Below are 114,355 nucleotides of genomic sequence, written 5' to 3'. Positions count from 1 at the left end.
ATATCGGATCGATCGTGTCGACCCAGATCCTGGACGCGGCCTGCCGTCGCCAGAGCGTGTTCACGGCATTCGAGCCGATGATCGTCCGTTTGGCGATCCAGCTCCCCGAAGGCGTCGATCGACGTGCTCTGAGCGTGGCCTTCTCCATCAAGGATACAAAAGGCACGGATCTGATCGTCCGAACCACCCACGACGAGAAAGGCGTTGACTTCGATTTCGACGGCAGCGAGTTCGAAATCGAGTTTTACCTGAGAAACCAGCTCAACACCGGCCGATATCTGCTCGTGGCGGCCCTTGAAGACCGGTCTGCGGCCGTGCCGCAGTACTACGAGTACATCGAGGGCGCCTGTTATTTCTCTTCCTATGTTGAAAGCGATCGATACGGGCTGTTCCTGCCGGACATCACAGAAAAAATACGCATGGAAGAAATGCCTCTAGACAGGCAATGACGGCATCGGAAAAGAGAAATTGGCAATAACGGCGACTCGAGAGGTTGGCCATGGACGGACAAGAAACAATGCTAGACGTAGTGCGCAGACAAACCCACGCATCGGTCGCAAAGCTGAGCGCTTCGATCTCCGACGCGGATGCTCTCATCAGGCAACACAATCAGATTGCCGAGGAGCAGCGTCTCGCGCGCAGAGATCGCTACACGCTTGCGAAGCGGTTGTCGGACGCGTTGTCGGAAATCCATAATCTCAAGCGCTCGCTGAACGAGGTGTCGAGCGAACTGTTCCTCGAGGTTCGAGAGCGCGAGCGGGTACAGGGCAGCCTCAGCGAAGTCTTCGAAAGCAGTTCGTGGAAGCTGACCGCGCCAATGCGACGGATCGCGAACGCGGCTTACGCGTTGGCGGCGCGCTGCAAGATGCCGACCGGTGCTGGCGTTCCCATGCAACAGATTGCCACGACGGACGTTGTGCCCATAACCAGCGGAGGCTACGAAGCTCACACGCGCGCCCAGGCGGCGTACTTTGGGAACTACGCCAAGGACCCGTCGAAACAAAGAAGGCACCAGATCAGCCGCCTGCTCGCGACCCATCCCGACCGTCGGGGCGTCGTACTGTGCCCGGTCGCCTATGATCTTTCGCTCAAACAGCGTCCCGACCACATCATGGCCGAGTTCGCAAAAGCGGGCTACCTGTGCGTGATGCTGGAGTTCGGCGGCCTATATCCCGTTATCCAGCCCAAGGCAAAAAACCTGTACGTTTCCAATATGGTCGAGGATTTCCTCGGCTATTTCCAGGACGAACCGGTCACGCTCTATCTCCATTGGCCGGGCTTCAAGTACGTCGCTGATATTTGCCGCTCTGCATTGACGATCTACGATGTTCTCGATGACCTGACCGTCTTCGCGAACTATTCCGACGTCATGCGCTGCGATCATGAGGTCTTGCTGCAGATTGCGAATGTCTGCCTGTTCTCGTCGAATCCACTGTACGAAGCGAACCGCGCGAAGGTCACGAATGCGCTGCTGCTGGAAAACGGCGTCTATCCCGAAGACTTCATTCACGGCGAGCGCGAGCGATGCGACGTGCCGGCGAAGCTGTACGAGATGGCGGCGAACCGGTGGGTTGTCGGCTACCACGGCGCAATTTCCGAACTGCTCGATTTCGATTTGCTCGACGAAATCGTGCGACTCAACGATATCGTGCTGCTGTTCGTCGGTCCCGTCGTCGCTTTCGAACCGCAATATGGCGACGAGGTTCAGGAGCGCATGGCGCGTCTGAAGACGTTCGACAATTTCATTCACCTCGGCCCGAAACCGTATGCCGAACTGAAGCACTATCTCGCCTGGATCGATGTCGGCATCGTGCCGTTCATAGTCAGCGAGAAAACGGACCCCGTTTCACCGCTTAAGCTGTTCGAGTATCTGGCCGCGGGGAAGCCGGTGATCGGTACGCCGACCCGGACCATCCGGGAATACGAACACGCCATCATTGTCGCCTCGGGAATCGACTTCGTGGATGCGGTCGCCAGCGGGCAGTGGTCGACCGCGTATACCGAGACGTCCGCGGAGGTCGCGCGTGCGCACGCCTGGCCGGTGCTTCACGCGCCGTTGCTCAGACAGGTCAACGCCAGGAACGTTGCGAAGCTGATGGCCACTTCCGCGCAGCGCACAGTGAAAGTAGACATCGTCAATGTCAACTTCTTCGACTGGAACGGCGAAACCGTCTATAAAGGCGGGGCGGAACGCTACGTCTACGACCTCGCAGTCGTGCTCCGTGGCATGGGCTGCGAGGTTCGCCTCCTGCAAAATGCGCTGGTGCCTTTCGAGCGCGAATTTCGGGGCGTCAAGGTCGTGGGGATTCACGCCGTGGACAACTTTGATTTCGACAGGATGTCGAGCAAATACGCTGAGTTCTGCGCGGACGTCGATCTCATTATCGCGTCGCCGACCGAACTTGCCGCGTCGTTTGGAAAAAACAAGCGCGTCATCTCGATCAACCACGGCATCCATTGGGACGCAGCGTCCAATAACCTGGCGACGTTTGACCGGGGACGCTATGAAACGCTGTTCCGCGCACTTCGCAACAGTGACCAATGCGTCTGCGTCGATACGAACTTTATCAACTGGCTGCGAACCTATGACTGGGCTCTCGCCAATACGCTGACGTACGTCCCGAACTACGTCGATCTCGAGTGTTTCAGGAGCAATCCGAAGAACTTCGAAACAGAGGAGTTATGCGTTCTCCTGCCGCGCCGGCTTTATGAAGCGCGAGGTCTGTATCTGACCATCAACGCGTTCGATGTTTTGTTTTCGCGGCGCTCGGATATCCGCCTGGTCCTGTGCGGTCAGGCAATCGACCGCGATGCGGAAGCGGTGAAAGCGTTCATGGCGCGTCATCCAGACAAAGTGACGTGGATCGAATATGACATGGAGGACATGTACAAAGCCTATGTCGATAGCCATATCGTGCTGGTGCCAACCATGTATTCGGAAGGAACATCGCTCTCCTGCATCGAGGCTCTGGCGACCAATAACGCAGTCATCGCGACCAACGTCGGCGGACTGCCGAATCTGATCGTCGACGGCTATAACGGCAAGCTCATCCGTGCGGACTATATCGAGCTTGCTGCCGCTATCGAAGAACTGGCCGATGATCGAACCAGGCTCGCCAGACTTGCTGCGCACGGACTCGAGTCCTCGGCCGCGTTTGCGAAGAAGGAATGGGAAAACCGCTGGCGCGAAGTCATCGAAAGCACGCTCACTGTCGACTAGGTATCTATGGTGCCTATCGCGAACGCTCACGCATTCGATGGAATGGACAGACCGACAAGCCTTCTTATGACAGACATCAACTCAAAGCAATACTGGGACCATCGTTTCTCGACTGACTGGGTCTCTGCCGGCGGACACGGGCAAACGCGATTCTTCGCGACGGTTGCGGCCAAGCTGATGCCGGACTGGTTCAAGTACCTAGTGTTGCGGGAGCAATGGACTATCTGCGACTGGGGTTGCGCGGAAGGGCAGGGGGTCGATGAACTGAGCAAATGGCTCGGCGTGAACTCCATCAGCGGAGTCGATATTTCGGAAGTGGCGATCGAGAAGGCTCAAGCCTCGTTTCCGCATGGACGTTTCAAAGCACAGTCGCTCGACGAGCTGGACGACTACGACGTTATTTTTTCGTCGAACACGCTGGAACATTTCGATAACCCGTTCGAAGTCGTCGCACGCCTCGCGGAGCATACGAAGCGCTTTCTGGTTCTGCTTCTGCCGTTTCAGGAATATGACCGGATTCCCGAGCATTTCTTCACGTTTGACCTGGACAACATTCCCGTCTGCCCGGTGCCCGGTTTCGCTGCCGTTGCCTGCCGCGTCGTCGATGCGGCGAAAATCAATATCAACTATTGGAATGGGAAGCAGATATTGGTCGTCTACGCGCGGCTCTCGGCGCTCGGAGACACCCAGCCCGATCTGCGCAATTTCTTTATAGGCGACGACACCTACGAAGCGTTCGCGCAGGAGCGTAGTCAAAGTGTTGCCCGACAGCACGCCTCGGACAGGCAGCAGTTTGCGTCGCAGCTTGCTCAAACTCATAGCGAACAAGCTGCGACAAACGCGCGTCTCCACTCGACAGAAAGGGCGCTGCAGGATGTATGCGCAGAACGCGATGTAGAGAAAGAAAAACTGACGCGGTCGCAAGAGACACTCGCCGAGCGGGATCAAGCGCTCGCCGAATTGAAGCAGGCAATCACCGAGCGGGACCAGACAGTCGGCGAATTGAAGCAGGCAATCACCGAGCGCGAGCACACAATCGAGGCAGTGAAGCAGGAATGTGGCGCCCTGTCTGCGGAGACTGTCTCGCTTCATGCGCGCATCGAAAGGTTGCAGATCGAAGGCGAGCGTTACGCGAGGCTCCTGGCCGAAGTCCGAGCACGCGCGGACGACGTCGAGAGGCAAATGGACACGATGCTGCGCTCGAAGACGTGGCGATTCACAAGCGCGATCCACCGGTTCCTCGGTAGGACACGGCCGCGTTAAGGCCCGATAGAACGCAGTTGCCTACCCTTTACCAAGTCCAATATCGGAACACGCTGTGAAAAAACGTAAGATCATCGTCACTATCGGAACCCGTCCTGAAGCGGTGAAAATGGCGCCGCTCGTCAAACAATTGCAGCGCGAAAAATGGGCGGACTGCCGCGTTCTCGCAACGGCGCAGCATCGCGGCATGCTCGATCAGGTGTTGCGTCTGTTCGAGATCAAAGCCGATATCGACCTCGACATCATGCAGCCCAACCAGTCTCTACCCATGCTGACTTCGCGGCTCATGGTTCGGCTGGATGAAGTGCTTGCCGCCGAACAGCCCGATGTGCTGCTCGCGCAGGGCGACACGACCACCGTACTGACGGCGGCGCTCGCCTCCTTTTACCGGCGCGTGCCGGTCGGACATGTCGAAGCCGGGCTGAGAACGGGCGATCTTTCAAATCCGTTTCCGGAAGAAATGAATCGTGTGGTTGCAAGCCGGCTCGCGCGCTGGCATTTCGCACCGACGGAGACTGCGAAACAGAACCTTCTCACAGAAGGCATTGATGCGGCGAGCGTGTTCGTCACCGGCAACACGGTCATTGACGCCTTGCTGGATGTGGCCGGTCGGTGCGACGGCGCGGCGCCGTTCAAGGGGGACAGCCGGCTGATTCTGGTGACGTCGCACCGTCGCGAGAATTTCGGCGCGGCGTTTCAGAACATCCTGCGAGCGATCAGGACGATCGCCGACGACAATCCCGACGTCCATATCCTCTATCCCGTTCATCCGAATCCGAACGTGCGTGAGACGGCATACGCCCATCTCGACAACCATCCGCGAATCACGCTCTGCGAACCTCTGGATTATTTGCCGTTCGTTGCCGCGATGAAGCGGGCCTATCTGATCCTAACCGACTCCGGCGGCGTGCAGGAAGAGGCGCCCGCGCTCGGCAAACCGGTGCTCGTCCTGCGGCGCGAGACAGAGCGCCCTGAAGCGGTGGCGCATGATGTCGTGAAGCTCGTGGGCACCGACTACGCCGACATTGTCTCGAACACGCAACGGCTGCTCGATGACCCGTCCGAATACAAGCGTATGGCGCGCGGCGTGTCGCCTTACGGTGACGGCCTGGCGTCCGGGAGAATCGTAAGCGTGTTGAGAGACCATTTTCAGGTGTGACGCCGTCTCGCGGTGAAGCGCTACGCCTCGCTATTCTGGCTCGCCTCATTCACCGCAAGCGCCGCCGCTTCTCCTGCCACCGGCGAGCTCGACCGCACCGCGCGCAACACCGTATCCTTGATGACCTCGCGCCAATGCGCGAGCGCCGCCTTGTCCATCATCGGCTCGCCGAGAAACGCGCCCAACGTGTATTGATTGGCGTTATAGAAATAACCAAGCGACGCGATCATCAGATAGACATCGCGCGCTTTGACATCCGCACGAAAGACGTGCTGCGCCTGACCCGCGTCCAGTAACTTTTGCACCACCGAAATCGCGTAGCCGGAAATCTCCTTCAGCTTCAACGATTTCTTCGCGTGCTTGCCCTGGTGCAGATTCTCGCTGGAGAGCAGCGTGACGAACTCGGGATGATCGAGGTAATACTGCCAGACGAATTCGACCATCTGTTCGAGCCCATGCACGGGATCGGCCAGATCGAGATCGAGCTTGCTTTCCGCTTCGTTGAATTGCGTATAGATGGTTTCGAGAACTTCGACGAACAGTTGCTCCTTGCTGCCGAAGTAGTAGTAAATCATGCGATCGTGCGAGCGCGCCGCCTTTGAAATACTCTCCACGCGTCCGCTCGCATAGCCCTGCTTGGCAAAGACCTTGATGGCCGCTTTCAGAATCTTGGCGCGCGTGTCCTGCGCCTGTTTCGCACGGATGCCGGTAGCGCCCGGCTTGCGGGCGGCGGTGGGACTCATGGCGGTCTCGAATCTCTTGTTAGCGTCAGGTTGAACGGCATGCGCCGCAGCCGGCCAAGGCACGGACGCGCCTTCATCATACAGCCCGCATGGACTGCTGCGGCATGCGCAGCGCGATCATTCACTTCGGCGTAGATTGAAGCGTGACCCACACGGCAATGTGGCATTGCACCAATCACGCGCACGCCGGTAAATACGTTGCGCAGACTAAATTGATCGAGTAGATTTCTAACGAGTTTGGTGTAGCGGATACTACACGAACGGTGAGTGACCGCAACATGGAAGTCGGCGGATCACGCGAAAGTGCCGGTAAACAGGCACTATTCGTCAACCGGAGCGGGACCGATTGTAATGTCGTCGTATGGGAACCCCACCATGACAGAACATACGAAGGTCGATTTCGGTGCGGAAAGCGTCGACGGCGAAACCGCCTCGACGCCGGGTCCGACCGTGCTCGAGAAGGCGGCGCCGCGCAGTGAGCGGATGGCGTCGAACAAGATCGAATGCAATGCCTGCCCGGTGCTGTGCCAGATATCCGAAGGGCGCACCGGAGCGTGCGATCGTTATGCGAACGCGGATGGGCGGTTGATTCGTGTCGATCCGGTGGTGTTCCTGTCGCGCGCGCCGTCAACGTCCGAAGCGAACGCCGCGATCGAATTCGGCGCCTCTTCCGAAGTGCATGACCCCGCGGCCGAACAGGCGTTGTTCGTGACCGGCGTCGGCGCTTCCTCCACCTATCCCGACTACAAGCCCGCGCCTTTTATCGTCGCCTCGAAGCTCGACGACGTCGACATGATCACGGTCGTCACGGAAGGCATCTTCAGCTATTGCAGTTTCAAGGTGAAGATCGACACCGACCGCTTCCTCGGGCCGGAGCAATCGAACGTGCGTTGTCACGGCGAGATTGTCGGCCATGTGACGACGGCGGAATATGGCTCGCAGATGTTGAGTCTCGGTGGCGTGCATCATCTGACCGGCGGCAGCAAGAAAGAAGGCCGCGTGACGTGCGACATGATGCTCGCGCTCGGCAACAAGGAAGCGGTCGAGTTGAGCATCGACGGCGGCGCGAGTCTGGTGATTCGCGCGGGCGCGGCGCCGATTGTCGACGGCGTCGAGGAACAGCGCATGCGCGTGGGCTGCGGGTCGGCCACCATCGGCATCTTCGCGAAGCAATGGTTCGGTCACGCCGACGAAGTGGTGGTCGTCGACGATCACATTACCGGTGTGCTCACCGAACATCAGGCCGGACGTTGTCTCGGCATGGTGCGCTCAGGTGTGAAGATTCGCGGACGCAAGTCGACGCCGGGCCGTTATTTCCAGGTGGCGAATCCGGGCACCGGCTGGGGCGGCACCGACATTCAGGATCCGCTCGCGATCGTCGAAGGCTTCGATCCCGCGGTCGCCAAACCCGGCATGCGCCTCCTGATGGTGTCGACCACCGGCGAACACGCGCAGTGGTACGAACTGGATCAGGATCTCGTGCCGCGCATCACGGCGATGCCGGACGCGGTGCGCCACACCGTCGAGCGGATCGGCGAGAACTGCGAGCCTTCGCTCGCCACGGTGCTGTTTCTCGGCGGCGCGGGCGGCAGTCTGCGCGCGGGCGCCACGGAGAATCCGGTGCTGCTCACGCGCGCGATCAAACAGAAGCTGGTCAACGTGACTTGCGGCGGCGCGCCGGCTTATGTGTGGCCGGGCGGCGGGATCACCGTGATGGTAGATGTCTCGCGCATGCCCGACCGTTCGTTCGGCACGGTGCCGACGCCCGCGATCGTCGCGCCGATCGAATTCACCATGACGTACGACGCCTATCGCGATCTCGGCGGTCATCTCGACGCCGTGCGGTCATTGGAGAGCGTGCTCGCGAACGGACCGGAACATACGGAGGGCGCGCCGCTCGCGCGACGTACGCTGGCGTGCAATCCCGACAACCCGTGGCCGCCCGCCATGCCGCCGATGCTTGGCTGACCGCGCCGACAGCGCTAATGTAACGACCGCAACGAACGCGACCGAAACAATGAACCCCACTCGCACCCGACTCGATGCGACCCGCTGGCATTGGCAGCATGGGCCGATCGATCTGATCCTCAGCGCGGACGGCACGCCCCAGGCGGTGCAGGCCGCGTATGAGGCCTGCTGGGCGCGCTTTGTCGACGTGTTGCCGGAGCTGGTCGGTGAACTGAAGCGCCTGCGTCAACCTGTACCGGCCGAAGCCGCATTCGACGACAGTGAATTGCAGGGCGCGGTTGCCCGCCGTATGTGGTCGGCCTGTCATCCTCACCGCGCCCGCTACATCACGCCGATGGCTGCGGTCGCGGGAAGCGTTGCCGATGAACTGATCACGGCGTTCGCACGCGAAGGCATCTCGCGCGCCTTCATCAACAATGGCGGCGACATTGCGCTCTATCTGACCGAAGGGCAGCAATACCGCGTCGGCGTGTTCGCGGACCTCGCGTCGTTTTCACCCGTGCGGCTGTCGCGTGATCAGGCGCTCGACGCCAATCTGACGCTCGACGCCAGCCTGCCCATTCGCGGCATTGCGACGAGCGGCTGGCGCGGCCGCAGCTTCAGCCTCGGCATCGCCGACAGCGTCACCGTGCTCGCGCGCAACGCCGCCGCCGCCGACGCCGCCGCGACCATGATCGCCAACGCCGTCGATCTGGAACATGCCGGTATTCTGCGGCGTCCGGCTTCGTCGTTGAAAGACGATAGCGACCTTGGCGATATGCTCGTCACCGTCGACGTGCCGTCCTTGCCGCAGCCGCTGATCGACTTCGCGTTGGCGCGCGGTGTCGAAGGGGCGCAGCGTCTGCTCGAACGAGGCTTGATCGAAGGCGCCGCGCTATTCCTGCAAGGGCGGGTGCGCGTGGCCGGTATTCACGACACAGGCGGGCTGCACACGCAGCGCGCGCAGATCACAACGGAGGCTCCGTGTTCGAAATACGCCGCGTGCTGACGCACGTCGAAGATATCTTCCACGAGTTCGGCCCCGCGCCCGCACAGCCGCTCAGACGCGGCGCGATTGCCGCGGTGATGACGAACCCGTTCGCCGGCCGCTACGAAGCGAAAATCGAGCACGCGATGGAAGCGCTCAAGCCGATCGGCTTCGATATGGCGCAACGGTTGCTGGCGGCGATGGCGGTGCCGCATGCGTCGATCGAGAGTTACGGCAAGGGCGCGATTGTCGGCGCGCGCGGCGAACTTGAACATGGTGCGTTGTGGCATGTTCCCGGCGGCTACGCGATGCGTGAGTTGCTGGAGAAGAATGGCGTGCCCACCAACGCCATCGTGCCGTCCACCAAGAAGGTCGGCGCGCCGTCCACCGCGCTCGACGTGCCGCTCACGCACGTCAACGCGAGCTACGTGCGCAGCCATTTCGACGCGATCGAAGTACGCGTGCCCGGCGCGCCCGCCGCCGATGAACTGGTGTATATCCTCGTGATGAGCACCGGGCAGCGCGTGCATGCGCGCGTCGGCGGCCTCGCGAAAGAGGCGATCGTGGGCAAGGACGGATTGCGCTGAGCGGCGCCTGGTTGGCGCAGTGAGATCACGCAGAGCAGGCATCGAAACTCGGAGAGCGAAATGGCAATCAAGCTTCGCAAGCTGGTCGTGCAAGTGGATGAAACACGCATTGAAATGGGCCAGTCCGTCGAGCCGCCGGCGCGCCGCGCGGTCGCGATCGCGGTGATCGACAATCCCTATGCCGGCCGTTACGAGGCCAAACTCGACGCGCTGATCGAAGCCGGCGAAGAGTTGGGCGCGCTGCTCGGCAACAAGTGTGTTCAAGCGCTGGGCATCGCGCCGGGCGAGGCGCAAAGCTACGGCAAGGCTGCCATCGTCGGCGAGGCGGGCGAACTGGAACATGCCGCGGCGATTTTGCATCCCAAGCTCGGCGCGCCGCTGCGGGTGGCGGTCGAAAAGGGCGCGGCGCTGGTGCCGTCGGCAAAGAAGATGGGCACGCTCGGCACCGCGATCGACGTGCCGCTCGGCCACAAAGACGCCGCCTTCGTGCGCAGCCATTTCGATGCGATCGAAGCGCGCGTGTCGGACGCGCCGCGTGCGAACGAAATCGTCGTGGCCGTCGCGGTGACGGCTTCGGGGCGGCCGCTGCCGCGCATCGGCGGCTTGCAGGTGAGCGAGATCAAAGGCGAAGACGGTTTGCGCTGAGTGTGCTTGAGGCGATTTCGCCGGCGCTCCGAATGACCTAAGGGACTTTCTTCGGGGCGTATTGTATTGTCCTGCCGTTGACGCGTGCGCGCATGGTGCCGCACGCGCTGCAATGTCTGCCGATCGCGTTGAAGGCGCCAAAGCCGCGCCTTCGCCGTTCAGCAAACTGCCAAGGGTCGCGATGCTTTCGAATTTGCTGGTACAGCTGGTCAACGGACTCGCCGACGCGTCGACGCTGTTTCTCGTCGCCGCCGGTTTGTCACTGATCTTCGGCGTGACGCGCATCGTCAACTTTGCGCACGGCTCGTTCTATATGTTTGGCATCTATGTCGCGTACAGCATCGCGAGCCGGTTTGGACATACGATGGGCGGCTTCTGGTTGTCGGTGCTGGCGGCGGCGCTGGTGGTCGCGGTACTGGGCGCGCTGGTCGAGATGGTGGTTCTGCGGCGCATCTATCAGGCGCCCGAGCTGTTTCACCTGCTCGCGACGTTTGCGCTGGTGCTGATCTTTCGCGATGCCGCGCTGTGGCTGTGGGGCCCGGAAGACCTGTTCGGACCGCGTGCGCCGCATCTGGCGGGCGCGGTCGATTTCCTCGGCCATCCGCTGCCCACCTACGACATTGCGTTGATCGTGATCGGGCCGGTGGTGTTGCTGCTGCTCTGGTATGCGCTGACACGCACGCGTTGGGGCACGCTGGTGCGCGCCGCGACGCAGGATCGCGAGATGCTCGGCGCGCTCGGCATCAATCAGGCGTGGCTGTTTACCGGTGTGTTTTTCGTCGGCGCGTTTCTCGCTGGGTTAGGCGGCGCGCTGCAAGGGCCGCGCATGTCGGCGAATCTGTCACTGGATCTGGAGACGATCGGCAACGCGTTCGTGGTGGTGGTGGTCGGCGGGATGGGCTCGATTCCGGGTGCGTTCGTCGCCGCGCTGATCATCGCGGAGATCAAGGCGCTGTGCATCGGCATCGGGCATGTGACGATCTTCGGCGTCGGGTTGTCGCTGAGCCGGTTTACGCTCGTCGCCGAGTTTGTCGTGATGGCGGTCGTGCTGGTGGTGCGTCCCTGGGGTTTGCTCGGCCGCGCGAGCGCCGCGGTGCGCGGCATGGCGGCGCCGGAAACGCCTTTGCGGCCGGCGGGCAAACGGCTCAAGTGGCTGGCCGCCATCGCCTTGCTCGTTCTCGTGCTTGCGCCGTTGGCGGCCAACGCGTTTCCGTACATGCCCGTGCTGCTGGTCGAAATCCTGATCGCCGTGCTGTTTGCAACGAGCCTGCATTTCATCATGGGTCCGGGCGGCATGCATTCGTTCGGCCACGCCGCGTACTTCGGATTGGGCGCATACGGCGCCGCGCTGTTCCTCAAAGTGCTGAATCTGCCGATGGAAGCCGCCTTGCTGCTCGGACCGCTATTGGCGGTGGCCGGCGCGCTGGTGTTCGGCTGGTTCTGCGTGCGGCTCTCCGGCGTCTATCTCGCGATGCTGACGCTCGCGTTCGCGCAGATCGTCTGGTCGGTCGTGTTCCAGTGGGACGACGTGACGGGCGGCAGCAACGGCATTCTCGGTTTGTGGCCGTCGAACTGGTTGTCCTCGCCGGTGGCCTTCTATTACGTGACGCTCGTCTGCGCCGTGATCGGCGTGTGGTTGTTGCGCAAGATGCTATTTTCGCCGCTCGGCTACGCGATGCGCGCGTCGCGTGACTCTGTGCTGCGCGCCGAAGCAATCGGCATCGACGTGAAGCGCGTGCAATGGGCCGCGTTCGTGATCGCGTCGCTGTTCTGCGGGCTCGCCGGATCGCTGTATGCGTTTTCCAAGGGCACGATTTCGCCGGAAGTGATCAGCGTGAGCCGTTCCGTGGACGGCCTCGTCATGGTGCTGCTCGGCGGCTTGCAGACACTCACCGGGCCGATTGTGGGCGCGGCCGTGTTCACGTGGCTGCAAGACACGGTCGCGCGGCAAACCGACTATTGGCAGGCGCTGCTGGGCTTCGCGATTTTGCTACTGGTGATCGCGTTTCCGCAGGGAATCGTCGGCTTCATTCGCGAGCGTTTCGGCGACGACAGCGCCGACCAGGCGGAAAAGAGCGCCGTCTCGCCTTCCCGACGTACGGCGATCAAGGAGGGGCTATGAGCTTGCTGCACGTTGGCGGTCTCTCCAAATCGTTCGGCGGCCTCAAGGCGGTCGACGATGTCTCGTTCGATCTCGAAGCCGGGCAATTGCTGGCTTTGCTCGGACCGAACGGCGCGGGCAAATCGACCTGTTTCAACATGGTCAACGGACAGTTGCCGCCTTCGTCCGGATCGATTCGTCTGGACGGTCAAGAGCTGGTCGGCATGCGTCCGCGCGACATCTGGCGGCTGGGCGTGGGCCGCACGTTTCAGATCGCCGCGACCTTCAATTCCATGACCGTGATCGAGAACGTGCAGATGGCGTTGGTCTCGCGCGAACGCAAAACCTTCGGTCTATGGCAATCCGCGGGCTCGCGCTATGCCGATGAAGCCCTCGCGTTGCTCGACCAGGTCGGCATGGCCGCGGATGCGAACCGCGCTTGCGGCGTGCTCGCGTACGGCGACGTGAAGCGCGTCGAACTCGCGATCGCGCTCGCCAATCGCCCGAAGCTGCTGCTGATGGATGAACCCACCGCCGGCATGGCGCCGAAGGAGCGCAATGAATTGATGGCGCTGACCAAGCGTCTTGTCACCGAACACAAGATTGGCGTGCTGTTTACCGAGCACAGCATGGACGTCGTATTCGCGTACGCCGATCGCCTGATCGTGCTCGCGCGCGGCAAGCTGATCGCCGAGGGCGACGCCGACACGATCCGCAACGACCCGCGCGTACAGGAAGTCTATTTCGGCACCGGCAAGACGTTCCAGCCGCACGCGCCGCTGCACGAGGCGGCGGGCGGCCATCAAGGTCAAGGAGCGCTGCAATGAGCGAGCCGATGCTGAAAGTCTCCGGCCTCAACGCGTTCTACGGCCGCGCGCACATTCTGTTCGACGTCGGCCTCGAAGTTGGGCGAGGCGAAGTCGTGGCGTTGATGGGCCGCAACGGTGCAGGCAAATCCACCACGATGAAAGCGGTGATGGGTTTGCTGCCGCGCCGTCAGGGCGAAGTGAATTTTCGTGGGCAGAACATTACGGCGTTGCCGCCGTACAAGATCGCACGCATGGGCATGGGTTTCGTGCCCGAAGATCGGCGTGTGTTCGCGGATCTGACCGTGATGGAAAATCTCGACACGGGCCGCCAGCCGCCGCGCGACGGCGCGCCGCAATGGACGCCGGAAAAACTGTTTCGCCTCTTTCCCAATCTCGGCGAAATGCCGCAACGTCCGGGCGGCCAGATGAGCGGCGGCGAGCAGCAGATGCTCACCGTGTCGCGCACGCTGATGGGCAATCCGTATCTGGTGCTGCTCGACGAACCGTCCGAAGGCGTGGCGCCGGTGATCGTCGAACAGATGGCGAACATGATTCTCGAACTCAAGCGCGAAGGGCTGTCGATCCTGTTGTCCGAACAGAACCTGCACTTCGCCGAGCTGGTCAGCGACCGCGCGTATGTGCTCGAAAAAGGGCAGATCCGCTTTAGCGGCACGATCGGCGAACTCGCACAGAACGAAACAGTGAGGCGCGCTTATCTGAGCGTGTGATTCCACCGGACAGCGCAGCGCGCACTGAGCGGCGCGCTTCGCGGCGCCGGGTAGTCGTTCCAAACTCGCGTTGCGAAAGGAGAGGCAGATGGCAGCAGAAACGTTGACAGGCTTGTCGGGCAAGGTCGCGATAACGAACATCGGGCTGCTGTTATCGGGCGACATCGATCAGCCGATTCTCGACGCGGACACGCTTGTGATCGACGACGGCGTGATCGTCGCGGTCGGCCGCGAAAAGGACTGCGACCTCGAAGGCGCGCGCACGACGGTCGATTGCAAAGGCACGACGGTCGCGCCCGGTTTGATCGACTCGCATGTGCATCCCGTGTTCGGCGACTGGACGCCGCGCCAGAATCAGATGGGCTGGATCGAATCGAATCTGAATGGCGGCGTCACCACGATGATTTCCGCCGGGGAAGTGCATTTGCCCGGCCGCCCAAAAGACGTGCTCGGTGTGAAGGCGCTGGCGATAACCGCGCAACGCTCGTTCGAAGGGATGCGCGGCGCGGGTGTCGGCGGCGGCGTCAAGGTGATGGCGGGCGCGCCGGTGATCGAAAAGGGCATGGTCGAAGAGGACTTCAAGGAACTCTCGGAAGCGGGCGTGAAGCTGCTCGGCGAAGTCGGTCTCGGCAGCGTGAAGGGCGGCGAGGAAGCGGCGCAGATGGTCGCGTGGGCGCGCAAATACGGCATTCAGAGCACGATTCACACGGGCGGTCCGTCGATTCCCGGCTCGGGCCTGATCGATCGCGACGTGGTGCTCGCCGCTGACGCCGACGTGATCGGCCACATCAACGGCGGGCACACGTCGCTCTCCTACCGGCATGTTTGCGACCTGTGCGAACAGTCGAGCCGCGCGCTGGAAATCGTCCACAACGGCAACGAACGGATCGCCTTGCTGACCGCGCGTCACGCGATCGAATTGAAGTGTCCGCACCGGATCATTCTCGGCACCGATAGTCCTGCGGGTTCCGGCGTGCAACCGCTCGGCATCTTGCGGATGATCGCGCTGATTTCGAGCCTCGCGGACGTGCCCGCGGAAATCGCTTTCTGTTTCGCGACCGGCAACACCGCGCGTCAGCGCAATCTGCGCCAGGGGCTGATCGAAGTGGGCCGTCCCGCCGACCTCGTGTTCATGGATCGCGCGCAGCACACGGCGGCCGATACGCTGCTCGAAAGCGTGCAGCTCGGCGATATTCCGGGCGTGGGCATGGTGATGATCGACGGCTTGATCCGCTGCCGGCGCAGCCGCAATACGCCACCGGCCACGGAAGTGCCGGTGGTGCTGTGAACACGTATCGCACAGCGAGGCCGGCACGAACATGAACCGCCCGGCGCCTCTTACGCTGAACGTGAACGGCGCGACGCACCTCGTCAGCGCCGCCGCCGACACACCCTTGCTCTACCTGCTGCGCAACGACCTCGCGCTGAACGGTCCGAAGTTCGGCTGCGGCCTCGGCGAATGCGGCGCATGCACGGTCCTGCTCGACGGCATGCCGACGCGCGCGTGCGTCACCACCGCGAGGGTCGCGTTAGGCCGCGAAATCACCACACTCGAAGGACTGGGCACGCGCGCCGCGTTGCATCCGGTGCAGCAGGCGTTCATCGAAGAACAGGCCGCGCAATGCGGCTATTGCCTGAATGGCATGATCATGACAGCCAAGGCGCTGCTCGATCGCGATCCGCATCCGAGCGTCGAGACGATCCAGCGCGAGCTGTCGCGCAATCTGTGCCGCTGCGGCACGCATGTCGAGATCGTGCGCGCGGTGCAGCGCGCCGCTGAATTGCTCGCCGCTCAAGCGGCGGCGCAATCAGCCGTGCACGATGGAGTGCGCGCATGACCGGACCGGATTTCAGCGTCGATCGACGCAACGCGCCGCCGTCGCGTCAGCAACTCTACGACGCGCAGAGCGTGCTGATCGTCACGCGGCCGCCGCAAGCGCGGGTGAAGCCGGCAATCGGTCAGCCGGGCTCGCGTTCATCGTTCGTGCCGACCGAAGCGGACATGTTCCTCGTGGTGCGCGACGACGGCAGCGTGGTCGCGTTCAATGGTCACGTCGACCTCGGCACCGGCATCGGCACGGCGCTCGCGCAGATCGTCGCGGAAGAACTGGATGTGCCGTTGACGCGCGTGTCGATCGTCCTCGGCCATACGCGTGAAGCGCCGAATCAGGGGCCGACGATCGCTAGCGCGACGATTCAGATATCGGCGGTGCCATTAAGGCACGCTGCGGCGCAGGCGCGGCAGTTTCTGCTAAAGGAAGCGGCGGCGCGATTCAATGTGAGCATCGAGCAACTCGACGTGCGTGATGGTGTCGTCTATCAAAGCGACAGCAGCACGGCGGCGAAAGGCATCGGCTACGGCGAGTTGATCAGCGGAAAACGTGTCGAACTGCAGCTCGCCACGGACGCGCCTTTGAAATCACCGGACGCGTACAAGATCGTCGGCAAGAGCGCGCCGCGCGTCGATATTCCCGCGAAGGCTACGGGCGAATTGAGTTTCGTACACGACGTGCGCGTGCCGGGCATGTTGCATGGCCGCGTGGTGCGGCCGCCGTACGCCGGCGTTGCGCAGGGCGACTTCATGGGCAACAGTCTGCTGCGGGTGGATGAAGACTCCGTCAGCGATTTGCCCGGCATCGTCAAGGTGGTGGTGATTCGCGATTTCGTCGGCCTCGTGGCGGAACGTGAGGAAGTCGCGCAGCAGGCCGTGAAGCGGCTTCGCGTGCAATGGAAAGCGGTCGAAGGTTTGCCGTCGCTCGAAACCAGTGAAGAAGTGGAAGCGGCGCTGCGCGCGAATCCTGCGAAGCGGCGCGATCTGGTAATCGACGGCGATGTGGATGCAGCGCTCGCGCAAGATCCCGCTCGCACATTGGAACGCACCTACGTATGGCCGTTTCAGATGCATGCGTCGATTGGACCGTCGTGCGCGGTGGCCGATTATCGCGAGGGCGCGTTGAAGGTCTGGTCGGGCACGCAGAATCCGCATTCGCTGCGCGCCGATCTCGCGCTGCTGATGGGCATGGACGAAGCGCACATCGACATCGTGCGGATGGAGGCGGCGGGCTGCTACGGCCGCAATTGCGCGGACGATGTCGCCGCCGACGCCGCGTTGCTCTCGCGCGCCGCCGGCAGTCCGGTGCGTGTGCAACTCTCGCGCGAGGACGAGCACGCGTGGGAGCCGAAAGGCGCCGCGCAATTGATGGACGTGCGCGGCGCGTTGAATGCCGAGGGCGAACTGGCCGCGTACGACTTTGCGACGCGCTATCCGTCGAACGACGCGCCGACGCTGGCGCTGCTCCTGACCGGCACGATCTCCGCGCAGCCACAAGTGTTCGAAATGGGCGACCGCACGGCCGTGCCGCCGTACGACTACCGCACCATGCGCATTGTCTGCGACGACACGCCGCCGATCGTGCGGGCGTCGTGGCTGCGCGGGGTGTCCGCGTTGCCGAACACGTTCGCGCACGAGTCCTTCATCGACGAACTCGCGGTGGAAGCGGGCGTCGATCCGGTCGAGTTTCGCTTGAAGCATTTGACCGATCCACGCGCAATCGAACTCGTGAAAGCGGTGGTGGAAAAGGCCGGCTGGGAACCGCGGATCGCCGAGCGTAAAGATGAAGAAGGCGACATCGCACGCGGGCGCGGCATCGCATATGCCCGCTACGTGCATAGCAAATTCCCCGGCTTCGGCGCGGCATGGTCCGCGTGGGTGGCCGATGTCGAAGTCAACCGCAGGAGCGGCGAACTCGCGGTGACGCGCGTGGTGGTCGGCCAGGATACCGGCACGATGGTGAACCCCGACGGCGTGCGTCATCAGATTCACGGCAACGTGATCCAGACGACCAGCCGTGCGCTGAAAGAGCGCGTGACGTTCGGCGAGAACGCGGTGACGAGCCAGGAGTGGGGCGCGTATCCGATCCTGACTTTCCGTGAAGTGCCGGTGATCGACGTGGTGATGATGCCGCGCCACGGCGAGCCGCCGATGGGCGCGGGCGAATCCGCGTCGCTGCCCGGCGCGGCGGCGATTGCCAATGCGCTCTTCGATGCCACGGGCGTGCGGTTTCGGCGGCCGCCGTTCACGCCGGAAACGATCCGCGCCGCGCTTGCCGATGCTCAAGCCGAAGAGGCGGCGGCTCGCAAGAAAAAGCGCTGGCGGTTTGGTTTTCTCGGCGCTTTGGCAGCGGGCGCGGCGGGTTGGGTCGGCGCGTTGTCGCTCGCGCCGCACGCCATCGCACCGATCACGCCGCCGCTCGCGAGCGCGTTTGCGCCGGATCTCGTGGCGCGCGGCAAATTGCTGGCGTCGCTCGGCAATTGCGCGGTTTGCCATACCGCGCACAATGGCGTGCCGAACGCCGGCGGCAAACCGCTCGACACGCCTTTCGGCACCGTGTACAGCACCAACATCACGCCGGACGGCCAGACCGGCATCGGCAGCTGGTCGCTCGAAGCCTTCGTGCGGGCGATGCGGCAAGGCATCAGCCGCGATGGCCATCGTCTCTATCCGGCCTTTCCGTACACATCGTTTCAGAACACCTCCGACGACGATCTGAAGGCGCTCTACGCCTACCTGATGGCGCAAACGCCGGTGCGCGCGCGTCCGCCGGAAACGAAGCTGGCCTATCCGTTCAGCGTGCGTCCGTTGATGTCTGCCTGGAACGCTTTGTTTCTCGGACGCACAACCTTCACTGCCAGCGCGACGCAAAGCGCGCAATGGAATCGCGGCGCGTACCTGGTGAACGGACTCGGCCACTGCAGCGCGTGCCACACGCCGCGCAACGCCTTCGGCGCCGAGAAAACCGGCGCGGCGTTCATGGGCGGCGGCACGGCGGACGGCTGGGAAGCGCCCGCGTTGTCGACACTCTCGAACGCGCCCGTGCCCTGGAGCGAGGACGAGCTCTTCAGCTATCTGCGCAACGGCCACGCGCCGCTGCACGGCGTCGCGGCGGGGCCGATGGCGCCGGTAGTCGGCGATCTGGCGGCGCTGCCCGACAGCGATATTCGGGCGATGGCCACGTATCTCGCGTCGCTCAATCCGTTGGAGCCGAACGCCGATCCGGCAGCGGTGGCGCGTCAGTACGAACAGGCCAGCGCGATCTCGGGCGCGCCTGCGGGCCTCGGTGCGCGGCTCTTCGACGGCGCGTGCGCTGCTTGTCATCACACGGGCAGCGGGCCGCAATTGTTCGGCGCGCATCCTTCGCTGGCGCTTAACACGAATCTGCACAGCGCAACGCCCGATAACCTGATTCGCGTGATTCTCGACGGCATCGGCTCGCCTGCGCGGCCCGAACTCGGTACGATGCCGGCTTACCGCGACAGTTTCAACGACGCCCAGGTCGCCGAACTCGTGTCGTACCTGCGTCAGCAATTCGCCGGTGGCAAGCCGGCATGGCAGGACGTCACGGCGAGCGTCGTGAGGATTCGCGCGACGCCGCGGGCCGACTGAATCGCGAACCGCTTGAACGCTCGATAACAATAGACCGCATTCCCGCAATCCTTTTGATAACGGAGAAACGCATGACCACGCGCGCAGGATGGATCTCTCGCCTCATGGTGCCGACGCTGTTCTCGCTCGCCGCCTTGAGCGCGAGCGCACAGCAGACCATCAAGATCGGCGAGATCAACAGCTACAAGGCGCAGCCCGCCTTTCTCGGGCCTTACAAGAACGGCTGGAATCTCGCGCTCGAGCAGGTGAACGCCGCGGGCGGCGTGCTCGGCAAACAGCTCGAAGTGGTGTCGCGCGACGACAACGGCAATCCTGGCGACACGATCCGCGTCGCGCAGGAACTGATTGCGCGCGAGCAGGTGCAGTTGCTGTTCGGCGGCTTCCTCTCGAACACCGGTCTTGCGCTGACCGACTTCGCGAAGCAGAAGAAGATTTTCTTCCTCGCCGCTGAACCGCTGACCGACAAGATCGTGTGGGCCGATGGCAACAAATACACGTACCGTCTGCGGCCTTCCACGTATATGCAGGTGGCAATGCTGGTGCCGGAAGCGGCCAAGCTGCATAAGAAGCGCTGGGCGCTGGTGTATCCGAACTACGAGTACGGGCAATCGGCCGTGGCGACCTTCAAGAAGCTGCTGACGGCGGCGCAGCCCGACGTGCAGTTCGTCGCCGAGCAGGCCACACCGCTCGGCAACGTCGATGCAGGCGCCGTGACGCAGGCAATCGCCGACGCCAAGCCGGATGCGATCTTCAACGTGCTGTTCGGCGCGGACCTCGGCAAGTTCGTGCGTGAGGGCAATACGCGCGGGCTCTTCAAGGATCGCAGCGTGGTGTCGCTGCTGACGGGCGAGCCGGATTATCTCGACCCGCTGGGCGCTGAAGCGCCGACCGGCTGGATCGTGACGGGCTATCCGTGGTATTCGATCGATACGGCGGCCAACAAGAAGTTCGTCGATGCGTATCAGGCCAAGTATCACGACTATCCGCGGCTCGGCTCGGTGGTGGGCTATTCGGCGTTGATGTCGATTGCCGCCGGCATCAAGAAGGCCGGGTCGGTCGATCCGGACAAGCTCGCCGCCGCGTTCAAGGGCCTTGGTGTGGATACACCGTTTGGGCCGATCAGCTATCGCGCGCAGGACAATCAGTCGACCATGGGCGCATATGTCGGCGTGACGGGTTTGAAGGACGGCAAGGGCGTGATGACGTCGTACCGGTATATCGATGGCGCGAGTGTTCAGCCGTCGGATGCCGAGGTCAAGAAGCTGCGGCCTGCCGAGTAAGGTCTTGACGCCTGCGGCGCGCGCCGCCGCAGGCATGTGGAGAGCAACATACGCCGCCGCTGCACGGCAACGCACGGCGATAGGCGGAGAATTACTCCTCCGCGTCGTGCTCGATCACGAATCGTTTCAGATAAGCCAGCACGGCGGCTTCGACCGCGCGATGATCCGCGGTGCTTTTGGAGCCCGCATTCTCCTCGTCGCCGAACAGAGTGGACGGTGCGTTGTGCACATCCACTTCCTGGCCTTCGCGAAAGACGCGAATCTCATGAACGTCTTCGGCGTACTCGGCGATCCAGTGCACGCCTTCGATATGCGCGCCGGCACGTACGGTAGGTATCTTCATGGACGTCTCCCGTCGGGCCGGACCACACGCCAACCCTTACCAATACCATACGCCGTCCAGATGTGCGGCGCGAGTCCTGTTGCACAGTTGCTCGAGGAAAGATTTTTCGCGCGCGCCACAATATTCACGCGCCTGAAACGTCTTCAGGCGCATGGAACCGCCACTCACTTCGCACACGATGACCGAACGAGACACCGACATCACCGCGACCGTGGTGCGTGAGCGCACGAGGCTCGTCAATTTTATCCGGCGTCGAATACGCGACCCGGACGATGCCGAGGACATCCTGCAGGATGTGTTCCACGAATTCGTGCAGGCTTACCGGCTTCCCGCTCCGATCGAACAAGCGAGCGCGTGGCTGTTCCGTGCCGCGCGCAATCGCATCGTCGATCGTTTCCGCAAGAAGAAAGAGCAGCCGCTGGCAGATCTGTCCGCGGCTGGCGACGACGCCGACAGTGAGTATCGCCTCGACCTCGACCTGCCGGCGCACGATGCGGGTCCCGAAGCCCTCTACGCGCGCGCTCTATTGCTCAAGGCCTTGCAGGATGCGCTCGATGAGCTGCCGGCGAATCAACGTGAGGTATTTATCGCACACGAACTGGAGGGCCGGTCCTTCAAGGACATGGTGGCGGAAAGCGGTGTCACGCTCAATACGTTGCTCGCGCGCAAACGCTACGCGGTCTTGCATCTGCGCGCCCGGCTGCAGGCCATTTATGACGAACTGGGTATCTAGAGGAGTCGAAGGATGAATTTTCGAATCAGATGTGCGGGTAAGGCACTGCTTGTGGTGGTCGCTATCGGCGTGCTCGGCTGGGTGGTCATGACTCTATGGAATTGGGTGATTCCGGCGCTATTCGTCGGCGCCCGTGCGATCGACTTCGCGCATGCGTTGGGCTTGCTGGTTTTGAGCCGCATCCTGTTTGGCGGATTCCGCGGACACGGCGGCTGGCGCGAACGGCGTCGCTGGCGCAAATGGGAAGCGATGACGCCCGAAGAACGCGAGCATTTCCAGACGGCGTGGCGATCGGGTCGCGCTCGGCGCACGGGAGATTGAACATGCGCGAGACATCACCGGCCGAGTGCAAACAGAAGCCGGGCGTGATTGCGCCCGTGGTCGACCTGACACGTTGCGAGGGAAAAGGCGATTGCCTCGAGGTCTGCCCAGAGAAGGTGTTTGAGATCCGGCGCATCGATGAGGTCGACTATCGCAGCCTCGATTTGATGCATCGCCTCAAGCTGCGCGTGCATGGAATGAAAGTCGCCTACACGCCCAACGCGCACGCCTGCCGGTCATGCGGTCTGTGCGTGACGGCGTGCCCGGAACGCGCGATCAAGCTGGCCAGGACGGCATAGCGCCACACGTTTTAGCTGATGGCGGAACGACCGTGCCTGCCTGAGGCAGTGGTCTGTCGTTTGATACGTCAACAGCATTTTCGGTCTCGTCAAGGAGCGCACATGGCTTCATCAACCACAGGTCTTCTGCAACGGCTTCATGAACAGAGCCAGACAGAAGTCATAGCCCGCGCACGGGCGCAGTTCCAAGGATCGAGCCAGGAGTTTCAGGATCTTGCAGAGGAATACGACATGCTCGCGCCACGTCTGCGTGGACGGTTTCTCGAAACGCTCGGGCTATCTAGCGAAGACTTCGAATCCTCGCAAGGCACACCGCTATCGTTAGCCGTGTCGGCGGAGACGGGAAGGTTTTTGAGCAATATGGTGCTCTCGCACAAACCGGCCCGAATCCTCGAACTCGGCAGTTCCTGCGGCGTGTCCACGCTGTATTTCGCCGAGGCCCTTCGCACGCTAGGCAGTGGCATGGTTGTAGCGACCGAACTCGACGCTGTTAAATGCGCACATCTTCGGGCCCACGTCAGAACGGCGGGCGTGCAAGCGTATGTCGACCTGCGGGAGGGTGATGTATTCCAGACCATTTCCGAACTGGACGGCACTTTCGACATGGTCTTTATCGACGCATGGGCCAGCACCTATCTCAATCTATTCAAGCAAATTGAACGGCTGCTACGTCCCGGATCTATCGTTCTCGCCGACAACATGTACACAGCCGAGGACGCCGTCCGGCCATACAAGCACTACCTTGCCGGCAATCCGCGCTTCTCGACAACGACGCTGGACTTTGAATCGGGGCTCGAATTTACGGTTGTCGTCTCGTAAGCTAACGAAGAGCGGTGCCGCCGTACTGGCGAAGAGCCGTCAGGACAGGCACTTCCATCACATGAGTAGGGGAGAATGAGCAGCCCCCCACCGGGACTGCGGGCGGCGAACTTGACGAAACGCCACGGGCAATTGTCGAAGTCGGCTGGCTTCAGACGGCGTTTTTCAGCGCGATTCGCCTGCCAGACGCCGCGCGGCACACGCGTTGCTGCATGACACAGGCCACATCCAACTGGAGAACTGTCATGCCTGAAAAGAAAACGATCGAGCGTGCTAAGACCGACAAACGCGCCGGCAAAGCATCGAGCACCCAAGCAGGTGAATTCGTCAAGGAACAGGTCGATAAGGTGCGTGCCGGCAAGCACGGCGTCAGGTCGGCCAAGCAGGCGATTGCGATCGGCCTCTCGGAAGCGCGCCGCGCGGGCGTCGCCGTAAAGTCGCCGAAGAAGGGCACGGCAAGCGAGGCCACCCGCAAGAAGGCCGCTACGGATAACGCCGCTGGCCAGCACAAGAGCACCACGAAGAAGAGCACCGAGTCGACTGCGAAGCGCTCGCGCGCCGCCACTAATGCGTTGAAGCGCGAGGGCAGCGCGGGCGCATCGCCGGCAGCGCTGTCGAAGCAGACGAAGACGGCGGCAGCCAAACGCCCCGCCGCCAGCCGTTCCGCAGCGGCGAAGAAGGCTGCTGCGACCAAGGGTGCTGCTGGCCGTTCGGCGGCTGCGAAGAAAGCCGCTCATACGCGGGCTTCGCGTACGCACCGTTGAGCTTCGCGGCAGTCGCGCGGCGCGACGGTCAGCTGAGCTGAGCGGGGCCGGGCCGGCGGCTCGCCGCCCGCCGCGCCCGGCGGCGGTCGCGCCGCGTTGCGCGATGCCGCCATCCTCGGCGTGCGTTGCTTGAGCGTGTGACGCACATAGCGCATTCGAAAAAAAGGCGGCGCAAATAACGCGCCGCCTTCTTTCTGCTGCCTATCGCGAGCTGATTACTGCACCGTAGCCAACACGTCGCCCACGGTCTTGAAGATGTGCGCGATCTGCTCTTCGTTGATGATGAGCGGCGGCGAGAACGCGAGGATATCGCCCGTGAAGCGCACCAGCACGCCCGCTTCGAAGCACTTGACGAACGCTTCGTAAGCCCGCGCGCCCGGCGCGCCGTCGCGCGATTCGAGTTCCACGCCGGCGATCATGCCGAGGTTGCGCACGTCCTTCACGTGCTTCGCGCCACGCAGCGAGTGAGCCGCCGCTTCGAACGTCGGCGCAAGCGTCGCGGCCCGTTCGAACAGACCTTCGCGCTTATACAGATCGAGCGTGGCGACTGCGGCTGCCGTCGCGACCGGGTGGGCCGAATACGTGTAGCCGTGGAACAGCTCGATCGCGCCTTGCGCGCCGCTGTTCACGATCGTGTCGTGGATCGTGCGGCTCGCGGCCACCGCGCCCATCGGAATCGCGGCATTGTTGATCGCCTTCGCCATCGTGATCAGGTCCGGCGTCACGCCGAAGTATTCGCTCGCCGTGGCCTTGCCGACGCGGCCGAAAGCGGTGATCACTTCGTCGAAAATCAGCAGGATGCCGTGCTTCGTGCAGATCTCGCGCAGCTTTTGCAGATAGCCTTGCGGCGGAATCAGCACGCCCGTCGAGCCGGCCACCGGTTCGACGATCACCGCGGCGATGGTCGACGCATCGTGCAGCGTGACGATGCGTTCCAGTTCCTCGGCGAGGTGCGCGCCCCAGGCCGGCTGGCCTTTCGAGAACGCGTTGTGTTCGAGGTTATGCGTGTGCGGCAGATGATCGACCGCCGGCAGCAGCGCGCCCGAGAAGGTCTTGCGGTTCGGCGCGATGCCGCCGACCGAGATGCCGCCGAAGCCCACGCCGTGATAGCCGCGCTCGCGCCCGATCAGGCGTGTGCGTTGGCCTTCGCCGCGCGAACGGTGGTACGCGAGCGCGATTTTCAGCGCGGTGTCGACCGATTCCGAACCCGAGTTCGTGAAGAAGATGCGGTCGAGGCCTTCCGGCATCAGTTCGGCGACTTTGGTGGCCGCTTCGAAGGCGAGCGGGTGGCCCATCTGGAAGGTCGGCGCGAAGTCGAGCTTCGAGAGTTGCTGGGTGATCGCCGCGACAATTTCTTCGCGGCCGTGACCGGCGTTCACGCACCACAGACCCGCGCAACCGTCGAGCACTTCACGCCCGTCCGTGCTGCGGTAGTACATGCCCTTGGCCGATTCCAGCAGGCGCGGCGCGGCCTTGAACTGGCGGTTGGCGGTAAAGGGCATCCAGAAAGACGACAGATCGTCGATGACGGGGCGCGAAGTCATGGGTATCTCCTCGAAGTGGTCGCCCAAGGGTTTCTATTGGGGCATGGCGAAACTGTAGCGTTCGCGGTTTAATGGCGGCATAAACAGTTGACGCAGTGTGGCGCTAACTGTGTTGGTGGATTCGCAGCAACTGTGTCGATGCTTGCCGTGGCAGGCCGGCAAGCTCGCCGGCGCCGCGTTTCGAACGTACTCATATGCTCAGCCGCCTTGCGCGGCCCGCTTTTTCGTCCTGATCATGATCGAACTACAACTCGAGCGCGACCGGCGCGCCGCTCCCACGCTCGTCGAGCAGGTGGTGCAAGGCTTTGCGCGCGCCATCGAAGGGCAATCGCTGCGCGCGGGCGCGCTGTTGCCGTCGGTGCGGCAACTGGCGCAAAGCCACGACCTGAGCACCTTCACGGTCACGGAGGCGTACAACCGGCTGGTGTCGATGGGCCTCGTGGTCGCGCGGCGCGGTTCCGGCTATCGCGTGGCGGCGCGCTCGCAGGCTGCGCGGGTCGCCGCCACCGACTGGCAGCCGCCGAGCCTCACTGCGACCTGGCTCCTGTCCGACGTGTTCGCCGATCATTCGGTGCCGATCAAGGCGGGCGGCGGCTGGCTGCCGAACGAGTGGATCAACGAGACGGGTTTGCAACATGCGCTGCGCGCCATGAGCCGGGTGCCGGCGGCGCGCCTCGGCGACTACGGGCATCCGTATGGATTCGCGCCGCTGCGCGAGCGAATCGCCGAGCAACTCGACCGGCGCGGCCTGCCGGTGGATGTCTCCAACATCCTGCTCACGCAAGGCGCGACGCAAGGGCTGGATCTGATCGTGCGCACGCTGCTGCGCGCGGGCGACGCCGTGATCGTCGAAGATCCCGGGTATTGCAATCTGCTGCAGATTCTCAAGCTGGCCGGACTGGTGGTGCATGGCGTGCCGCGCACGCCGGCGGGCGTCGATACGGACGTGCTCGAAGCGCTGGTCGCCGAGCACAAGCCGAAGGCGATCTTCGTCAACACGACGCTGCAGAATCCGACCGGCGCGACCTTCGGCATGTCGGCGGCGTTCCGCCTGCTGCAGATCGCCGAGCGTCAGCGCATGTGGGTGATCGAAGACGATGTGAGCCGCGAACTCGCGCCGTCCGGCGCGCCGTTGTTCGCGGCGATGGAAGGCTTGCAGCGGGTGCTTTACGTCGGCGGTTTTTCGAAGACGGTGACGCCGGGGCTGCGTTGCGGCTACGTGGTCGCCGAGCGCGCGGTGCTGCGCGAATTGGCGCGCACGAAGATGGCGGTGGGGTTGACGTCGTCGGAGGCGATCGAGCGGATCGTCGACAAGGTGCTGCTGGAGGGGCGCTATGCGCGCCATGTGGAAGCGGTCAACGAGCGTCTCAAGCTCGCGCACGCGACCGTCGAAGAGCGGCTCGATTCGCTCGGCCTCGAACTGTTTCACCGGCCGCGCGCCGGGCTGTTCCTGTGGGCGCGCTTGCCGATCGAAGCAGAGCGGGCCGGCGAAGTGGCGACGGCCGCGCTCACTCACGGTATCTGGCTCGCGCCGGGCTCCTACTTCCGTCCCGACGATGCCCCGAGCGCCTGGTTCCGCTTCAACGCACCGTATTCGACGGACGATGCGTTGTGGCGGTTTATCGAGCGAGTCGGGCAGGGCGCGTTATAGCGACCGGGTTCAGGCCGACTGCCCGATCAGCTTCAGCGCGATCGGATACAGCGATAGCACCAGCAGCAGCGCCATTGCCACATTGAAAACGCGCAACCGCTTCGGGTCCGACAGCACCTGCCGCATGGCGGTGCCGAAACCCGCCCACAGGCAGATGCACGGAAAGCCGATCACGTAGAAGATCACCGCCATCGCAATGGCGTTCATGCTGTAGCTCTCGCTGAGGTGGATCGTCGTGGCGGCGGTCAGTACCATCATCCATGCCTTCGGATTGACCCACTGGAAGGCGATCGCTTCGTAGAACTTCATGGGCCGGCGCTCGCCTTTTTTTACCTTCAACTCGCCCGAAGTGCCGATCTTCCACGCGAGGTACAGCAGATACGCGACGCTCGCGACCTCGAGCACCGTGTAGAGCACGGGGAAATGCACGAAGGCTTCGCCCAGACCGATCCCGACCGACAGCATCAACAGCACGACGCCGGCGCTGATGCCGGACAGATGCGGCAACGTGCGGCGGAACCCGAAATTGACGCCCGAGGCCAGCAGCATCGTGTTGTTCGGACCGGGCGTGATGGTGGTGACGAGCGCGAACAGGATGCCGGCGGGCAGCGCGCTGAGACTGAGAAATGACATGGCAAGCTCCGGTGTCGGGCGGAAGAACATTGGAGCATTCTAGCGAGCGTTGCCGGTACAGTACCGGTACGGTTTGTGAGATGGTGTCCGGTACGGGTGGCGGTGGATTGCCTGCGTGCGGCGGTCCGCGGATCGATATAAGGCGACCGTAGTACTGAAATTGATATCGCAGCGGAAGGTGTCGCCGGAGAACTGGCCAATCGTTCCAAAAGACCGGCGGCGCAGCGTGCGCTGCGCCACCCACGCTGCGTCCAACACCGACGCCTGTCAGTCGATATAACGCAGCCCCAGCTTCGCGAGCGGCTCACGCATCTGGTACATGTCGAGCCCCAACACGCCCGAGGCGAGTTTCGCGCGCTTCTGCGCTTCGTTCGCCTCGCGTGCGCTCGCGTTCTCGAGCGTTCGCGCCGCCATTGCTTGCGGTACGACGACCACGCCATCCTGATCCGCGACGATGACGTCGCCCGGCGTGACGAGCGCGCCCGCGCATACCACCGGCACGTTGACCGAGCCTAAGGTCGCCTTGATCGTGCCTTTCGACGAGATCGCCTTGCTCCACACGGGGAAGTTCATTTCGGCGAGCACGCTGACGTCGCGTACGCCCGCATCGATGACCAGTCCGCGCGCGCCGCGCGCCTTGAAACTGGTGGCGAGCAGATCGCCGAAATAGCCATCCGTGCAATCGGCGGTGATGGCGGCAACCACCAGGTCGCCGGGTTGAATCTGTTCGGCGGCCACGTGCAGCATCCAGTTGTCGCCGGGATGCAATAGCACGGTGACGGCGGTGCCCGATGCATTCGCACCGGCATAGATCGGGCGCATATACGGCTTGAGCAGACCGGTGCGGCCCATTGCTTCATGCACGGTAGCGCTGCCGAGGACGCCGAGTGCGTCCGCGACGCCGCTGTCCGCGCGCGTGATGTTGCGATAAACGACTCCGAGTTCGTACATGATCAACGTCCTTGCGCGGCGAGGGCGGCATCCAGACGCGGATAGACGCGGCGTGCATTACCTTCGTAAATCTTGAAGCGCTGTTCGGGGTGCATGTCGGCGGCCTCGATGTAGCGTTTCGTATCGTCGAAATAGTGCTGCGTGTACGGATCGATACCGCGCACCGCGCCGATCATCTCGCTCGCGAACAGAATGTTGTCGACGGGAATCACTTCGGTCAGCAGATTGATGCCGGGCTGGTGATACACGCAGGTGTCGAAGAAGATGTTGTGGAGCAGGTGCTCTTCCAGTGGCGGCTTTTTCATCTCCTGCGCGAGACCGCGGAAACGGCCCCAGTGATACGGCACCGCGCCGCCGCCATGCGGAATCACGAAACGCAGCGTGGGGAAATCATGGAACAGGTCCGACGTCAGGCACTGCATGAAGGCAGTCGTATCCGCGTTCAGGTAGTGCGCGCCGGTCGTATGGAAACACGCGTTGCAGCTCGTGCTCACGTGAATCATTGCCGGAATGTCGTACTCGACCATCTTTTCGTAGATGGGATACCAGTAGCGGTCGGAGAGCGGCGGGCTCGTCCAGTGGCCGCCGGACGGATCGGGATTCAGATTGATCGCGACGTTGCCGTACTCTTCGACGCATTTCACCAGTTCGGGAATGCAGCTCGCCGTATCGACGCCCGGACTCTGCGGCAGCATCGCCGCGGGAATGAAATGCTGCGGAAACAACTGGCTCACGCGGTAGCACAACTCGTTGCAAATCGCCGCCCAGGTGCTCGACACCTCGAAGTCGCCGATGTGATGCGCCATGAAGCTCGCACGTGGACTGAACACGGTGAGATCGAGCCCGCGTTCGCGCATCAGTCGCAACTGGTTGGTCTCGATCGAGTCGCGCAGTTCGTCGTCGCTGATGTTCAGTTCGGACGGCTTGGGGCGGCTCGCCGGCTGGCCGATTGCCGCGATCTGGCGGTTGCGCCATGTCTCCAGCGCTTTGGGCGCGGTCGTGTAGTGCCCGTGGATGTCGATGATCATGGTTGGCTCCTGGGAAATTCGGCGCGTGCATCGATCACGCGCATCGGGATGTGAGTTCGACGTACTAGAACAGCACGTCGATGCCGACGGTGACGGCCGTCTGACTCGACGCGCCGGCTGGGTTCAGCGTGCTGACCACCGCGTGCTTGTACGAGGTGTAATCGACTTCGCCGTAGAGCGTGGTGCGCTTGGACAGCAGATAGGCGAGCGAAACGATCGACAGGCCGCGGCGGCTGGCCTTGTCGTTCGACACGGTGGTCTGGTAGTAGCCGCCGTCGAAAATCATGTCCGGCCTGATGGTCCATGAAATGCCGCCGAAGGCGTTGTTGGTCACCTGGTGCGGTGCGGCCGGATTCTGCAGGTCTTCGGACATGAAGCCGCCCGACACCCGCACCGGGCCGATTTTGTAGGCGGCACCGGCCATGTAATAGCTGTCGCCGATGTAGGTCGTCCCGGTCAGTATGTTGCGATGCCCGTACACGCCGCCGAGGCTCGCCGGACCGGCGCTATAGCTCATGCCGACTGAACGCGTCGCTCCACTGCTGAAATTTCCCGGCACACCGCCGAACGAGTTGTCCACTTCGAACAGCAATGGCCCGAAAACATTCTTGTACTTGACGGCGTTGTTGTTGCGCGTGCCGTCCGAGGCCGTGGTCAACGGCAGGATCGGCGTGAAGTGAAAACCGAACGGATCGTAGATACTGATGATGTCGTGCGAAATCGTGTATTGGCGGCCGAGGTCGATCGACCCGTACTTCGAATTGCCAATGCCGACGAATGCCTGCCGGTTGAATTCGACGCCGGTGGTATTGTCGAACTGCCCGTTGCCGAGATTGAAGCCGTTCTCCAACTGGAAGTGCGCGTTCCAGCCGTCACCCAGGTCTTCCTTTCCCAGGAAGCCGAGTTTGTTCGAACTGTAGTAGCCGTTCGAATTCATGGTCACCACCGTGCCGCCGCCTTTTGCCGCGTTCGTCTGGTAACGCACGCCACCGTCTACCGTGCCGTATAGCTGGACGCTCGATTGCGCGTGTGCGGACATTGCGCCCAGCGTGCCGGCCGCTGCCGACAGTCCAACCCCAATGGTTCTCCAAACCTTTGTTTTCATAGTACGTCTCCGATCTAATGTCGTTGTGTGGAACCGCTGGCAATGGCAGGGCCGCGCCATACGATTCGTATGACTAAATAAAAGCTATGCTTTCAGATCCGATTTTCAATTTCATCGGGCCGGCGGAGCTCACTCATCGGTGCCACCGGCCTTGCGGACATTCGTGGCTAGTTGCCTGCCCGACCGCTGCTCGTCTGATTGAGGCGCCCCGGCGAAGGCGGAACCGGCTTGAAGCCGGTTTTCAGTTCACGGCGCAGCGCGCCGCGGTCGAGTGCCTTCTCCCAGTTCGCCACCACGATGGTCGCCACGCTATTGCCGACGATGTTGGTGAACACGAATCCGCTGGACATGGCCTTGTGAATGCCGAGAATCAGGGCGATCGATTCGACCGGAATCGTGTTCGATGCGGCGAGCGTCGCTGCCAGCACGGCAATCGCCGCACCGGATACGCCTGCCGCGCCCTTCGACGTGAGCAGCAAGACGGCGAGCAGTACCAGTTGATCGTGCCAATTCATTGGCGTGTTGGTAGCTTGGGCGAGAAACACGGCGGCTGCGGCGAAATACAGGCACGTGCCGTCGTGATTGAACGAGTACGCCGTCGGCAGGACCAGACCGACCACCGATTTTTCGCAGCCGAGCCGTTCGAGTTTGTCGATCAATTGCGGGAAGACCGTCTCCGACGAACTCGTACCGATCACCAGCAGCAACTCCGCGCCGATATAGCGCATCAAACGCAGCAGGCTGAAGCCGTTGACTTTCGCGATCGGCCAGAGAATCAGCAAGAAGAACAGCGCGCAGGTCAGATAGAACTCGAGCACGAGTTTGCCGAGCGAGATCAGCGTGCCGAAGCCGAATTTGCTGACCGTGAAGGCGATCGCGCCGAACGCGGCGAGCGGCGCGATTTTCATCGTCAAGCCGATGATCCAGAAGAGCGAGCCCGACACCGAGTCGATCAGATTCAACGCCGGCTGCGCACGCTCGCCGATTGCGGCGAGGCCGAATGCGAACAGTACCGAGAAGAACAGCACCTGCAGCACGTCACCGCCCGCGAACGCGCTGATCGCCGTGTGCGGAATCACGTTCAGCAGGAATTCGCTCGTCGTGACGACGTGATGCGCGTTGGCGACGTACGTATCGACGGCGGCGGAGTGCACGCTATGCATGTCCACGTTCATGCCGACACCGGGCTTGAGCACATTGATGACCACGAGGCCGAGCACCAGGGCGAGCGAGGTCACCACTTCAAAGTAGAAGAGCGCCTTGATCGCCACGCGGCCAACTTTCTTGAAGTCGTTGACGCCCGCGATGCCGCTGCATACGGTGCAGAAAATGATCGGACCGATCAGCATCTGGATGATGCGGATAAAGGCGTCGCCCACGGGTTGCAGATCGATGCCGAACTTCGGAAAGAAGTAACCCGTGGCGATACCTAGCGCCATGCCGGCCAACACCTGGAACGACAGGTCGAGATAGAACGGCTGACGTTCCCTGGGTTTCGCGGCGGTGGACTTGCCGGGCAAGCTCATGGTGTCTCCTTAACAAACTGCGGCGAACTTGGGTTCGCTCAAAAATCGTGAAACGGACGAATGCTGTGTCAGCGTGCGGCGTCGCCCAGAATGTCGAGGCTGTCGGCGAAGATCTCGTCGACGGTCAGCTTGCGTGGCAACAGCTGTTGCTGCTCGCAGAACGCAAGGGTTTCTTCAAGCGGCCCGCGCAGTGCGTCGTAGCCGAATAGCAGCTTGTCCGGCTTGTTGGCGTTTTCCGCGGCGTTCTCTGCGGCGGCCAATGCCTTGCCGCGGCTCAGCAGGTCGTACACGGCACGCACGGCTTGCGGATTCGAATCGGCCAGCGCTTGCGTCACCACCACGACGTGATTGATCGGCACGTAACGATGAAGCGTGTACCACTCGCGGTCGGCGGCGGCCGCATTGTCGATCAGCGGTTTGAATTCAGGCTCGTCCGGCAGATCGTTGCCGAGAATGGCGGCGTCGATCTCGCCCGCGCGAAGCATCGGCAGCAGTTGCTTGCCGGGGGCGGCGCGCTGCACGAAAACGGGGTCGGCATACTCTTCCAGATGCGCGCCTTCGATTGTCACCCATTCGATCTGTTCGAGCGGCACGCCATAGGTTTGCCCGAGAATGGCGCGTACCCACATGCCGGTGGTCTGCGAGTAGGCGCGCACGCCCACCTTCTTGCCTGCGAGACTGCCGACATCGAGTTTGCCCCGCTCCGCATTATAAATAATGCAGCCTTGCTGAAAGCGCGCGGCCACGACAGTGGGCAAGAGCACCACCGGCTTGCCATAGGCCTTCGCCTGCAGATACGTGACGATCGCCAGTTCACTGACGTCATACGCCTGACGGCGCGCCATCGGCGCGAACGCACGATGAATCGGCTCGACGTCCTCGAACAGCAACTCGACGGCCGGGTCAGTCAGTTCGCCGGCTTTCAGCGCCCGCGTGTGCGGATAGGTTTTCAGCGCGGTCTTCAGGCGCAGCGGTTGTGTGGAGGTGCTCACAATCGGGTTTTCCTGTTTCGTTCGAGGTGAAGATATCAAGCGGCGAGTGCCGGATAAACCGCACGCGCGGTGCCGCCGAAAATCGCTTCGCGCGCGTCGGCGGGCAGCATCGATAAACTCTCGCGGGCCTCGGCGAGCAGTTGCGGCAGCGCGCCTTCGGCAGCGGGAAAGTTCGAGCCCCACGCAATACGATTGGCGCCGAATGCGTCGAGCACGCGCGGGAAGAATGCGGCGGGCGTCGACGCGCCACGCGAGGCTTCGACGATCGTGCGATTCGTGAGCTTCAGGAACACACCCCGATGCGACGCGAGGCTGAAGAGCGGTGCCGCTGCTTCGTACGGCGGGCCGCCAGCGAGTTCGGGACGTGCGAGGTGATCGAGCAGGACCCGGATGTCCGGAAAGCGCGAGAGCATGTTCACGAGCGCGGGAATGCCTTGCGCGGTCATCTGCAGGCAGATCGACACGTTGTGGCGCTGCGCGTAGTCCCATACCAGGAACGAGCGTTCGTCGTCGAGCCAGCCCGCCTGGCCTGGCATCGTGCTGCCGGTGGTGAAAAGACGCAGGCCCGAGAGGCCCGCGTCGAGCCAGCGCTGCATTTGCGTGACGGCGTCGCTTGCCAGCACGTCGATCGAAAATACGCCCGCGAAACGATCCGCATGGCTGCGCACCGCTTCGACCACATAACTATTGTCGTTGCCGTATACCGTCGAAGCTTGCACCACCACCGCGCGGTCGATGCCGGCTTCGTCCATCGAGGCGAGCAGACCTTCGAAACTGACCGGACGTTTCGCCGACCACTCCGATTGATGGCCGCCGACCGGCGCGAGTGGATAACGTTGTTTATCCGGGGAAATTGCGTGAGTGTGCGTGTCGATGACGACGGACATGAAGGCGCTCCTGACTGAAAACTTTCTAATGGAATGAGCGTTACTGTAAGCGCGATGTGGCCGGAGTCCTCAATATGAAGTGAGGCCCAGCCCATAGATTTACGTTAAGCTAAGGGTTTTCACATAGCCGGTTTGGAGGGTCGATGGAGGCTGTCGAACATGCATCGGCGGACGACGATCTGGCGCGATTGAGGCGTCTCTTCCTGTTCGACGCGGTGTGCGAAGCCGGTGGAATCGGGCAGGCGGCGGTCCGCGCGGGGCGCACGCAGCCGGCTGTGAGTGTCGCCATTAGCAAGCTGGAAGCGAGCTTTGGCGGCCAACTGTTCGAGCGCGGTTTCGGCGGCAGCGAATTGACGGGCGAGGGCGCGATCCTGCAGCGGCGCGTGCGCCGCATGCTCGATCAGATGGAGCGTGCCGTGACGAGCCTGAGCGGCCAATCGGCGGCAAACGCGGCCAAGATTTGCCGCCGTCTGACCGACGCGCAGGTGCGCTGTCATATCGCCATCGCCAACGCGGGGTCCGCGGCGGAGGCCGCGTTGTCGTTGGGCATTTCACAGCCGGCGGTGCATCGGGCCGCGCGGCAAATCGAGCAGAACGTCGGCGTGTCGCTTTACCGGCGGCGCGTGCACAGCGTGTCGGCGAACGCCGCGGGGATCGAATTCGCGCGCTGTCTGAGTCTCGCGCTCTACGAGATCGCGCAGGCAGGGGAGGATCTGGCATACGCCCGCGGGCAGCTCACCGGGAAGGTGGCGATCGGCGTCTTGCCGTTGCTGCCGTCGCGGCTCGTCGCGCGCGCCATTCAACGGCTGCGCGAGCGCTATCCCGCCGCGCGCGTCACGGTCGAAGAGGGTTCCCATGCGCTTTTGCTGCACGAATTGCGCAGCGGCATGATCGACATCATTGTCGGTGGTTTGCGCGAGCCTCGCCTCACGGGCTCCGTGCAGGAGACCGAACTGTTTGCCGATCCTTACGTCGTGGCTGTGCGCAAGGGGCATCGACTGGCCAAACGGAAAACCGTCGGGCTTCTCGATCTCGCCGACTACGACTGGGTCATGCCTCAGCGCAACGTGCCGCGACGCGCGGTGATCGATTCGATTTTCGGGCAGTTGCCCGTCAAGCCGCCTCTGGTGCTCGAGACCAGTTCGCTCGCGATGATGCTCGCGATGCTGATGGAGAGCGATTGCATCACGCTGCTATCCCGTGCGCAGATCCGCGACGCCTATCCGGGACGCGAGCTGGTGGCGCTGGAACTGGAGACGCCCGAGGCAAGCCGGGCGGTCGGCTATACCGTGCGCACCGACTGGCTGGGCACGGCGGTGCAGCAGGCCTTCGTTGAGGTTTTGCGCGGAGAATGCGCGGCCGAATCCAACTACGAGCCGTGACGGCCGGTGCGCTACCCGAACGGCGATTTGCGGGTAAACCCGATTAGGGAATTTGCATAAAAGTAAAATATTGACGTTAAATTAACGACCGACTACCTTTACCTCTAATGCGACGGACTACCCGGGGCGCAGCAATCGCGACGAGAGAGTTGCCATGTCACACACCCTGTTTCGACGTTTTCGAGGATTGGTCGTCAGCGCCCTGATGGGCGCAGCAGTGCTCATGTCAGCGCCGGCCTTTTCGGCCGGCGACACGTTGAGAGTTGCAACCGAGGGCACCTATCCGCCGTGGAGCTTCAAAGACGCCTCCGGCCAGCTTCAGGGCTTCGACGTGGACATTGCGAATGCCCTTTGCGCACAGATGAAGCTGAAATGCCAGATCGTTGCGCAAGCGTGGGACGGCATCATTCCTGGTCTTCAGGCCAATCGATATGACGCCATCGTCGCGTCGATGTCGACGACGCCTGCGCGACGCAAACAGGTTCTGTTCACCAACAAGTACAAGGACACGACGTCGAGCTTTATCGCGGCAAAAGACAGCGGCATCAAGGACGTCTCGCCCGCGGCACTGAAGGGCAAGCGCATCGGCGTTCAACGCGGCTCGTCGCAGCACCAGTGGCTCGTCGCCAACGGTTACGACAAGACGGCGTCACTCGTGCTGTATGACGATACCCGTCAGCCGGAACTGGATCTCGTAGCAGGTCGCGTGGACCTCATCATCGGCAACAAGGCGACCTTCTATTCCGACTTCTTCAAGCGACCAGACGCGAAGGACTTCGCGTTCATCGGACCTGAATTCAAAGGCGGTGTACTCGGGGACGGGAACGCAATTGCGGTTCGCCTCGACGACACGGAACTCTGCAATCGTATTAACGCAGCGTTGGCCGCGATCATGGCGAACGGCACCTACGACCAGATCAGAAAGAAGTATTTCCCTTTCGCTCTGATGTAATGCGGGAGCCAGCATGCTCAGCTTCACTCTGAACGGTTATGGCGGACTCATTCTGCTTGGGGCCCTGACGACTCTGCTGGTCGCACTCGCGGCCGCAGCGATCGGCTCGGTAATCGGAATACTAATGGCGGCTGCCAAGCTGTCTCCGTTGCGGCTTCTCAGGCAGTTCGCCGGGGCCTACACGACCACCATACGAGGTGTGCCGGACCTGCTGGTCATTTTCCTTGTGTATTACGGCGGCAGCGCAACCCTTTCTCATGTCCTGGGCCGGCCCATTGAAATCAATGCGTTCGGGGCGGGTGCCGTGTCGCTGGGACTGGTGTTCGGCGCCTATGCGACGGAAATCTTCCGGGGCGCAATTCTGGAAGTTCCGCGCGGCCAGTTTGAAGCCTCCGCAGCGCTGGGATTGACGGGCGCAGGGGGCTTTGTGCACGTCATTGCACCACAGGCGTGGCGCCTCGCCGTACCTGCTTTCGGGAATCAGTTGACCGTATTGCTGAAAGAAACTGCGCTTGTCTCGCTGGTCGGTCTGGAAGACCTGATGCGAAGAACAGGCTTTGCCGTCGAAGCGACAAATCGCCCGTTCTTCTTCTACCTGATTGCCGGCGTGCTGTACTTCGTTCTCAGCTTCGCTTTGACAAACGTTTTTAGCACGGTTCGTCGCAAGACATCGACCGCATTGGCGAGGTGACGCATGTTCGACTTCTCATTGCTCATTTCGAGCTTTCCGCGTCTGCTCGCTGCCTTGCCCATCACGCTCGAATTGTTTGTCGCCATCGTGGTCGTCGGCATCATTGTGGGCGTGCCCACGGCGCTTGTTGGATTGAGCTCGTCCAGGGTTCTGAGCGGTAGCGTTAAGTTTTACATCGGCGCATTCCGTGGCACGCCGGCGCTCGTGCAATTGTTCTTTCTCTACTACGGATTCGGACAGTTCTCTTTTATTCGACACTCCGTGGTCTGGCCGCTCTTGCGTGACCCATTCACCTGTGCAGTCATTGCCTTGGGCCTGAATTCGGGTGCGTACACGGCGCGCATTCTGATGGGGGCGCTGTCTGCCGTGCCGAAAGGCATTGTCGAAGCTGCCGAGGCACTCGGGTTAAGTCGAGCCTCCATACTCACTCGCATCAAAGCACCGATCGCTATTCGGATTGCAATCCCCGCCTATGCGAACGAAACGATTCTGAACCTGAAGGCGACGTCGCTGGCATCGACGGTGACCATCATGGAATTGACGGGAACGTCGAAGTTGCTGGTTAGTGAAACTTACGCGCCCTATGAGATTTTCGTCGCCGCTGGATTGATTTATCTCGCGATGACGTTTTTTCTCTCGCACGCGTTCCGGATTCTCGAACTGAACATTGCACGCAGAACAGGGAAGGACGTCAACGTCGTCAACGCTCGAAAGCCCAAGCAAGCCGCGATGCTGAAGTCTTCAGATTCTGGTGACGCTCACGCGACCTAGTCGTCATATGGCGCATCTTGATAGGCGGACTCATGCCTCCGAGTCCCTTACGAAAAGTTAATGGAGAAACGCAAATTGCTTCGGTTTCTGACACTTGGACCAAGTGGCAGCAATCACGAGTTCGTGACTGCCCGATACATTCAACATCACGGTCTGGAAGGACGGGCGTCGATGGCGCTGGTATTGAGCTTTGACGAGGCCGCACGACTGGTGATCGACGGCGAGGCCGACTATATCGTGCAGGTTGCAGTCCATCCTTCGACGGCTGACATCGTTGCGAAGTACCGCAAACAACTTTTCGTCATCGATGCATTCGTCTCTTCCAGCAAAGACATGGCCGTAGTGACCCGCGTCGACGTCGAGATACCGCGCACGCTCGCACTTCAGCCCGCCACGCGCGACTATGTCAACACAGATGGACTGACGCTCATTCCGGAGACATCGACAGCCTCGGTTGCGAATGGACTCCTCTCGGGCAAATACGAAAGCGGTCTGACCTACTCGTCCCTTGCTACCGAGAATCCCACCCGCTTCAGAATCGACGAGCGGATCGGAACTGTCGACGACCCCTGGATTGTCTACGGCCGTGAGCGGCTGTCCGACGGCCAGGTTGTCGCCTGGAAGGAGAGTCCGGCGGCTCAGGCATTCCACGCTCAGACAATCACGCGGCTTGACACCTGAGTCGCACGACAATGCACAGGACTTTCGCTATGAATACGATCCCCAATAATGAATTCGCGATATCTATCAACGGACTCTCAAAGAGTTTCGGCGAGTTCAATGTACTCAATTCTATTTCGCTGAATGTCCGGCGAGGTGAAAAGATTGTTCTGTGCGGACCGTCCGGCTCCGGAAAATCGACACTGATTCGCTGCGTGAATCGACTGGAGAGGCATGATTCGGGAGATGTTCGCGTCGACGGAATCGAGCTCAATGACAATGTGAAACACGTACGCATGATACGTGCCGATGTCGGCATGGTGTTTCAGCATTTCAATCTGTTCCCTCACATGACGGTGCTGGCAAACTGCACCTTGGCTCCCATGCGTGTTCGTGGTTTGAAGCGGAAGGAGGCCGAAGCACGGGCGCTTGAAATGCTCGAACGCGTTCGCGTGGCGAGTCACGCCGGGAAATACCCTTCCCAGCTTTCCGGCGGTCAACAGCAGCGGGTGGCTATCGCAAGAGCGCTCTGCATGTCGCCGACCATCATGCTGCTCGACGAACCGACGTCCGCGCTCGACCCGGAGATGGTCAGGGAGGTGCTCGACACGCTGACGCTGCTCGCGCAAGACGGCATGACCATGCTTTGCGTCACCCACGAAATGGGATTCGCGAGGGCGGTGGCCGACCGCATTCTGTTCATGGACCAGGGTGAGATCGTAGAAGACAACGAGCCTGGCCACTTCTTTGATGCGCCGAGGACTGAGCGAGCGAGGCGATTCCTCAGTCAGATGATTCACAAATGAATATGTCATGTTAGGCATGCGCGAGAACTCGAACTTTTCAAAGAGGTCGAGACGCTTCGCCCACAATAAAACGGTATCCCGCAGATCTTCAGGAGTAAAGCATGGCCACAATCAGATTTGGCACCCTTGGCCCATCCGGAACGAACCACGAGTATGTGACGCGTCGTTACATTGAATTCCACGGCCTCGAGGCGGAAGTCAAACTCTTTGATAATTTCGACGACGCGCTAGCTGCGTTTGACGCCGACGAAATCGACTATCTCATTCAGTGCGCGGTTCATCCGGATACCCCGCGTGTGATGGGCAGTAATTTCCGTGAGCGGTTCGTTGTCGACACGTTCATCTCGCCGAGTCAGACATTGGCGATTCTCACGCGTAACGACGTGGACAAGCCGGAAACCATCTCGCTCGTTTCTCCCGCAACCGATGACTACGTCGACCTCGGCGCGTATTCCAGGCGGATTCCCGCAGTCTCGATTCCGGTGGCTTTCGAGCGACTGATGAAGGGAGAATGCGATTCCGCGCTGGTCTATCGATACTATTTCGACTCGCAACCGGAGACGCTGCGAGTGGATGCCACGATCGGTTCGCCCGATGACGCCTGGATCGTGTACGGCCGAGAGCGCGTTGGAGCGGGAGAGATTGTCGCCAGTCGAGAAAGCGCGGTGGCAAAGCAATTCGCAGAACTGCAGCGGTCGCAACGATAAACCGGTGCGTGCGATAGGGTGGTTGCGAGAGGCTACGGCCTCTATTTTCTAGCTGTATTCGCGGATGTTGAAGAACACTGCGAGAAATTTGACCGGCACGCTTTCGATTTCTTCCGGACCATGCGCCGCATTCGGGTCGAACAGCAGGCTGTCGCCGGGTTTCAGGTCGTAGAGCCGATTGGCGTAACGGTATTTCATCTTGCCTTCGAGTACGTGAAGGAACTGAATACCCGTTGTCTGGTGGGTTGACCACGGCTGGGACTTTTCGTCGAGCGTAACGACATACGGCTCCACGGAGAGATTCCCTGACAATACGTGGCCAACGAGCCGATAGATGTGGCCATACGACGAACCTTCCCTGTCGACAGTCACGCCTTGTCCCGCGGGTACGAACGAGCAGTCGTGGCGCTCGCTCTGATCGACGAAAAAGCGCGATACAGGTTTGCCCAACGCATTGGCCAGCCGCGTAAGCGTTTCTATCGACGGAGTGGCCGTTCCTTTTTCGATTCTTGAGAGCATCGAATGGGAAATGCCGGCCATTTTCGCGAGGGTGCCCGAAGCGATTCCTGCTGAGGTTCGGAAAGCATGAATCTGTGCAGCCAGAGCACGGGACACTTTCTCCACTGCAGGGTCCGTCTGCTTCTCTGCTACCTCGATGTCCGGAGATTCTTCAGCGGGTGGCTGACTCTGAGTTTTTGGCATGGTGCCTTCAATGAAGGAGCAGTTCAAAGATGACTACTTGTTGCCATTATATGAGGCATTGCCACGCATGAGTGGCAAGTCAACGGCTTTTTGGCAGTGCCGCGCGAGATAGCAAAGGAGACTGCGTTGATGCATATTCGCCCTATTGCACCGACAGATGCACGTTCCGTTGCGCACCTCGTGGATGCGCTTCTTGTGGAGCTTCACAATGGCGAACTTGAACACGCGGATCGAGTGTCTATCGCTGAAGCCGTTCTGACCCAAGCGAGTCGCTGCTTCGGATATCTGGCGCTCGAAGGGGATAGTCCCGTAGGCGTACTTCTAATGACAGAAGGAATGGCAATATACGCGGGAGGGGCCTTCGGACAGATTACCGAGCTATATGTCCGACCCGAATGCCGGTCTGGTGGATTGGCCGCGGCGCTGGTCTGCGAAGCCGCGAGGTTCGGCAAGGAGCGCGGATGGAAACGACTCGACGTGGGCGCTCCCGGTCAGCCCCGTTGGAGCCGGACGCTTGCGTTCTATCTGTCCGTGGGTTTTGTCGAGGTTGGACCACGGTTGCGTCTTGACTTGTGAAGATTGAGCGCCTGCGATTACCCGAAAGCGACCTCGTCGAACTAGATTCGTATCACGTGGACATCGCGTCACAACCCGGTGATTTCAGAGCCGTGAAGGAGCGTTATATTCGTTCCGACTTTCCTGCATGGACGATTATGGTTGCGGCGCTGAGGGAATAACGCCGAAGTCTCGCGGCGTATTTTTGCCGGGTTGCAAAGGTGGGCTTCATGGGCGGCTGAAAATGTTTGTACATTACGATATGCAAGCATAACGGTTTCGGCAACGGCCGGCCGCCACCGCACCCTTGAGCGCCCACTGATGAACCACATCGTATTCTTCGAAGGCCTGCTTCTCGTACTGCTCGGCGCGTGCGTGCTATCGCTCATTGCCAGCCGTTTCAATCTGCCGTCGGCTGCCGTATTGCTGGTCGGCGGTGCGGCGATCGGCTTCGCGACCGATGCGCCCGTCGTTGCGTTCGACCCCGACGTCATCATGGTCGTGCTGATTCCGCCGCTGCTGATGTCCAGTGCGTTCTATACCGCCTGGCGAGAGTTTCGCCGCGAGACAGCGCCAATCGCGTCGCTGGCGCTCGGGTCGGTGATTTTCACGACTGCGTGCGTCGGGTGCGCCGTCCATTGGGTCGATCCACAGTTGCCGTGGGCCGCGTGCGTCGCCCTCGGCGCGATCGTGTCGCCGCCCGATGCGGTGGCGGCCAAAGCCCTGCTCGGCGAGTTGCCGTTGCCGGAGCGGCTGGTCACCGTGCTCGAGGGCGAAAGCCTCGTCAACGACGCGTCAGGGCTCGTGATCTATCGCTTCGCGCTGGTTGCGCTGGCGGCGGGCACCTTCAGCGCGAGCGACGCCGTCCTCACCTTTTCGACGCTTTCGCTCGTCGGCATCGCAACGGGCGCGCTCATCGGCTGGGCAACGATCAAGCTGCTCGGCTGGCTTGAAGACGCGCATCTGGCCGTCGTGCTGACCTTCCTCGCTGCGTGGGCCGCGTATCTGCTCGGTGAACGCCTGCATGGCTCCGGTGTGCTGTCGGTGGTGGTGTGCGGCCTGATCGTTGGACTGTGCCAGCACATGACACTCGACGCGACCACGCGGCTGAAAACCACGGGCACGTGGGACGTCGTCGTCTTTGTGCTGGAAGCGCTCGTGTTCATCCTGATCGGCGTGTCGCTGCCCGGTACGCTGGCAAAGCTCGATGCGGGACACACGTTCTCGTGGTGGCTGCCCGAGCGTGTGTGGGTGGTGGCCGGCGTCACGGTCGCGGTTGTGATCGTCGCGCGGTTCGTCTGGGTGATGGCGGCGATCGCGTTGCCCGAATATCTCCTCTCGCGCGCGCGTGACACCCAGCCCAGAACCGACCTCAAGCAGGCGACGATTCTCGGTTGGGCCGGAATGCGCGGCGTTGTGAGTCTCGCCGCTGCACTGGCGCTGCCCGAGTCGCTAGCCGATCGCGATCTGCTGATTTTCTCGACATTCGCGGTGATCTTCGTGACGGTCCTCGTGCAAGGTTTGACGCTGGCGCCGCTCGCGCGCCTGGTCGGTTTCAACGATGCTCACGCGTCCGCCGAATCGAAATATCTCACGCAATATCAGGCTCGATCCCTCACGTTTCAGGCGTCGCTGGACGCGCTGAAGCAGATCGACCTCGCGCAATGCAAAGGCAACGAAGACGTGGTGCTGCGGCTGATCGACGAATACAGCTATCGTATCGACAGCAACGTGCGTGCGCACACGGGCGGCGAAACGCTCGTGCACTTGCGGCTGACGCGGCTGAACCTCGGGCTGCGAGCGGTCCAGGCGGGCCGCGCGGCGCTGCTTCAGTTGCACGACGAGAACCGGATCAAGGACAAGACCCTGCACCGGATCGAATCGGAACTCGATTTCGAAGAGGCACGGCTGAAAAAACTGTTGGGGCCGTGAGGCGGCGATGCGCGAGGAAAACGGCACAAGTGGAAAACGCGATGCTTACTGCCGGGCTGTTCCGTCGCGCTGCTCCGCTCGGCCGCCAAAACGGATCTCGCCGGGCCCGGCAAGCGCGATCGTGCCGAACAGAATCAGCAGCATCCACGCGAACTGTCCTTCCGCCAGCGACCAGTCGCGATGGACGAAGGCCAGCGCGACCACCGTGACGATGAGGATCGGCAACGCAGCGAGTCGCGTCGCGATCCCGAGGATCATCAGCGGCGGACAGATGACTTCCGCGAAAATCGCGAATGTAATCGACACGGTTCGACCCAGGTGAAACGGATCTTCGATCGCCGCTGCCTGGCTCGCGTAGTGCATGGCTTTCGGCAAGCCGTGAACCACGAGGACGAGCAGGCTCGCGGTCACTCGTAAATACAGCAGTCCAAAATCCGCGGTCGTTGCCCTTAATTTCACACGCGCCTCCTTGTTCTCGCCTGGATTGAGCGATCATAGGCTAGCGCGGGCTGAACGTCCTTCCAGATTCCTTAAGTGTTCTTAAGCGTGAGGTAAAAGGTGTTCGCTTTGACCGCTAACGTCGAGCGTCGGTTGAAAAAATCTGAACGAATGGGACTATTTCGACTTGCTAACTCGTACTCGTCAAAGCGACGATAAAGTCAAGAAATACCCTTGCCTTGGCCGGCATGTGGTGCCGCGACGGGTGGTACGCATAGAGCGGGAAGCGCTCATCCGGCCAGTCTGGAAACAGGATGACGAGCCGGCCCTCCCGGATCAGGGGCTCGGCCCCAAGCAGCAGCATCTGCGCGACGCCGGCGCCAGCCAGACACGCGTTGAGGAGTGCGCTCGGATCATTCACCGTAAGCCGACCATTCGTTTCGACAACGAGCTTTTTGCGCTTGCGATGAAACTCCCACGGATACGGCTTTCCGGTATCCGGGTTCCGGAATTCCAAACACCTGTGCTCCCCGCGACTCAGCTCTTGAGGCTCCGCCGGCCGCCCCCGGCGAGCGAGGTACGAGGGAGATGCGACGGTGACAACCGCGGTGTCGAGGAGCTTTCGCGCAATCAGACTGGATGAGCGAGGTTCGCCGAAGCGCAAGGCCAGATCGAAGCCGTCCATGACGAGGTCGCCGAGTTGATCTCTCGCAATGAACTCGAGTTCGAGTTCAGGATGCGCATCCATGAATTCGTCGAGCTTCGGACCCAGAATGATCCGCGAAAAGACCGGGTCAAGATTGATTCGCAGCTTCCCGCGCACGGTCGCGGCGCCTCCTGCCGCGGCCGCGGCGGCTTCCTCCATGCCCCTCAAGTGCGGCATGACCTGCTCGTAGAACCGCCGGCCCGCTTCAGTCAGGGACACGGCGCGGGTCGTCCGATTGAAGAGCCGTGTTTTCAACCGCCTTTCGAGTCGAGCGATTGCCCGGCTAACCCCGGGCGGCGACATACCCATCAATTCGGACGCGGCTGCGAACGTTCCCGCATCGACGACGGCGGCAAATACGCTGATACCGCTGGAGAGATTCTCGCTGGACGATCTCATGGGCGCTGCTTCCTGGTCATTTAATGGTCGAAGACGTTCAGTCGAATGCCAAGCCGTTATCGGCTGGCCCTGCACCGTGCGTCAAAAACCGCACTATGACTCATTAGTAACCATCAGTCACTTCACAAGTGTCATTCGTGTCATTTAGTTTCTCATCGCGTTTGCCCACAATGCATCCCAACAGGTCGTTTCAACCTCAGCGATTCAAAGGAGCATTGCCATGAATACCCGTCATCTCGCGCTTGCCATCGCGGCCGCCATCGCCTTCCCTGTCGCTGGATACGCGCAGGAATCCAGCTCGACTGTCACTCGTGCGCAGGTGCGCGCAGAGCTTGTGCAACTGGAAAGCGTGGGCTACCGGCCCGGCCGCGCCAAAGATCCGCATTACCCCGCCGACATTCAGGCAGCCGAAGCGGCTGTGGTCTCGCAGAAGGGCGCCGAGTCGATCATCGGCAGCAGTGTGGGCGGTGTGCGCAGCGGCTCGTCCGCTTCGGGCAACCGCGTCACCGCAGCGGCGGCCCCCGCGAATGCACCGTTCGATTCGCTTTACGCACATCGCTGATTGGCACGCCACACCCATCATTGTTCATTCCAATTTCCAGGGAGTAGGAGATGACCGTTCAACTCACCCGCCGCGATCTGTTGAAGCGAGCATCCGGCCTGCTGGCCGTCGCCGCAGTGGGCGGATTGACCAGCATCGATACCGAGGCCGCGCAGGTGCATCAGGCGCGCAATCGCGTTCTGGTCCGCAACCCTGCCTTTGCCTCGATCGACCTTTCCTTGCGGGAGGCTGTCGACAACGGCACCGTAGCCGGTGTGGTGGCGATGGGCGCCACGCAGCGCGGCCTCGTCTACGAAGGCGCATCAGGCCATGCCAATCCCCAGGCCGGTACGGCAATGACGCCCGACACGGTGTTCTGGCTGCTATCGATGACCAAGGCGATCACCGCCACGGCCTGCATGCAACTCATCGAGCAGGGCCGGCTTCGGCTCGACCAGCCCGCAGGCGAGATCCTTCCGGAACTGAAGTCGCCGCAGGTGCTAGACGGCTTCGATGCATCGGGACAGCCGAAACTGCGTCCTGCACGAAACGCGATAACCGTGCGTCATCTGCTGACTCACACGTCTGGCTTCACGTACAGCATCTGGAGCGAAAACATCAGCCGGTACGAAAAGGTGACCGGCATGCCGGATATCGGCTACTCGATGAACGGCGCGTTCAAGGCACCGCTGGAGTTCGAACCCGGCGAACGCTGGCAGTACGGCATCGGCATGGACTGGGTGGGCAAGCTGGTCGAGGCAGTGACGGATCAGTCGCTGGAGGTCTACTTCCGGGAGCACATTTTCGCGCCGCTCGGCATGAGCAATTCGGGATTTCTAATCAGCGGCGCGCAGAAGCAGCGCGTCGCGACAATGCACAACCGGCAACCCGACGGATCGCTCAAGCCCGCGCCGTTCGAGATCAACCAGCGGCCCGAGTTCTTCATGGGCGGCGGCGGTGCATTCAGCACGCCGCGCGATTACATGGCGCTTCTCCAGATGCTGATGAACGGTGGGACGTACCGTGGCGAGCGAATCCTGCGCGCCGACACCGTGGCGACGATGTTCCAGAATCAGATCGGAGATCTTCAGGTAACCGAAATGAAAACGGCGCAGCCGGCGTGGTCTAACAGCTTCGATCAGTTTCCCGGGACGCCTCACAAGTGGGGGCTCTCCTTCGACATCAACACACAGCCCGGTCCGCATGGCCGTAGCGCGGGCAGCATCAGCTGGGCGGGGCTGCTCAACAGCTATTTCTGGGTCGATCCGGTCAGGAAGGTGGCCGGCACGCTGTTCACGCAGATTCTGCCGTTCTACGACCCTCGTGTGGTGGATCTGTACGGACAGTTCGAGCAGGGGCTGTATCACGGTTTGCAACATGCGTAAGCCCCGCTCACGGAGCGGCACACATCTATCTATGCAAGGAGAAGCTGCAATGTATGCAATCACAGGGATAACAGGCAAGGTCGGCGGCGCGGTGGCGCGCACGTTGCTCGCCGCGGGCCAGCCGGTACGCGCGGTGGTACGCGATGCCGCCCGGGCACGTTCGTGGGCTGAGCGCGGGTGTGAAATGGTGACAGCCGACATGGACGACGCGGCGTCCCTTACCGCCGCTTTCGAGGGCACGCAAGGCGTGTTCATTCTGCCGCCGTCCGAGTTCGATCCGTTGCCGGGCTTTCCCGAGGCACGTGCTGTCATTGACGCCGTGCGCGAAGCGCTTCAGTCGGCGGCACCGGGCAAGGTGGTCTGCCTGTCGACGATCGGCGCGCAGGCCACCGAGACCAATCTGCTCACGCAACGTACGCTGATGGAGCAGGCGCTTCGCGATTTACCGATGCCCGTGACATTCCTGCGTCCCGGCTGGTTCATGGAAAACGCCGCGTGGGACGTCGCGCCGGCTCGCGACAACGGGATCATCTCCAGCTTTTTGCAGCCGCTCGACAAGGCCGTGCCGATGGTCGCGACCGCGGACGTTGGTCGCGTTGCCGCGCAACTGCTTCAGCAAGCGTGGCGCGGCGCGCGTGTCGTCGAATTGGAAGGGCCGCAGCGTGTGAGCCCGAACGAACTGGCCGAGACGTTTGCCCGGGTGCTGGGTCGTCCGGTTCGGGCGGAGGTGGTGCCGCGCGAGACATGGGGCGAGCTGTTCCGCTCCCAAGGTACGAAGGACCCGTTGCCGCGTATGCGCATGCTCGACGGGTTCAATGAAGGCTGGATCGCCTTCGAAGGCGATCCAGCCGACGTCGTCAAGGGCGAGGTGGAACTGGAAATCGTTCTGCGCGACCTCGTCTCGCAGGCGGGCTAACGCGGGCGCATCCGGTGACGCGTGCAGGATGCCGCGTCGCCGGGTGCTCCGCGCTCATCGTTCATCGAGGGATTCATATCAAGGGATTCGCTATGGAATACAGCACACTCGGCAGGTCTGGGCTGCGCATTTCGCGTCTTTGTCTTGGCGCCATGACCTTTGGCGCCGGTACCGGCATCTGGGGCGAAATTGCCGGCCTCGACCGTGCCCAGGCCACCCGGCTTGTCGCGATGGCCGTCGAGCGCGGTATCAATCTGATCGATACCGCTGACGCCTATTCGCAAGGGCAATCTGAAGCGGTCGTCGGTCAGGCGCTGGCCGATCTTGGACTCGACGAATCGCGCATGCTGGTCGCGACCAAAGTCCGGCTGCGCACAGGAGCCGGCCACAACGACGTCGGTCTCGGCCGCTCGCACATCATGCGCTCGGTGGAAACGAGTCTTCGGCGTATCGGCCGGGATCATATCGACCTGTTTCAGTTGCACGACCGCGATGAACTCGTTCCGCTGGAAGAAACGCTGCGTGCTCTCGACGACCTGGTGAGGCAGGGCAAGGTGCGCCATCTCGGGGTCTGCAACTTCAGCGCGGGCGACCTGGAGCGTGCACAGGGCATTACCGCCCGCACGCACTGGGCTCGCATTGTCAGCAATCAGGTTCACTATGCGCTGACGAGCCGCGACGTCGAGCATGAGATCGCGCCCGTGGCAAAGGCGAACGATGTTGCGCTTATGGTGTGGAGTCCGCTCGCGGGCGGATACCTGAGCGGTAAGTACACGCAGGGAAGCAGCGGCGAAACCGGGCGTCGGACCAGGCTGAATTTTCCGCCGATCGATCCCGCAAAGGCGGATCCTATCGTTCGCGTAGTGTGCGACATCGCTGCGGAGTTGAACGCGTCGCCCGCTCAGGTGGCATTGGCGTGGATTCTGGCACGCCGTGAAGTCTGTTCTGTCATTGTGGGCGCGCGCACGCCAGAGCAACTCGCCGCTAACCTCGACGCTCAGCAGATCGCGTTGAACGCGGCGCAGACCGAACGTCTGAATCAGGTTTCGCAGCCGCACCTGCCTTATCCTTACTGGATGCAGCAGTTCCACGACAAGGATCGGGTGGTGGTCTGATTGCTTGGCGAGCGACAATTCTGTCACCCGATCGAGGGCGACGAAAGAATGCAGCGGATGCCGTGCCGCTCTACGCGACACGGCATCCGCTGCTTGCACAAAAAAGCGCGTGTTGACGTACCGCTTAGACCAGCGTCAGTTTGACGTCGATGTTGTTGCGCGTCGCGTTCGAATAAGGACAGACCACATGTGCCTTGTCGATCAGCGCTTGCGCCTCTGCGCGGTCCATGCCCGGCAGCGAGATTTTCAGTTCGACTTCGATGCCGAAGCCATTGGGAATCTGTCCGATGCCGACGCTGCCGTCAATGGCGACGTCCTTCGGCAAGGCGATCTTCTCGCGCGCGCTGACCGCCCTCAACGCGCCGATGAAGCACGCGCTATATCCCGCCGCGAAGAGTTGCTCGGGGTTGGTTCCGTCGCCGCCTCCGCCGCCGAGCTCCTTCGGCGTGGTCAGCTTGAGATCGAGGTTGCTCTCGGGAACCGTCGCACGCCCGTCGCGCCCGCCGGTGACGTGCGCATGAGCACGGTACAAGACTTTTTCAATCGACATTCGAGACTCCTTTACGTGTCAGGGTGGTCGAAGACTTCCCGGTGCGTCAGCAAGTTGAAGGCCGCGCCGTGAAGCGTCATGCACAAGCATACTCAAAGCGACGCGAACGCGCTCGGTGCGAGCCGGGCCGCTCGATCAAGCGACGTGTGCATGCTTGATCAAGACGATAGTACGAACGCAACAGTCGTGTCGACCGGACAATCACGAAGCAATCCCAACCGGTCGTCTACCCCGACAGCGCAAGCATCTCCTGGAAGCGAGGTAGTCGCAGCAACCGGCACGAAACGCGAGCAAGCCGCGCGCACGCTAGCATCGCACAGCCGGAAACGCCCGTGGCGCGGCCCTGCGCGACCCATGGCACGAGCACGGTGATGCGAGTATTGAATGTGAGCTTTTACTCGTAATATCCTCCGTACGGAACGCAACGAGCGATCCGATTCAACGGAGATCGACATGACCGATATCACGACCGCCATGAAGCTCAATCACGTGAGCTTCCCTTCATCCGATGTGAGCGCCACCGCCACCTTCTTCGAGGACCATCTAGGCTGTACGGTTGCCGCGCGAGGAACGAGCTGGTTTCTGAAACGCCCCGGATTCGACATCGTGATCGATGATGCCGCCGACCATCCGGTGCAATGGCCTCACAACTTTCACATCGGCTTCGAACTGGCGTCCCTCGACGAGGTTCGCGGGCTTTACGAGCGGATGGCCGCCGCGGGTGTCGTGATGAAAACCGGCGTCTTCAAGCATGAACGCGGCTCGCGATTTTTCTGCGAGGTACCCGGCGGCGTGCTCGTCGAAATCAATACGCGTTCGGATGCCGACGAGCAATATCGCGGCACCTTCGACCTCTGACGTTCTCGGCGACCCCGCTGCGGAATGCCGAATGCTGAACCGAAACGCCGGATTCAGAAGCTGACGAATGCCTGCACGAGCCGGTTAAAAGCGCCGGCGTTCGACACATTCATGCCGTGCGACGCGCCGGCGATGGTTTGCCGCTCCGCATAGTCGATCCATTCCGCGAGCTTTTCGATGTTGTTGCGGAACATGCGCGGGCTGCGCTGCCCGTCGATCAGCAGCGTCCGGCACTGCACGCCGCGCGCGGTTTCGCGGGAATAAGCGGGCAACGGATCGCGGAGCTGCTTGGGCAGCGTGCCCGCGTTGTCGATCGCCATGGTGCGGAATGCAACCGGGCTCTTGCGCCACGATCCGGGCACGCTTACCGAATCGACGAAAAGCTCCAGACCCGCATCGATCTGCTGGCTCTCGATGAGTTCGGCGACGCGCGCACGCAGCACATTGGTCGTGGCGGGCAGCGTCGCGTCCGGCATGCCGTCGATCTGCAGCGGACCGCCCGGGTCCGCGAGCGTTAGCGTCTTCATGAGCCGCGGATAGTCGCGCGCGACATGAAACGCCACGCAGCCGCCGCGCGAATGGCCGACCAGATGGACGGGCCCGAGGTCGATCGCCTCGATGAACTCGGCCAGCTCGGCGACGTGCGTCTGCCAGCCGAACTCGCCCTGGATGCACGCCTCGCTCGCCGGCCAGTAGTGGCTCAGGCTCACCGAGATGCAGCGGAAATGCTGCGAGAGCGCTGCGGTCTGGGCATTCCAGTAGCGATAGTCGCACAGCGAGCCGTGCACGAACACGAGCGGCTCGCCTTCTCCGCACTCGACGTACGGCACGCAGATGCCCGATGCGATGGTCGCAAACGACAGTTCGGGTACGGCAAGCACTGAGAGGTCGGTACGGGCGTTCATGGACTGGCTCCTTTGCGGCCACTATGCCCCATGTCGCTACTTTAGAAAATCGCGTAATATTGATCGAATCTATCTACTTTTCTGATGCCAGACCCATTGAAAGCCCTCGACCTGGACGTGATGACCATGATCGTCGCCGTCGCCGACACCGGCAACATCAGCCGGGCGGCGGAAGTCGTGCATCGTTCGCAATCGGCGGTGAGCATGCAGATCAAGACGCTCGAGACCGCGCTGGGCAAGCCGCTGTTCGTGCGCAAGCCGAGAAACGTGGTCCCGACGCAGGACGGCGAAGTGCTGCTGACGTACGCTCGCCGTATGCTCGCATTGCGCGACGAGGCGTGGGCGGCGGTGGTCCGGCCGGACGTGACCGGGCGCGTGAGCATCGGCGTGCCGGACGACTACGCGTCGTCGCTGCTGCCGCCGATCCTCAAGAAGTTTTCCGCGACCTATCCGAAGGTGGAGATTCAGGTCGTCGGTTTGCCGAGCGTCGCACTCGCGCCGATGGTGAAGGACGGCTCGGTCGATCTCGTATGCGCAACGCGAGTCAAGGGCTTGTCAGGCGAATTCATCCGGCTTGAGCCGATGGAATGGGCGGCGGCGCCGAGTGCCGATGAAATATGGCGCGAGCGGCCATTGCCGATCGCCGTGTTCCTGCCGGGCAGCGTCGCACGCGAGAACGCGATTCGCAGCCTGGAGCGGGCGAAGATTCCCTACCGCACCTCGTATGAGAGTCCGAGTCTGCTGGGCCTGCTGTCGATGGCCGAAGCGGGGTTGGCGATTGTTCCGCTCGCGCGATGCGCGGTGCCGGCACACTTCACGCTGCTTGGACGTGCGCACGGCTTGCCCGAGATCCCCGCGCTGGAAATGGTGCTCGCGCGCAGCACGGCTTCGAATCGTCCGCCGTGCGATTTTCTGGCGGAGAAGATTGTTTCGGAGTTGAGGCGTTAGCTTGCCCGGCATTCGTGTCAATCGCCCGAGATCATTGCCCGATTTCAGCGGCTTTCAGCGCCGCTCGCGCGTGCAACTCGTCTTCGCGATCGAACATGCCGATCAGAACGATCTGCGATTCCGCGCAAGCGCGGGCCGACGACGCGCTGAGCACGACGCGATTGCCGACCACATGCAACTCATGCAACGCGCCGTCGCTTTCCAGGCGCACGAAGCCTTTCGCGCGCAGCAGCTTCGCCGAAAAACTCCGCAGCGCTTCCTTCAGCTTCTTGCGGCTCAGGCACGCGTTGGTGGTAAACGAAAAGCTGCACAAATCGCGCGGCGTGGGAGAGGCGGAGAGCGGCAGTGCGCCGGTGTTGCGCGCGGGCAGCACATGCCGGTCGAAGATCAGACCGAGCTGCACGGCTGCGTGCGTCGCTTGCACGATGACACGGCTATTCGCAAGCGCTTCGACGCGCGCTTTGACAGCCTCGCGCGAAGGCTCGCTGAGCAGATCCATCTTGTTCAGCACGATGGCCGTGGCACCCGCAATCTGCCGCTGCGCGATGTCGCCGACATAAGGATCGGCCAGCGTCTCTTCGACGCGCTCCGCGTCCACCAGCACGACGATGCCGTCCAGACGAAACGCGCGGTCGAGCAAGCCGATCTGCGCGATACGCACCGGGTCGGACACGCCGCTCGCCTCGATGATCAGCAGATCGGGCGCGTCGCTGCGCGAACTCACGGCAAGCAGCGCTTCGACCAGCCGGCCGCCGATCGAGCAGCACACGCAGCCATTTTCCAGATTGATCACGTCGTCGGTGCGCTGGCGAATCAGCGAAGCATCGATATTGATCGAGCCGAAGTCGTTGACGAGCACGGTGATGCGCCGCGATCCGGCGTTGCTCAGAATATGGTTGAGCAGTGTCGTCTTTCCCGCGCCGAGATAGCCGCCGATGACGACGAGCGGAATCGCACTCATCCCGCTGGCGCCTGGAAGATGCGTCCGCCGAGCACCGTGCCCCACACTTCCAGATCCTTGAGACGCTGCGGCGCGACCTCGGCCGGGTCTTCGGCGAGCACCGCGAAGTCCGCGAATTTGCCGACTTCGATACTGCCCACCAGATGGTCCAGCTTGAGCGTGTAGGCTGCGCCGAGCGTGATCGCGCGCAACGCGTCGGCAACCGGCACGCGTTCATTGGCGCCGAGCACGCGGCCCGACGCGGTTTCGCGCTGCGACGCGCACCATGCGGTGAAGAGTGGATTGAGCGGCGTGATGGGCGCATCGGAATGAAAGGCGAACGGAATGCCCAGGCGGCGCGCCGACTCCGCCGCGTTCATGCGATTCGCGCGATCCGCGCCCATGGTTTGCGTATAGTGCGCGTCGCCCCAGTAGTAGATGTGGTTCGAGAAGAAATTGATGCACAGCCCGAGGCTCGCCGCCCGCGCGAGCTGGCTGGCGTCCGCCATCTGGCAGTGCTGCAGCGTATGCCGATGATCGCGTCGCGGATGAAGCGTGAGAAGCCGCTCGAAGGCATCGAGCACGAGTTCGGTCGCCTCGTTGCCGTTGGTGTGCACGTGCAGTTGCAGGCCGGCTTCGTGAAACGGCGTGAACACGTCGACGAACTGGCTCGGCGGAATCAGCCACAAGCCATTGGGCTTGCCGTTCAGATAGCCGGGCCATTTCAGGCGCGCGGTGAAGCCCTGAATCGATCCGTCGACGATGAACTTGACGGGCCCGAAGTGCAGCTTCGGTGTCGCGGTTTCCATCGCGGAGAGCACTTGTTGCGCGCCGCCTTCGGGACTGCGTTGCGGTGCGAAGGCGGGCACGATGCGCACCGGAAAATCCTCGTTGGCGGTGACTTCGCGCAGGTTGCGGTTGCCCAGTTCGGAGAAGTCATTGACCAGGTCGGTCGCGGTCGTCACGCCGGCGAGTTGCGCGACCCGGCCGAAATTCCAGATGGCCTTCGTGCTTTCGCTCGCGGCGATCGAGAGGCCGGCGCCGATCACGCGGTAGACCGGGAACATCGCGGCGAACTCCTGCAACTCGCCGGTCGGCTGTCCGCTCCCGTCCTTGTCGATGCCGTCGATATCCGTTTCCTCGTCGATGCCCGCAAGAGACAGCATCGCCGAATTGACGTTCATCAGGTGCACGCTCGCATGCAGGATCACGATGGGCCGCTTGGCCGACACCGTGTCGAGTTCGCGCACGCTCAGGCGTTGGGTGCCGAAGAAGATCGGATCGAAGCCCCACGCGAGCAACGGAGCATCGGCCGAGGTCATTTCCGCCTGGGCCGCCTTCAGCCGCTCGATCACGGCGTCCAGCGTCGTCAGGCCGGGCCAGCGCCGGCCGTCGGGGCCGCGGCGGTCGTAGTAGCCGACATAGACGGCGTCCCACATCGCACCTTCCATGAGATGGCAATGGCCTTCGACAAACCCCGGCATCAGCACTTTGTCGCTGAACGTATCGACGATTTCCGCGTCGCCCCATTGCTTCACGTCGTCAGCGCCGCCTACCGAGAGGATCTTGCCGTCGCGAATCGCGACGTGCGTCGCATAGGGTTGCATGGGATTCATCGTCACGATCTTCTTCGCAACGAACACTTGTGTCGGGTGCTGCTCTTCTCGTCGAGTCATAGTGCAGTGATTGAAGTTCATTCAGCTCGGTTTCAACCGAGCGCGTGCGCGCGGCTCGGTTTCGCGGTGAGGTTCACCGCCGTCAGCACCAGCAGATTCACGCCGAGGCATACCAGTCCCAGATTGAAGCCGCCGAGGTCGATCTGCAATACGTACAGGATGATCGCGAGCACCTGCCCGGTCAACATGCCGGACGCGATGGCGGACGGCCGCACGCGCAATCCGAACAGTACGACCATCACGCCGGGGAAGAACTGCGTCACGCCGTAATACGTGGTGTTGATCAGCGTGAGCATCAGATTCGGCGTGAGCAGCGTCATCACGATCGACACCAGCAGGTACAGCACGATCACCACTTTCGCGCTCGTCTTCTGGCGAGCTTCCGGCATGCCAGGCAGGAGATTGCGTGTGACGATCGGGCCGATCGCGAGACAGATGCCGGCCAGCACGAGCAAGCCGGAGAGCGACGCGCCGGCGGCGACGAGTCCGAGCAGCCAGCCCGGCAACAGCCGGATCGCGGCAGCGAAGAATGCTTCATTGGGCGACGCGAGATGCAGGTTCTGACTGATCGCATAGTACGACGCGACCACGAGAAACGGATACATCAGCATGTACAGCGGCATGGCGACCTGCGTGCGGCGGATCGTGTTCGCGCTTTTCGCGGTAAAGAAGTTCTGCACCGCGAACGGCATGACGTAGAAGCCGAGCGACTGGAACAGCATGGTGCTCATCGAGAAGGTCAACTGGTGCGAATTCATCCGGTTGCTCACATGCAGGCTGGCCGCATGAAACACTTCGGTCACGCCGACTTCCATCGAGACAGCGACACCGGTGACGACGATCGCGACGACCATCAGGATATCCTTCAGCACGGCGATATACGCCGATGCGCGTACGCCGGCGATCGCGATATAGGTGAACGCGAGCAACGCCGCAAACAGGATCAGATACAGCGGTTTGAAGTTCCAGCCGAGACCGTTCAATGCGGCCACTAGCCCGGTGAACTGCAACTGCCCCCACGGAAGCAGAAAGACGATCGCCGAGCCCGCGACGATCAGTTCGAGCGAGCGGCTCTGAAAATGTCCCTTGAACAGATCGGGCAGGGTGATCGCGTTATAGCGCTTGCCGGCTTGCCAGATCTTCGGACCGATGAAATAGCCGACGGGATAGGCCAGCAGAATGTAGCCGAGAAACCAGACGCCGTAGGTCGGTCCTTTGGCATAGATGCCGCCCGGAAAGCCGACCATCGTGCCGATGCTGTAGATCTCGCCGGCCGCGAGGAAGAACACGAGGTAGGCGCCGAATTGCCGCGACGCCACGAAGAAGTCATGCACGCTTTGCGGACCACGTCCCTTGTTCGAACGGATCGCCAGGTAGAGCGAGAAAGCGAGAAAGCCGAGAAAGACTGCGGTGGCCATCCGGACACTCCTTTAGCGGTTTTGCGGGTGGGACTCGTCGTGGCGGCAGTCGAACACGCGCCAGCAGATCATCAGGCACCCGGAGGTGAGGATGAACCACGCGAAGATCCAGGCGTAGATGAACGGCACGCCCAATACGAAGCGGTCGACGGACGCCACCCACGGCAGCAGGCCGACCACGCCCAGATAGGGAATGCCGAGTCCGATAAACAGTTTGAGCACCTTAACTCCTCGCAGCGTGAAGTCGTGGACAGGCGCGGCCAACAGCTCTGGCAGTCGCGCAAGGACAGGCAATCGGTGAAGATAACGGCCAGTACCCTCAGTGTTGCCGAACAAAAAAATAGAACCATAGAGCCAGTTGCCGGGAGTCTATGAGTCCAATTCAGCAAATGCCGTGGATACGGCGAAACCCGCGTCCGTACTCGCTGCACCAGGCGAAAGCACCGCACTGGACCTACCCGTCGGACAGACCCCCTGCCTACAATTTCCTCACGGATCGCCAGCCGCCGGCTGCGTCTCATGCCTTATCGAAACGAAAGCGAAAGTCATCCAGGAGGAGAAAGCAATGGCTCAAACACAGACCCCGCTGCAGCACGTCACGGCCGAGACGCTGGCCGCGTTTTCCGATGCGTTCAATCGTCATGACGCGGATGCGTTGATGACCTTCATGACCGACGATTGCGTGTTCGATGCAGCAGGCGGTCCGGAAGTCTTCGGCACGCGCTTCGTGGGCCGCGACGCGACCCGCGCGGCGTTCGAAGCGGTCTTCAAGACCTTTCCCGACGCGCATTGGGGCAAGGGGCGCCACTACGTGAGCGGCGAACGCGGCGTGTCCGAGTGGGTGTTCACGGGAACGCACGCGGAAGGCTGGCGTATCGAGGCGGAAGGTTGTGACCTGTTCGAGTTCCGCGACGGCCTCATCGCGGTCAAGCGGGCCTTCCGCAAGGAACGTCCGAAGCAGAACCTCGCACGCTGATCGGGAGCTTCACATGGAGCACAGTGAAATCGAACGCGTCGCGCAAGGCATGCCGTCCGGCCGCGAAGACGATACGCGCTACGATCCGGCGTACGACCCGCTGGTGTCGCCGGGACCGGGCTGGGGCAAGCAATACGCGCCGACCTACTGGGTCGCGACCGCGGGCACACCGCCCGAAGACGATGGTCCGATCACGGCGGATGTCGACGTGGATGTGGCGATCATCGGCGGCGGCTATACCGGGCTCGCCACGGCGCTTTGTCTCGCGCGGGAGCACGGCATCAAGGCGGTCGTGCTGGAAGCCAACAAGACGAGTTGGGGCTGCAGCAGCCGCAACGGCGGGCAAGGTCAGAATGCCTCGGGCCGGTTGTCGCGTTCCCAATGGATCGAACGTTGGGGTAAAGACGTCGCGTTGAAAATGCACGACGAGATTCAGGAAGGTTTCGATAACTTCAAGTCGTTGATCGCGGAGATCGATTGCGATCCGCAACCCGGCGGCCACTTTCTGATCGCGCACCGTCCGCGCATCATGCAGAAGCTGGCGGCCGAGGCCAAGGTCTGGAAAGACGTGTTCGGCTATCCGTCCGAGCTGATCGACAAGCAGACCTTCCAGCGCGAGTACGTCAACGATCACGAAGCGGCCGGCGCGCTGCACGAGCCGGAAGGCATCGGCATTCATGCATTGAAGCTCGCCTTCGGCTATCTGCGGCTGGCCCGCGAAGCGGGCGCCAAGGTGCATCCGGCGAGCCCCGTGCTCGGCTGGGAGACGATCAATGGCGTGCATCATTTGCGCACACCTGGCGGTATTGTGCGGGCGCGCGCGGTCGGCATTGCAACCGGCGCGTATACGGCGCAAACGCTGCACAACTCGCTGCGCAGCCGCATCATGCCGATCCTGTCGAATTCAATGGTCACGCGACCGCTCACGAAGCAGGAAATCGACGCATGCAACTTTCGCACGACCCAGGTGCTCACCGACACACGCACGCTGCGCTTCTACTATCGCTTCCTGCCTGACAACCGCTTGCAGATCGGCAGCCGTTCCGCGATCACCGGCGCCGACGCGCCCAATTCGCGCCACTACGATCTGCTGGTGGAAGGCATGTTGCGCAAATTTCCGGCCTTGCGCGGCGTCGCGATCGATTATTCATGGTGGGGCTGGGTGGACGTCAGCCACGACATGATGCCGCGCGTGTATCAACCGGATCCGATGCAGACGGTGTACTACGCGCTCGGCTACGGCGGCAACGGCGTGTCGTATTCGCAGCAGGCCGGGCGGCGGCTCGCCGAACGCATCGCGGGAAAGGGCACGAAACAGACGCTGCCGATCTTCACGTCGCCCTTGCCGGGGCACCCGTTTGCGCCATTCCGGCGAATCGGCCAGCGGATGCTGTATCAGCTTTATTTCCGCCGCGACGAAAAGCCCTGATGCCGCGGGCGGAGATTCACCCGCGCGCATGCGGCGCTGAACTCGCAACTTGCCGCGCGCACGGCGCAAACGGCGCACACTTGCAGCATGCGCCCAGGCTGCGCGGTGCTTCATAAAAAATCATAGGGCGAGACGCATGGGCGTCCTCGCCTCATCCAGTCTTGAAGACGGCAGGACCTGGGCGGCTGCATGGCAGACCGGCCCGGTCCGCGATCGGATAACGGAACGTGGAGGTGACATGCAGCGATCTACAGATACAACGGAATTGAAGGCGGGCCTCAAACAGCGCCACATGACGATGATCGCGCTCGGCGGCGTGATCGGCGCGGGGCTCTTCGTCGGCAGCGGCGTGGTCGTGCAACAGGCCGGCCCCGCGGCGGTGCTGTCGTTTCTGATCACCGGCGCGCTGGTCGTGCTGGTCATGCGGATGCTCGGCGAAATGGCCTGCGCGATGCCGGCCGTCGGCTCGTTCTATGAATACGCGCGGCTGGCGTTCGGCGGCAAGCGCGCCTCCGGCAATCTTGCGGGCTTTCTGACCGGCTGGATGTACTGGTATTTCTGGGTCATCGTCGTCGCGGTGGAGGCCGTGGCGGGCGCGAAGCTCGTGCAGTTCTGGTTGCCGGATGTTCCCGCGTGGGCGATCAGTCTCGTATTGCTGGTGACGCTCACGGCGACCAACCTGGTCTCAGTCGGCAGTTACGGCGAGTTCGAGTTCTGGTTCGCGTCGATCAAGGTCGCGGCGATCATGGTGTTTCTGTTTCTCGGCGGCATGTATGTGCTGGGACTGTGGCCCGCGGCGAAGCACGTCACCGCCGTGCTGCCGACGCTGCTCTCGCACGGCGGCTTGATGCCGAAGGGCATCGGACCCGTGCTGAGCGGAGCGGTTGCCGCCACGGGCTTTTACTTCGGCGCGGAGATCGTCACGATCGCGGCGGCTGAAGCGCAGGAGCCGGCCAAGGCCGTCGCCAAAGCGACGAACTCGGTGATCACGCGTGTGCTGGTTTTTTATGTCGGCTCGATCCTGCTCGTCGTCGCGCTTGTGCCCTGGAACTCTCCGAAGATGGCGACGCCGTACGTCAGCGCGCTCGATGCCATGGGTATTCCGGCCGCCGCCAGCGTCATGAACGCGATCGTGCTCACCGCGGTGCTGTCGGCGCTCAATTCGGGGCTCTACGCCGCGTCGCGGATGATCTTCGCGCTGACGCGCCATGGCGATGCGCCTGCCGCGCTCGCCAAGGTCAATCGCCGCGGCGTGCCGGTGCGCGCGATTCTGATCGGCACCGTGTTTGGCTACGCGTCGGTGGTGATGTCGTATGTGTCGCCGGATACGGTGTTCGCCTTCCTCGTGAATTCGTACGGCACGGTGGCGATTTTCGTCTACGTGCTGATCGCGATCTCGCAACTGAAACTGCGCGCCCGCATCGAACGGGATGCGCCAGAGAAACTGCGCGTCAGGATGTGGTGCTACCCGTATCTCACGTGGGTCGCGATCATCGGCATGGTCGGCATTCTGGTGGCGATGGCGTTCATTCCCGAGCAGCGTCAGCCGTTGTGGTTCGGGGTCGCGAGCCTCGGTGTGCTGCTTCTCGCTTATCTGCTGCGCGTCCGCAAGACGGGCGCCGGGTTCAGCGAACCGGACACGCTGGAATACCGGCACCACCATCACTGATATGAGAATGGCGCGTAGGCTGTAAAAAAACGAGATGATTTGTATCGAAAAAAGAAAGTGCGTATGATGGACCGGCGAGGCCGCGCCGCCTGTTTGCTGGGCGCCGGCCCCCGTCGTGACGAAGTGCGGAGGAGACCGTAGTGACCGATATCGTGACAGGCAAGCCGGACCGGATGGTCTCGGTGCGCACGTTGTTTGGCATCGACTCAGGCTTGATGGTGCCGGCCTTCAGCGAACGCGACGACCACGTTCCGGAGATCGACGAGGTGTACCGCTTCAATCCTGAAGTGACGCTGGCGATTCTCGCCGGCTTCATGCGCGAGCGCCGCGTGATGGTGCAGGGCTTGCACGGCACGGGCAAATCCACGCACATCGAGCAGGTTGCGGCGCGTCTGAACTGGCCCTGCGTGCGCGTGAATCTCGACGGGCATATCAGCCGTCTTGATCTGGTGGGCAAAGACGCGATCATCGTGCGCGACGACGTGCAGGTCACCGAATTCCAGGAAGGCATCGTGCCGTGGGCGCTGCAACGGCCCATGGCGTTGATCTTCGACGAATACGACGCCGGCCGTCCCGACGTGATGTTCGTGATCCAGCGCATTCTCGAGCGCGACGGCAAATTCACGCTGCTCGATCAGAACCGCGTGATTCATCCACATCCGTACTTCCGGTTGTTCGCCACGACCAATACGGTCGGCCTCGGCAATCTGAATGGCCTTTACCACGGCACGCAGTTGTTGAATCACGCGCAGATGGACCGGTGGAACGTGGTGGCCACGCTCAACTATCTGCCGCGCGCCGAAGAGGCCAGCATCGTGCTGGCGCGCGTGCCGGAACTCGCCGACGCGACCGGCCGCGCGCTGATCGAGTCGATGATCAGCGTGGCGGAATTGACGCGCAAAGGCTTCGCCACCGGCGATCTCTCCACGCTGATGTCGCCGCGCACGGTGATCGACTGGGCGGAGAATTGCCAGATCTTCCGCGATCCGGCGATGGCGTTTCGCCTGACCTTCGTCAACAAGTGCGACGAGGCGGAACGGCCTATCGTGGCTGAGTATTTCCAACGCTGCTTCGATAGGGAGATGGAAAGCGCGGCGGAGCGCGAGGCGCGCTCGACGGTGCCGCAATGACGCCTGCCGAGCGGCAAGCAACACGCCGCGCCGAACAGCGTCAGAACCTGTGCGCGGCGGCGGTGCGCGCACTGACCGGAGACGCCGAGCTGCATTACCGCGCCGGCCGTCTGTACCGTGGCCTGCGCGCGCTGCCGCTGCACGCGCCGCATCTGCGCACGGACCCGCAGGTCGACGATCTGATGTCCCTGCGCGGCGCAGCGGACGGTGCTGCATTACGCCTGACGCATTCCGATGCGCAGCTCCACGCGAGGCTGTGTCCCGCCGAGCCGATCGAGCGGCTCCTGTTCGAACTGTTCGAACAGTTGCGCTGCGAAGCGCTCGCACCGGCCAGCATGCCGGGGCTCGCGCAGAATCTGCGCCATCGCTTCGAGACATGGTCGCGCGCTTTCTATCGCACTGGACTGATCGACGGGCACCTGGGCATTCTGCTGTACACCGTGGCCCAGATCGTCTGGTCGCGTCTGTCGGGCTGGCCCGTACTGGAAGAGACCGAAGGTCTGATCGAAGCCACGCGTGCCGCGATCACACCGACGTTGGGCGTGCCGCTCGCGGCACTGCGGCGGCATCGAATGGAGCAGGGCGAGTTTGCGATTCATGCGCTCGAGTTCGCCCGTCTCGTTGGCGTGATGATGCGTGAAGCGCGCGCGCAGTCCCTCGAAGAAGACGAGCAGGCACCGGAAGACGACGAAGCCGTGCGCGCCATGTTCACGCTCTGGTTCGACACCGACGAAGGCGAGCAGGTCGACATGGGCCTCGCCGCCACCGGCGAGAGCCGCGTTCTCAGAGACGCCGAGCATCGTTACCTCGCGTACACCACGCGCTACGACCGCGAGTTCGTGCCGGGCTCGCGCATACGCAGCGAGTTGCTGGCGGAATACCGCGACCAGCTCGACAAGCGCATCGCCGCGCAGCGCATCAACGTGCCGCGGCTCGCGTATGCGCTCAAGGCCGCGCTCGCGGTGCCGCAACGCGATGGTTGGTCGTTCGGTGAAGAGCACGGCCGCATCGACGGCCGGCGTCTCGCCCAACTGGTCAGCTCGCCGGCGGAGCGGCGTTTGTTTCTGCTAGAACGGCACAAGCCGATCGCCGATTGCGTGGTGAGTTTTCTGATCGATTGTTCGGGGTCCATGCGAACCTATATCGAGCCGGTGGCGCTGCTGGTGGACGTGCTCACGCGCGCGCTCGATCAGGCCGGTGTCGCCAGCGAGGTCTTGGGTTTCTCGACCGGCGCCTGGAACGGCGGCCGCGCGCGGCTCGACTGGCTGGCCGGCGGCCGGCCGCATCATCCGGGGCGGCTCAATGAGCTCGCCCACCTCGTCTTCAAGGATGCCGCGACGAGTTGGCGGCGCGCTCGCGCCGACATCGCCGCGTTGTTCAAGGCCGATCTGTTCCGCGAAGGCGTGGACGGCGAGGCGGTCGACTGGGCCTGCACGCGCCTGCGCGCGCGTGCCGAGGCGCGGCGGATTCTTGTCGTGATCTCGGACGGCAGTCCGATGGACAGCGCCACCGCTCAGGTCAACGACACCTACTACCTGGACAATCACCTGAAGCAAGTAGTCGCGCGCAACGAAGCCGCGCGCGACGTCGAATTGCTGGGCCTTGGCGTCGGACTCGATCTCAGTCCGTATTACCGCCGTTGTCTTGCGGTCGATCTGTCCACACCGCCGGACATGTCGCTGTTCGCCGAACTCGTCGGATGGATCGGCGCACGGCGGTAGGTGGACCGTGGCGTTATCAGGCGCCTTAGCGGATCAACTGCTGCAACGCATGCAGAATCAGCGAGCCGCCAATCACCACCAGAATCGCATACGCGATACGGCGCGTCATCACACCCGACAGAGGCGGCGGATACTGCCGCGCCACGATCGTCATCAGCGCGACGACCGGGACCGCGAACGCGGCCTGCATCCAGAGATCGGCGTCGAGTTGACCCTCGTACGCGCTAAACAGCGTGCGAGTGATCGACGTCACCGTAAAGATCAGAATCAACGCGTAGCGGATCTGCACGAGCGAGAGCGGCTGGCGATAGAACTGAAAAATCAACGGCGGCCCGGATACACCGAACATGCCGCTCAGCAGCCCACCGAACACCCCGCTGACGAAGAAACTCCGATTGCCTGAGCGGCAAGCGAGCGGAGCCGGCCGCAGCGCCGCGCTCAGGCCGCCATACAGCACCACGGCGCCCAGCAGCAGTTGCAACACGCCGGAAGCCGCATTGCTCAACAGATCCAGCACCAGCACGCCGGCGACCACCGACGGCAGAATGCCCAGCGTAGCGGCGCCCACCGCGCGCCAGTCGATGTGATGAAATTTGCCGGGCAGGGCAGTCGCGCTGTTGGCGAGGGTCACGAGGCTGAGCAAAGCGGCGAGACTCGTGACCGGCGCCAGGTCGAGGCCGCTCGCGGCGCCGATGACGATCATGCTCAGACCGAAGCCGGTAATGGTTTGAAAATAGCTCGCGACGCCCATCAGTGCGAGGAGCGGCAGCAACTTCTGAACGATCATGAATGAGACGGTGTGAGGAGGGCGTCGGGATGCGTGAGCGCGGCTTGAGCCTGAACCGCGGTGACGGCGGTGACGTAGTAGATGTCGTCCGCGCTGCAGCCGCGCGACAGGTCATTGGCGGGCTTGCGCAGGCCTTGCAGCAAGGGGCCGATCGCCTTCGCGCCGCCGATCCGCTCGGCCAGCTTGTAGCCGATGTTGCCCGCCTCGAGACTCGGAAACACCAGCACGTTGGCGTGGCCCTCCACCTGCGAGTGCTTGACCTTGCGAAGCGCGATTTCGGAGACGATAGCCGCGTCGAGTTGCACGTCGCCGTCGATCGCGAGATGCGGGCGGCGTTCCTGCACGATGTGGGTGGCGTTGACCACTTTGTCGACGGCCGCATGATGAGCGCTGCCGCTCGTCGAAAACGACAGCATCGCCACGCGCGGCTCGTCCATCAGCAGGCTTTTTGCGCTGTCCGCCGCGGCCATCGCGATCTCGGCGAGTTGGGCGGCATCGGGTTCCACCACGAGCGCGCAGTCGGAAAAGATCAGGCCGCCCTTGAGCGTGTGGAACGGCTCGCACAGCATCATCAGGAAGAAGCTCGACACGAGCTTGAATGAAGGCGCGATGCCGATGATCTGAATCGCGTTACGCACCACGTCGGCGGTGGTGTTGACCGCGCCGGACACGGAACCGTCGGCGTGGCCGAGGCGCACCATCAGGTTCGCGAAGCATAGCGGGTTGAGGATTTCGCTCTGTGCTTGTTGGAGCGTCATGCCTTTCTTGCTGCGCAGAGCGAACAGTTCGTCGGCATATAACGGTGCCAGCGCCGAAGTGGCGGGGTCCACCAGTTCCATACCGTTTAGATCGACGTCGAAGCGGGCGGCGGCTTCCCGGATGCGCGTGGCGTCACCGACCAGCAGAATGCGCGCAATGCCTTCGCTGCTCGCGCGCTGCGCCGCCTGCAACACGCGCGGATCCTCGGCCTCGCTCAGCACGATGCGCATCGGCGAATGGCGCGCTTGTTCAATGATGCGGTTGATGGCTTTCATAGGAGTGGCCGGTTGAAAAGGCAGCGAGACGTACAACGGAGAAGCCGGAGACAGAGCGCCCGTGCGGGCGCAACTGTTTCCGGCCTGTGAGCGCGGCGGGCTCCGTCCGTCTGAGCACGAAGCCCGCCGGCGCCCAAAACGCTCAGACGTAGTCCTTATACTTGTCGAGCATGCGCACCGGCTTGGAGAGCGCGTCGCGGCGGAACGGATCACCCAGTTCACGGGTACACATGATCTCGATGATGGTGGTCTTGCCGTGGTTCATCTGCGCGTCGATCGCGCGCTTGAGCGCCGGGCCGACATCTTCGAGACGGTCCACCACGATGCCCTCGGCGCCCATCGCGCGGGCAATGGCGGCGAAGCTCTGGTTGTCGAGTTCACCCGCGACGAAGCGGCGATTGTAGAAGTCCACCTGGTTCTTCTTCTCGGCGCCCCATTGGCGGTTATGGAACACCACCGCCGTCACCGGAATGTTGTGGCGCACGCAGGTCATGGTTTCCATCAGGCTCATGCCCCATGCGCCATCGCCCGCATACGAAACGGCCGGGCGATGCGGCGCGGCGACCTTGGCGCCGATGATGGTCGGAAACGCGTAGCCGCAATTGCCCCAGCTCATCGCCGCGAAGAAGCTGCGCGGCTTGTTAAAGCGCAGATAACTGTTGGCCACCGAGTTGATGTTGCCGATGTCGGTCGAGACCATCACGTCCTCGGGCATGGCCTTTTCCAACTCGCGCAGCACCTGGCGCGGATGCAGATAGGTGCCGCCGCCGGGCGTGCGTTCCTGCTTCTGCTCCTCGATCATGTCGAGGCTGTAGGCGTCGCGTTCGTGCGTCCAGTCGTCGAGCTCTTTCTCCCACGCCGCTTTCTCCGATGCGATCTGGCCGCCGCGTTCCTCGCGCGTGGCGTCGCAGGCAATCTTGCGTCCGGCAAGGCGCTCGGTCAGCGCGACGGCAGCGGCTTTCGCGTCGCCGCAGATGCCCACTGAGATCTTCTTCACCAGGCCGAGCATCTTGTGGTCGGCATCGATCTGGATGATCTTGGCGTTGGTCGGCCAGTAGTCCATGCCGTGCTGCGGCAGCGTGCCGAACGGTCCGAGGCGCGAGCCGAGCGCGATCACGACGTCGGCGCGCGACAGCAGCTTCATCGCCGCCTTCGAGCCCTGATAGCCGAGCGGACCGCACCACAGCGGATGGTTGGCGGGGAAGGAGTCGTTGTGCAGATAGCTGTTGACCACCGGTGCGTTCAGGCGCTCGGCGAGCGCCTTGCACTCTTCGATCGCATCGGCCATCACCACGCCGCCGCCGGAAATGATCACCGGAAATTTGGCTTGCGCGAGCAGTTCGGCCGCTTCGTTCAGGCTTTGCTCACCACCCGCGCCGCGGTCAAGACGCTGCGGCTGGGGGATCTCCACCTTGACCTGACCGTAGAAGTAATCGCGCGGGATATTCAACTGCGTCGGCCCCATCTCCGCCATCGCGCGGTCGAAGCAGCGGCCCGTGAATTCCGCCATGCGCGCCGGATGGGTGACGTGGCCTTGATACTTGGTGAACTCCTGGAACATGGGCAGTTGTTTGGCTTCCTGGAAGCCACCCAGACCGATGCCCATGGTGCCGGCCTCCGGCGTGACGATCACGACCGGGCTGTGCGCCCAGTAGGCCGCCGCAATGGCGGTGACGCAGTTGCTGATGCCCGGGCCGTTCTGGCCGATCACCACGCCGTGACGTCCCGAGACGCGCGAATAACCGTCGGCCATGTGGCCGGCGCCTTGCTCGTGCACCACCGGAATCAGGCGGATGCCGGCGGGCGCGAAGATATCCATGGCGTCCATGAAGGCGGAGCCCATGATGCCGAACATATCGGTCACGCCGTTGGCCGCCAGGGTTTCGACAAACGCTTCCGACGGCGTCATGGCCTGCGGGCCGCTGGCACGGTTGTCGGCGGTAGCGTCACGCGGGGAAGGATTCTGCTCGCTCATGGGGTGTCTCCAGCTCTTTGAGATAAGTGGAACAAAAAATACCGAAAAATACGTGGTGTCTGAAATGTAGGTCAGCGGTTCCTGTGCGTCAACCTAAATTCAAATAAATGGAACGTTTTGTATCAAAAAAAGTATGTGTGCCATGGCGACGAAAGGCGTCACTATCCCTCACTGCCATGGCAACGAGTACGTCTTCACGTTGGTAAAGCTCTTGATCGCTTCCTGAACGCCTTCCTTGTAGCCGAGCCCCGAATCCTTGATGCCGCCGAACGGCGTCAGTTCGAGCCGGTAGCCCGGCACCTCGCGCACGTTCACGCTGCCCACTTCCAGCTCCGCGATAAACCGCGTGATGTAGTCGAGCCGGTTGGTGCAGACGGAAGAGGACAGGCCGTAATCGGTGGAGTTGGAAATACGGATCGCTTCGTCGATATCGCGGAAGCGGATGACCGGCGAAACTGGCCCGAAGGTTTCATAGCGGACGAGCGGCATATCCGGCGTGACGCGATCGACCACGGTCGGCGAATAGAGCGCGCCGCGGCGCACGTTGCCGACCAGCAGCTTCGCGCCGCGGCTCACGGCGTCGTTGACTTGCGCTTCGAAGAACTTCGCGGCGTCCTCGTCGATCACGGTGCCCATATCGATTGCAGGGTCGGCCGGGTCGCCGTAGCGTATCGCGCGGGTCTTCTCCACCAGCAATTCGACGAAGCGGTCCGCCACCGCTTCATGCACGAGCATCCGCTTGATGGCGGTGCAGCGCTGCCCCGAGTTCTTGTACGAGCCGGAAACGGCCAGCGTGCTCGCTTCGTCGAGGTCCGCGTCTTCCATCACGATGATCGGATCATTGCCGCCCAGTTCCAAAACTGCTCGGCGGTAACCCATCTTGCTCGCGATGTATTTGCCGATGGCGACCCCGCCGGTGAATGTGATCAGGTCGACGCGCCGGTTCGTAATGAGTTCGTCAGCGATGTCTTTCGGGTCGCCCGTCACCACCTGGAGCATTTGTGGCGGCAGGCCGGCGCTGTAGAGAATGTCGGCAAGCAGACACGTGGACAGCGGCACCTTTTCGGACGGCTTGACGACGATCCGGTTGTTGGTGGCGATGGACGGCACGATCTTGTGCGCCACCTGGTTCATCGGATGATTGAACGGCGTGATCGCGCAGATCACGCCGAGCAGCGGCTCGCGCTGCGTGTAGACGCGGCGCTGTTTGCCGTGCGGCGTCAGATCGCAGGAGAAGACCTGGCCGTCGTCCTTCAGCGCTTCATTGGCGCCGAAGACCAATACGTCGCTGACGCGGCCGGCTTCGTATAGCGAATCCTTTTTACAGAGCCCCGATTCCGCTCTAATCAGATCGGCGATTTCGGCGGTCCGCTCGCGCACGATATCCGCCGCGCGGCGCAGGATCTGCGCACGCTCATAGCGCGTGAGCCGCGCGCGATAGGCGTGCGCATACTCGAAGGCGTGCCGCACGTCGTCCACGGTGGCTTTCGGAACGGTGCCGACCAGTTCGCGCGTATAGGGGTTGAACACCTCGATGATTTCGGTGTGCGTGATCTTTTCACCACCGATACGCATGGCCTCGTGCCGAACTGCACAAGGCATCCTGGGTTTGACGATGGCGTTCAAGCGGCCCCCTGACTGGATTGACGATCGCGGAAGATAAATGTCTTACCGTTGAGGTTGATATTGCCGTTGGGCACGGCCACGGGGTAGAGCCAGCTTGGGGGAGTCGCTGAGTCCAGCGCCGGGTCGCTACGTGACGCAAAAAAGAAAGGGCCCGAAGAAGGGCCCATGTCAGCGAAGTACCGCGACGCTTCCTCAGACTTTGCCTTTCCAGGGCACCAGCACGCGTTCGATATAGCGCATCAGCAAATCGAAGCAGAGCGCAAAGAAGCCGATCACGATGATCCCCATGATCACCACGTCGCTCGCGAGGAATTCCGCCGCGTTGAGCACCATGAAGCCGAGGCCGCTGGTCGAGGCGACCATTTCGGCGGCCACCAGCGTGGTCCAGCCCACGCCGATGCCGATTCGCATGCCGGTAAAGATCTCCGGCATCGCCGACTTCAGGATCACGTACAGCACCACTTGCGTACGCGAGGCGCCCATCGAATACGCGGCGTGAATCTGTTCGATCGACACCGACCGCACGCCGGCACGCGCGGCAATGGCGAGCGGCGCGAAGATCGCCAGGTAGATCAACAGCACCTTCGAGAATTCGCCGATGCCGAACCAGATGATGATGAGCGGCAGATAGGCGAGCGGCGGCAACGGCCGGTAGAACTCGATGGGCGGATCGAATGCGCCGCGCGCGAAGCGCGACACGCCCATCATCACGCCGACGGGTATCGCCGTCAGACAGGCGAGCGCGAATGCGCCGAACACCCGCAGCAGGCTGATGCCGGTGTGCTGCGCGAGCGTCGAATTGGCAAAGCCTTCCGTCGCGACAAAGATGAACTTCGCGTAGACGGCCTGTGGCGACGGCAGGAACAGCGGCTTGATCCAGTGCAGATTGGTCGCCGCGAACCAGAGTGCGATGAACGCGGCGACGGTGATGAGGCTGGTGGCGACACTGCTGCCTTGCCCCGGCACGCCGAACGTGTCGCCGGGCCGGGCGGGTTTCTTCGCGAGCATACGGGGACCGCGCCCCGGTCGGCGGGGCGGCCGGACCGGCGTGTTCGTCTCCATGGGCGCGGCCTCGCCGTGCAACACGGCATGAGCGGATTTAGAACTAAACATGAGCGACTCCGGCCTCGGCGCCGTGCAGCTTCTCGTCGCCGTAAATGATGTTGAGGACACGCTCGCGCATTTCGATGAAATCGGGACTCGATTTGATCGCCCGTGCGTCGCGCGTTTCGAGAAAACGGCGATTGAAGTCCAGTTCGTAGGTATGCGTGATGCGGCCGGGACGCGGCGACATCACGATCAGCCGACTCGCGAGGAACAGGGCTTCCTCCACACTGTGCGTGATGAAGAAGAACATCTTGTTGGTCTTCTTCCAGACGTCGAGCAGCAGCTCCTGAATAGTTTCGCGAGTGAGCGCGTCGAGCGCGGCCATCGGCTCGTCCATCAGCAGCATGGCGGGATCGCAGGTGAGCGCGCGGGCAATGCCGACGCGCTGCTGCATGCCGCCGGAGAGCTGATAGATCATGTGCTTGTGGAAATCCTGCAAGCCGACCAGCGCGAGGTTGCGCACGGCGATTTCACGCCGCTGCGCGCGCGGCACGCCTTGCAGCTTGAGGCCGAATTCCGCGTTGTCGATCACGTTGAGCCACGGCAAGAGCGCATGCTTCTGGAACACCACGCCGCGGTCCGCGCCCGGCCCCGCAATGGGTTCGCCACCGAGCAGCAACTCGCCCCGGCTCGGCGCGATGAAGCCGGCCATCAGCGATAACAGCGTAGTCTTGCCGCAGCCAGACGCGCCCAGCGCGACCACGAAGTCACCCGAGCGGATAGTCAGGTTGATATCGTCGAGCGCCTGCACGGTCTGACCGGGACGCCGCCCCGGAAACACCACGCTCACGTTCTTGACAGTCATGTTTTCCATGTTGCCTCCCGATCCCAAGGATCACGGTTACGTCATTTGAGCTTCGCAGCGGCGTCGGCATAAGCCGGCGTCACGAATTTCGAGTAGTCGGGCAGGACGGCGCTGATCTGCTTCTGGCTCTTCAGGAATTCCGAGGTGTCTTTCAGCGCGAGCGCGGCGCGGCTCGTCGTGCCGCCGCCCAGCCATTGCGCGGAGGCCTGCTCGCCGAGCGTGGGGAACGCGTAGAGCGACAGCGATGCCGGCACGTCCGCCGGCGAGCCGCCGATCATCTTCGCGATGGCCGCGGCTTGCGGCGAGCCCGCATTCCATTGCGACGGATTGCTGCGGTATTGCTGGTCCGCGTCGGCGATTGCCTTGACGAGTTTCGCCATGAAGTCCTTGTGTTCCTCGCCCCATTTGCGATCGACCGCAATGCCGTCGAAGGTCGGCTTGCCGAGCTTCGAGAGGTCGCCGGACGTGATCAGCACCTTGCCGCTTTTCTTCAGTTCGGCGAGCGCGGGATCCCACACGTAGGCGGCGTCGATGTCGCCGCGCGACCAGGCCGCGACGATCTGATTGGGCTGCATGTTGAGAATCTTCAGGTCAGACGGATTGATGCCCCAGTGCTGCAGCGCGAACATCGTGTGATAGTGGGTCGTCGAAACGAACGGCACGCCGATGGTCTTGCCCTTCAGGTCCGCCGGCTTCGTGATGCCGGAGCCGTTGCGCACCACCATCGCTTCGGCCTGGTTGATGTTGTCGAGAATCCAGAAGAGTTGCAGATCGAGACCCTGGCTCACGGCGGCGGCGAGCGGGCTGGAGCCGATCACGCCGACCTTGACGTCGCCGGATGCCAGCGCGGTCGCGACTTTCGCGCCGGACTCGAACTGCCGCCAGTTGATCTTGTAGCCGGTGGCCTTTTCGATCGACCCGTTCGCGATGCCGACCACCCACGGATCGACGATCTGCTGATAGGCGATCGTGATTTCCTTTTCCTCCGCGTGGCTCGGTGTCGCCGCAAGGCTCGCCGTCGCGGCGAAAACCAGCGACAGGACGCAGCGTGCCGTCCATTGGAACCACGGCTTCGATGTCGGGTTTTTATGGCGTTTCATAATAGGTCTCACAAAGGTCTGAACAGCGGCTGTTTATGGAGCACGGAAGTCGTGTGGCCACGACGGGTGCTTGTCCCAATCGCCTTGGACGGGGTGAGTCGAGTATCGTCAGTAAAAAATAGAGCAAGTTAGTGCCAGACGGCGCCGATCGTTGAGTCCACATCGGCGCGCCGAAGCGCTCTGGCCGGCACGCGCCCAACACCGCCAAGGCGGCAGGGGCTGTCGCGCGCAGCATCGTCGTGACTGGCGCGGCTCTTTCACTTTCAGGAGGAAGCATGTCCAGCCGTACAGCGACGGCCCTTTGGACGCAGCGTTTTCAGCGTCCGAGCGACTCGAACATGAGCCTGCAGGGGCAGATCCGCCAGATGCTGGTGGCCGCGATTCTGGACGGCCAGCTGCCGCCGCAGACCGCGTTGCCGTCCAGCCGGGAACTGGCCGATCAACTGAGCGTCGCGAGAAATACGGTCGTGCTGGCGTACCAGCAGCTCGTGGAGGAGGGCTATCTGATTTCGCGCGAGCGCAGCGGGCACTTCGTCAATCCGGCGATGCTGGAGGGACGCCACGGCTTCAAGACGCCCGCGCAGACGGTCCCCACCAGCAGCGAGCACGACCAGGCGCCCGCGCGGCCCGATTGGGGCCAGCGTGTGCAACGTCGTCCCTCCGCGCAGCGCAATATCGTCAAGCCGGGCAACTGGCAGGACTACGAATATCCGTTTATCTACGGGCAGTTCGACCAATCGCTCTTTCCGACCAACGACTGGCGCGAATGCTGTATGAAGGCGCTGTCGGTGATGGAGATCCGCAACTGGGCGCCCGATCTTATAGGCCGCGACGACGACACACTGATCCAGCAGATCCGCACGCGCGTGCTGCCGCGGCGCGGCGTGTTTGCGATGCCGGATGAGATCGTCATCACGATCGGCTGTCAGCAGGCGTTATATCTGGTCGCCGATCTGCTCGCGCGCCAGCGCACCACGGTGGGTTTCGAGAACCCCGGCTATCCGGACGCGCGCAATATCTTCGAGAACCGCAATGCGCAACTGGTGCCGCTGCCGGTGGATGAAGGCGGCGTGCGCCCCGTCGAGGACGCGCATCTGTTCGCCCAGTGCGACTACGTCTACGTGACGCCGAGCCATCAATGCCCGACCACGGCCACCATGCCGATCGAACGCCGGCATGCTTTGCTCGAACTCGCGCAGAAGCACGACTTCGTGCTGATCGAGGACGACTACGAAAGCGAGAACAACTTCTCGGGCCTGCCGCATCCGGCGCTCAAGAGTCTGGACAAGGCCGACCGCGTGATCTACATCGGCAGCTTGTCGAAGACGTTCGCGCCCGGCTTGCGGCTCGGGTATATCGTCGGCCCGCGCGAACTGGTGCACGAATTGCGCGCGCTGCGCCGGCTCATGGTGCGGCATCCGGCGGCGTACATTCAACGTGCGTTCGCGACGTTTCTCGCGCTCGGCCATCACGACGCGCTGCTGCGTAGGCTGGCCCACGCTTATCGCGAGCGCGCGCTGGTGCTGATGGCGGCGCTCGATAAATACCTACCCGAAGCGCGTCACATCCCGATTACGGGCGGGGCTTCGTGCTGGGTGGAAGGCCCGCCTTGGCTCGACGCCGTGCGTCTTGCCGCCGACGCCGAACAGCACGGCATTCTGATCGAACTGGGCGGCGTGTTCTTCATGGACGGTCTGGAGCAGAAGCACTGCTTCCGGATGGGCTTCTCGGCGATCAAGCTCGACAAGATCGACGCCGGCGTACGCCTGCTGGCTGAACTCGTGCGCAAGCAGAAGCCTGCGACGTAACGCTTGCGCCCGTTATGGCGCTCGCGTCAGAACGTGGCCGCGAGTTCCCTGGCAGCTTCCTGAAGACGCGGCACGAATTCGAGCGCGCGCGACAGCGGCGCACGCGAAACCGGCGCATGCACGGCGATCGCCGCGATGCACGCGCCGTTCTCATCGATAATCGGCGCCGCCACGCACACGATGCCGGCCAGAAACTCCTCGTTATCGATCGCAATGCGCTTGTGCGCGGTCCGGTCGAGTTCCGCCTCGAGCAGTTCCGGATCGGTGATGGTGTTCTGCGTGAAGCGTTCGAGTTTCAGCGCGCGCACGAGTGCCGAGCGCTGTTCGCGCGGCAGCATGGCCAGCAGCAGTTTGCCGCTCGCGCTGCAATACGCGGGAACATGCGAACCGGGTTTGAGATCGAGGCGCAACGGCCACGGCGCTTCCATGCGGTCGAGATACAGCACCTCGGTTTCATGCAGCATGGTGAGATTGCAGGTCTCGCCGAGATCGGCCACCAGACGCGCGAGGATCGCATGACGCAGGCGGCGCGCGCCGGAATGCATCACCACCCCCAACGCGAGTTGCGCGAGCCGCGGGCCGATCACGTAAGCGTTCTTCTGGCCCGGCTCGCGGATCACGAGCCCGCCCGCCTCCAGCGAAGCAAGCATGCGATGCAGCGACGCCTTGGGCAACGCGACGTCCTGCGCGATGTCGGCAAGCGACACCGGGCCGTCCGCGTTGACGAGGTGTTCGAGCAGCGCAAATGCGCGCAGCGTCGGAGTATCCGCTTTGGTCATGCCTGCCGTTCCGGAAAATGGATCGGCGTCATTGTACAGCTCCGTTTTACGCCGCCCGCCCTTGGCGCCGCCGGCTGGGGACTCCGCCGTGTCTAACGGATCGCTCATGGGAAAGGCCTCAGCGCTCATGGTACGGATGCTCCGTGGAAGGGCCGGCGGATAACAGCGGAGCCAGCTTCAGCGCTGCGTCCTTGAGTTTCGGCACGGCCTTCAACAGGTCGTTCAGACTCGCGCGCGCGGTCGGCGCATGAATCGCCAGCGCGGCCAGCACGTGCCCGTCGCTGGCATCGCGCACCGGCACCGCGACCGCCACCATGCCGCGCACCAGCTCCTCGTTGTCGATGCCGATGCCGCGCACGGCGAGCCGGTCGAGTTCGGCTTCGAGCAGATTCAGTTCCGTCAGCGTGCCTTGCGTTCGGCGCTCCAGTGTCAGCCGCGCGAGCACGGGACGGCGCTCGGCCGGCGGCATCTGCGACAGGAACAGCTTGCCGCTCGCGGTGCAATGCAACGGCACACGCGTACCGGGTTGCAGATGCAGGCGCAGCGGTTCAGTGGTCTCCACGCGCTCCAGATAGAGAACAGTGTCGTGATCCAGCGCGGTGAGGTTGCAGGTTTCGCCGAGCGTGTCCACCAGCGAGCGCAGCAGCGAACGGCAGGCGCGCCCGAAGGTGTTGTTGGACAGCGTGGTGAGCGCGAGCTGCGCCGCTTTCGGGCCCAGCGTGATGCCGCGGTCCGTGCCGCGCGAATCGGGCAGATGCGTCACATAGCCCTGCGCTTCGAGCGATTCGATCAGCCGCATCAGCGTCGCTTTGGGAATGTGCAGGCGCAGCGAGAGTTGCGAAAGCGAAAACGGCTGACCCGCGGCTGCGAGTTGTTCGAGCACGGCCAATGCGCGCAGCGCCCGTGAATCCTCGGCGAGAGGTTCACCGCGTGGGGACGAGCAGAGTGCTTGCATACGCTTCCTTGCTGTCGATCAGTGGCTGTCCAGCGTCCGCGTACGCCGCGCGGGCCGGCGGGTCATTTCTAAAAGTGAAACAAAAACCGCAGTTTCTGTTTCAGATGAGCCGATAGTAGCGGGAATTTCTTGAACAGGAAACGGGCTGAACATAAATTTCAACGAAACATACCGTTTTTTATAAAACATGCAGGAGACAGGTCACATGGCAGACCGATTCGACTTTGTCGTCGTCGGCGCGGGATCGGCGGGTTGCGTGCTGGCGAACCGGCTTTCCGAAGGCGGCCGCTACTCGGTATGTCTACTCGAAGCCGGCCCCGCCGATCGCTTCATGTGGATTCATATCCCCATCGGCTATGGCAAGACGATGTTTCACCCGGTCTACAACTGGGGCTTCTATACCGATCCCGATCCGAACATGCACAACCGCCGGCTCTATTGGCCGCGCGGCCGCACGCTGGGTGGCAGCAGTTCGATCAACGGTCTGATCTATGTGCGCGGACAGAAGGACGATTACGACCACTGGGCCCGCCTTGGCAATCGCGGCTGGGGCTGGAAAGACTGCCTGCCGTACTTCAGGCGGCTGGAACACAACGAACTGGGCGAAGGTCCGACGCGCGGTGTCGACGGACCGCTGTGGGCCTCGACGATCAAGCAGCGCCATGAACTGGTCGACGCGTTTATCGCGGCCTCGAACTCGTTAGGCGTGGCAAGCATCGACGACTTCAACACGGGCGATCAGGAGGGCGTCGGCTACTACCAGTTGACTACCCGCCGCGGCTTTCGCTGCTCGACGGCCGTCGCTTATCTGAAGCCCGCGCGGCAACGCCAGAACCTGCATGTGGAAACGGATGCGATGGCTTCGAAGATTCTGTTCGAAGGCACCCGCGCTTGCGGCGTGCAGTACCGGCAACACGGCGAGCTGCGGGAAGTGCGCGCCAATCGCGAAGTGATTCTGACCGCCGGGGCGCTGCAGTCTCCGCAATTGCTGCAACTGTCCGGCGTGGGACCGGCCGCGCTGCTGCGCGAGTTCGGCATTCCCGTGGTGGCCAACCGCGCGGGCGTCGGCGAGAACCTGCAGGACCATCTGCAAATCCGTCTGATCTATGAAGTGACGAAGCCGATCACGACCAACGATCAACTGCGTTCATGGACCGGGCGCGCGAAGATGGGCCTGCAATGGGCGCTGATGCGCAGCGGCCCGCTTGCGGTCGGCATCAACCAGGGCGGCATGTTCTGCCGGGCCTTGCCGGAGGAGTCGGTGACACCGGATATCCAGTTCCATTTCTCGACCTTGTCGGCGGACTCCGCGGGCGGCAACGTCCACGACTTTCCCGGCTGCACGTATTCGATCTGTCAGTTGCGCCCCGAATCGCGCGGCGTGGTGCGCATTCGCAGCGCCGATCCGCGTGAGGCGCCGTCCATCCAGCCGAACTATCTGGACACGGATCTGGACCGGCGCACGACCATCGCCGGCGTGCGTTTCGCGCGTCGCGTCGCGGCGGCTGAGCCGATGAACGGGCTAATGAAACGCGAGGTGCGGCCAGGCGCGGACGCGCGAACCGACGACGAACTGCTCGATTTCTGCCGGGAGTACGGACAGACAATTTTCCACCCGTCTGGTACAGCGAAGATGGGCGCGGCAGGCGATCCGCTCGCGGTGGTCGACGAACGTTTGCGCGTGTACGGCACCCAGGGGCTGCGCGTGGTCGACTGCTCGATCATGCCGACGCTCGTGTCGGGCAATACCAATGTGCCGATCGTGATGGTGGCTGAAAAAGCGTCGGACATGATTCTGCACGACGCAAGCGGTGTCGATCGAGGTGTGGCGACGACGCCCGCGGCGAAAGTGGCCGCATAACATAGCAGGTGCAAAACAACGGCGGGCACTATCCGCCGCAATACGCAGCCGCGGGACGGCCAGCGAATGGACGCCCCGGAGGCTGCACATAAACCGCCCCGGAGGAGACAACTGGGGTTCCCGGCCGGCCGTGCGTATCGACACGCACGGCATGGCCGTCCATTGAGGAGCTGCTGCTATGGCAATCGATCCCCGCGCTATCCGTCGCGTTGCGTTCGCCAGTGTGATCGGCGCAACCGTCGAATGGTATGACTTTTTTCTTTACGGCGTGGTCGCCGGCATCGTATTCAACAAGCTCTATTTCCCCGCCAACGATCCGCTCGTGTCGACGCTGCTCGCTTATTCGACCTTTGCGGTGGGCTTCGTGACCCGGCCGCTCGGCGGCGTGATATTCGGCCATTTCGGCGATCGGATCGGCCGCAAGTCCGCGCTGATTCTGACGCTCGTCATCATGGGGATTTCGACGGCTGGCGTCGCGTTCATTCCCACCTACGCGCAGATCGGCATCTGGGCGCCGATCCTGTTGTTGTCGCTGCGCGTGTTGCAGGGCATCGGGCTCGGCGGCGAATGGGGCGGCGCGGTGTTGATGGCGTATGAATATGCGCCGCCTGAACAGCGCGGCCTATACGCGAGTTTGCCGCAGATCGGTTTGTCGATCGGACTATGTCTCGCATCGGGGATGGTCGCGGGCCTGTCCCGCTTATTGCCCGAAGCGGCCTTTCTGTCGTGGGGCTGGCGGATCGCATTCGGCGCATCGCTCGGTCTCGTTCTGATCGGCCTGTATATTCGCGCCAAAGTGATGGAGACGCCCGAATTCCTCGCGCTCAAACGCAATCGGCGCGAAGCGAAGATTCCGTTCGTCGACATGATCACGCGCTATCGCGGCGCCGTGATGCTCGGCATGGGCGCGCGTTATATCGATGGCGTGTTCTTCAACATTTTCGCCGTGTTTTCGATCGGCTACCTTACGCAACATGTCTCGATGAGCCGCACCGACGCCTTGCTCGGCGTGATGATCGCGGCGGGCGTGATGTGCTTTTTCATCCCGCTGTTCGGCAGCATGTCCGACAAGCTCGGCCGCGCGCGGGTGTATTTCTGGGGCTCGCTGATTTGCGGCGTGTCGGTGTTTCCGGCTTTCTGGCTGATCGAAATGCAGCCGGCCAACACGTTGTTGATCTGGGCGGCCATCGTGGTGCCATTCGGCATTTTCTACGCGATGGTGTACGGTCCTGAGGCGGCATTGTTTGCCGAACTGTTCGACGCCAAAGTGCGCTATACGGGTATCTCGTTCGTGTATCAGTTCTCCGGCATCTTCGCGAGCGGACTCACGCCGATCATTGCGACGATCCTGATGCGGCTGAACGGCGGAAAACCGTGGACGGTGTGCGCGTACGTGCTGTTCTCGGCATTGATATCGGCGCTGTCGGTGCGCGCGATCGAGAGGAAGCGGGGCGGTGCGTTCGATGCGGTTGCGCATGCGCAGTCCTGAGTCTGCAGTTTGCTTTGGATCGCAGAAGCGCGCCGCTCATTAAAGCGCGTTTCTCGCCACGGCCAGGCTCGCGCGGCCTCACGCCGCGTCATTCCCGAAACGTCTTCGCAGTCTCTTCCGCCGCGTGGCGCAAGTCAGGCACGAAGGCGAGCAGATCGTCGAGCGTGACTCTGCCCACCGGCGCCTGCACGGCAATCGCCGCGCAGGCGCGATTGCGATCCAGCATGACAGGCACCGCAATCGCGATCAGCCCTTGCAGATGTTCCTGATTGTTGATCGCGAGAAGCCGCCGCCGCGTGGTGGTCAGTTCCTTGCGCAACGCGTCGCGATCGGTGATCGTCCGTTCCGAATAACCGCGCAGCGGCAGCGTCTCGATTACGCGTTCGCGTCTGTCCTTCGGCAGAAAGCTCAGCAGCAGCTTGCCGCTCGCCGAACAATGCAAGGGCACATGCGAACCCGGTTGCAAATGCATGCGCAGCGGCCATTCGGTTTCGACGCGGTCCACATAGACGACATCGTTGCCGGAGAGCATGGTCAGATTGCAGGTCTCGCCGATTTTCGCCACCAGCTGTTCGAGCAGCACGTGGCGAGCGGCGGCCGGTCCCGCATGCATCAGCACATTGACCGCGAGCATGCGCACACGTGGCGAACATTCGTAAAGACGATCGCCCGCGCCGCGCGTGACGAGCCACGCATCCATCAGTTGCACGAGGATACGGTGGACGGTCTGCTTGGGCAGGCCGAGCGCATTGACGAGTTCCGTCATCGAAAGCGGGCCGCCCGCTTCGGCAAGCGTTTCGAGTACGCGAAACGCGCGCACTGCAGCTGCATTCGACTGGTTTGACGTCGACATCCCACTCCCTCGCCAGCGTATTCACAGCGTTGATTTTGCATCGACTTCATTGCTTTTCGGGACTATGGAAAGTACCGAATTTTGCGTTTTCCGATGCTGGCAAACGCACTGCAGTGGATAGCTCGAAAAACGGGACTTCGCCCTAAGCGCGGCTGGCTAGATTGATAGCACTGCAATCAATTCATTCACGCGGAGCGAATCCATATGAACGTCAGGGCCACAGGAGCCGAAATCGCAGGCCACCATGCGGACGGCGAAGCCGAGCGCATCGTCGCCACGCTCGTCGCGAAAGCGCGCGCGGCGCAGCGTGCTTTCGAGAATGCAGGACAACAGGCGCTCGATACCGCCGCCGACGCCGCCGCGTGGGCCATCATGGAGCCAGAGCGCAACCGGCAACTGGCGGAACGCGCCGTGCACGATACGGGTCTCGGCAACGCCGACGACAAGTTCCGCAAGAACTATCGCAAAACGCTCGGCTTGCTGCGCGACCTGCACGGACAGAAGACCACCGGCGTAATCGCGGAAAACAGGGCGAGCGGCATCGTCGAGATCGCGCGCGCAGTGGGCGTGGTGGCGGCGATCACGCCGTCGACCAATCCGGCGGCGACACCGGCCAACAAGATCATCAACGCGCTCAAATGCGGCAATGCAGTAATCGTCGCGCCGTCCCCCAAAGGTTACTCGTCTTGCGCGTTGTTGATCGAGTTCATTCACGCGCAATTCGCCAAAGCCGGTATCGATCCGGACCTCGTGCAGATGCTGCCCGCGCCGATCAGCAAGGCGGCGACCGCCGCGCTGATGCGGCAGTGCGATCTGGTCGTCGCCACCGGCTCGCAGGCGAATGTGCGCATGGCGTATGCGAGCGGCACGCCCGCGTTCGGCGTGGGCGCGGGCAATGTCGCTTCGATCGTCACGGCGTCCGCCGATCTGCATGATGCGGCGCGCAAGATCCTGCGCTCAAAAACTTTCGACAACGCGACGAGTTGCTCGTCCGAAAACAGCGTCGTGATCGAAGACGCCGTCTATCAGCCGATGCTGGCCGAACTCGCCGCGTGCGGCGGGGTACTCCTCGACGCCGAGCAGAAGGCCCGCTTGCAAGCGGTGATGTGGGTCAACGGCAAGCTCTCCGAGCAGTGCACGGCGAAGTCCGCCGAGGTGATCGCACGCGTGGCGGGTCTGGATGAGGTCGCCGCGCGCCACCCCGCCTTCCTGATGGTGGAAGAGAGCGGCGCGGGCACCGACTATCCGTTTTCCGGCGAGAAACTCGCGCCGGTGCTCGCCGTGTATCGCGCCGCCGATTTCGCTGCCGCAGCCGACGTGGTGCGCGGCATCTACGCGTACATGGGCGCGGGCCATTCGGTCGGACTGCATTCGACCGATACCGCGCAAGCGGTTCAGCTTGGCGTGACACTGCCGGTCGCGCGCGTGATCGTGAATCAGGCGCATTGCCTCGCCACCGGCGGCAACTTCGACAACGGCTTGCCGTTTTCGCTGTCGATGGGCTGTGGCACGTGGGGCCGCAACAACTTCTCGGGCAATCTGGGCTTCCGCCACTATCTGAACACCACGCGGGTCGCGTACCCAATCGAAGAGCGCGTGCCGGAAACGGACGAATTGCTCGGCGATTTCTTCGCGAGGTACGGCCGATGAACACGCCCGCCACCCTTCGCGCGCTGATCGACGAGCGCGCCGCGCAGCATCCGGACAAGCCCTTCCTGCTGGCCGCACTCGACGACGACGAAACGGCGGTTCCTGACCGGCGCGCGACCGTGCTGACGTTTCGCGAACTGCGCGACGACTGCCGAGTGATCGAGACACGCTTCAGGGAAGCCGGCCTGCGGCCGGGCGATGTGATTTCCGTGTTCATGGGCAATGGAATCCAGACGGCCCGTCTGTTGCTAGCGGCCATGTACAGCGGGCTGGTGGCCAATCCGCTCAATCTTTTGTGTCAGCCCTCGCAGGTGCGCTATATCGTCGACCATTCCGATACGCGGATGATCTTCACCGCGCGCGACACGCAGGCGGTGATCGGCACGGCCGTGGCCGAACTGCGCGCTGCTGGCTTGACGCGCGAGATCGCGTTGATCCAGACCGAACCGGACGATGCCGAACCGCCTTCGCTCGCGAAGCGTGAACCTGCTTTGGCCGAAACCGCGGCACATGGCGCGAACGCTGCCGCCGCGCCAGCGCTCGCGAAGCGCGGCCGCGCGCCGCGGCACACAGCGGATGTCGCAACGGCGCACGAGCCCACAGCAGACGAGGTCGCATTGCTGATGTACACCTCGGGCACGACGGGCACGCCCAAAGGCGTCCTGCTGACGCATCGCAATCTAATGGCGAACGCGCGCAACATCAGCGCCGAGCACCGGCTGACGTCGGACGATCGCGTGCTCGCGTCGTTGCCGCTCTATCACATCAACGGTCTGGTGGTGACGCTGCTCGCGCCGCTGTTCCATGGCGGCTCGGCGGTGATGACATCGCGCTTCTCCGCCCGCACGTTCTGGCGCGACGTCGCGCTTCATGCCTGCACGTGGATCAACGTGGTGCCGACGATCGTCGCGTATCTGCTCAATGCCGACGAAGCCTGCACCTACGATCTGTCGGCGCTGAAGTTTTGCCGCAGCGCGTCGGCCGCATTGCCCGCCGATCATCATCGCGCGTTCGAAGCGCGTTTCGGGATCGGCGTGATCGAAACCATGGGCATGACGGAAACCGCCGCGCCGGTTTTTAGCAATCCGTATGAGATGGACCGGCGGCGCGTCGGCAGCATCGGTCTGCCCTCGGGCGGCGAAGCCCGCGTGATCGACCGTGAGGGGCGCGAATGCGCCGCCAACGAATGCGGCGAACTGGTGTTGCGCGGCGAGCAGGTGATGGGCGGCTATTACAAGCGGCCCGAGGAAACGGCCGCCGCCTTCACGCCGGACGGCTGGCTGCGCACCGGCGACCTCGGTTATCGCGACCAGGGCGGCTACTTCTACATCAACGGCCGCGCCAAGGAACTGATCATCAAGGGCGGCGAAAACATTGCGCCGCGCGAAATCGACGAAGCGTTGTTGCGTCATCCCGATGTGCTGGACGCGGCGGCGGTCGGCGTGCCCGATCCGGCATACGGCCAGGAGATCGTCGCTTTCGTGGTGGCGCGCACGAGCGAGGGACGCAGCGCGCCCGACCCGGCGGATCTGCGCGAGCACTGCGTGCGCGAACTCGGGCGCTACAAGACGCCGAAAGAATTCCACTTCGTCGATGAACTGCCGCGCGGACCTTCCGGCAAGGTGCAGCGGCTCAAGCTGGTGCCCACCTGACGCGGTGCCGCTCGCGAGCGGGCAAGGCGCGGGCGGAGACAGGCAGGCAGTCGCAGTCCGGTAAATCGGGCGGCCGCTCGCGGCCGTCGTCGATACATAAAAGAGATAGGAGACAGCATGGAAACGCGTATCCGGCGTGTCAAGACACGCCATATCATCCTGGCGGTCATGTGCCTGATGTACTTCATTTCGTACATCGATCGCGTGAACATTGCCGTGGCCGGCCCGTTGATTCGTCACGAGATGGGCCTCACGACCGTTCAGCTCGGCCTGGTGTTCTCGGCCTTTGCTTATCCGTATGCGGCGATGCAGATTATCGGCGGCTGGCTCGCCGACAAGTACGGGCCGAAACTGGTGCTCACGGTGCTATCGCTGATCTGGGGCGTGGCGACGCTCGCCACCGGTTTCGCGGGCAGCGTCACCATGCTGGTCGTGATGCGCTTCGCGCTCGGCATCGGCGAAGGCGGCGCGTTTCCTACCGCGACGCGCGCCTTCACTTACTGGATGCCTGTAGCCGAGCGCGGCTTCGCGCAAGGCATCACGCACAGCTTTGCGCGCCTGGGCGGCGCGATCACGCCGCCGCTCGTGCTGGCCGTGGTGGCGACCGGCGGCTGGCGCGACGCGTTCATCCTGCTCGGCATCGCGAGCCTCGCGTGGACTGTGCTCTACCTCTTCGTGTTCACGAATTCGCCGGAACAGAACCGGCGCATCACGGCCGAGGAAACCGCGGAGATCGGCTACCGCGCCGGCGATTGCGACCGCGCCAAACATGCGGCCACGCCATGGCGCAAACTGGTGCGCCGCATGTGGCTCGTCACGTTCGTCGACTTCTGCTATGGCTGGTTGCTGTGGGTCTATCTGACCTGGTTGCCGTCCTATCTGCGCGAGTCGCGCGGATTCGATCTCAAGCAACTGGCGCTCTTCACCGCGCTGCCGCTGCTCGCGGGCGTGGTCGGCGACACGCTCGGCGGCGTCGTGTCGGACAAGCTCTTCAAGATCACGGGCCGCCTGCGCTTCGCGCGCTGTGCGGTGCTGGTGGTGGGCATGGGCGGCTCGCTGGTGTTTCTGCTGCCGATGGTGTCCGCCACCGATCCGCTCACGGCCGTGTGGTTCCTGTCGGCTTCGTTCTTCTTCCTCGAAATCACCAACCCTGTGCTGTGGACGTTGCCGCTCGACATCGCCGGCAAGTATGCGGGCACGGCCGGCGGCATGATGAACACGGGCTTCGGCGTGGCGGGGATGGTGTCGCCGGTGGTGTTCGGCTATCTGATCGAGAAGACCGGCAGCTACAACGTGCCGTTCAATATCTCCGCGGGGCTGCTCGCGGTCGGTATGCTGGCGGCGCTCTTCATCGACACCAGCAAGACGGTCGAGGCCGATGAAGAACGCGAGCGCGCCGCCGGCGTCGAGTTGGGCGGCATGCCGTCTTTCCTGCACGCTGGAGCGGCGGTGCGGCTGGAGCGCCATCACTTGCGCCGGCCGTTGCGGTGGCGCAAGTGATACGAGTGACGCAAGCGGCACAAATGAGTAAGTGACGCGAGTCATGCAAGGCGGGCGCGTATGCAGCGCCCGCCGCTGTTATTGCGCCGCCTTGAGGGCCCGCAAGCGCCAGATCAGGCTCGACGTATCGAATCGATTGCCGCCGAGCGCCTGCACGTCCGCATAAAACTGATCGACGAGCGCGGTCACCGGCAACGACGCGCCATTGCGCTTCGCTTCGTCGAGACAGAAGCCGAGGTCCTTGCGCATCCAGTCGACGGCAAAGCCGTAATCGAACTTGCCGTCGATCATGGTCTTGCCGCGATTGTCCATCTGCCAGCTGGCCGCCGCGCCCTTGCCGATCACTTGTAGCACCAGCGGCATGTCGAGGCCCGCGAGCTGGCCGAAGTTGATCGCCTCAGACAGTCCCTGCACCATGCCGGCGATGCAGATCTGGTTGACCATCTTCGCCAGTTGCCCGGCGCCGACGGTCCCGATCAGCGTGACGGCCGCCGCGTAGTGCGCAAGGACCGGTGATGCCTGCTCGAAGACGGCGGGCTCGCCGCCGCACATGATCGTCAGCTTGCCGTTCTGCGCGCCGGATTCGCCGCCCGACACGGGCGCGTCGATGAAATGCAGACCTTTCTGGCGCGCGACTTCCGCTAGCTCGCGCGCGACGTTCGCCGACGCCGTCGTGTGATCGACGAACGCGGTATTGGGCGCCATGCCCGCGAACGCACCGTTATCGCCGAGCGTGATGCTGCGCAGATCGTCGTCGTTGCCGACGCACGCGAGAATCAGGTCGGCGCCGTTCGCCGCTTCACGCGGCGTGTTCGCGGCCCGGCCGCCGTACTCGGATACCCATTGCTGCGCCTTCGACGCCGTGCGGTTGTACACGGTCACGTCGAGGCCCGCTTTCGCGAGATGGCCGGCCATGGGATAGCCCATCACGCCGAGGCCGAGAAAGGCGACGCGGCGGACGGTGGCGGTGGAGGGCTGCGCGGTTGGATGATTCATTGGGGCTCCGTGGAGTGGGCTGGGTTTGGGGTGGGGCAATCATTATGACAAGGCTGGCGTTTTTTAGCCGTGACGCGCCGTTGTGCCGCCGCTGCCGCCCGCGCCGCTTGCCGAAGATGACAAAAATCTCATTTTTCCGCCATGTTGGCACTGCGGCAGCGCCGTAGCATCGGTCGCACCTCGTCAACACATCACGCATCCATGCTCACCCGCAACCTTGCTGCCGTACTTGCGATCGCTGCGGTGAATCCGGCCTTTGCGCAAGCCGATGCGGCGCTCGTGGAAGGCAATCGGCCTTCGCCATCGACCGCACTGGCCGCGCCGTCCGGCGCCGCCTTGCCGCTCGACGAGGCACTCGGCATCGCCGCCGAGAACAACCCGCTGCTGCGCGGCGCGCGCGCCGACGCCGATGGATCGCGCGGCACGTTCAGGCAGGCGGGCGCCCGACCCAATCCGCAGATCTCGCTGCTGCAGGAGGGGTTCGGCCGCACGGAGCGCACGTCGACGGCACTCGTCAACCAGACCGTCGAACTCGGCGGCAAGCGTCAGGCGCGCCTCGACGTCGCTTCCTATGGACGCGAGGTGGCGCTCGCATCGCTCGATGCGCGCGGCGCGACCTTGCGCTCAGACGTCATTGCCGCGTTTTACGGAATGCTCGCGGCTCAGCGCCAGTTGCAGGTCGCGCGTGAATCGGCCGACATCGCGGCGAGGTCCGCGGAGCTGGCGGAGAAACGCGCGCGCGCGGGCAAGGTGTCGCCGGTCGAGGCGACCAAAGCGCGGGTCGCCGCCACCGGCGTTCAGATCGAGCAGGCCAACGCCGCCTCGCGGCTGACCATTGCCGCGGAAAAACTCGCCAACGTGACGGGCAGTCCGCTCGTGCGAGGACGCCCCGCGACCGGCGATATCGAAAGCGTGCCGGCGATCGAACCGCTTGCCGAACTATTGCCTCAACTGATCGACGCGCCGCTTGCGCGCGCCGCGAAGGCCGAGAGGTTGCGGAGCAACGCCGCCATTGCCGTCGAGCGCGCGAAGCGCATTCCGGATATCACGTTCAGCGCGGGCATGAAGCGGGTCGTGACCGGCGGGGTGTCCGACAACCAGGCCGTGGTCGGCATCTCCATTCCGCTTCCGCTTTTCGACACCAACAAAGGTGCGCTGCTCGAATCGGTTCACAAAGCCGAGAAGGCAAGCGCCGACTTCGACAGTGAAAAGGCGCGCCTGCAACTGGAGCTGACTCAGGCGTACGCCAATTACGAGCGATCGAGCCTGGAGGCGCGGCGCCTGAAAACCGATGTCCTGCCGGCCGCGCGCGAGGCGCTCGACGCAATGTCGCGCGGTTATGAGCTCGGCAAGTTTGGCTTTCTCGATGTCCTGGATGCGCAGCGCACGCTGTTTCAGGGCCAGTCGCAATACGTCCAGGCATTGACCGATGCGCACCTGGCCTACGCCGAAATCGGCCGGCTTGTCGGTGTCCCGCTTCGCAACAGTGCGCCTCGCTTACCTTGAAGGATTTTTCATGCTGCGCAGAAAACTCATCGTCGCCACTGTGGTGACCCTCAGCGGCGTGAGCGTCGCGCTCGCCGTGTTCGCGATGACGCGGGTGTCGTCGAATACTGGAGATACTTCGGGCGCCGTCGAAGCATCGGCAAGCGCGCAGGGTTCGTCCGGCCAGCATGGCGGCACCGTGTTCAGAGACGGTGCGCTGGCTGTCGAAGTCGTCCTGTCCGAGAAGCCGGGGGACGCGCGGCTCGTCGTCTATCCTTTCGTCGACGGCAAACCCGCGGACAAGGACCTGGTCGTGTCGGGTTCCATTACGCGTTACGACGGTTCGATGCAGCCATTGCAATTCGCGTCGGCAGGTCAGAAGCTGACGTCCGCCGAACCGATCGCGAAGCCTCACGTCTTCGACGCATTCATTCATCTCAAGTGGCGCGGACAATCCGCATCGTTCGTGTTTTCGCGGGCCGATGGTGCAATCGCGCTCAGCGCGGCGCAAATCGAGGCGGCGCAGATTCGTCTCGACCGCGTCGGTCCCGCGCAGATTCTCACGACATTCCAGCTTCCTGGTGAGATCAGATTCAATGAGGATCGCACGGCCCACGTCGTGCCACGCGTGGCGGGCATCGTCGAGCGAGTCGATGTTTCGATCGGTGAGAAAGTCGCGAAGGGGCAAGTGCTGGCGGTCATCGCCAGCACCGATCTTGCCGATCGCAGAAGCGAATTGCTGAGCGCGGAGCGCCGGCTCGCGGCCGCACGAACATCGTATGAACGCGAAAAGACGCTCTGGCAGGAGCGCATCTCCGCCGAGCAGGACTACCTCCAGGCGCAGGTACAGTTACGCGAAGCCGAGATCGCCACGCAGAACGCCCGCGCGAAGCTTGCCGCGCTGAATGCCCCGCCATCGGCCGGCGCCTTGAACCGTTACGAATTGCGCGCGCCGTTTGCCGGAACGCTGGTCGAGAAGCACGCGACGCCCGGTGAGGCGATCGCCGCGGATGCCAAGGTCTTTATTCTCTCGGACCTCTCGTCCGTATGGGCCGAAATGGCGGTGCCGGCGCAGCGCCTGAACGATGTGCGTGTCGGCCGCGAAGCCACGGTCAGCGCCACCGCGTTCGACTCGAAGTCGAGTGGTCCGATTGCCTACGTCGGCGCGCTGCTCGGCGAGCAAACCCGCACCGCGCCGGCGCGGGTGGTGCTGCCGAATCCCGATGGCGCGTGGCGGCCGGGCATGTTCGTCAATGTGTCGGTGGATGCCGGCAAACAAAGCGTGCCGCTCGCGGTGGCGAGCGACGCGCTGCAGGAGATAGACGGCGGGCCCGCCGTCTTTGTGCAGTCGCCCAAGGGTTTTGTCGCTCAGGCGGTCGAGACGGGGCGCCGTGACGACAAGGTCGTCGAAGTGGTGAAAGGACTTCTGCCGGGCCAGAAGTATGTCACCGCGAACAGTTTCGTCCTCAAGGCTGAACTCGGGAAGGGCAGTGTCGAGGAACATTGACGCCCCGACGCCATGAACCCGTCATGACCTGCGATGACTTGCAGTAAGCAGACCGCTTTCCCGAGCCTCGGTTTCCAAGGACCCTCCGCATGTTTGAAAGACTGATTCGCTTCGCCATCGCGCACCGCTGGCTGGTCATGCTGGCCGTTGCCGCGGTCGCGGGATGGGGCGTGTACAGCTATCAGAAGCTGCCCATCGACGCCGTGCCCGACATCACCAACGTTCAGGTGCAAATCAACACTTCAGCGCCGGGTTATTCGCCGCTCGAAGCCGAGCAGCGCATCACCTATCCGGTAGAGACCGCAATGGCCGGACTTCCCAATCTGGCGCAGACGCGCTCCATCTCCCGCTACGGGCTCTCTCAGGTCACGGTGATCTTCAAGGACGGCACCGACATCTACTTCGCGCGTCAGCTCGTCAACGAGCGGATTCAGGAAGCCAAGGACAAGCTGCCGCCCGGCGCGACGCCGGCGATGGGGCCGACCTCCACGGGTCTCGGCGAGATTTATCTGTGGACGGTGGAGGCCGACGCGTCGGCCGTCAAGCCGGACGGAACCCGCTACACGCCGGCAGATTTGCGCGAGCTTCAAGACTGGGTCGTGAAGCCGCAGCTTCGCAACGTGCCGGGCGTCACCGAGGTGAATTCCATCGGCGGCTTCGTGAAGGAGTTCCGGGTCGCACCGAATCCCGCCAAGCTCATGTCATACGGCTTGACGCTCGCGGACGTGGTGCGCGCGATCGACCGTAACAATGCGAATGTCGGTGCGGGCTACATCGAAAAGCGCGGCGAGCAGTATCTCGTGCGCGTGCCAGGCCAGGCCCGCTCGGTCGAAGACATCGCCAATGTCGTGCTCACCAACGTGGGCGGCGTGCCGGTTCGTATCAAGGACGTCGGACAGGTGGACATGGGCCGTGAATTGCGCACGGGCGCCGCGACGTCGAACGGCGAAGAGGTCGTGCTCGGCACCGTGTTCATGCTGATCGGAGAGAACAGCCGCACCGTCGCCAAGGCGGTCTCCGTCAAGATGGAAGACGTCAACCGTACCTTGCCACCAGGTGTGCGCGCGATTCCCGTGTACGACCGCACCGTGCTGGTCGAGAAAGCCGTGCAGACAGTGAAGAGGAACCTGCTCGAAGGCGCGGTGCTCGTGATCGTCGTGCTGTTCCTCTTTCTCGGCAACATGCGCGCGGCGCTGATCACGGCGCTCGTCATTCCGCTGTCGATGCTGATGACCTTCACCGGCATGGTCAATGCGAAGGTGAGCGCCAACCTCATGAGTCTGGGCGCACTCGACTTCGGGATCATCGTCGACGGCGCGGTCGTGATCGTCGAAAACTGCGTGAGGCGCCTTGCTCACGCACAGACGCTCGCCGGGCGGCCGTTGACCCGCGAGGAGCGTTTCGCCGAAGTCTTCGGCGCGTCGCAGGAAGCGCGGCGCGCCCTGATATTCGGTCAATTGATCATCATGGTGGTCTATCTGCCGATCTTCGCGCTCACCGGCGTCGAGGCAAAAATGTTTCACCCGATGGCGGTCACGGTCGTGATGGCGCTGGCTGCCGCGATGGTGCTGACGGTCACCTTCATCCCCGCCGCGGTGGCGCTGTTCATCGGCAAGCGCGTCGAGGAAAAGGAAAACCGCTTGATGGGCTGGGCGAGGCAAGCCTATGAGCCGCTGCTCACCGCTTTCATGACGCGCCCGAAACGTGTGTTCGCCGGCGCGGCGCTGATCGTCACGCTGAGCATCGGTCTGGCGGCGCGACTCGGCAGCGAGTTCGTCCCGAGTCTGAACGAGGGCGACCTGGCCGTTGCCGCATTGCGTATTCCGGGCACGAGTCTGTCCCAATCGGTCAGCATGCAAAAGTCTATTGAGAAAACGTTGAAGCAACGCTTCCCGGAGATCGAACGCGTGTTTGCCCGCACGGGGACGGCGGAAATCGCCGCGGACCCGATGCCGCCCAATCTGTCCGACGGCTACATCATGCTCAAGCCGACGGACAAGTGGCCGGACCCGAACAAGTCGCGCGCCAAACTCGTCGAGGAAATCGAAGCGGTGCTCGCTGAACTGCCGGGCAATAGCTACGAGTTCTCCCAGCCGATTCAACTGCGCTTCAACGAATTGATCTCCGGCGTACGCAGCGACGTGGCGGTGAAGCTTTTCGGCGACGACATGGCGGTGCTCAGCGGCACGGGCGAGAAGATCGCGGCGGCATTGCAGAAAGTGCCGGGCGCTTCGGAAGTGAAGATGGAACAAACCAGCGGTTTGCCGGTTCTCACCATCAACGTGGACCGGGACAAGCTGGCGCGCTACGGCGTCACGGTCGGTGACATTCAGGACACGGTCGCGGCGGCGGTCGGCGGGCAGAAAACCGGCACGCTGTTTCAGGGCGACCGGCGCTTCGATATCGTCGTGCGCTTGCCGGACGAACTTCGCTCGGATATCGAAGCGATCAAGCGCCTGCCGATTGCGTTGCCATTCCCCGCGCCGGTGAGCGGCAGCGTGCCGCTCGCGCAGGCGCCTTATGTGCCGCTCGCCGAACTGGCCACCGTCGACGTCGCCCCTGGTCCCAACCAGATCAGCCGCGAAGACGGCAAGCGGCGCGTCGTGGTGAGCGCGAATGTGCGCGGACGCGATGTCGGCTCTTTCGTGGCGGACGCGCGCGAGCAGATCCGTCAGGACGTTCAGGTGCCCTCGGGTTACTGGTTGTCGTGGGGCGGACAATTCGAGCAGTTGCAAAGCGCGACCGAGCGCCTGAAGCTGGTCGTGCCGCTGTCGCTCTTCATGGTGTTTGTCCTGCTGTTCATCATGTTTAATAATGCTAAGGATGGCTTGCTGGTGTTCACGGGCATTCCGTTCGCATTGAGCGGCGGCGTGCTGTCGTTGTGGTTGAGGGATATCCCGCTTTCCATTACGGCGGCGATCGGTTTCATTGCGCTGTCGGGTGTCGCGGTGCTGAACGGGCTCGTCATGATTTCCTTTATTCGAAACCTGCGCGATGAGGGCACGGAACTGGACGCGGCTGTCCGTGAGGGCGCCCTGACGCGGCTGCGGCCGGTCCTGATGACGGCGCTCGTCGCGTCGCTCGGCTTTTTGCCGATGGCATTCGCCACCGGCACGGGCTCGGAAGTGCAGCGGCCGCTGGCAACGGTGGTCATTGGTGGCATCCTGTCGTCCACGGCGCTGACGCTGCTGGTTTTGCCCGTGCTGTACCGGGCCGCTCATTCGTCGTCATGGCGCGCTGCTGCCCTGAGCGGGCTGGCGAAAACTTCGCCCGCCCAGCTACTGCGCCGGTTCGGCATTTTTTCGAGGTAGTGTGAATGCGGATTTTGTTAGTGGAAGACGAGCCGAAGACCGGCGCCTATCTTCGCAAGGGGCTATCGGAGGCGGGATATGTTGTCGATTGGTCGGAAGACGGCGTCACGGGTCAGCATCAGGCGGAGACGGAAGACTACGACCTGCTGATCCTCGACGTGATGCTGCCGGGACAGGACGGTTGGACGCTGCTGCAAAACCTTCGCCGCACGCGGCTCACGCCCGTGCTGTTTCTCACCGCACGCGACGACGTTGGGGATCGCGTCAAGGGACTGGAGCTCGGCGCCGACGACTACCTCGCGAAACCGTTCGACTTCGTCGAGCTGATCGCGCGCGTGCGGTCGATCCTGCGGCGCGGCAAGCCACGTGAATCCACCTCGCTGAAGGTCGCGGATCTCGAGCTGGATCTGACGCGGCGCAAGGCAACCCGTCAGGGCGACGTGATCCTGCTGACGGCCAAGGAGTTCACGCTGCTGTGGCTGCTCATGCGCAAGGAAGGCGAAATCCTGCCTCGCGCGACGATCGCTTCGCAGGTGTGGGACATGAACTTCAATAGCGACACGAACGTGGTGGATTCGGCAATCAGGCGGCTGCGCTCCAAGGTCGACGACGCCTACGAACCCAAGCTCATTCACACCGTGAGAGGCATGGGCTACGTGCTGGAAAACCGGGACGGCGGCAATTGATCAGGCGCGTGGTGCCGCGAACGCTGCGGGCGAGGCTCACTGCTCTCATCATCCTGTCGACGTCGGCGATCCTCGCGTTGAGCGGCTTCGCGCTATATGAGGCGCTGCGCAGCCGCCTCGAGTCGACCTCGATCGAGCATATGGCCGGCACGATGGCGGCGTTGCGCACGCATCTGGCGGGGATCCAGAATACCGATGGCATTGCCGGCAATGCGGAGACGTGGATCGACCTGTTGCATGGGCACCCGAACCTGGCGCTCGCCATCTACGATACGATGGGGCAGCGCCTGTCGAGCACCCTGGGGTTTCGGCCCTACCCGCCGATCCCCGCAACCGGGGCGAGCGGTGCGGCCGTGAATCTCGCGCCCACCGGTTCGAATCTTCGATACCTGGTGGAAAGCGTGCCGCTCAATGACGGAATCGGGCCATTGGTGCGCGTCGCCGTTCAGTACGATGGAACCAGTGATCAGGCTCTGTTGCGCGCGTATGCGTACACCGCGGTGGTCATCGAAGTATTAGGCGTGGTGCTCGCCGCCGCGTTTGCGTACGGCATCGCCATGCTGGGCCTGCTTCCGCTGCGCAGGCTGGTGGCTCGGGCAGAGGAGATGTCGACAAGCCGCCTGGCGCTGCCTCTGCCAGAACTGGAAGCGTCGGGCGAGTTGAAGGAACTGGAGCACGCCTTTAACGGCATGCTGGCGCGGCTCGACGAATCGTTCACCCGGCTGAGCCAGTTCTCCTCCAATCTTGCCCACGACATACGCACGCCGCTCACCAATCTGCTCGCCGCGGCTCAAGTGGCGCTGTCACAGCGTCGGAGCGCGGAAGACTACCGGGACGTGATCGAATCGAGTGTGGACGAGTATCAGCGACTGTCGCGCATGATCGAAGACATGCTTTTCCTCGCGCGCTCCGATCAGGCTGACGCACCGCTGTCCTTGCGTTCGCTCGACGCGGTTGCGGAGGCCGAACGCGTCGCCGGCTACTACGAGACCATGGCCGAAGATGCGCAGGTCACGATCGAGGTGACGGGCGAGGGCACCGTGCAGGCCGATCTGCTGCTCTTTCAACGCGCGCTCAGCAACCTGCTGTCGAACGCGCTCGTGCAGGCGCCGCAAGGCAGCACGATTACCATCGACTGCAAGCAGGAGCCGGGCTCGACCACGCTGAGCGTGTCGGACTCGGGAGCGGGAATCGACGCTCGTCATATCGAGCGCATATTCGAGCGGTTCTATCGTGTCGACCCGTCGCGGCACGGTTCGGCCTCGGGCACGGGGCTGGGTCTTGCCATCGTGAAGTCGATCATGAACAGCCACGCAGGACAGTGCGGGTGCGAAAGCCGGCCTCATGTCAGCACCCGTTTCTGGCTGCAATTTCCCCGGCGCGAATGTTCGAATAACGGCCTGACCATGTCCATGACGGACGACGCCGCCCGCCCATAAAGATTGAGCGAGCGCGCGTCCGCGCGCAACGGGCAAAGGTATGCCGCCGGAGAAGCTCGCTTCCGGCGGCATGCGCCGCTATTTGTTCGCGACGAGTTTGTCATGCTGATCCATTGACGGTGCCTTCTCACCGGCATGCCGCGTAACCGCGTGCGTCTGCTTGTTCCGGGCAATCGTGTTGGCATCCGGCGGGTATTGTGTCTTGCTGGTTGGCGTCACGCCGTCATGCTGGGCTTGAACGAGTTCGTGGTTCACCTGCTCGCGAGACTTGCCTTGCGCCTGCGCGGCTGGTGAGAGCGCGCCGATCATCGTCATGGCAACGACGGACAGGGTGAAGAGTCTTGCAGCATTCATGTCGAGATCTCCTTTGTGGCGACCGCCGGTCGGCGATTCGTGAGTCCAGTATGAATCGCAGGCGGTGTGCCATCGTGACCGCAACATGAGAAAAATGTCAGGACATGCGGTATCGACAAAGGCGGCATCGAAGGCCGTTTGCATGAGATTTTTGTCATCTTGGCGTGATGCTGGCGGCGACCTTCGCGGAGCAGGATGACTCATCTTCTTCCACGAATGACGAGGCGGCGAATGCGCGCGTTACTGCAGAAATCTGCCTTGCTGATGATCCTGGCCGCCGGCCTCGCAGGATGTGCAAGCAGCGGCGGCAAGCCAGCGGCTTCCGCTAATACGTCGACTTCCACGCAAAAGGCGCCGACGGATCTCGCGCCAGGCGAGCAGATCGACTACGCCGGCCATCGCTGCGGCAATCCGAATCTGTATGTGAAGATGCATCTGTGTGTCTTTCCGCGCCGATAGCGTGGCCTATTTGCCGGCCCTCGTAAGAAGGCCGGCACGTCCGCGAGATCAGCTCGGATCCGCGTACTTCAGCGTCCAGCCCAACGTGCGTTGACTACCCGCCGTCAGCGCAAACGGAAGCGTCGTACAAGCGAACTTCGAATGCAACTGCCCAATTGGCGTGGTGGACAACGGATTGGTGACGCCGGCTGCCATCTCGAAGTTGGACAGCGCGCAACTGTCGAAACCCGTGGTGCCATAGCTGGTCGCATTGCTGTTCGCGTATTTGACCGAGAACCCATCGCTATTCGCCGTGGTGTTCTGGAAGTCCGCAAACGACGTGAAATCCGTCTCGACCGCCATGTTGCCGGTCAGCGTGGCGGAGCTCAGCGTATCGGTCCGGGTCATCGAGCCATGATCGAACGTCAACATCGTATGCACTTGCAAGTCGATGTCGGTGGCGTACGTTGCATTCTTGGCGGCTTGCCGGAATTTGGCCGTGTCGAACGACACGACAACCTGGCCGTTGTTTTCCTGGACACTCAGATTCTTGTAGTACGTGACCGGGATGTAGGTCTTCCCGTTATACGTAACCTGCGGAATCAACAACGCGTAGCCCAGATCCGTGGTTCCGTAGATCAGCTTGTCGGAGAACGGTGTCGGGTAATACGGCGTGTACGAATTGTAATCGGGTGCCTGGCTCAGGTTGAGATTGATGACGCGTTTGCCATCGCGCACCGTAACGAGCGCCGCGCTGTACGGATGAGCCGTATCGCCCGGCAAGTTGTACCAGGTCAACGTGTAATGCGGTCTTGCATCCAGCCACGCTTGCAGATCAGTGTCGGACATGGGCGCCTTGCTGCCGAAACCCAGCTTGTCCCACCACGCATTCACGTACATAAACTGATGCAGTAGGCTGAAATTCTCACCCATGACGCGAGGTTTGCCGCGATACGTATCGGTCCCGCGGCCTTTCACCCACATATTTACGGACGGCGTGGGCAGCGTCGGGTCGTACCAGAACGTGTCGAAGCGATAGGCCGCCTTGTAGATGAACGAATAGGCGACCTGCATTTCCTGTGCGGTCAGTACGCCTGCGTTGGCCGCAGCCGTCAGGACTTCCATGAAGGCCGAATCGCCGTATGGCCCGATGGATCGGCCGTAGTTGAAACCCTGGCCGTCGGCATTGAGTTGCGGAAGAATCAGATCGACCGATTTGCGCAGATACGATTTCAGTTCCGGCGTCAGATTGGCCTCGTTGCCCATTTCCAGCGTTCGCTCCGTCACTTCGCCGATCAGCAGCGTGCTGTATCGGTCGAAGCGCGCCTGGTCGTAGTAGGTGGTGTGCGTATTCGACGCTTCGTCGGAAAAGCCGCCGGAGGAATCGTTTCGAATGTGATTGGTGAGCGTGTACAGAAGCGCGTCGCGCGCGCCCATCGTTGCCACGGTTGGATCGGTCTTGGACGAGAAGCTCGGATTGCTCCAGCCGAGTTTTTGCCGCAAGCCCGCAATGCCGTAGGAAACCGCGTAGTAGTTTTGAGCGGTATTGAGCGATGCAACGTCGATCGGCACGCCTGCCGCCGGGCACGTATTCGTTTTGCCGCTTGCGTCCGCGCCGAACATGTCGCAGAAGTTCAGCCGATTTTGCAGCGTGGTCAGCATGGCATCGCTGAAAACTTCATTGAGCATGCCGTGCGCCTTGAAATTGTTCAGCGCAACGAGATAGTAGTACTCGCCCCAGGAGGTATTCGCATACACGTAATCGGCGCCGTGCATCTGCGTCATCATCGCGGTCGTTATTTTCTGGTACGTCGCAAGATAGTCCGCGTATTTAGGATCGCCCTTCGTTTTCATATCGATCAATATGTACGACAGGCCGAGCGCCAGCTTACCCGGCAGGAATTTATCCCCCGTGTTGGTGTCCAGCACATGAACGGGGCTGCCATCGCCAAGATCCATCACCACTTGTGTGAAATCAGGCGCTTTCTTGATGAGGTCGAAGAGCGCTCTCATCTGTCCCATCATGGTGATGGGAACGCCGGCGCCCGACGGCACGCTGGTGTCCGACGCGCCGTAGACAATGCCGTGAAGAGAGACGGCTCCGCCTTTCGACGGATCGCTCGGGGTGTCGCTCACGCTGCCACCGCAAGCGGTGACGAGAAGCGCGGTGAGCGTACTGAGTGCAAACGCAAACGAGGTTTTTCCTGGTGAAAGCATGTTGTCTCCGGATTTATTTGATCGATGCGTGATTCACATTTTTGATTACCTATTACTTGCCTTTTCTTCTCCTTTGATAAGTAAAAGCAAATGCATTTTTCATTGCCGGATTCGACGCAATTCACCTGCGGGTAAGGCCGTGGTGACTCTTCCTGGCATCCGACGCGACACTACGACTGGTGCTGACCTCGGCGACAACCTTCAACAACAGTCATAGGTCGTCAGACAACATGAATGAAACGAACACTGCCGACCTGACACCTGCGCCACGCGGTCACCGTCGCATGCCGCTATCGCTCATTCGCAAACGTATGCGGGTGGAATATCAGCCGAATCGGACAACAGTGAAGCATGCCGCGCCGAGCGCGGCAGTGAACAACCTAGCCATGAAATATTTGGTAAGTGGTAGGAGATCATATCTCTAGCAAGATGGCAAGTGTCATGTGAAACGGCCGCAAGGGGTGGTGCCGACTTTGCCGCTGAAGGCCGTGCGGATAGCCGGCCGCCAAGTGTCCTTTTCACGTCCGCGCGCAATGGCGATAGACATCGGGTTGAAGGCTAGGGCAATAGCGCGGGGAATAGAAATCTGCGCGGATTCGCTGGTCGTTGAATGCGCGATTCGAGGTCGGCGACGCGACTGCGAGTATCTTCGCGAGTGCATTGAAGTTCTTTGCCGTTGCATGCGGACGCGATGCTTCGCCGAACTTGCCGGTCCGCGTCGAGATATGGCGGCCCTATCCGCGGTCTATGCACATTCGAGAACAATCCTCTCCACACAGGGCCCTTATTCTCAAGCGGCCACCTTTCTAGACTGTCGTCACTGAATTACGAACAGGGCTGTTCGTAGCAGAGCAAAGCGAAGTCTGGAGGTCGTCATCATGAAGTCCCTTATTCAAGCCGTTGTGGTTGCCGCTGCCCTTGCCGCGCCGGTTGCCGTGTTCGCTCAATCGAACTCGCCTGTGACCCGTGCGCAAGTGCGTGCCGAGTTGATCGAACTCGAACAGGCCGGCTATAACCCGGCCCGCGGCGAAGATCCGAACTATCCGGCTGATATTCAGGCCGCCGAAGCGCGCGTCGCGGCACGGCACGCGGCGACAGGTTTTGGCGGCACCACGAGCGGTTCATCGGACGCGGGACGTGCGCCGGTTTCCAGCGCGGATTGGAATGCGATGTACAACCATCCGTGATGAGTGGTGCGTGAGTTTTTCAGCGGCGTGCGTGACGGCGTCATTGGCATCATCGAGCGGGCATGTGGTGACGTCGAAGTGATCGAGGTTCAACAAGCCGCCGCGGAGCAACGCCGTCATGCGCGTGACCGCTTCGGCCGTCGTTCGACGATAGCCGCGCCCGGCACTGCGTATGCCGGGCGCTACGCGTTCAAGCCTCCGACCCGGCCTCCTCATCGACCAGTTCGGCGATGTCATGTACGTCCACCGTGCAACCCACCCGGTTTCTCACGCCGCGGCCCCACGCCTGCACATGCGCGCCCGGCGTCAGATACGCGACGAGTTCGGCCGCGGCATGCGGCGGCATGCGCAGCGAAGTGCCGTCTTCCAGCAACGCGCCGCGCAATTCGCCCTTCGGTCCGTAGAGCGGCATGACGACTTCGCCTTGCACATCCATCGGCTCGCCGTCGTGCTCATGGCCGTGGCCGTGCTCATGTTTCGGGCCGTGTTCGTGAGGCCGCGGGCCTTCGTCGACGATCTCGATGCCTTGCCGGCTCGTCAGCGAAATGGCGGCGATCAGATCGGCGCCGCGCGGTTTCACGCCGCGTATGCGCACCGTGTCGCCCGGCGCGATATGGCGCGCGATCAGTTTGCCCAGATGCGGCGGGAAATGCACCTGCTGCTGCGTACCGTCGGCGTGCTGAAGAATGAAGCCGTCCGCATCGCCGTGCGGATTGAGCAGGAACAGCACGACTTTGCCGCGCGTTTCCGGCAGGCAGGCGGGGTCGATCCAATGCATGATGAAACTCCTTTGTTCGAGTGATGAGTCGGGACTACCTGGGCGGGGTGTCGTAGAGCACCGTGAGATTGCCGGGTGTACCGAAGGCGGTGGCTTGCAGTGATTCGCCATAGCGATTACGCGTGCCGTAGCCTTGCGCCGCGATCGTCGCGCCTGGCTGCAACAGGTTCGCGAAGCGCGCGGCCGCGGGCGGCGTCAGCTTGATCACGGTGCCGTCGGTAAGGAGTACGCCGTCGGGTTCGCCGCGCGGTGTGCTGGTGACCCGCAGCACGCGGCCCGTGGCATCCAGCTTGACGAGCCCGACGCCGGCGAGCGACTTCGGCAGACGCTGGGCATCGACCGGCGGCGGTTGATCGACGATGCTGCGCCCGTTGTTCGCGTCGGCGATCTGGCTGGCGCGCAGCGTACCGCCGGGCTGCGCGACGCCGTTCACGTTGACCGTGGCGCCTGGCGCGAAGGTGGCGGCCACCTGAGTGCCGATATACGGCGGGAACCGGACTAACGTGTTGTCGGCGAGCAGCATGCCGTCGACATCGCCTTCCGGGTTGATCACATAGCGCTGGACCACGCCGCTCACACTCGCGGGAGCGCCATCACGAGGAGCCGCGGCGAAGGGCGGCGGCGGTGGCATCGGTGCGCCGGCGCTCGGCGCGGGCGGCGGCATGGTTTGCGCCGCGCAAGCTGCCGTCGCGGCGATGACGGCGAGCGCGGCCGCCGCGCGTGCGATCGGGTTGAAACGGTTCATTGTCGGACTCCTTCGACTGCAATGTCGTGCAGGAGTCTTCGCAACCGCTATGCCATGCCGCTATGGGTTGTCGCGTAAGGCTTTCCGCCGTAGCGTCCGGTTGATGATGTCGCCTGGCTGGACGGCGGGTGTCGCCCAGTTGGACACCGGCAAGCGCATCAACCGAGCTTGTACGCGGCGATCTTCGTATAGAGCGATTGACGGCTGATGCCGAGGCGGCGCGCCGCTTCCGCGCGATTGCCCGCGCTCTGCTGCAACGCGCGTTCGATCGCGGCGCGCTCCAGCCATTCGATCGCCTGCGGCAGCGGCAGATCGAGCAGCGCGGCGGGAATCTCGCTCACGCCGGCGCGCGGCGCGGTGAGAAAAGCCAGATCGTCGGCGGTCACGAGCGGGCCGCGTGCGAGCGCGGCGACACGCTCCATCGCGTTCTTCAACTCGCGGACGTTGCCGGGCCACGCGTGCGCGAGCAGGCTCCGCTCGGCATCGCCGCTCAAGGTCCGCGCGGGTCCGGCCAGATTGGCGGCGGCGATGAGAAAGTGCGCGGCCAGCGGAAGAATATCGTCGGGACGATCGCGCAACGGCGGCAGATGAACCGGAATCACGTTGAGCCGGTAGAACAGATCCTCGCGGAACGTGCGCGCCGCGACTTCCGCCGTGAGGTCGCGGTGCGTCGCGGCCACGATCCGCACGTCGATGGCGACGCTCGTGTTGCTGCCGACCGGCGTCAGCGTGCGCTCCTGAATCACGCGCAGCAGCTTGGCTTGCATCGGCAACGGCAGGTCGCCGATTTCATCGAGAAACAGCGTGCCGCCGTTCGCTTCGACGATGCGGCCGGCGCGCTGCGTCACCGCGCCGGTGAAGGCGCCGCGCGTGTGACCGAATAGTTCGCTCTCCAGAAGTTCGGCGGGAATCGCCGCGCAGTTGATCGCGACGAACGGCGCGTGGCGGCGCCGTGACGCGTCGTGCAGGACGCGCGCCGCAACTTCTTTGCCGGTGCCGGTTTCGCCCGTGATCAGCACGGTCGAGTCCGTGGCGGCGGCGCGGCCGATCTGCTTTTGCGCGTCGCGCAGCGCCTCGCTGTTGCCGAGCAGGCGAGGCGTGCCGTCGGTGACGTCTTCGTTCGACGCCGGCAGCGGCGGGCTCGACGCCCCGCGATTGGACGCTTCGATCTTGCGCAGCAGGGACGCGATCGCGTCGCGCCCGACCGGCTTGGTCAGGTGCTCGAAGGCGCCGAGCCGCATCGCGTGAATGGTGTTGTCGCTGGTGGCGAAGGCGGTCAGCACGACCACCGGCAGCGCGGCGCGCGACGGCATCGCGCGCAGACGCTCGAGCACGTCGATGCCGCTCAGGTCCGGCATCCTGATGTCTAGAAACATGCAGTCGATGCGCGTGTCGCTGGCTAACCTCGCAAGCGCATCGTGGCCGCTGCCCGCCTGCTCGATGACATGGCCAAGGTCGCCGAGCGTTTCGGCGAGGCTTTCGCGGAAGGCGTCGTCGTCGTCGACGATCAGGATGTGCGCCATGGGATCTCGATCACAAAACAGGCACCGCGCTCGCGCGCTTCATAAAAGGCACGGCCGCCATGCGCGGCAGCGATCTCGCGTACCACGGCGAGGCCAAGCCCCGAACCGGCAGCGTGGCCGGTCACGAACGGTTCGAAAATGCGCTCACGCTCGGCGTGCGGCACGCCGGGACCGTCGTCGGTCACTTCGATCCGCAGCGCCGCGGCGGGGCGCGCCGCGCGCAGCGTGACGTGGCCGCCGGATGGCGTATGACGCAGCGCGTTGAGGATCAGATTATCGATGGCGCGCGCCAGTTGCTCCGCGTCGAAACAGGCCTGCGCGGGAAGCCCCTCGGCGCACTCCAATGCGAGTGCGATGCCGGCCCGCGCGGCCGCGTCCTGATGCCATTCCATGCGCTCGGCGAGCCAGCTGCGCAAATCGACGGCATGGGCGTCGATACGCACGGGCTGGGTCAGCGCGAGCAGACCCGACAGTTGCCGTTCCACCCGCTGAATCTGTTCGAGGATCGCGCCGAGTGCGCGCTGCTTGCGTTCGGTGTCGCCGTTCAGGGCATTTTCCGCCTTGAGCCGCATCGCGCCGATGGGGTTGCGGATCTCGTGCGCCATCTGCGCGGAGAACCGGCCGATTGCCGCGAAGCGTTCCGCGGCCGCGAGCTGCGTATGCAGATCGCCGGCTTGCTGCTGCAAGGATGTGGCGCGCGCGCCGTAGACGTTGAACGCGTGGACGATCTTGTCGAGGTCGGGCTCGCCGGTCGGGGCAATCGGCGTGAACAGGTCGGCGGGCCGGCTCAGGCTGGCCTCGACGCGCGCGAGATTGGCGCGCCAGCGTCGCAGCAGCATGCCGAGCGCGATGGCGATACCGACGATTACTGCAAGCAACACCGCGAGGGTGGTCACGAGCGCTTTGCCCGACGGCCCGAGCGGCGGATGCACGCGCGATAGTGTCCACGCAAAGAGGCCGTCCCGATGCGGCACCGGACAGGCGCTGACGATCACGGCATCCTGCTGGCCTTCGACGAATTCGGATGCCGCCGCACGTGTCGTGGACGCCGCGCGCAAGGTGCGCAGAATCAGCGGCGTCTCGGCATCGGGGATGTCGCGCTTGATGCCGCTGCCCTGATAGGTCGGAAACGCGTACGCGTCGAAACTGCCGCGCGGCGCGCCGTCCGGCCGCCAGAAGCCGCCTTCCACGCCGTCCATTTGCGCGAGCACGATGTCGAGGATCGCGTGCATCAGATCCGTGTTCGGTCCATTGGGCGACGCCGGTTGCGCGGCGGGCGCGGCGGCCGCGGGTTGACCGGCGCGTGGCGCGGCGATCGGCTCCGCCGTCCGGTCGATCGACAGGTCGTAGCGCGACCCGATCGTCTCGCAGCCGGCCAGCCCCTGCTGACGCGCGACGCTGATCTGCCGTCCGAGATTCGCTTGCGCCATGAACCACACGAGCCCGATCAGGACCGCGCACATCACCGCGACCAGCAGCCAGAAAACGATCAACTGACTGGCGAACGATAAACGTCGGGGAGCAGCGGCCATGAGTGCGCGGGGAAGGATTGGAGCTAGACAGTAGCAAAATTCCGGCCCGTGGTGCGCGAGTCACCATCAGGCGTTCGACGACGCTGCAAGCGGACAGGCGCGGGCTCGCTGTTGCGCCGCTGGACAACCGCTGTCCACGAACCGGACAGCACTCTGCGTCACCGCTGGCCGCTTCCCCACACTCGCGGCGTTCACGCGTCAATGGCATACGAGTTGCGTCAGGCTGGCCGCCGTCCCGGCACTCGTCGCCAGTGAGGTCGTCCGCATGTTGAAGCCGATACGCTCGAACCGTTCGCCACGCGGCGCGCGGGACCGCTGTGCCGCGCCGGGGGCATCGTGAAAGCCCAACGCGCGCTGGAGGCGCTGAATTTCTTCGTGGCCGATGTGCAAGCCGGTATCGGGCCGTTTCTCGGCGTGTTCCTGCAGGCGCGCGGTTGGGGCGCCGATCAGATCGGCACGGTCATGACGATCGGCGGCATCGCCGGCATGCTCGCGACTTCGCCGGCCGGCGCACTGGTCGACGCGACGCGCCATAAGCGCAGCCTCGTCGTGTGCGCCGGTCTGATGACCATGCTCGCGTCCGGCTTGCTGTGGATCTCGCACGGCTACTGGATGGTGGCGGCGTCCCAGGTGGCGACCGCGATCACCGGCGCGGCGATCGGCCCGGCCTTGGCCGGCATGACGCTGGGCATGGTCAGGCAGCAGGGTTTCGACCGGCAGTTCGGCCGCAACCAGGTGGCCAATCATGGCGGCAATGTGGTTGCGGCGGCGTTGTCGGGTTGGCTGGGCTGGCGTTACGGGTTCGGCGCGGTGTTTGTCTTGAGCTCGCTGTTCGGCTTGTTGTCGATTGCCGCCGTGGCGTCGATTCCGCGCGACGCCATCGATCACGATGCCGCGCGAGGCGCCGGCGCCGGCACGCATGCCGGCGGCAAAGCACCCGCGAGCGGCTTATGGGTGCTGTTGCAATCCCGTCCTTTGCTATTGCTCGCCGCGGCGCTCGGCCTGTTTCATCTGGGCAACGCGGCCATGCTGCCGCTCTACGGGCTCGCGATCGTCGCGGCCCATCAGGGCGAGCCGAGCGCGTTCACCGCGCAGACCATCGTCATTGCGCAACTCGTGATGGTTGCCGCCGCGATGCTGGCGACCCGGCTGATCCGCTGGCGCGGCTACTGGTGGGTGATCCTGCTGACTTTCCTCGCGCTGCCGATGCGCGGGCTGATCGCCGCATCGGTGATTCACGCGTGGGGTGTGTGGCCGGTGCAAGCGCTCGACGGCATCGGCGCGGGATTGCAAAGCGTCGCGGTGCCGGCGCTGGTGGTGCGGCTGCTGGAAGGCAGCGGGCGGGTGAACGTGGGGCAGGGCGTCGTGATGACGGTGCAGGGCGGCGGCGCGGCGTTGAGCCCGGCGTTGGGCGGAATCCTCGCGCACCGTTTCGGTTATCCCGCCGCGTTCATCGCGCTCGGCGCGGTGTCGACGGGTTCGCTGGTGTTGTGGCTGGGCTTCGGGGCGTCGCTCAGACATGCGTGCGCGGCACGCGACGCAGCGGGCCGCGATGCGGTCGAGGCGCCATTCCCAGTGTCGTGACACCCGTTTTCGCTGCCGCTTGGTACGCCGCTTGCTGCCCGCTGATGTTTTTATCGCAAGCTGTCACACATGCCCCGAACCCCCGCTACTTGCCAAAGGTGGAGTGCCCGTGAGATCGGGTCTTGCACGAAATGCCGCGCGTGTTGGTCGTCGACGACAACGCCGGCGCCGCCGAGGCGCTCGCCACTTATCTCTCCTACGAAGGCGTGGAAGCCCGTGCCGCCAATGGCTGCGAGCAGGCGCTGCGCTGCGTGCGGGACTGGGTGCCGGACGTCGTGGTGCTCGACATCATGATGCCGGAGCGCGACGGCTATGAAACCGCGAGCGCGCTGCGCAGCTATCTGCCGACGCAGAGTCTGGGCATTGTCGCGTTCACGTCGCTCGATGAGGATCACGTGAAGGAAACCGGCAAAGCACGTCACAATTTCGACGGCTATTGTCAAAAAGGCACGGCCCCGACGGCGCTGCTCGCGCTGATGCGCAAGCTTTGGCGGGAATAGCTGCGCGGCGTCGCGCTGCATGCGTCACGTTGGCGCAAGCAGGGGGCGCCAAGCTCAAGCCAATTCGCTCTCCACCGGCTCCTCGACGATCTGCTTGAGAATCGCCTCCATCAACCCCGGAAACCGGGCGTCCAGTTCCGCGCGCCGTAGCGAATTCTGATGCACGGTGCCGGCCACGCGCGTGCGCACGAGGCCTGCCTCACGCAGGATCCGGAAGTGATGGGACACGCTCGACTTCGGGCGGCCGCCGTCGAGTTCGCCGCAGGTGGCCTCGTCCACCGACGCGAGGCGCCGGACAATCTCCAGGCGAACCGGGTCGCTCAGGGCATGAAAGAGCCGCCCGAGCGCGAAATCCTCGGCGGCGGGGTGGTTATAAGTGCGCATCCTGCAAATGATAAAGGTTTCTGCGATACTTCGTTATTCGATGTTTATCGAACTACCGTACAAGCAAGTCCAGAGGAGTTTAGCCTGATGTCCGCATTGTTCCAGCCCTACAAGCTCAAAGACGTTTCCCTGCGCAACCGGATCGCCATTCCGCCGATGTGCCAGTACACCGCCGAAGACGGCGTGATCAACGACTGGCATCGTGTCCATCTGGCCGGTCTGGCGCGCGGCGGCGCGGGGCTGGTGATCGTCGAGGCGACGGCCGTGTCGCCTGAAGGCCGTATTACGCCGGGCTGTGCGGGCATCTGGACGGACGAGCAGGCGCAGGCTTTCGCGCCGGTCGTGGCGTCGATCAAGGCCGCTGGCTCGGTGCCGGGCATCCAGATCGGCCACGCGGGCCGCAAAGCCAGCGCGAACCGTCCGTGGGAAGGCGACGACCACATCGCCGACGACGACAGCCGCGGCTGGCAAACCATCGCGCCGTCGGCGATCGCGTTCGGCGGCAATCTGCCGAAGGTGCCGAAAGCCATGACGCTCGCCGACATAGCGCGCGTTCGCGAAGATTTCGTCGCCGCCGCCAGGCGTGCGCGGGACGCGGGCTTCGAATGGCTCGAACTGCATTTCGCGCATGGCTATCTCGGCCAGAGCTTCTTCTCGACCCACTCCAACCAGCGCGACGACGCTTACGGCGGCAGCCTCGAGAACCGCAGCCGCTTCATGCTCGAAACGCTGGCGGCGGTGCGCAAGGTGTGGCCGGAGCATCTGCCGTTGACGGCGCGTTTCGGCGTGATCGAGTACGACGGACGTGACGAGGAGACCTTGGTCGAATCGATCGAACTGGCGAAGAACTTTAAGCGCGAAGGGCTGGATATGCTGAGCGTCAGCGTCGGCTTCTCCACGCCGACGGCGGCGATTCCGTGGGCGCCGGCGTTTCTCGCGCCGATCGCCGAGCGCGTGCGGCGCGAGGCCGGCATCCCGGTTTCGTCGGCCTGGGGCATCGATACGCCGGAACTGGCGGATCGTTCGGTGAAGGACGGGCAACTGGATCTGGTGATGGTCGGTCGCGCGCATCTGGCCGATCCGCACTGGCCGTACCATGCGGCGAAGAAGCTCGGCATCGAGCGTCCGTCGTGGACGTTGCCGGCGCCTTACGCGCATTGGCTGGAACGCTATAAGGTCGCCTAAGCTTCCGCCCCGAGTTTCCTGTATCGATTGATCGTGCCGCTTGTCGCGCCAATTCATGCGCCGGGGCAGGCGGCACATCTCATTCTGTCTCCACGCGAGCGGCCGGCGCCGCGCCTTGCCACGCGCTAGACCGACTGCAGCGCCCGGAGCATCTCATGTCCGAGCGCTCTGCGCGCTCGTGCTCGCCTATTTCCGGGGGCAATCGCAATCGGAGATCGCGCATACGCTCGACGCGCCGGTCGGCACGGTCAAGAGCTGGATCAGCCGTGGACTGGAGTCGTTACGCGCCATGGCCGATGCGCGACATGTGTCACATGCGCCACAGCACGGTGGGCTCTACTGATCCGTTGGCCGTGCTGCGTAATCACGGATGAATTGCCCGCGTGCCGCGCGACCAACCTCATGTGTACTAGCGGAAAAGGAATCGACGCGCTTGCGGAACGGCCCTTGCTGCAAGGTCATTTCATTGACCTGACACGGAGGCTTGACGCATGACCCCTTATATCGTCGCTCACATGATGTCCTCGCTCGACGGCCGCAGCCTGACGGACGGCTGGCACCTCGACTTCGCGTCGGACCTGTATGAAGACACGGCTGCCACTTTCGAAGCCGACGGCTGGATCTGCGGGCGCGTCACCATGCAGGAGATTTCGCACGGCACGGATTATCCGAAAGGGCTCGCCAAGGGCGCGGTGCCTCGCACCGATCATTTCGTCGAACGCAAAGCGGACCAATACGCGATTTCGATCGATCCGCAGGGCCGCGTGGCGTGGAAGACCAACACCGCGCTCAAGTCGCATGTGATCGAAGTGCTGACCGAACAGGTTGCCGACGACTACCTCGCGTATCTGCAGTCGATCGGCGTGTCATACGTGTTCGGCGGCAAGACCGAGATCGATCTCGGCAAGGTCGTGCAGACATTGGCGCGTGAGCTCGGCGTGAAGAAGCTGATCGTGGAGGGTGGTTCGCATGTGAGCGGAGCGTTCGTGAACGCCGGTCTTGTCGACGAAGTGAGCGTGCTGATTCTGCCGTTGGTGGATGGCCGCAGCGAACATCCTTCGTCGTTCGAAGTGGCGATGGAGAAGTGGCAAGCGCCCGCGAATCTGAAGCTCACATCCGTTGAAAAGAAGGACCACGATTCGGTGTGGCTGCGCTATACGAAGGCCTGAAACGTGAACGGCAGAGTGGGACCGAAATCCGACTCTGCCGAGCGCTGTTCATGATCACTCCGGTTCGACAAACCGGCCGTGCATTATCAGCCTTTGGTGTGCTCCGTCGACAGCCAGCCGCCGCTTACGCCGATCTCGCCAATCTGCTTGGCCACCGCGTCGGCGAGGCGTTTCGCGTCCGCTGACACGCCGGCACGTTTGGTTTCGGATACAGCGTGCAAGCCTCCGCCCACGGCCGCCGAAGTCGCGATGCTGCCGGCCGCCGCGCCCACGCCCGCGGTCTCGACCATGCCAGGCGCCTTGCCGCTGTCGGCGTTGGCGGTGAAGGTTTGCACCAGACGCGGTGTGCCGCCCGCGGGCTTATACAGAATCTGCACCGAGCTGCTGACCTGACTCTTGCCCGCACCGAGGCCGATCAACATGCGGCGACGGCGATTGCCCGAGTCGATCGTATCGAAGCTGCCTTGCACGAGCAGCACATTCTGATCGGCCGGTGCGGGGACGTCCGAGCGGATCGCACGCAGACCCATCGACTGCAATTGATGCACGATTTCGTTGGCGACCTGCTCGCGGACTTCGGCGGACTCGGCGGCTTGCTTTTGCGCAGTGGACGAACCTTCGAGTTGCGTCTTCACTTTCTGCATCATGCCGCCGTCCAGTTTGACCTGATCCGAATTGGCGTCGAAGGTGTAGACATAGATGTTGTCCGGGCGCACCTGGACCGGCGTGCTCGCCGTGCTTGCATCCTTGATGCTGCTGCCGGCGCAACCGGTCAGCAGCGCGCTGCAGCAAACCATCGTCACGCAGGCCAAACGGGCGGCATTTTTTCTGAGGAAATTCACTGAAGTCAACATGTTGATCCTGTCGTCGGCACGCGGTGCCGGAATGTTCGAACGGTTCTCTCGATGATCGGGCAACCGTGGGATCGTTGATCATCGGCGAAACGTCTCGCTCTTGAAGCACCCTTGATCTCATGCGTTCTGTTTCGTACGCACCGGCAGCGAAACGAAGTATGGTCGCGTCACTTCCCGAACTCCATTCAACAATTATTTCGTCCTATGTCACGGCGCGGACAGACACGCCGAAGGCGTCGCGCGGGGCTTTCGCGTGTCGCGAAAGTCAGCGGACGCAGCGGGAAAAGAGAGGCTGTGCGGATGTGGATCGACCGCGCCGGCAAGCGGCGTGAAGTTGTACAACTACGCGTGCAACCGTGCGTGCGGCGCCATGCGTATCGGCCATCAGTTCAAGGCGAGCTTGATGATGCAGCCAAGGACAAAAACCAGTAGGACGGCGGCGACGGCCAAGTTCAGCGGGTAGCGCATTCTTCACCAGGGCACCAGTGTTGCGGTGCTCATATCCTAATCACCTGACGGAAGATGAGAAGGGGTCAGTGAAGCGGCAATGTGGGAAAGCTAACGCAGCATGCTGAATGGTTAGACGGCCTACAGGCGGGAGCGCTTCCAAGCGGGCACTCCGACCGCTTGAGTTGCCGTGCGGCTGTTTATCGAAAGAAAAATGCTCGCGTGCGCAGCGCACTAGCTTGCGTGTCGCACGGTCACTCAGCTAGCGAGCCACGCGGGGATGAAGCACGGCATGGACTGATCACGTGGTTCATGTGCGGCGTCACGGCGAAGCTGACGTCGTGACGCCACGGCAAGAATTTACTGCGCCAGAGCCGGCGGCGGCATCCCGCCCGGCGCGCCATGCGGCGCCTTGTTCGCGGCGGCGAGGTCTTCCGACAGACTGGTGCGCAGCGTCGCGATCGCCTGATCGGGATTGGCGGGCCTCAACTGCTCGCGAGCCAGCGAGTCATACACGTAGTGGCGCAGCATCGGATCTTGCGTCTTGTTCAGCACGTCGTGATACACGGCGATGATTTCGCCTTGATGTCCGCTCATCGCATACAGGCGGCGCAACTGTTCCAGATCGTTGATCACCGCGAAGCCGGGACCCATCGGACCCATCGGACCCATCCGGCCATGCGGCGGCCCGTCGCCGCGCTGCGGCTCGCCATGCGCCTGAGGGGCCGCGGGCGGCGGCGCTTCCTGGGCAAACGCGGCCGTCGCGGCCAGAGTCAGAACGGCGCTGAGCGCCGTGCTCAAGATTGCTTTTTTCATGAACTCGCTCCCATCGAGACAGGGCCGGCGCTACAGCGCGCCGGCACATGAGCAACGATAGTCGACATGCCGGTTCGTAGGGTTACTGAAGCCGCCTTGTAACTTACCGGGCCTTCCATGCCGCGCGGGCAATGGCCGTCTAGTCCCGTCGACAGGTAGCGCGCGAGCCAGGGTGTGCCCGCTGGCGCATTGTTTCCGGATGGCGCATGATTGAGCGATGTGCCGTCCGACCCCAGAACCCGCTCGTTCCAGCGGACGCTCGGCGCACGCGACGCCGTCAGTGCATGCGTCACGGAAACACCACGCGGCGATGCACCGCCGGCGAGTATTCAACCGTTAAGGAGGATTTCGCATGGACCGACCTGACGCCGCCAATCCGTTTGGCGATTTCACCAAAATGCTGGAGCAGTTCAAGCTCCCCGGCTTCGACGTACCCGCCATCATGGAAGCGCGACGCAAGGACATGGAAGCACTGGTTCAGGCGAATCAGACGGCCTTCCAGGGGATGCAGTCGCTTGCGCAGAAACAGGCCGACATGTTGCGCTCGACCCTGAGCGAATTGCAGTCGCTGACGGGCCAGTTGTCGGCCGGTGGTGCCGCGCCTTCGGGCAAAGCTGCCGAGTTGATCCAGCAGAGTCTGCACAAGTCGCTTGCCGATATGCAGCAACTGGCTCAAGCAGCGTATCAAACGCAAGCCGAGTCGTATGCGGTGATCGCAAAACGCGTAGAAGAAAACGTGCAGGAGCTCAAGTCGCTTTTGCAGCAGCAAAAAAAGTAACGGACGCTGATGCGTCGAATCGCTGACGCGTTACGTTCGAATGACCGATGCCGCGGATGACTTTCGAGTCCTCCGTGGCATTTTTTTGTTCCGCGAATCACGCTCACGGAATCGATTTTCTCTTCACACGAAAAGCCTTTTGGGGCGTCGTATTGTCAGAGGAAAACAGGCATTTTGCTCGAATTTTTCAGCATCCACTTACATTGGCCGCGCAATGCTGCGCGCGTTATTTTTTTCTGCATGGACCTTGGACAGTTTGCTTCGCTGTTCGCTTTTAACGAGCCGTGAAGCAGAAATGCTGGGTCAAAGCGCCGCCCCTTGGTGATCTGGTCCCGAAATATCAAATACGCTAAAACGACGCCGCGCGACGGAAAGGTTTAAATCCGTTCGCAAACGATTGCAGCGTCTCGCCGCGATGGTTAAAGTTTCACGCCGCCACTCCGTAGACGCATTCACGCTGCTCAACCAGTGTGAATACAACACGGCAGCACCGGCGAAGCGTGCGCCCCTTGTTTCCCGTCCGTGATCGGCTCGGCGCCTGGTCACGAGCGTTTCACCTCGAAGGAAGTCACTTGAAACCGATGCTCTATTCCAGCATTGCACGCGCGATGCTCGGAGCAAGCTGTGCGCTGTCGTTCGCCGCGCACGCGACGCTCGGCCAGAACGTCAGCACCGTCGACGGCGATCAGTCCCGCTTGCGCGCGGTGGCTCACACGTCCACTACGCAAAGCGCGTATTCGGTACACCTGATGACGCTGCCGTCCGGCACGCTGGTGCGCGAGTACGTCGCGCGCAACGGCATCGTGTTCGGCGTCGCGTGGGAAGGGCCGACGCTGCCGGACTTGAAATCCATACTGGGGTCTTCATTCGACGTGTATGTCGCCGCCACCGCGAAGCGCCGCGGCACGCCACTCGCGGTTTCCAGCAGCGACCTGGTCGTGTACTCCGGCGGGCATCTGCGCGCTTTCTCCGGCTATGCCTATTTGCCACAAGCGGTGCCCGCGGGCGTCGATGTCGGCGTCATTCAATAATGGAGCGGATCATGCGACATAGGTCTTCGTTCAAGACTTTGCTGTGCCCGGCGCTGCTCGCGTTGCTCGTCAGTGCGTGCGGCGGCGGGGGCGGAAGCTCCAGCGGCTCGGGCAGTGCGGCCGGCACCAATGGTTCGACCGGCACTTCGTCCGGTCCCTCCGTGGCCAGCACCTCGCCGTCGTCGCAGACGCTGGCCGCGAACGCGGTGAGCGTGACGGTCGATTCCGGCGTGAGCAATGTGCCGAACATGCCGTTCGTCAGCCTCACGATCTGCACGCCGGGCACGACGCAATGTCAAACCATCGACCACGTGCTGGTCGATACCGGGTCGTGGGGCCTGCGCCTGTTCGCATCCCAGTTGCCCGCTTCGATGACGCTGCCGCAACAGAAAGACGCGTCGGGCCATCTGGTTGCCGAATGCATGCAGTTCTTCGACGGCTACACGTGGGGGCCGGTCAAGCTCGCCGATCTGCAGATTGCCGATGAAAAAGCCGCCTCCCTGCCGATCCAGGTAATCGACCCGAACTACGCAACGCTACCCGCCGATTGCGCGAACTTCGGCGCATCGCGCAATACGCCGGATACGTTGCAGGCCAACGGCATTCTCGGCATCGGCGTGTTCAAGCACGATTGCGGCGCGAACTGCGTGCAGCAGGCGCTGGCAGGCACGTACTACGGCTGCAGCGGCACGACATGCACGTCGATTCCCCTCGCCGAAGAGCTGCAGGTGGCTAATCCGATTCCGTACTTCGCCGCCGACAACAATGGTTCGATGCTGAGCCTGCCGACGGTATCGGGCGCCGCGCAGTCAGTCACCGGGCAACTGGTGTTCGGCATCGGCACGCAGACCAACAATTCGCTGGGCGGCGCGCTGGTGATCGGCGTGAATCCGTCGAATGGCACCTTCACGACCGTGCAGAACGGCACCACGTATTCGCGCAGTATCCTGGACAGCGGCTCGACGGGCCTGTTCTTCCAGACCAGCGCGTTGCCGGTCTGCGCGAGCCCGAACAGTGCGTACTACTGCCCGGTGTCGACCGAGCAACTGAGCGCGCTGATCCAGGGCGTGAACGGCGCCACGAGCACGGTGAATTTCAGCGTCGGCAATGCCACGACGATTGCGCAGATGTATAGCGGCAATTCGGCGCTGCCGCTGCTGGCGGGACCGGCTTTCGTCAAGTCCGCGATCTTCGATTGGGGGCTGCCGTTTTTTTATGGCCGCAATGTGTACGCCGCAGTCGAGCAGCAGCCGACGCCCGGCGGCACGGGGCCTTACGTCGCGTATTGAATCGGTTCAAGCCATAGACGTCCACATTCGATTCCGGCAGCGTCGCGTAAATCGACTTTCTGACGTACGCGAGATCGATGCTTTCGCTCCAGCATGTCATGAAATGGAATTTGACCGGCACGCGCGCGGTATGAGCGATCGCCTTGCACGTCTCGAGAAAGTGCGGATTGATCTTCATCGCGCTGGCCGTCACGCCGATGTTGACCACATCGCCGCGCTCCGGAATGGACGGCACGACGTTGGTGAGCAGTTTCGACGGCACGTACGGTTGGCCATCCTTCGGCAGACGCAGCATTTTTTCGCTGAAGCATGCCGGGTCGCCGACGAAATCTTCCTCGACGCTCACGTAGTCCATATGCGCTGCGTGCATCGTGGCGGGATGGCCAAGACCCGCGATCTGCAGCGGCGCGACGCGCAGGTTCGACAGAAAGATGGTGTGCGAGAACATGCCGGCACTCGGCATATAGAGCACGTCGGGTGCTCGCGCGTGGCGAATTCCTGGATCTGGCGGATGCAGTCGCCGATATATTCCGGATGCTCGAATTCGACGAAGCGGTCGAAAATCGCGCGTCCCGATTCGTCCACGTGCTGTGCCTCGCCGAACGCGACGACTTCGAAATGCTTGCGCGCGGCGGGCATGGTGCGCGAATGGGTTCGATAGATCGAGTGGCCGCCGGTGAACCATTCGAGCACCACGAGCATCACTGGCTTGCGTCCTTTGATTCGCTTGCGGGCGACGCTGGCCTCGTGGCCGAGCAGGCCGAGCGTGTCGAGCTTCTTGCGCACCAGCCTGTTGATGCTGCGCTTGATCGCGTGCCGGTCCGGCGATGTCGAATAGCTGCAATGCATGTAGGCGCCACATACGGCGCCGGTCGGCAAGTCGTCGAGGTCTTCGATGGTTTCGAGCGCACCCGGCTAGCGCCGCCTCGTAGCCCGCTTCGCCGGGGCTGCCTGAGCGGCGACAGGCGCGGGCTGCAACGGCGGCTCGGACGCCACGGGCTGCTGCGGCGCAGGTGTCACGCCCACCGATTGCAGCGGCGCGGGTGAAGCCTCGATCGGCGCCGCCGGCTGCACGCCGGTTTGCGCCGCACCCTGACCCGGCGGCGTCGCCGTTTCTCTCGGCTGCGACTTGTCGCCAGCCCCTTCGATCACGCGATGCACGAAGCGCAGCTTTTCCACCACCGGCGCAGCCAGCGTGAACGGATACCCGTCCGGCATGCCGAGACTGCGATTCAGGCTGTTCAGCGCATAGGTGAGCGGAAACCAGCGTTTCATCAGATTCTCGAAGCTCGCGTCTTCCACCGGCGTGCGATCGGTCAGCGTCGGCTCGCTCGGGTCGTCGGGCAGAAGCGCCACACCGTAAGAGGTCGACGTGTCCAGCACGTCGACGATCAGCATGTAATGCGCCCACGTCTCGGCCCAATCTTCCCAGGGATGCATCGTGGCATATGCGCTGATATACGACGCCTGCCACTCGGCCGGCGCGCCGTCGCGATAGTAAGCCTTCAGCGCCTCGCCATAATCGACGCTCTCGTCGCCGAACAGTTTGCGGAACGGCTCGAGCCAGCGCGGGTTGTTCTCCACCAGTTGGCTGAAGTAGTAGTGCCCGGTCTCGTGCCGGAAATGGCCGAGCAAGGTGCGGTAGGGCTCGCCCATCGCGGTACGGACTTTCTCGCGATAGGCGTCGTCGGCCTCGGCGATGTTCAGCGTGATGAGCCCGTTATCATGGCCAGTCATGACGCGCGAACCGTC

The 114,355-nt window shown here is 62.9% G+C and carries 102 protein-coding genes and 1 pseudogene (2 of these 103 cut by a window edge); 62 read left to right on the top strand and 41 right to left on the bottom strand.

Annotated features, from left to right (window positions below; translation table 11 throughout):
- From P0D73_RS01790 to wecB, 4 genes are all read left to right on the top strand, one after another.
- On the top strand, window positions 1-449 hold the 3' end of the coding sequence (locus tag P0D73_RS01790; protein WP_408429304.1) for an ABC transporter ATP-binding protein. Its footprint begins 922 nt before the window's first position; the window shows 449 of its 1,371 coding nt (coding positions 923-1,371); its start codon lies off the left edge, out of view; its stop codon occupies window positions 447-449.
- A 68-nt stretch (window positions 450-517) separates the two neighbouring features.
- Window positions 518-3,220: a glycosyltransferase gene (locus tag P0D73_RS01785; protein ID WP_408429301.1), complete on the top strand. Its 2,703-nt coding sequence runs from the start codon at window positions 518-520 to the stop codon at window positions 3,218-3,220.
- A gap of 66 nt (window positions 3,221-3,286) precedes the next feature.
- On the top strand, window positions 3,287-4,483 hold the full coding sequence (locus P0D73_RS01780) for a methyltransferase domain-containing protein (protein WP_408429299.1): 1,197 nt from the start codon (window positions 3,287-3,289) through the stop codon (window positions 4,481-4,483).
- Window positions 4,484-4,538: 55 nt separating this feature from the next.
- Window positions 4,539-5,642, top strand: coding sequence for a non-hydrolyzing UDP-N-acetylglucosamine 2-epimerase (wecB, locus tag P0D73_RS01775; RefSeq protein ID WP_408429296.1), 1,104 nt, complete (start codon window positions 4,539-4,541; stop codon window positions 5,640-5,642).
- A gap of 20 nt (window positions 5,643-5,662) precedes the next feature.
- Here wecB and P0D73_RS01770 read toward each other — a convergent pair whose 3' ends face one another.
- Window positions 5,663-6,385 carry a TetR family transcriptional regulator gene (locus P0D73_RS01770; RefSeq protein ID WP_132378183.1) on the bottom strand — a complete coding sequence of 241 codons (723 nt, stop codon included), beginning with the start codon at window positions 6,383-6,385 and terminating at the stop codon, window positions 5,663-5,665.
- Window positions 6,386-6,760: 375 nt separating this feature from the next.
- On the opposite strand from P0D73_RS01770, the gene P0D73_RS01765 reads away from it, so the two are divergent.
- The 11 genes from P0D73_RS01765 to P0D73_RS01715 all read left to right on the top strand — a co-directional run bounded on the left by P0D73_RS01765 (window position 6,761) and on the right by P0D73_RS01715 (window position 20,913).
- A complete protein-coding gene (locus P0D73_RS01765) occupies window positions 6,761-8,353 on the top strand; it encodes a 6-hydroxynicotinate reductase (RefSeq protein ID WP_408429294.1) in 1,593 nt (530 codons plus the stop codon).
- Window positions 8,354-8,402: 49 nt separating this feature from the next.
- The gene (locus P0D73_RS01760) at window positions 8,403-9,341 is read left to right on the top strand and encodes a UPF0280 family protein (protein ID WP_408429291.1); all 939 of its coding nucleotides are present in this window, start codon (window positions 8,403-8,405) and stop codon (window positions 9,339-9,341) included.
- The gene (locus P0D73_RS01755) at window positions 9,317-9,907 is read left to right on the top strand and encodes an amino acid synthesis family protein (RefSeq protein WP_012426218.1); all 591 of its coding nucleotides are present in this window, start codon (window positions 9,317-9,319) and stop codon (window positions 9,905-9,907) included. The genes P0D73_RS01760 and P0D73_RS01755 overlap by 25 nt, the downstream gene beginning before the upstream one ends.
- Window positions 9,908-9,967: 60 nt before the next feature.
- Window positions 9,968-10,552 (top strand): amino acid synthesis family protein, encoded by a 585-nt coding sequence (locus P0D73_RS01750; RefSeq protein WP_408429289.1) that lies wholly within the window; start codon window positions 9,968-9,970, stop codon window positions 10,550-10,552.
- Window positions 10,553-10,733: 181 nt separating this feature from the next.
- Complete coding sequence (locus P0D73_RS01745; protein ID WP_408429611.1) at window positions 10,734-12,674, top strand: ABC transporter permease; 1,941 nt, start codon at window positions 10,734-10,736, stop codon at window positions 12,672-12,674.
- Window positions 12,671-13,480, top strand: a complete 810-nt coding sequence (locus P0D73_RS01740) for an ABC transporter ATP-binding protein (RefSeq protein WP_408429286.1) — start codon at window positions 12,671-12,673, stop codon at window positions 13,478-13,480. Before P0D73_RS01745 ends, P0D73_RS01740 begins: the two co-directional genes overlap by 4 nt.
- Entirely contained in the window at window positions 13,477-14,190 is a 714-nt protein-coding gene (locus P0D73_RS01735; RefSeq protein ID WP_310817780.1) for an ABC transporter ATP-binding protein, read from the top strand. Before P0D73_RS01740 ends, P0D73_RS01735 begins: the two co-directional genes overlap by 4 nt.
- Window positions 14,191-14,278: 88 nt before the next feature.
- Window positions 14,279-15,478 carry an amidohydrolase family protein gene (locus tag P0D73_RS01730; protein WP_408429283.1) on the top strand — a complete coding sequence of 400 codons (1,200 nt, stop codon included), beginning with the start codon at window positions 14,279-14,281 and terminating at the stop codon, window positions 15,476-15,478.
- Between the two features lie 31 nt (window positions 15,479-15,509).
- Entirely contained in the window at window positions 15,510-16,028 is a 519-nt protein-coding gene (locus tag P0D73_RS01725) for a (2Fe-2S)-binding protein (RefSeq protein ID WP_408429280.1), read from the top strand.
- Window positions 16,025-19,633, top strand: a complete 3,609-nt coding sequence (locus P0D73_RS01720) for a molybdopterin cofactor-binding domain-containing protein (protein WP_408429277.1) — start codon at window positions 16,025-16,027, stop codon at window positions 19,631-19,633. Before P0D73_RS01725 ends, P0D73_RS01720 begins: the two co-directional genes overlap by 4 nt.
- A 71-nt stretch (window positions 19,634-19,704) precedes the next feature.
- Window positions 19,705-20,913, top strand: a complete 1,209-nt coding sequence (locus P0D73_RS01715; RefSeq protein WP_408280775.1) for an ABC transporter substrate-binding protein — start codon at window positions 19,705-19,707, stop codon at window positions 20,911-20,913.
- Between the two features lie 91 nt (window positions 20,914-21,004).
- Here P0D73_RS01715 and P0D73_RS01710 read toward each other — a convergent pair whose 3' ends face one another.
- A complete protein-coding gene (locus P0D73_RS01710; protein WP_007178046.1) occupies window positions 21,005-21,256 on the bottom strand; it encodes a hypothetical protein in 252 nt (83 codons plus the stop codon).
- 151 nt (window positions 21,257-21,407) lie between these two features.
- Between P0D73_RS01710 and P0D73_RS01705 the strand changes: the two genes are divergently transcribed.
- The 5 genes from P0D73_RS01705 (at window position 21,408) to P0D73_RS01685 (ending at window position 24,192) form a co-directional block, all read left to right on the top strand.
- Entirely contained in the window at window positions 21,408-21,989 is a 582-nt protein-coding gene (locus tag P0D73_RS01705; RefSeq protein ID WP_408280778.1) for an RNA polymerase sigma factor, read from the top strand.
- A 12-nt stretch (window positions 21,990-22,001) separates the two neighbouring features.
- Window positions 22,002-22,310: a hypothetical protein gene (locus P0D73_RS01700; protein ID WP_132378165.1), complete on the top strand. Its 309-nt coding sequence runs from the start codon at window positions 22,002-22,004 to the stop codon at window positions 22,308-22,310.
- A 2-nt stretch (window positions 22,311-22,312) separates the two neighbouring features.
- Window positions 22,313-22,609 carry a 4Fe-4S dicluster domain-containing protein gene (locus P0D73_RS01695; protein ID WP_132378163.1) on the top strand — a complete coding sequence of 99 codons (297 nt, stop codon included), beginning with the start codon at window positions 22,313-22,315 and terminating at the stop codon, window positions 22,607-22,609.
- 102 nt (window positions 22,610-22,711) lie between these two features.
- Window positions 22,712-23,428: an O-methyltransferase gene (locus P0D73_RS01690; RefSeq protein WP_408429274.1), complete on the top strand. Its 717-nt coding sequence runs from the start codon at window positions 22,712-22,714 to the stop codon at window positions 23,426-23,428.
- Between the two features lie 245 nt (window positions 23,429-23,673).
- Window positions 23,674-24,192 carry a DUF6496 domain-containing protein gene (locus P0D73_RS01685; protein WP_408280784.1) on the top strand — a complete coding sequence of 173 codons (519 nt, stop codon included), beginning with the start codon at window positions 23,674-23,676 and terminating at the stop codon, window positions 24,190-24,192.
- A 215-nt stretch (window positions 24,193-24,407) separates the two neighbouring features.
- Here the strand turns inward: P0D73_RS01685 and aptA are convergent, their stop codons facing one another.
- Window positions 24,408-25,736 (bottom strand): omega-aminotransferase AptA, encoded by a 1,329-nt coding sequence (gene aptA, locus P0D73_RS01680; protein ID WP_408175160.1) that lies wholly within the window; start codon window positions 25,734-25,736, stop codon window positions 24,408-24,410.
- Window positions 25,737-25,971: 235 nt separating this feature from the next.
- On the opposite strand from aptA, the gene P0D73_RS01675 reads away from it, so the two are divergent.
- Window positions 25,972-27,387 (top strand): aminotransferase-like domain-containing protein, encoded by a 1,416-nt coding sequence (locus tag P0D73_RS01675; protein ID WP_408429272.1) that lies wholly within the window; start codon window positions 25,972-25,974, stop codon window positions 27,385-27,387.
- A 9-nt stretch (window positions 27,388-27,396) separates the two neighbouring features.
- On the opposite strand, the gene P0D73_RS01670 is transcribed toward P0D73_RS01675, so the two are convergent.
- From P0D73_RS01670 to P0D73_RS01640, 7 genes are all read right to left on the bottom strand, one after another.
- The gene (locus P0D73_RS01670; protein WP_132378153.1) at window positions 27,397-28,020 is read right to left on the bottom strand and encodes a LysE family translocator; all 624 of its coding nucleotides are present in this window, start codon (window positions 28,018-28,020) and stop codon (window positions 27,397-27,399) included.
- A gap of 267 nt (window positions 28,021-28,287) precedes the next feature.
- Window positions 28,288-28,971 carry a 4-carboxy-4-hydroxy-2-oxoadipate aldolase/oxaloacetate decarboxylase gene (gene ligK / locus P0D73_RS01665; protein ID WP_408175157.1) on the bottom strand — a complete coding sequence of 228 codons (684 nt, stop codon included), beginning with the start codon at window positions 28,969-28,971 and terminating at the stop codon, window positions 28,288-28,290.
- 2 nt (window positions 28,972-28,973) lie between these two features.
- Complete coding sequence (locus P0D73_RS01660) at window positions 28,974-29,999, bottom strand: amidohydrolase family protein (protein ID WP_408311979.1); 1,026 nt, start codon at window positions 29,997-29,999, stop codon at window positions 28,974-28,976.
- 64 nt (window positions 30,000-30,063) lie between these two features.
- Window positions 30,064-31,104, bottom strand: a complete 1,041-nt coding sequence (locus P0D73_RS01655) for a porin (RefSeq protein WP_408175153.1) — start codon at window positions 31,102-31,104, stop codon at window positions 30,064-30,066.
- A 167-nt stretch (window positions 31,105-31,271) separates the two neighbouring features.
- Entirely contained in the window at window positions 31,272-32,630 is a 1,359-nt protein-coding gene (gene dctA / locus P0D73_RS01650) for a C4-dicarboxylate transporter DctA (protein WP_408175152.1), read from the bottom strand.
- 68 nt (window positions 32,631-32,698) lie between these two features.
- Window positions 32,699-33,622 carry a substrate-binding domain-containing protein gene (locus P0D73_RS01645; RefSeq protein WP_408175150.1) on the bottom strand — a complete coding sequence of 308 codons (924 nt, stop codon included), beginning with the start codon at window positions 33,620-33,622 and terminating at the stop codon, window positions 32,699-32,701.
- 35 nt (window positions 33,623-33,657) lie between these two features.
- The gene (locus P0D73_RS01640; RefSeq protein WP_408311982.1) at window positions 33,658-34,509 is read right to left on the bottom strand and encodes an amidohydrolase family protein; all 852 of its coding nucleotides are present in this window, start codon (window positions 34,507-34,509) and stop codon (window positions 33,658-33,660) included.
- Between the two features lie 143 nt (window positions 34,510-34,652).
- Between P0D73_RS01640 and P0D73_RS01635 the strand changes: the two genes are divergently transcribed.
- The 7 genes from P0D73_RS01635 (at window position 34,653) to P0D73_RS01605 (ending at window position 40,478) form a co-directional block, all read left to right on the top strand.
- Window positions 34,653-35,891 (top strand): LysR family transcriptional regulator, encoded by a 1,239-nt coding sequence (locus tag P0D73_RS01635; protein ID WP_408175147.1) that lies wholly within the window; start codon window positions 34,653-34,655, stop codon window positions 35,889-35,891.
- Window positions 35,892-36,114: 223 nt separating this feature from the next.
- A complete protein-coding gene (locus tag P0D73_RS01630) occupies window positions 36,115-36,843 on the top strand; it encodes a transporter substrate-binding domain-containing protein (protein ID WP_408429269.1) in 729 nt (242 codons plus the stop codon).
- Between the two features lie 13 nt (window positions 36,844-36,856).
- Window positions 36,857-37,534 (top strand): ABC transporter permease, encoded by a 678-nt coding sequence (locus tag P0D73_RS01625; RefSeq protein ID WP_408280804.1) that lies wholly within the window; start codon window positions 36,857-36,859, stop codon window positions 37,532-37,534.
- Window positions 37,535-37,537: 3 nt separating this feature from the next.
- Window positions 37,538-38,305 (top strand): ABC transporter permease, encoded by a 768-nt coding sequence (locus P0D73_RS01620; protein ID WP_408280807.1) that lies wholly within the window; start codon window positions 37,538-37,540, stop codon window positions 38,303-38,305.
- A gap of 60 nt (window positions 38,306-38,365) precedes the next feature.
- On the top strand, window positions 38,366-38,986 hold the full coding sequence (locus P0D73_RS01615; RefSeq protein ID WP_408280810.1) for a type 2 periplasmic-binding domain-containing protein: 621 nt from the start codon (window positions 38,366-38,368) through the stop codon (window positions 38,984-38,986).
- Between the two features lie 29 nt (window positions 38,987-39,015).
- Window positions 39,016-39,771, top strand: coding sequence for an amino acid ABC transporter ATP-binding protein (locus tag P0D73_RS01610; RefSeq protein ID WP_408280813.1), 756 nt, complete (start codon window positions 39,016-39,018; stop codon window positions 39,769-39,771).
- Window positions 39,772-39,872: 101 nt separating this feature from the next.
- Window positions 39,873-40,478, top strand: a complete 606-nt coding sequence (locus P0D73_RS01605; RefSeq protein WP_408280816.1) for a hypothetical protein — start codon at window positions 39,873-39,875, stop codon at window positions 40,476-40,478.
- Window positions 40,479-40,526: 48 nt separating this feature from the next.
- Here P0D73_RS01605 and P0D73_RS01600 read toward each other — a convergent pair whose 3' ends face one another.
- Window positions 40,527-41,207, bottom strand: a complete 681-nt coding sequence (locus tag P0D73_RS01600) for a helix-turn-helix domain-containing protein (RefSeq protein ID WP_408311991.1) — start codon at window positions 41,205-41,207, stop codon at window positions 40,527-40,529.
- A 102-nt stretch (window positions 41,208-41,309) separates the two neighbouring features.
- On the opposite strand from P0D73_RS01600, the gene P0D73_RS01595 reads away from it, so the two are divergent.
- Window positions 41,310-41,756, top strand: a complete 447-nt coding sequence (locus tag P0D73_RS01595; protein WP_408281450.1) for a GNAT family N-acetyltransferase — start codon at window positions 41,310-41,312, stop codon at window positions 41,754-41,756.
- A gap of 300 nt (window positions 41,757-42,056) precedes the next feature.
- Window positions 42,057-43,667 carry a Na+/H+ antiporter gene (locus P0D73_RS01590; RefSeq protein ID WP_408280821.1) on the top strand — a complete coding sequence of 537 codons (1,611 nt, stop codon included), beginning with the start codon at window positions 42,057-42,059 and terminating at the stop codon, window positions 43,665-43,667.
- 45 nt (window positions 43,668-43,712) lie between these two features.
- On the opposite strand, the gene P0D73_RS01585 is transcribed toward P0D73_RS01590, so the two are convergent.
- Window positions 43,713-44,126: a DoxX family protein gene (locus P0D73_RS01585; protein ID WP_408280824.1), complete on the bottom strand. Its 414-nt coding sequence runs from the start codon at window positions 44,124-44,126 to the stop codon at window positions 43,713-43,715.
- Window positions 44,127-44,295: 169 nt separating this feature from the next.
- Window positions 44,296-45,210, bottom strand: coding sequence for a LysR family transcriptional regulator (locus P0D73_RS01580; RefSeq protein ID WP_408280827.1), 915 nt, complete (start codon window positions 45,208-45,210; stop codon window positions 44,296-44,298).
- Window positions 45,211-45,430: 220 nt separating this feature from the next.
- Between P0D73_RS01580 and P0D73_RS01575 the strand changes: the two genes are divergently transcribed.
- From P0D73_RS01575 to P0D73_RS01560, 4 genes are all read left to right on the top strand, one after another.
- The gene (locus P0D73_RS01575; protein WP_408429267.1) at window positions 45,431-45,772 is read left to right on the top strand and encodes a DUF4148 domain-containing protein; all 342 of its coding nucleotides are present in this window, start codon (window positions 45,431-45,433) and stop codon (window positions 45,770-45,772) included.
- Between the two features lie 50 nt (window positions 45,773-45,822).
- A complete protein-coding gene (locus P0D73_RS01570) occupies window positions 45,823-47,136 on the top strand; it encodes a serine hydrolase domain-containing protein (RefSeq protein ID WP_408429265.1) in 1,314 nt (437 codons plus the stop codon).
- Between the two features lie 49 nt (window positions 47,137-47,185).
- Window positions 47,186-48,052, top strand: coding sequence for an NmrA family NAD(P)-binding protein (locus P0D73_RS01565; RefSeq protein WP_408175127.1), 867 nt, complete (start codon window positions 47,186-47,188; stop codon window positions 48,050-48,052).
- 92 nt (window positions 48,053-48,144) lie between these two features.
- A complete protein-coding gene (locus tag P0D73_RS01560; protein ID WP_132378004.1) occupies window positions 48,145-49,167 on the top strand; it encodes an aldo/keto reductase in 1,023 nt (340 codons plus the stop codon).
- A gap of 124 nt (window positions 49,168-49,291) precedes the next feature.
- Here P0D73_RS01560 and P0D73_RS01555 read toward each other — a convergent pair whose 3' ends face one another.
- Window positions 49,292-49,717, bottom strand: a complete 426-nt coding sequence (locus P0D73_RS01555) for an organic hydroperoxide resistance protein (RefSeq protein ID WP_408249109.1) — start codon at window positions 49,715-49,717, stop codon at window positions 49,292-49,294.
- A gap of 453 nt (window positions 49,718-50,170) precedes the next feature.
- Here P0D73_RS01555 and P0D73_RS01550 point away from each other — a divergent pair, with 453 nt between their 5' ends.
- The gene (locus tag P0D73_RS01550; RefSeq protein ID WP_408312016.1) at window positions 50,171-50,575 is read left to right on the top strand and encodes a VOC family protein; all 405 of its coding nucleotides are present in this window, start codon (window positions 50,171-50,173) and stop codon (window positions 50,573-50,575) included.
- Window positions 50,576-50,628: 53 nt separating this feature from the next.
- Here the strand turns inward: P0D73_RS01550 and P0D73_RS01545 are convergent, their stop codons facing one another.
- Entirely contained in the window at window positions 50,629-51,480 is an 852-nt protein-coding gene (locus tag P0D73_RS01545; protein ID WP_408429261.1) for an alpha/beta fold hydrolase, read from the bottom strand.
- Window positions 51,481-51,564: 84 nt separating this feature from the next.
- On the opposite strand from P0D73_RS01545, the gene P0D73_RS01540 reads away from it, so the two are divergent.
- Complete coding sequence (locus P0D73_RS01540) at window positions 51,565-52,428, top strand: LysR substrate-binding domain-containing protein (protein ID WP_408429259.1); 864 nt, start codon at window positions 51,565-51,567, stop codon at window positions 52,426-52,428.
- 31 nt (window positions 52,429-52,459) lie between these two features.
- Here P0D73_RS01540 and P0D73_RS01535 read toward each other — a convergent pair whose 3' ends face one another.
- From P0D73_RS01535 to P0D73_RS01520, 4 genes are read right to left on the bottom strand one after another with little or no spacing between them, the layout of a single operon-like run.
- Window positions 52,460-53,389 carry a CobW family GTP-binding protein gene (locus P0D73_RS01535; protein ID WP_408429257.1) on the bottom strand — a complete coding sequence of 310 codons (930 nt, stop codon included), beginning with the start codon at window positions 53,387-53,389 and terminating at the stop codon, window positions 52,460-52,462.
- Entirely contained in the window at window positions 53,386-55,044 is a 1,659-nt protein-coding gene (locus P0D73_RS01530) for an amidohydrolase (protein WP_408429254.1), read from the bottom strand. The genes P0D73_RS01535 and P0D73_RS01530 overlap by 4 nt, the downstream gene beginning before the upstream one ends.
- 32 nt (window positions 55,045-55,076) lie before the next feature.
- Window positions 55,077-56,462: a sodium:solute symporter family protein gene (locus P0D73_RS01525; RefSeq protein WP_408249119.1), complete on the bottom strand. Its 1,386-nt coding sequence runs from the start codon at window positions 56,460-56,462 to the stop codon at window positions 55,077-55,079.
- Between the two features lie 12 nt (window positions 56,463-56,474).
- Window positions 56,475-56,684: a DUF3311 domain-containing protein gene (locus tag P0D73_RS01520; protein ID WP_106300676.1), complete on the bottom strand. Its 210-nt coding sequence runs from the start codon at window positions 56,682-56,684 to the stop codon at window positions 56,475-56,477.
- A gap of 343 nt (window positions 56,685-57,027) precedes the next feature.
- Between P0D73_RS01520 and P0D73_RS01515 the strand changes: the two genes are divergently transcribed.
- The 5 genes from P0D73_RS01515 (at window position 57,028) to P0D73_RS01495 (ending at window position 63,387) form a co-directional block, all read left to right on the top strand.
- Window positions 57,028-57,438, top strand: a complete 411-nt coding sequence (locus P0D73_RS01515) for a nuclear transport factor 2 family protein (protein ID WP_132377992.1) — start codon at window positions 57,028-57,030, stop codon at window positions 57,436-57,438.
- Between the two features lie 13 nt (window positions 57,439-57,451).
- Complete coding sequence (locus tag P0D73_RS01510; RefSeq protein ID WP_408429252.1) at window positions 57,452-58,867, top strand: NAD(P)/FAD-dependent oxidoreductase; 1,416 nt, start codon at window positions 57,452-57,454, stop codon at window positions 58,865-58,867.
- A 238-nt stretch (window positions 58,868-59,105) separates the two neighbouring features.
- Window positions 59,106-60,536, top strand: a complete 1,431-nt coding sequence (locus tag P0D73_RS01505) for an amino acid permease (protein ID WP_132377990.1) — start codon at window positions 59,106-59,108, stop codon at window positions 60,534-60,536.
- Between the two features lie 140 nt (window positions 60,537-60,676).
- A complete protein-coding gene (locus P0D73_RS01500) occupies window positions 60,677-61,666 on the top strand; it encodes an AAA family ATPase (RefSeq protein WP_408429249.1) in 990 nt (329 codons plus the stop codon).
- The gene (locus P0D73_RS01495) at window positions 61,663-63,387 is read left to right on the top strand and encodes a cobaltochelatase CobT-related protein (RefSeq protein WP_408429246.1); all 1,725 of its coding nucleotides are present in this window, start codon (window positions 61,663-61,665) and stop codon (window positions 63,385-63,387) included. The genes P0D73_RS01500 and P0D73_RS01495 overlap by 4 nt, the downstream gene beginning before the upstream one ends.
- Before the next feature lie 25 nt (window positions 63,388-63,412).
- On the opposite strand, the gene P0D73_RS01490 is transcribed toward P0D73_RS01495, so the two are convergent.
- The 7 genes from P0D73_RS01490 to tauA all read right to left on the bottom strand — a co-directional run bounded on the left by P0D73_RS01490 (window position 63,413) and on the right by tauA (window position 71,821).
- Window positions 63,413-64,174 (bottom strand): sulfite exporter TauE/SafE family protein, encoded by a 762-nt coding sequence (locus P0D73_RS01490; RefSeq protein WP_408429243.1) that lies wholly within the window; start codon window positions 64,172-64,174, stop codon window positions 63,413-63,415.
- Window positions 64,171-65,208: a phosphate acetyltransferase gene (gene pta, locus P0D73_RS01485; RefSeq protein WP_408429241.1), complete on the bottom strand. Its 1,038-nt coding sequence runs from the start codon at window positions 65,206-65,208 to the stop codon at window positions 64,171-64,173. The genes P0D73_RS01490 and pta overlap by 4 nt, the downstream gene beginning before the upstream one ends.
- 142 nt (window positions 65,209-65,350) lie before the next feature.
- The gene (gene xsc, locus P0D73_RS01480) at window positions 65,351-67,183 is read right to left on the bottom strand and encodes a sulfoacetaldehyde acetyltransferase (protein WP_207915703.1); all 1,833 of its coding nucleotides are present in this window, start codon (window positions 67,181-67,183) and stop codon (window positions 65,351-65,353) included.
- 168 nt (window positions 67,184-67,351) lie between these two features.
- Window positions 67,352-68,785 (bottom strand): phosphonoacetaldehyde dehydrogenase, encoded by a 1,434-nt coding sequence (phnY, locus tag P0D73_RS01475; protein WP_408175373.1) that lies wholly within the window; start codon window positions 68,783-68,785, stop codon window positions 67,352-67,354.
- 216 nt (window positions 68,786-69,001) lie between these two features.
- Complete coding sequence (locus tag P0D73_RS01470) at window positions 69,002-69,922, bottom strand: ABC transporter permease subunit (protein ID WP_408175113.1); 921 nt, start codon at window positions 69,920-69,922, stop codon at window positions 69,002-69,004.
- Window positions 69,915-70,730 carry a taurine ABC transporter ATP-binding protein gene (locus P0D73_RS01465; RefSeq protein ID WP_408175111.1) on the bottom strand — a complete coding sequence of 272 codons (816 nt, stop codon included), beginning with the start codon at window positions 70,728-70,730 and terminating at the stop codon, window positions 69,915-69,917. Before P0D73_RS01465 ends, P0D73_RS01470 begins: the two co-directional genes overlap by 8 nt.
- Before the next feature lie 32 nt (window positions 70,731-70,762).
- Window positions 70,763-71,821, bottom strand: coding sequence for a taurine ABC transporter substrate-binding protein (gene tauA / locus P0D73_RS01460; RefSeq protein ID WP_408175110.1), 1,059 nt, complete (start codon window positions 71,819-71,821; stop codon window positions 70,763-70,765).
- A gap of 275 nt (window positions 71,822-72,096) precedes the next feature.
- Here tauA and pdxR point away from each other — a divergent pair, with 275 nt between their 5' ends.
- Window positions 72,097-73,629, top strand: coding sequence for a MocR-like pyridoxine biosynthesis transcription factor PdxR (gene pdxR, locus P0D73_RS01455; RefSeq protein WP_408175108.1), 1,533 nt, complete (start codon window positions 72,097-72,099; stop codon window positions 73,627-73,629).
- 26 nt (window positions 73,630-73,655) lie between these two features.
- On the opposite strand, the gene P0D73_RS01450 is transcribed toward pdxR, so the two are convergent.
- Together P0D73_RS01450 and P0D73_RS01445 are read right to left on the bottom strand one after the other, a co-directional pair.
- Complete coding sequence (locus tag P0D73_RS01450) at window positions 73,656-74,408, bottom strand: IclR family transcriptional regulator (RefSeq protein ID WP_408175107.1); 753 nt, start codon at window positions 74,406-74,408, stop codon at window positions 73,656-73,658.
- Window positions 74,409-74,526: 118 nt separating this feature from the next.
- The gene (locus tag P0D73_RS01445) at window positions 74,527-75,363 is read right to left on the bottom strand and encodes an IclR family transcriptional regulator (protein WP_132377972.1); all 837 of its coding nucleotides are present in this window, start codon (window positions 75,361-75,363) and stop codon (window positions 74,527-74,529) included.
- A 205-nt stretch (window positions 75,364-75,568) separates the two neighbouring features.
- Here P0D73_RS01445 and P0D73_RS01440 point away from each other — a divergent pair, with 205 nt between their 5' ends.
- Entirely contained in the window at window positions 75,569-77,224 is a 1,656-nt protein-coding gene (locus tag P0D73_RS01440; RefSeq protein ID WP_408429237.1) for a GMC family oxidoreductase, read from the top strand.
- A gap of 178 nt (window positions 77,225-77,402) precedes the next feature.
- A complete protein-coding gene (locus P0D73_RS01435) occupies window positions 77,403-78,713 on the top strand; it encodes an MFS transporter (RefSeq protein ID WP_408429234.1) in 1,311 nt (436 codons plus the stop codon).
- A gap of 88 nt (window positions 78,714-78,801) precedes the next feature.
- On the opposite strand, the gene P0D73_RS01430 is transcribed toward P0D73_RS01435, so the two are convergent.
- Window positions 78,802-79,566, bottom strand: a complete 765-nt coding sequence (locus P0D73_RS01430) for an IclR family transcriptional regulator (RefSeq protein ID WP_132377965.1) — start codon at window positions 79,564-79,566, stop codon at window positions 78,802-78,804.
- A gap of 204 nt (window positions 79,567-79,770) precedes the next feature.
- Between P0D73_RS01430 and sauS the strand changes: the two genes are divergently transcribed.
- From sauS to P0D73_RS01415, 3 genes are all read left to right on the top strand, one after another.
- Complete coding sequence (gene sauS, locus P0D73_RS01425; protein ID WP_408429231.1) at window positions 79,771-81,216, top strand: acylating sulfoacetaldehyde dehydrogenase; 1,446 nt, start codon at window positions 79,771-79,773, stop codon at window positions 81,214-81,216.
- Window positions 81,213-82,868, top strand: a complete 1,656-nt coding sequence (locus tag P0D73_RS01420) for an AMP-binding protein (protein WP_408429228.1) — start codon at window positions 81,213-81,215, stop codon at window positions 82,866-82,868. The genes sauS and P0D73_RS01420 overlap by 4 nt, the downstream gene beginning before the upstream one ends.
- 117 nt (window positions 82,869-82,985) lie before the next feature.
- On the top strand, window positions 82,986-84,368 hold the full coding sequence (locus tag P0D73_RS01415) for an MFS transporter (protein WP_342960570.1): 1,383 nt from the start codon (window positions 82,986-82,988) through the stop codon (window positions 84,366-84,368).
- Window positions 84,369-84,446: 78 nt separating this feature from the next.
- Here the strand turns inward: P0D73_RS01415 and P0D73_RS01410 are convergent, their stop codons facing one another.
- Window positions 84,447-85,364: an NAD(P)-dependent oxidoreductase gene (locus P0D73_RS01410; protein WP_408429225.1), complete on the bottom strand. Its 918-nt coding sequence runs from the start codon at window positions 85,362-85,364 to the stop codon at window positions 84,447-84,449.
- A gap of 201 nt (window positions 85,365-85,565) precedes the next feature.
- Here P0D73_RS01410 and P0D73_RS01405 point away from each other — a divergent pair, with 201 nt between their 5' ends.
- The 5 genes from P0D73_RS01405 to P0D73_RS01385 all read left to right on the top strand — a co-directional run bounded on the left by P0D73_RS01405 (window position 85,566) and on the right by P0D73_RS01385 (window position 93,792).
- The gene (locus P0D73_RS01405) at window positions 85,566-86,870 is read left to right on the top strand and encodes a TolC family protein (RefSeq protein WP_408429223.1); all 1,305 of its coding nucleotides are present in this window, start codon (window positions 85,566-85,568) and stop codon (window positions 86,868-86,870) included.
- A 10-nt stretch (window positions 86,871-86,880) separates the two neighbouring features.
- The gene (locus P0D73_RS01400) at window positions 86,881-88,356 is read left to right on the top strand and encodes an efflux RND transporter periplasmic adaptor subunit (RefSeq protein WP_408429220.1); all 1,476 of its coding nucleotides are present in this window, start codon (window positions 86,881-86,883) and stop codon (window positions 88,354-88,356) included.
- Between the two features lie 89 nt (window positions 88,357-88,445).
- Window positions 88,446-91,667: an efflux RND transporter permease subunit gene (locus P0D73_RS01395; RefSeq protein WP_408429217.1), complete on the top strand. Its 3,222-nt coding sequence runs from the start codon at window positions 88,446-88,448 to the stop codon at window positions 91,665-91,667.
- A gap of 5 nt (window positions 91,668-91,672) precedes the next feature.
- Complete coding sequence (gene irlR, locus P0D73_RS01390) at window positions 91,673-92,353, top strand: heavy metal response regulator transcription factor IrlR (RefSeq protein ID WP_408175096.1); 681 nt, start codon at window positions 91,673-91,675, stop codon at window positions 92,351-92,353.
- The gene (locus tag P0D73_RS01385) at window positions 92,350-93,792 is read left to right on the top strand and encodes a heavy metal sensor histidine kinase (RefSeq protein WP_408429214.1); all 1,443 of its coding nucleotides are present in this window, start codon (window positions 92,350-92,352) and stop codon (window positions 93,790-93,792) included. The genes irlR and P0D73_RS01385 overlap by 4 nt, the downstream gene beginning before the upstream one ends.
- 78 nt (window positions 93,793-93,870) lie before the next feature.
- Here P0D73_RS01385 and P0D73_RS01380 read toward each other — a convergent pair whose 3' ends face one another.
- The gene (locus tag P0D73_RS01380; protein ID WP_408429211.1) at window positions 93,871-94,290 is read right to left on the bottom strand and encodes a DUF4148 domain-containing protein; all 420 of its coding nucleotides are present in this window, start codon (window positions 94,288-94,290) and stop codon (window positions 93,871-93,873) included.
- Between the two features lie 87 nt (window positions 94,291-94,377).
- On the opposite strand from P0D73_RS01380, the gene P0D73_RS01375 reads away from it, so the two are divergent.
- The gene (locus P0D73_RS01375) at window positions 94,378-94,605 is read left to right on the top strand and encodes a hypothetical protein (RefSeq protein ID WP_408429208.1); all 228 of its coding nucleotides are present in this window, start codon (window positions 94,378-94,380) and stop codon (window positions 94,603-94,605) included.
- A gap of 48 nt (window positions 94,606-94,653) precedes the next feature.
- Here the strand turns inward: P0D73_RS01375 and P0D73_RS01370 are convergent, their stop codons facing one another.
- Window positions 94,654-96,801 carry a hypothetical protein gene (locus tag P0D73_RS01370; RefSeq protein WP_408429206.1) on the bottom strand — a complete coding sequence of 716 codons (2,148 nt, stop codon included), beginning with the start codon at window positions 96,799-96,801 and terminating at the stop codon, window positions 94,654-94,656.
- An 878-nt stretch (window positions 96,802-97,679) separates the two neighbouring features.
- Here P0D73_RS01370 and P0D73_RS01365 point away from each other — a divergent pair.
- Window positions 97,680-97,988, top strand: a complete 309-nt coding sequence (locus tag P0D73_RS01365; RefSeq protein ID WP_408175090.1) for a DUF4148 domain-containing protein — start codon at window positions 97,680-97,682, stop codon at window positions 97,986-97,988.
- Between the two features lie 190 nt (window positions 97,989-98,178).
- Here the strand turns inward: P0D73_RS01365 and P0D73_RS01360 are convergent, their stop codons facing one another.
- The 4 genes from P0D73_RS01360 to P0D73_RS01345 all read right to left on the bottom strand — a co-directional run bounded on the left by P0D73_RS01360 (window position 98,179) and on the right by P0D73_RS01345 (window position 102,566).
- A complete protein-coding gene (locus P0D73_RS01360; RefSeq protein WP_408175089.1) occupies window positions 98,179-98,766 on the bottom strand; it encodes a hypothetical protein in 588 nt (195 codons plus the stop codon).
- 34 nt (window positions 98,767-98,800) lie between these two features.
- A complete protein-coding gene (locus P0D73_RS01355; RefSeq protein WP_408175087.1) occupies window positions 98,801-99,511 on the bottom strand; it encodes a hypothetical protein in 711 nt (236 codons plus the stop codon).
- Window positions 99,512-99,669: 158 nt separating this feature from the next.
- Entirely contained in the window at window positions 99,670-101,034 is a 1,365-nt protein-coding gene (locus P0D73_RS01350; RefSeq protein ID WP_408429203.1) for a sigma-54-dependent transcriptional regulator, read from the bottom strand.
- A complete protein-coding gene (locus tag P0D73_RS01345; RefSeq protein WP_408429200.1) occupies window positions 101,019-102,566 on the bottom strand; it encodes a sensor histidine kinase in 1,548 nt (515 codons plus the stop codon). Before P0D73_RS01345 ends, P0D73_RS01350 begins: the two co-directional genes overlap by 16 nt.
- 336 nt (window positions 102,567-102,902) lie before the next feature.
- Here P0D73_RS01345 and P0D73_RS01340 point away from each other — a divergent pair, with 336 nt between their 5' ends.
- Together P0D73_RS01340 and P0D73_RS01335 are read left to right on the top strand one after the other, a co-directional pair.
- On the top strand, window positions 102,903-104,150 hold the full coding sequence (locus tag P0D73_RS01340) for an MFS transporter (protein WP_408429198.1): 1,248 nt from the start codon (window positions 102,903-102,905) through the stop codon (window positions 104,148-104,150).
- Between the two features lie 131 nt (window positions 104,151-104,281).
- Complete coding sequence (locus P0D73_RS01335; protein ID WP_408429608.1) at window positions 104,282-104,650, top strand: response regulator; 369 nt, start codon at window positions 104,282-104,284, stop codon at window positions 104,648-104,650.
- A gap of 54 nt (window positions 104,651-104,704) precedes the next feature.
- Here P0D73_RS01335 and P0D73_RS01330 read toward each other — a convergent pair whose 3' ends face one another.
- On the bottom strand, window positions 104,705-105,034 hold the full coding sequence (locus P0D73_RS01330) for an ArsR/SmtB family transcription factor (protein WP_132377930.1): 330 nt from the start codon (window positions 105,032-105,034) through the stop codon (window positions 104,705-104,707).
- Window positions 105,035-105,121: 87 nt separating this feature from the next.
- On the opposite strand from P0D73_RS01330, the gene P0D73_RS01325 reads away from it, so the two are divergent.
- The 3 genes from P0D73_RS01325 to P0D73_RS01315 all read left to right on the top strand — a co-directional run bounded on the left by P0D73_RS01325 (window position 105,122) and on the right by P0D73_RS01315 (window position 107,388).
- Window positions 105,122-106,219, top strand: coding sequence for an NADH:flavin oxidoreductase/NADH oxidase (locus P0D73_RS01325; RefSeq protein WP_408175082.1), 1,098 nt, complete (start codon window positions 105,122-105,124; stop codon window positions 106,217-106,219).
- Window positions 106,220-106,397: 178 nt separating this feature from the next.
- Window positions 106,398-106,562, top strand: a complete 165-nt coding sequence (locus P0D73_RS01320) for a sigma factor-like helix-turn-helix DNA-binding protein (protein ID WP_408280930.1) — start codon at window positions 106,398-106,400, stop codon at window positions 106,560-106,562.
- A gap of 148 nt (window positions 106,563-106,710) precedes the next feature.
- Entirely contained in the window at window positions 106,711-107,388 is a 678-nt protein-coding gene (locus tag P0D73_RS01315) for a dihydrofolate reductase family protein (RefSeq protein ID WP_408429195.1), read from the top strand.
- Window positions 107,389-107,474: 86 nt separating this feature from the next.
- Here P0D73_RS01315 and P0D73_RS01310 read toward each other — a convergent pair whose 3' ends face one another.
- Together P0D73_RS01310 and P0D73_RS01305 are read right to left on the bottom strand one after the other, a co-directional pair.
- On the bottom strand, window positions 107,475-108,242 hold the full coding sequence (locus P0D73_RS01310; protein WP_408429192.1) for a DUF4410 domain-containing protein: 768 nt from the start codon (window positions 108,240-108,242) through the stop codon (window positions 107,475-107,477).
- Between the two features lie 807 nt (window positions 108,243-109,049).
- Complete coding sequence (locus P0D73_RS01305; RefSeq protein ID WP_408429190.1) at window positions 109,050-109,505, bottom strand: hypothetical protein; 456 nt, start codon at window positions 109,503-109,505, stop codon at window positions 109,050-109,052.
- Between the two features lie 352 nt (window positions 109,506-109,857).
- On the opposite strand from P0D73_RS01305, the gene P0D73_RS01300 reads away from it, so the two are divergent.
- The 3 genes from P0D73_RS01300 (at window position 109,858) to P0D73_RS01290 (ending at window position 112,603) form a co-directional block, all read left to right on the top strand.
- Window positions 109,858-110,283: a phasin family protein gene (locus P0D73_RS01300; RefSeq protein ID WP_132377920.1), complete on the top strand. Its 426-nt coding sequence runs from the start codon at window positions 109,858-109,860 to the stop codon at window positions 110,281-110,283.
- A 581-nt stretch (window positions 110,284-110,864) separates the two neighbouring features.
- Entirely contained in the window at window positions 110,865-111,314 is a 450-nt protein-coding gene (locus tag P0D73_RS01295; RefSeq protein ID WP_408175372.1) for a DUF2844 domain-containing protein, read from the top strand.
- An 11-nt stretch (window positions 111,315-111,325) separates the two neighbouring features.
- Window positions 111,326-112,603 (top strand): DUF3443 domain-containing protein, encoded by a 1,278-nt coding sequence (locus P0D73_RS01290; RefSeq protein ID WP_408429187.1) that lies wholly within the window; start codon window positions 111,326-111,328, stop codon window positions 112,601-112,603.
- A 10-nt stretch (window positions 112,604-112,613) separates the two neighbouring features.
- Here the strand turns inward: P0D73_RS01290 and P0D73_RS01285 are convergent.
- Both P0D73_RS01285 and P0D73_RS01280 read right to left on the bottom strand, forming a co-directional pair.
- Window positions 112,614-113,518: pseudogene (locus P0D73_RS01285) on the bottom strand (adhesin); the annotation flags it as partial.
- Window positions 113,519-114,355, bottom strand: partial view of a putative zinc-binding metallopeptidase gene (locus tag P0D73_RS01280; protein ID WP_408429185.1) — the 3' portion only. Its footprint extends 438 nt past the window's final position; the window shows 837 of its 1,275 coding nt (coding positions 439-1,275); the start codon falls outside the window, past its right edge; its stop codon occupies window positions 113,519-113,521.

Origin of the sequence: Paraburkholderia sp. RL18-101-BIB-B (assembly GCF_046026985.1) — a bacterium.
GTDB lineage: Bacteria > Pseudomonadota > Gammaproteobacteria > Burkholderiales > Burkholderiaceae > Paraburkholderia.
The sequence above is the reverse complement of the archived record's forward strand: the minus strand, read 5'-3'. Positions and strand labels throughout refer to the sequence as shown.

Excerpts from the sequence above, each read along its gene's own strand:
- P0D73_RS01785 (WP_408429301.1), top strand. The coding sequence starts at position 518 with ATGCTAGACGTAGTGCGCAGACAAACCCACGCATCGGTCGCAAAGCTG.
- P0D73_RS01780 (WP_408429299.1), top strand. The coding sequence starts at position 3,287 with ATGACAGACATCAACTCAAAGCAATACTGGGACCATCGTTTCTCGACT.
- P0D73_RS01770 (WP_132378183.1), bottom strand. The coding sequence starts at position 6,385 with ATGAGTCCCACCGCCGCCCGCAAGCCGGGCGCTACCGGCATCCGTGCG.
- P0D73_RS01765 (WP_408429294.1), top strand. The coding sequence starts at position 6,761 with ATGACAGAACATACGAAGGTCGATTTCGGTGCGGAAAGCGTCGACGGC.
- P0D73_RS01760 (WP_408429291.1), top strand. The coding sequence starts at position 8,403 with ATGAACCCCACTCGCACCCGACTCGATGCGACCCGCTGGCATTGGCAG.
- P0D73_RS01750 (WP_408429289.1), top strand. The coding sequence starts at position 9,968 with ATGGCAATCAAGCTTCGCAAGCTGGTCGTGCAAGTGGATGAAACACGC.
- P0D73_RS01745 (WP_408429611.1), top strand. The coding sequence starts at position 10,734 with ATGCTTTCGAATTTGCTGGTACAGCTGGTCAACGGACTCGCCGACGCG.
- P0D73_RS01740 (WP_408429286.1), top strand. The coding sequence starts at position 12,671 with ATGAGCTTGCTGCACGTTGGCGGTCTCTCCAAATCGTTCGGCGGCCTC.
- P0D73_RS01735 (WP_310817780.1), top strand. The coding sequence starts at position 13,477 with ATGAGCGAGCCGATGCTGAAAGTCTCCGGCCTCAACGCGTTCTACGGC.
- P0D73_RS01730 (WP_408429283.1), top strand. The coding sequence starts at position 14,279 with ATGGCAGCAGAAACGTTGACAGGCTTGTCGGGCAAGGTCGCGATAACG.
- P0D73_RS01725 (WP_408429280.1), top strand. The coding sequence starts at position 15,510 with ATGAACCGCCCGGCGCCTCTTACGCTGAACGTGAACGGCGCGACGCAC.
- P0D73_RS01720 (WP_408429277.1), top strand. The coding sequence starts at position 16,025 with ATGACCGGACCGGATTTCAGCGTCGATCGACGCAACGCGCCGCCGTCG.
- P0D73_RS01715 (WP_408280775.1), top strand. The coding sequence starts at position 19,705 with ATGACCACGCGCGCAGGATGGATCTCTCGCCTCATGGTGCCGACGCTG.
- P0D73_RS01710 (WP_007178046.1), bottom strand. The coding sequence starts at position 21,256 with ATGAAGATACCTACCGTACGTGCCGGCGCGCATATCGAAGGCGTGCAC.
- P0D73_RS01705 (WP_408280778.1), top strand. The coding sequence starts at position 21,408 with ATGGAACCGCCACTCACTTCGCACACGATGACCGAACGAGACACCGAC.
- P0D73_RS01700 (WP_132378165.1), top strand. The coding sequence starts at position 22,002 with ATGAATTTTCGAATCAGATGTGCGGGTAAGGCACTGCTTGTGGTGGTC.
- P0D73_RS01695 (WP_132378163.1), top strand. The coding sequence starts at position 22,313 with ATGCGCGAGACATCACCGGCCGAGTGCAAACAGAAGCCGGGCGTGATT.
- P0D73_RS01690 (WP_408429274.1), top strand. The coding sequence starts at position 22,712 with ATGGCTTCATCAACCACAGGTCTTCTGCAACGGCTTCATGAACAGAGC.
- P0D73_RS01685 (WP_408280784.1), top strand. The coding sequence starts at position 23,674 with ATGCCTGAAAAGAAAACGATCGAGCGTGCTAAGACCGACAAACGCGCC.
- aptA (WP_408175160.1), bottom strand. The coding sequence starts at position 25,736 with ATGACTTCGCGCCCCGTCATCGACGATCTGTCGTCTTTCTGGATGCCC.
- P0D73_RS01675 (WP_408429272.1), top strand. The coding sequence starts at position 25,972 with ATGATCGAACTACAACTCGAGCGCGACCGGCGCGCCGCTCCCACGCTC.
- P0D73_RS01670 (WP_132378153.1), bottom strand. The coding sequence starts at position 28,020 with ATGTCATTTCTCAGTCTCAGCGCGCTGCCCGCCGGCATCCTGTTCGCG.
- ligK (WP_408175157.1), bottom strand. The coding sequence starts at position 28,971 with ATGTACGAACTCGGAGTCGTTTATCGCAACATCACGCGCGCGGACAGC.
- P0D73_RS01660 (WP_408311979.1), bottom strand. The coding sequence starts at position 29,999 with ATGATCATCGACATCCACGGGCACTACACGACCGCGCCCAAAGCGCTG.
- P0D73_RS01655 (WP_408175153.1), bottom strand. The coding sequence starts at position 31,104 with ATGAAAACAAAGGTTTGGAGAACCATTGGGGTTGGACTGTCGGCAGCG.
- dctA (WP_408175152.1), bottom strand. The coding sequence starts at position 32,630 with ATGAGCTTGCCCGGCAAGTCCACCGCCGCGAAACCCAGGGAACGTCAG.
- P0D73_RS01640 (WP_408311982.1), bottom strand. The coding sequence starts at position 34,509 with ATGTCCGTCGTCATCGACACGCACACTCACGCAATTTCCCCGGATAAA.
- P0D73_RS01635 (WP_408175147.1), top strand. The coding sequence starts at position 34,653 with ATGGAGGCTGTCGAACATGCATCGGCGGACGACGATCTGGCGCGATTG.
- P0D73_RS01630 (WP_408429269.1), top strand. The coding sequence starts at position 36,115 with ATGTCAGCGCCGGCCTTTTCGGCCGGCGACACGTTGAGAGTTGCAACC.
- P0D73_RS01625 (WP_408280804.1), top strand. The coding sequence starts at position 36,857 with ATGCTCAGCTTCACTCTGAACGGTTATGGCGGACTCATTCTGCTTGGG.
- P0D73_RS01620 (WP_408280807.1), top strand. The coding sequence starts at position 37,538 with ATGTTCGACTTCTCATTGCTCATTTCGAGCTTTCCGCGTCTGCTCGCT.
- P0D73_RS01615 (WP_408280810.1), top strand. The coding sequence starts at position 38,366 with ATGGAGAAACGCAAATTGCTTCGGTTTCTGACACTTGGACCAAGTGGC.
- P0D73_RS01610 (WP_408280813.1), top strand. The coding sequence starts at position 39,016 with ATGAATACGATCCCCAATAATGAATTCGCGATATCTATCAACGGACTC.
- P0D73_RS01605 (WP_408280816.1), top strand. The coding sequence starts at position 39,873 with ATGGCCACAATCAGATTTGGCACCCTTGGCCCATCCGGAACGAACCAC.
- P0D73_RS01595 (WP_408281450.1), top strand. The coding sequence starts at position 41,310 with ATGCATATTCGCCCTATTGCACCGACAGATGCACGTTCCGTTGCGCAC.
- P0D73_RS01590 (WP_408280821.1), top strand. The coding sequence starts at position 42,057 with ATGAACCACATCGTATTCTTCGAAGGCCTGCTTCTCGTACTGCTCGGC.
- P0D73_RS01580 (WP_408280827.1), bottom strand. The coding sequence starts at position 45,210 with ATGAGATCGTCCAGCGAGAATCTCTCCAGCGGTATCAGCGTATTTGCC.
- P0D73_RS01575 (WP_408429267.1), top strand. The coding sequence starts at position 45,431 with ATGAATACCCGTCATCTCGCGCTTGCCATCGCGGCCGCCATCGCCTTC.
- P0D73_RS01570 (WP_408429265.1), top strand. The coding sequence starts at position 45,823 with ATGACCGTTCAACTCACCCGCCGCGATCTGTTGAAGCGAGCATCCGGC.
- P0D73_RS01565 (WP_408175127.1), top strand. The coding sequence starts at position 47,186 with ATGTATGCAATCACAGGGATAACAGGCAAGGTCGGCGGCGCGGTGGCG.
- P0D73_RS01560 (WP_132378004.1), top strand. The coding sequence starts at position 48,145 with ATGGAATACAGCACACTCGGCAGGTCTGGGCTGCGCATTTCGCGTCTT.
- P0D73_RS01555 (WP_408249109.1), bottom strand. The coding sequence starts at position 49,717 with ATGTCGATTGAAAAAGTCTTGTACCGTGCTCATGCGCACGTCACCGGC.
- P0D73_RS01550 (WP_408312016.1), top strand. The coding sequence starts at position 50,171 with ATGACCGATATCACGACCGCCATGAAGCTCAATCACGTGAGCTTCCCT.
- P0D73_RS01545 (WP_408429261.1), bottom strand. The coding sequence starts at position 51,480 with ATGAACGCCCGTACCGACCTCTCAGTGCTTGCCGTACCCGAACTGTCG.
- P0D73_RS01540 (WP_408429259.1), top strand. The coding sequence starts at position 51,565 with ATGCCAGACCCATTGAAAGCCCTCGACCTGGACGTGATGACCATGATC.
- P0D73_RS01535 (WP_408429257.1), bottom strand. The coding sequence starts at position 53,389 with ATGAGTGCGATTCCGCTCGTCGTCATCGGCGGCTATCTCGGCGCGGGA.
- P0D73_RS01530 (WP_408429254.1), bottom strand. The coding sequence starts at position 55,044 with ATGACTCGACGAGAAGAGCAGCACCCGACACAAGTGTTCGTTGCGAAG.
- P0D73_RS01525 (WP_408249119.1), bottom strand. The coding sequence starts at position 56,462 with ATGGCCACCGCAGTCTTTCTCGGCTTTCTCGCTTTCTCGCTCTACCTG.
- P0D73_RS01515 (WP_132377992.1), top strand. The coding sequence starts at position 57,028 with ATGGCTCAAACACAGACCCCGCTGCAGCACGTCACGGCCGAGACGCTG.
- P0D73_RS01510 (WP_408429252.1), top strand. The coding sequence starts at position 57,452 with ATGGAGCACAGTGAAATCGAACGCGTCGCGCAAGGCATGCCGTCCGGC.
- P0D73_RS01505 (WP_132377990.1), top strand. The coding sequence starts at position 59,106 with ATGCAGCGATCTACAGATACAACGGAATTGAAGGCGGGCCTCAAACAG.
- P0D73_RS01495 (WP_408429246.1), top strand. The coding sequence starts at position 61,663 with ATGACGCCTGCCGAGCGGCAAGCAACACGCCGCGCCGAACAGCGTCAG.
- P0D73_RS01490 (WP_408429243.1), bottom strand. The coding sequence starts at position 64,174 with ATGATCGTTCAGAAGTTGCTGCCGCTCCTCGCACTGATGGGCGTCGCG.
- pta (WP_408429241.1), bottom strand. The coding sequence starts at position 65,208 with ATGAAAGCCATCAACCGCATCATTGAACAAGCGCGCCATTCGCCGATG.
- xsc (WP_207915703.1), bottom strand. The coding sequence starts at position 67,183 with ATGAGCGAGCAGAATCCTTCCCCGCGTGACGCTACCGCCGACAACCGT.
- phnY (WP_408175373.1), bottom strand. The coding sequence starts at position 68,785 with ATGCCTTGTGCAGTTCGGCACGAGGCCATGCGTATCGGTGGTGAAAAG.
- P0D73_RS01470 (WP_408175113.1), bottom strand. The coding sequence starts at position 69,922 with ATGTTTAGTTCTAAATCCGCTCATGCCGTGTTGCACGGCGAGGCCGCG.
- P0D73_RS01465 (WP_408175111.1), bottom strand. The coding sequence starts at position 70,730 with ATGGAAAACATGACTGTCAAGAACGTGAGCGTGGTGTTTCCGGGGCGG.
- tauA (WP_408175110.1), bottom strand. The coding sequence starts at position 71,821 with ATGAAACGCCATAAAAACCCGACATCGAAGCCGTGGTTCCAATGGACG.
- pdxR (WP_408175108.1), top strand. The coding sequence starts at position 72,097 with ATGTCCAGCCGTACAGCGACGGCCCTTTGGACGCAGCGTTTTCAGCGT.
- P0D73_RS01450 (WP_408175107.1), bottom strand. The coding sequence starts at position 74,408 with ATGACCAAAGCGGATACTCCGACGCTGCGCGCATTTGCGCTGCTCGAA.
- P0D73_RS01445 (WP_132377972.1), bottom strand. The coding sequence starts at position 75,363 with ATGCAAGCACTCTGCTCGTCCCCACGCGGTGAACCTCTCGCCGAGGAT.
- P0D73_RS01440 (WP_408429237.1), top strand. The coding sequence starts at position 75,569 with ATGGCAGACCGATTCGACTTTGTCGTCGTCGGCGCGGGATCGGCGGGT.
- P0D73_RS01435 (WP_408429234.1), top strand. The coding sequence starts at position 77,403 with ATGGCAATCGATCCCCGCGCTATCCGTCGCGTTGCGTTCGCCAGTGTG.
- P0D73_RS01430 (WP_132377965.1), bottom strand. The coding sequence starts at position 79,566 with ATGTCGACGTCAAACCAGTCGAATGCAGCTGCAGTGCGCGCGTTTCGC.
- sauS (WP_408429231.1), top strand. The coding sequence starts at position 79,771 with ATGAACGTCAGGGCCACAGGAGCCGAAATCGCAGGCCACCATGCGGAC.
- P0D73_RS01420 (WP_408429228.1), top strand. The coding sequence starts at position 81,213 with ATGAACACGCCCGCCACCCTTCGCGCGCTGATCGACGAGCGCGCCGCG.
- P0D73_RS01415 (WP_342960570.1), top strand. The coding sequence starts at position 82,986 with ATGGAAACGCGTATCCGGCGTGTCAAGACACGCCATATCATCCTGGCG.
- P0D73_RS01410 (WP_408429225.1), bottom strand. The coding sequence starts at position 85,364 with ATGAATCATCCAACCGCGCAGCCCTCCACCGCCACCGTCCGCCGCGTC.
- P0D73_RS01405 (WP_408429223.1), top strand. The coding sequence starts at position 85,566 with ATGCTCACCCGCAACCTTGCTGCCGTACTTGCGATCGCTGCGGTGAAT.
- P0D73_RS01400 (WP_408429220.1), top strand. The coding sequence starts at position 86,881 with ATGCTGCGCAGAAAACTCATCGTCGCCACTGTGGTGACCCTCAGCGGC.
- P0D73_RS01395 (WP_408429217.1), top strand. The coding sequence starts at position 88,446 with ATGTTTGAAAGACTGATTCGCTTCGCCATCGCGCACCGCTGGCTGGTC.
- irlR (WP_408175096.1), top strand. The coding sequence starts at position 91,673 with ATGCGGATTTTGTTAGTGGAAGACGAGCCGAAGACCGGCGCCTATCTT.
- P0D73_RS01380 (WP_408429211.1), bottom strand. The coding sequence starts at position 94,290 with ATGCAAACGGCCTTCGATGCCGCCTTTGTCGATACCGCATGTCCTGAC.
- P0D73_RS01375 (WP_408429208.1), top strand. The coding sequence starts at position 94,378 with ATGCGCGCGTTACTGCAGAAATCTGCCTTGCTGATGATCCTGGCCGCC.
- P0D73_RS01370 (WP_408429206.1), bottom strand. The coding sequence starts at position 96,801 with ATGCTTTCACCAGGAAAAACCTCGTTTGCGTTTGCACTCAGTACGCTC.
- P0D73_RS01365 (WP_408175090.1), top strand. The coding sequence starts at position 97,680 with ATGAAGTCCCTTATTCAAGCCGTTGTGGTTGCCGCTGCCCTTGCCGCG.
- P0D73_RS01360 (WP_408175089.1), bottom strand. The coding sequence starts at position 98,766 with ATGCATTGGATCGACCCCGCCTGCCTGCCGGAAACGCGCGGCAAAGTC.
- P0D73_RS01355 (WP_408175087.1), bottom strand. The coding sequence starts at position 99,511 with ATGAACCGTTTCAACCCGATCGCACGCGCGGCGGCCGCGCTCGCCGTC.
- P0D73_RS01350 (WP_408429203.1), bottom strand. The coding sequence starts at position 101,034 with ATGGCGCACATCCTGATCGTCGACGACGACGACGCCTTCCGCGAAAGC.
- P0D73_RS01345 (WP_408429200.1), bottom strand. The coding sequence starts at position 102,566 with ATGGCCGCTGCTCCCCGACGTTTATCGTTCGCCAGTCAGTTGATCGTT.
- P0D73_RS01335 (WP_408429608.1), top strand. The coding sequence starts at position 104,282 with ATGCCGCGCGTGTTGGTCGTCGACGACAACGCCGGCGCCGCCGAGGCG.
- P0D73_RS01330 (WP_132377930.1), bottom strand. The coding sequence starts at position 105,034 with ATGCGCACTTATAACCACCCCGCCGCCGAGGATTTCGCGCTCGGGCGG.
- P0D73_RS01325 (WP_408175082.1), top strand. The coding sequence starts at position 105,122 with ATGTCCGCATTGTTCCAGCCCTACAAGCTCAAAGACGTTTCCCTGCGC.
- P0D73_RS01315 (WP_408429195.1), top strand. The coding sequence starts at position 106,711 with ATGACCCCTTATATCGTCGCTCACATGATGTCCTCGCTCGACGGCCGC.
- P0D73_RS01310 (WP_408429192.1), bottom strand. The coding sequence starts at position 108,242 with ATGTTGACTTCAGTGAATTTCCTCAGAAAAAATGCCGCCCGTTTGGCC.
- P0D73_RS01305 (WP_408429190.1), bottom strand. The coding sequence starts at position 109,505 with ATGAAAAAAGCAATCTTGAGCACGGCGCTCAGCGCCGTTCTGACTCTG.
- P0D73_RS01300 (WP_132377920.1), top strand. The coding sequence starts at position 109,858 with ATGGACCGACCTGACGCCGCCAATCCGTTTGGCGATTTCACCAAAATG.
- P0D73_RS01295 (WP_408175372.1), top strand. The coding sequence starts at position 110,865 with ATGCTCTATTCCAGCATTGCACGCGCGATGCTCGGAGCAAGCTGTGCG.
- P0D73_RS01290 (WP_408429187.1), top strand. The coding sequence starts at position 111,326 with ATGCGACATAGGTCTTCGTTCAAGACTTTGCTGTGCCCGGCGCTGCTC.